Raw genomic sequence first — 112,083 nt, forward strand, 5'->3', positions numbered from 1 at the left:
TGGTTGACCCAGACACTGCCGGCGCGCACGGCGCGGGCCGTCCTGTGCGCCTTGGAAATGTCCGAAGTCCAGATGCCCGCCGCCAGCCCATAGGGTGTGTCGTTAGCGATGGCAACCGCCTCTTCGGCCGTGTCGAAAGCAATCACGGACAGGACGGGGCCGAAGATTTCTTCCTGGGCGATCTTCATGGCATTGGTCACGCCATCGAAGATGGTCGGCTCGACGTAGGTGCCGCCGGTATCTTCCAGCGTCCGCTTGCCACCGGTCAGCAGCTTGGCACCGTCCTTGTGGCCGGCCTCGATGTACGACAGCACGGTATTCATCTGCTGGGTATCGACCAGGGCACCAACGGTGGTCTGCGGGTCCAGCGGGTTGCCGGGCTTCCAGGCCTTGAGGGCCTCGACCACCATGGGCAGGAAGGTGTCCTTGATCGAGCGCTCCACCAGCAAGCGAGAACCTGCGGTGCACACTTCTCCCTGGTTGAAGGCGATGGCGCTGGCAGCAGCCTGGGCGGCGGCCTCAAGGTCGGGCGCGTCGGCAAAGACGATGTTCGGGCTCTTGCCACCGGCTTCCAGCCAGATGCGTTTCATGTTCGATTCGCCTGCATACACCATCAGCTGCTTGGCGATCTTGGTGGAACCTGTGAATACCAGGGTGTCGACGTCCATGTGCAGGGCCAGGGCCTTGCCCACGGTGTGGCCATAGCCAGGCAGCACGTTCAGCACACCTGCCGGGATGCCGGCTTGCACCGCCAGCTGAGCGATGCGAATGGCCGTCAGCGGCGATTTCTCGGAAGGCTTGAGCACAACCGAGTTGCCCGTAGCCAATGCGGGGCCCAACTTCCAGCTCGCCATCAGCAGCGGGAAGTTCCACGGGACGATGGCACCCACCACGCCTACCGGCTCGCGGGTGACCAGGCCCAGTTGATCGTGAGGCGTAGGAGCGACTTCGTCGTACACCTTGTCGATGGCTTCGGCTGTCCAGTGAATGGCATTGGCAGCGCCTGGGATATCGATGCTGGAGGCGTCACCGATTGGCTTGCCCATGTCCAGCGTTTCAAGCAGCGCCAGCTCTTCGACGTTCTTGCGCAGCAGGTCGGCGAAGCGGATCAGAATGGCCTTGCGCTTGGCCGGAGCCAGCTGTGACCATACGCCCGAATTGAAGGTCGCGCGGGCGTTTTCGACCGCGCGGTTGGCGTCGGCCAGGTCGCAGCTGGCAACCTTGGCCAGGAAGCGTCCGTCGACCGGGCTCAGGCATTCGAAGGTTTCACCGGATGCGGCATCGGTGTATTCGCCGTTGATGAAGGCGCGGCCTTCGATCTTCAGTTGCTGGGCACGTTGTTCCCAGTCTGCACGAGTCAGGGTGGTCATACGAAACTCCTCCTCTTGTTTAGGTGCAACGCTGCACTGAGGACTTGCAGGCGTTGTCGGGGTCCGGGCGTGCGACAGGCGCACACAGGCATGCAATACCCTAAACCAGCCCTTTCAAACTATCAATATATTTGACACTATCGGCTCAAACGCCCAGCGATGTTAATTTTATTGAACATACAGGAGCCCCCTCATGAGCATCGACAGCATCATCGACTTCGCCCAGGCCATTACCGAGGCCGAGCGCTATCGCCCCGCAGCCGAAAAGGTTCTCAAGGGCGAGCCGGACCAGGCCGTGTACAACCACTATGCAAGCCCCTGCGGGCAGTTTGCCGCTGGCGTCTGGGAGGGGGAAGTCGGCCAGTGGAAGGTCAACTACACCGAGCATGAGTACTGCGAAATCGTGCAGGGCGTGTCGGTGCTGCGTGACGAAAAAGGCGCCAGCAAGACACTGCGTGCGGGTGATCGGTTCGTCATACCCGCCGGGTTCAAAGGGACATGGGAAGTGCTGGAGCCTTGCCGCAAGATCTATGCATTGTTCGAGCAGAAGTAACCCATGGCCTGCCCACCCTTTCGGCCAGGCATAAAAAAACCCGCCTCTGTTCAGAGGCGGGTTTTTTTCAGGTCGCCGATCAATTACTTGATCTTGGCTTCCTTGTACACCACGTGCTTGCGAACAACGGGATCGTATTTCTTGATCTCGATTTTGTCCGGGGTGGTGCGCTTGTTCTTGTCGGTGGTGTAGAAGTGGCCGGTACCGGCACTCGAAACCAGACGGATCAATTCACGCATGATGCTCTCCCTTAAACCTTGGCGCCAGCTTTACGGATGTCAACCAGAACGGCATCGATGCCGCGCTTGTCGATGATGCGCATGCCTTTGGCGGAAACGCGCAGACGCACGAAACGCTTCTCGGATTCAACCCAGAAACGGTGGTGCTGCAGGTTTGGCAGGAAACGACGACGGGTTTTGTTGTTTGCGTGGGAAATGTTGTTCCCGGTTACTGGACCCTTACCAGTAACTTGACAGACTCTCGACATGACTCAGCCCTCTAAAACCACATGCCCAACCCGGCATGGGTTGGCCGCTTAATCTCTCAGTCTTTGGCGCCGAGGCGCCGTGATTCTGGAGGTCTTATCGACCGGATTCGCTGATGCGACAGGCCGAGCCCCTAGAAAAGAGCGCTGCTTTATACCAGAAAGACTCGATTGCAACAATACCTGATCAACATTCGAGCCGGGGCGAACCGCCGCGGGCGGCACGGCCGCAGGCCCTATCGTACGCTGACCGCTCGTCGCCAAGATTGTAAAAAAGAGTGTGGTCATTTTCCGGCAGTCACACTAGGGTAGGCCTTTTCCAGACTGCACTGGCAGATGGGCCACTGACAGCCAAGGAGCCACCATGCGTGCCGCCGCTCTTTCCTTATTGTTCACTTCCCTGCTTGCCGTGGGTGCAGCCCAGGCAGCGCCACTGAGCGTTTGCAGCGAAGCCAGCCCCGAAGGCTTCGACGTGGTGCAGTACAATTCGCTGACTACCACCAATGCCACGGCCGATGTCCTGATGAACCGCCTGGTGGAGTTCGATGCCGGCAAAGGCAAAGTGGTGCCGAGCCTGGCCGCCAGCTGGACGGTGTCGGCCGATGGCCTGGTGTACGATTTCACCTTGCGCGACAACGTGAAATTCCATACCACCGGCTACTTCAAGCCCAGCCGTACGCTCAATGCCGACGACGTGCTGTTCAGCTTCCAGCGCATGCTCTACCCCGCCCACGCCTGGCACAAGACGGCACCCGGCGGCTACCCCCATGCCCAGTCGCTGCAACTGGGCAGCCTGATCAAAACGATCGACGCACCAGCGCCCAATACCGTGCGCTTTACCCTCACCCACCCGGATGCGACCTTCCTGGCTACCCTGAGCATGGGCTTTGCCTCGATCTACTCCGCCGAATACGCCGACACGTTGCTCAAGGCAGGCACTCCCGAGAAGCTCAACAGCCAACCCATCGGCACCGGGCCATTCGTCTTCCAGCGATTCCAGAAGGATGCGGTGGTGCGCTATCGCGCCAACCCTGACTACTTTGCCGGCAAACCGGCCGTCGACCCGCTGATCTTCGCCATCACCACCGATGCGAACGTGCGCCTGCAGAAGCTCAAACGCAATGAGTGCCAGGTAGCCCTGTCGCCCAAGCCACTGGACATTGCCGAAGCCAGCCAGGACAGCAGCCTCAAGGTGGCCAGCACGCCAGCGTTCATGACGGCATTCATCGCGCTCAACAGCCAGCACCCACCCCTCGACAAGCCAGAGGTGCGTCAGGCCATCAACCTGGCTTTCGACAAACAGGCCTACGTGAAGGCTGTTTTCGAAGACTCGGCCATCGCGGCCAATGGCCCGTACCCGCCCAATACCTGGAGCTATGCCAAGGACCTGCCCGGTTACCCACTGGATGTGAAGAAAGCCAAGGCCTTGCTGGCCAAGGCCGGCCTGGCGGACGGCTTCAGCACGACGATCTGGACACGTCCTTCGGGTAGCCTGCTCAACCCCAACCCCAGCCTGGGCGCGCAGATGCTGCAGGCTGATCTCGCCAAGGTGGGCATCAAGGCTGACATTCGGGTGATCGAATGGGGCGAGCTGATCCGCCGCGCCAAGGCCGGCGAGCACGACCTGCTGTTCATGGGCTGGGCAGGTGACAACGGTGACCCGGATAACTTCCTCACCCCGCAGTTCTCCTGTGCAGCGGTCAAGTCCGGGACCAATTTCGCGCGGTTCTGTGACAATCGCCTGGACCAGCTGATCAGTGCCGGTCGCACCACCAATGATCAGAGCGTGCGCAGCCGGCTGTACCAGCAGGCGCAGACCCTGATCCAGCAGCAGGCGCTGTGGGTGCCATTGGCGCATCCGAATGCGGCGGCCCTGCTGCGCCAGGGTGTCGAGGGTTATCAGGTCAACCCGTTCGGCCGGCTGGACTTCAGCAAGGTGAGCGTGACCAAGTAAGCCCTGGCCACGCCTCGCCCTTGTCATGAACGGGGGAAGGCGCCCCTTCCCCGGTCATGACAGGTCATCCTGGACAGCGCCGCTACCACAGCGGCGTGCCCTAAGCCACGACCCACCCTTGCTCGGCCATGGACAGCGGCTCCCCGTCGCCAATGATGATGTGATCCAGCACACGCACATCGATCAAGGCCAGCCCACGCTTGAGCGACAAGGTCAGGTGCACATCCTCCTTGCTCGGTTCGCTGTTCCCCGAAGGGTGGTTGTGACACAGGATCAGCGCCGCGGCATTGTGCATCAATGCCCGTCGCACGACTTCCCGCGGATAGACACTGGCTCGGTCGATGGTACCCCTGAACAGAATCTCGAACGCCAGTGGCCGGTGCTTGGTGTCCAGAAACAGGCAGCCGAACACCTCGCTGGGTTCATGGCGCAGCATGGCCTTGAGGTAGCGTCGTACGGCCTGGGGGTCCTCCAACGCCGCTGCGCGGGTGATCCCCTCATCGAGGTAGCGACGACCGATTTCCAGCAATGCCTGCAGCTGTGCGTATTTGACCTCCCCTATGCCAGGCTCGCGCAAGACGGCCCGCCGATCGGCCTCCAGAAACGGCCGTAAGCCGCCAAAACGCACCAACAAGCCGCGCGCCAAGTCGAGCACGTTGTGCCCTGCAACGCCTGACCCCAGCAGCACAGCCAGCAGCTCGGCGTCAGACAGCACCGCCGCCCCACGCTGCAGCAGCTTTTCCCTTGGCCGATCCTGAACCGGCCATTCCCTGATGTTCATCGCGTCCCTGCCCTTGCTGCGGCCCATTTCGGCCCTGTGTTAATCTATTTGCCCTCGTACATGCGACGTTCTGCCGCACGCAGTTTCTGTCGCCGCCCGCTTTCACTGGAAAAAGGCAACCCTATGCAGCGGCTGTATCGCAAGCGCATCGTTCTTGGCGTCGGTGGTGGCATCGCCGCCTACAAGAGCGCCGAACTGATCCGCCGACTCCTGGAGCACGGCGCCCAAGTGCGTGTCGTCATGACCCGCGGTGGCGCCGAATTCATCACGCCGCTGACCTTGCAGGCGTTGTCCGGCCATCCGGTGCACCTGGACCTCCTCGACCCGGCAGCAGAGGCGGCCATGGGCCATATCGAGCTGGCCAAATGGGCTGATCTGGTGCTGATCGCTCCGGCCACCGCCGACCTCATGGCACGCCTGGCCCAGGGCATGGCCGATGACCTCTTGACGACCCTGGTGCTGGCCACCGACGCCACCGTCGCCGTCGCCCCCGCCATGAACCAGGCCATGTGGCGTGACGCTGCCACCCAGGCCAACCTCCAAGTGCTCAGGAGCCGAGGCATTCAGGTGTTCGGCCCTGCCTCGGGTAGCCAGGCCTGTGGCGACGTGGGCCTGGGCCGCATGCTCGAGGCCACCGACCTGGCCTGGTGCGCCGCCGAAAGCTTCAAGCGCCAGGCATTGACCGGCAAGCACGTGCTGATCACCGCCGGCCCCACTCAGGAGAACATCGACCCGGTGCGCTACATCACCAATCATAGCTCCGGGAAGATGGGCTTCGCCCTGGCCGAGGCGGCCGCCGAAGCCGGGGCTCGGGTGACCCTCGTGACCGGTCCCGTCCACCTGCCTACCCCCGACCGGGTCAGCCGTATCGACGTGGTCAGCGCGCGGGACATGCTGGCAGCCTGTGAGGCGGCCATGCCATGCGACCTGTTCATCGCTTCGGCGGCGGTGGCGGACTACCGCCCAGAGGTCATAGCGCCACAAAAGCTGAAGAAAGATCCTACGACTGGCGATGGCATGCTGCTGCAGATGGTGCGCAATCCCGATATCCTTGCCACCCTGGCCGGTCGCACCGACCGCCCTTTCAGTGTCGGCTTCGCCGCCGAGACCGAACACTTGCTCGATTACGCCACGCGCAAGCTCAAGGACAAGAACCTCGACCTGATCGTCGCCAACGATGTGGCCAACCCCAGCATCGGCTTCAACAGTGAAGAGAACGCCTTGACCGTGATCGATCGCCAGCAGCACCAGACCCTCTTCGCGCAGACCAGCAAGGGCAAGATCGCCCGTCAGCTGGTTGCCTTCATCGCCGAACGGCTCAATCAGGTTCAGTAAGTTACATGCACGCATTACAAGCCAAGATCCTCGACCCACGCCTGGGTACCGAATTCCCGTTGCCGCAGTACGCCACTCCGGGCTCCGCCGGCCTTGACCTGCGCGCGCTGCTCACGCAGGACACGGTGCTCGAACCCGGCCAGACGGTCCTGATTCCAACGGGCCTGTCCATCCATATCAGCGACCCGGGTCTTGCCGCACTCGTGCTGCCGCGCTCGGGCCTGGGCCACAAGCATGGCATCGTGCTGGGCAACCTGGTCGGGCTGATCGATTCGGACTACCAGGGCGAACTGATGGTGTCGTGCTGGAACCGCGGCACCACCGCCTTCACCATCGCTGTCGGTGAGCGTATCGCCCAGCTGGTGCTCGTGCCCGTGGTACAGGCGCAGTTCGAGATCGTCGAATCGTTCGATCAAAGCCAGCGCGGCGCCGGTGGCTTCGGTCACTCCGGCACCCGTTGAACCGGACATGAGCACATTCGCCATGGATGGCGAACTCCGGGCCGCAACCTTCGTCCAAGCGCTCTGCGTGCGCCTGCAACCGAGCGCTTCTGACTGATGGGGTTTTCCAGATGAACGACATGGCCCCGGCGGGCCGCGCCCACTTGCCGCCTGGTATTTTTCGCGCTTACGACATCCGCGGCATCGTCGGCAAGACGCTGCACGCTGATACCGCCTACTGGATAGGCCGCGCCGTCGGCGCACAGAGCCTGGCCATGGGCGAACCCCAGGTCAGCGTGGGCCGCGATGGTCGCCTGTCCGGCCCGCTGCTCGTCGAGCCGCTGATCCGCGGCCTGGTCGAAGCAGGCTGCCATGTGAACGACCTTGGTCTGGTACCCACGCCGGCGCTGTACTACGCCACTCACGAACTGGGCGGCAAATCGGGCGTGATGCTCACCGGTAGTCACAACCCCCCGGACTACAACGGCTTCAAGATCGTCATTGCAGGCGACACCCTGGCCAACGAGCAGATCCAGGCGCTGCTCGGCCGCTTGCAGGCCAATGACCTGACCCTGGGCACAGGGCACGTGCAGCAGGTAGCGATTCTGGAGCGCTATTTCCAGCGGATCGTCAGTGACGTGAAGCTGGCCAGAAGGCTCAAGGTGGTCGTGGACTGTGGCAACGGCGTCGCTGGCGTGATCGCCCCGCAACTGATCGAAGCGTTGGGTTGCGAGGTGATTGCGCTGTTCAGCGAAGTGGATGGCAACTTCCCGAACCATCACCCCGACCCCAGCAAGGCGCAGAACCTTCAGGTGCTGATCGACACGGTCAAGCGCACGGGTGCGGACCTCGGCCTGGCATTCGACGGCGACGCGGATCGCGTCGGCGTGGTGACCGAGGCCGGCAGCATCATCTACGCCGACCGCTTGCTGATGCTGTTCGCCCAGGATGTCCTGGCTCGTAACCCAGGCGCCGAAATCATCTTCGACGTCAAGTGCACCCGACGCCTCATCCCCCTGATCGAACGATTGGGCGGTCGTACCCTGATGTGGAAGACCGGTCATTCGTTGATGAAGAAGAAGATGCATCAGACCGGCGCCTTGCTCGCAGGCGAGATGAGCGGTCATCTCTTCATCAAGGAACGTTGGTACGGTTTCGACGACGGCATCTACAGCGCTGCGCGCCTGTTGGAAATCCTCAGCAAGACCGAACAGAGTGCCGAAACCGTGTTCGCCGCTTTTCCTGATGATATTTCCACGCCGGAACTCAATATTGATGTGACCGATGAACGTAAATTCAGCATCATTGATGCACTGCAACGCGACGCCGATTGGGGTGACGCGCGCCTGACCACCATCGACGGTGTGCGAGTGGACTATGCACAGGGCTGGGGCCTGGTGCGTGCCTCCAACACCACACCGGTTCTGGTACTGCGCTTCGAGGCCGACAGCGACGCCGAGTTGCAGCGTATCAAGGATGTTTTCCGCACTCAGTTGCTGCGGGTAGAACCTGACCTGCAACTGCCGTTCTGACCGACTATCTGGCCTCACAGGAGCCCTGCATGACCCTCGATCGCGATGCCGCCACCCACGTAGCCGAAGTTCTGTCCGAAGCCTTGCCCTACATTCGCCGCTTCGTCGGCAAGACGCTGGTGATCAAGTACGGCGGCAACGCGATGGAAAGCGAGGAGCTCAAGACGGGCTTCGCCCGCGACATCGTGCTGATGAAGGCCGTGGGCATCAACCCGGTGGTCGTGCACGGGGGTGGCCCGCAGATCGGTGATCTGCTCAAGCGGCTTTCCATCGAAAGCCATTTCATCGACGGCATGCGCGTGACCGATTCGGCGACCATGGACGTTGTGGAAATGGTACTGGGCGGCCAGGTCAACAAGGACATCGTCAACCTTATCAACCGGCACGGTGGCAGCGCCATCGGCCTGACTGGCAAGGACGCGGAACTGATCCGTGCACGCAAGCTCACCGTCAGCCGCCAGACGCCGGAAATGACCACCGCCGAGATCATCGACATCGGCCATGTGGGTGAAGTGGTGAGCGTGAACACCGACCTGCTGAACATGCTGGTCAAGGGTGATTTCATCCCGGTGATCGCCCCCATCGGCGTCGGCATCAATGGCGAGTCCTACAACATCAATGCCGACCTGGTAGCAGGCAAGGTGGCCGAAGCGCTGCAGGCCGAGAAGCTGATGCTGCTGACCAACATCGCCGGGCTGATGGACAAGCAGGGCCAGGTCTTGACCGGTCTGACCACAGAGCAGGTCAACGAACTGATCGCCGACGGCACCATCTACGGTGGCATGCTTCCGAAGATCAAATGCGCCCTGGATGCGGTGCAAGGCGGCGTGAACAGCTCGCACATCATCGATGGCCGCGTGCCGAACGCGGTGCTGCTGGAAATCTTCACCGACAGCGGCGTGGGCACCTTGATCACCAACCACAAGTCGCTTTCCTGACCTGCCAGGCCTGTCGCCGCCAAGCCGGCGACAGGCCAGAACTGGCGACACAAAAAAGGCGACCTCAAACCGAGGTCGCCTTTTTCGCTTTCAGACCCTGGGTCAGATCCCGTACTGCGCCCGGTAGGCCTCGACCGCCGGCAGGTGCTGCTTGAGTTGCGGGTCGTCAGCCAGGAACTCCAGCACCTGGGTCAGCGAGACGATGCTGACCACCGGTATGCCGAAGTCGCGCTCCACTTCCTGGATGGCCGACAGCTCGCCATTGCCACGCTCCTCGCGGTTCAACGCGATCAGCACGCCAGCGGCGTTGGCCTGCTGCGCCTTGATGATCTGCATGACTTCGCGAATGGCGGTACCGGCAGTGATCACGTCGTCGATGATCAGCACATCGCCTGCCAGAGGCGCACCGACCAGGCTGCCGCCCTCGCCGTGATCCTTGGCTTCCTTGCGGTTGAAGCACCAGGGCACATCTTGCCCATGCTGGTCAGCCAGCGCGACGGCAGTGGTCGCGGCCAGGGGAATACCCTTGTAGGCCGGGCCGAACAGCACGTCGAACGAGATCTTGCTGTCGACGATGGCGGCGGCGTAGCAACGCCCCAGCTCGGCCAGTGCCGAACCTGTGTTGAACAGGCCAGCGTTGAAGAAGTACGGGCTGGTACGCCCGGACTTGAGAGTGAACTCACCGAAACGCAGGACCCCGCGATCGATGGCAAAACGGATGAAGTCGCGCTGATACGGCTGCATGGAAAGTCCCGGACACCACGGATTTAGCTAAATGGGTTGAGCTCGGGTATCATACACGCACGAGATTTATGGGGCCATTTATGCGGATCATCAGTGTGAACGTTAATGGCATTCAGGCTGCGGCCGAGCGTGGTTTGCTCAGCTGGCTACAGGCCCAGAATGCCGACGTCATCTGCCTTCAGGATACCCGCGCCTCGGCCTTTGAACTCGATGACCCAGCTTTCCAGCTCGATGGCTATTTCCTTTATGCCTGCGACGCGGAGGTGCCTGCCCAAGGTGGTGTGGCCCTTTATTCGCGCATGCAGCCCAAGGCAGTCATCACCGGCCTGGGCTTCGAGACAGCCGACCGTTACGGGCGTTACCTGCAAGCAGATTTCGACAAAGTCAGTATTGCCAGCCTGCTCCTGCCTTCGGGCATGAACGGGGATGAAGACTTGAACCAGAAATTCAAGTTGATGGACGACTTCGCCAAGTACCTGGACAAGCAGCGTCGCAAGCGCCGTGAGTACATCTACTGTGGGTCGTTCTATGTTGCCCAGCAGAAGCTCGACATCAAGAACTGGCGTGACAGCCAGCAGTCGCCGGGTTTCCTGCCGCCAGAGCGTGCCTGGATGGATGCCATCACCGGCGAGATGGGTTACGTGGATGCCCTGCGCGAAGTCAGCCGTGAGGGTGACCAGTACAGCTGGTGGCCGGACAACGAGCAGGCCGAAATGCTGAACCTGGGCTACCGGTTCGACTACCAGATCCTCACCCCAGGCCTGCGCCGCTTCGTGCGCAACGCGCGCTTACCACGTCAGCCGCGCTTCTCCCAGCATGCGCCATTGATCGTCGACTACGACTGGACGCTGACTATCTGAACAACCAGTGGGGCTGCCTTGCAGCCCCACTTGGCTATTTGATCGGCCGCCAGATCATCGGGTAGCGGTAAGGCTTGCCTTCGTTGGCGCGTACCGCAGCGATGACGATCAGAATCATCACCGCCACTGACAGCACGGCAAACAGCACCAGCCCGATCACCACGAATATCAGCAGCAGGCAGATGAACCCTGCCACGGTCACGCTGATCTGGAAATTCAGCGCTTCCTTGCCTTGCGCATCGATGAACGGGTCCTGCTCGCGCTTGAGGTGCCACAGCACCAACGGCCCCAGCAGGTGCCCGAGCGGGATCACCAGGCCAAGGAGCGCGGAAAGGTGACAGAGCATCGCCCACTGCCTGACCTCGGCACTGGGCGGGATGATCGAAAGATTCGGATCGGTCATGCCTGCACCCTCCTGATCAGGTTCAGTCTGCCAGCGCGGCTTGCTGCAGCTGGAAGATCTCATCCATGCCCTTCTGCGCCAGGGCGAGCATGGCGTTGAAGTCTTCTGGCTGGAACGGCGCACCTTCTGCCGTACCCTGCACCTCGATGAAACCGCCAGCGCTGGTCATGACCACGTTCAGGTCGGTTTCGGCTGCCGAGTCCTCCAGGTAGTCCAGGTCGAGCACCGCTTCACCCTGATACATGCCCACCGACACGGCGGCGATCATGTGCTTGAGCGGGTTGCCCGCCTTCAGGCCACCACGCTTCTTGATCACGGCCAGGGCATCGCAGACGGCAACCATGGCACCGGTGATGGAGGCTGTACGGGTGCCGCCATCGGCCTGGATGACATCGCAATCAATGTACAGCGTAATGTCACCGAGCTTGCTCATGTCCAGCGCTGCGCGCAGTGAGCGGCCGATCAGGCGCTGGATCTCCAGCGTGCGACCGCCTTGCTTGCCACGGCTGGCTTCGCGTTGGTTACGTTCGCCCGTCGAGCGCGGCAGCATGCCGTATTCGGCGGTCAACCAACCTTGGCCCTGGCCTTTGAGAAAGCGCGGCACGCCGTTTTCCACGCTGACCGTGCAGATGACTTTCGTGTCACCGAACTCGACCAGTACCGACCCTTCGGCGTGCTTGGTGTAGTTGCGGGTGATGCGGATCGAGCGGAGCTGATCGGCGGCGCGACCACTTGGACGTTTCATCTGGGATACCTGTACTGGGACATTGAATCTGGCAGGCATTATAGAGCCCGTAGCCTAGTGAGGACACGCCTATCGTCGCTGACGGTCGTGCGCGCCTGCATTTGCGACGGTCCTGTCCGTCGCTCAGGCGCACTGGCGCATTGGGTCGCAAGGCCCCAGTGCGCTACAATCCTGCGCCTCGCAGCCAGCAGGCTGCCATGTCCAATCTTTATGCGAGGTACCCCCATGGTGCACAGCATGACCGCGTTTGCGCGGGTCGAGCGCGCCGGCAGCCAAGGCACCCTGGTCTGGGAGCTGCGCTCGGTCAACCATCGTTACCTGGAACCGCACCTGCGTCTGCCCGACGCCCTGCGTGACCTTGAAGGTGGCGTGCGCGAAGGCCTGCGCCAAGGCCTTTCCCGAGGCAAGGTGGAATGCACCCTGCGCCTGAACGAGGACAGCAGCGGCAAGCCGTTGCAGGTCGACCGCGAGCGCGCTGCGCAGCTAGTGGCCGCCGCCGAGCAAGTGGCAGCGCTGATCCAGCAGCCGGCGCCGCTCAACCCGTTGGAAGTGCTGTCCTGGCCGGGCGTACTGGTCGCTGACGCCAGCGACCCACAGGCACTCAATGCCCAAGCCATGGCGCTGTTCAACGACGCGCTTGCCGAACTCAAGGCCGGGCGTCAGCGCGAAGGCCAGGAATTGGCCCGTCTGATCAACGAGCGCCTGGACAGCATGGCCGAAGAGGTCACGACGCTGCGAGCGCTGGTGCCACAGATGCTGGCCGCGCAACGCCAGAAGATCCTGGATCGCTTCAACGACCTTCAGGCCGAAATCGACCCGCAGCGCCTGGAGCAGGAAATGGTCCTGCTGGCCCAGAAGAGCGACGTGGCCGAGGAGCTTGATCGCCTCGACACCCATGTCGCCGAAGTACGGCGCGTACTCAAGGGTGCAGGTGCCGCCGGGCGCCGCCTGGATTTCCTGATGCAAGAGCTCAATCGCGAAGCCAACACGCTCGGTTCCAAAGCCTTCGATCCCCGCAGCACGCAGGCGGCGGTCAACCTGAAGGTCCTGATCGAACAGATGCGTGAACAAGTACAGAACATCGAGTAAGGCCACACCGACCATGAACCACACCAGCGGCACCCTCTATATCGTTTCCGCTCCGTCCGGCGCCGGCAAGACCAGCCTGGTCAACGCCCTGACCCAGGACGACAAGCAGATTCGTGTTTCCGTCTCGCACACCACCCGGGCCATGCGTCCTGGCGAGCAGCATGGTGTGAACTACCACTTCGTCGAGCATGACGCGTTCAGGGCACTGATCGAACAGGGCGATTTTCTGGAGCATGCCGAGGTGTTCGGCAACTTCTATGGCACCTCTCGCAGTGCATTGCAGCAGACGCTGGACCAAGGCTTCGACCTGATCCTGGAAATCGACTGGCAAGGCGCGCAGCAGGTACGCAAGCTGATGCCACAGGCGTTGTCGGTCTTCATCCTGCCGCCAAGCCAGGCCGCATTGCGCGAGCGCCTCGATGGCCGCGGCCAGGACAGCGACGCGATCATCGCCGGGCGCATGAAAGAGGCCGTCAGCGAGATGGTGCATTACGACGAGTACGACTACGTGATCATCAACGATGTTTTCGATACGGCACTGGCGGACTTGAAAGCCGTGTTCCGCGCCAATCGCCTGCTCCTGAAGAAGCAGCAACACCGCCATGGGGCGCTGCTCGAGCAGTTGATCGGCTGACGCGCGCGGGCCTTCCGGAAGGCCCTCGCGCAATCTTCTGCACGTCGCAGGTAGTGGCCCTGGTCAGTCCTGCAACGGCAAGGTAGCGTGCTGACGCAGCGTGGCTCCCAGGAAGTAGGCGGGGGCTCGCAGCCGGGACATCAGCATCAGCACGATCCCCAGGACGGAAATAATCCCCGCGATCACGAAGACCAGCCCGACCCCGCCGACGTGCGAGCCACTGCCGAAGTCCGGCGAGGCGCTGTCGATGGCTGTGCGCACGAAGATCACCGACAGGATGACACCGCCCACCAAAGGGCATAGCCCGCGCATGAGCAAATGCCGAAGGCTGCCGAACAGACTGCTGCGGAAATACCAGACGCAGGCGAACGCCGTGAGTGAGTAATAGAAGCAGATCATCATGCCCAGGGCGGTGATGGTGTCGGCCAGTACGTTTTCGCTGAGCGTGCGCATGGTGACGTAGAACAGCCCGGCGGCCACCCCGGCGCATACCGTGGCGTAACGCGGCGTCTGCGAGCGCGGGCAGACCTTGGCAAACTTCTGCGGTACCGCCCCGTAATAGCCCATGGCAAGCAAGGTGCGCGCAGGCGAAACGAAGGTCGATTGCAGGGAAGCAGCGGTGCTGGCCAGTACCGCGATGGACATCAGGATCGCCAGCGGCCCCATGACCGGGCCGGCCAGATGGGCGAACACGTTTTCCTGGATGCGCGGGTTGTTCAGGCCCAGCCCCGACTCGCTGATGCCGGCGAACTGCAACGTGGCAATGGCCGTCAGCAAGTACAGCCCCAGAATCAACAACACGGTCCAGGTGGCCGCCTTGCCCGGAACCTCTTCGCTGCCTACCGATTCTTCACTGACGGTCAGGCATACGTCCCAGCCCCAGAAAATGAAGATCGACAACGACAGCCCGGCGGCGAACGCCGAGAAGGATTCGACCCCGAACGGGTTGAACCAGGCGAAATCGAATGCCAGGGGCGGTGGCGCCGTCGTTTCGCCGAATGCTGCGAAGGCGAAACCAACCAGTACCAGCAGTTGCAACGCCACCAGACCGTACTGCACGGTCATGGTCGTGGTCATGCCCCGGCAACAGATCCACACGGCCAAGGCGATGAACACGCAACAGGTCACGATATTGATCAGCAAGTTGTCGGCAAGCGCCGCCAGTCCAGGGTTGCCTGTGATCTGGCCGAGGAACAGGTAGAAAAAGTCCACTGCCACACCGGCCAGGTTCGACAGCACGATGGTGGTCGCCACCACCAGCCCCCAACCGCCGATCCATCCAATCATCGGGCCGAAGGCTCGCGCCGACCAGGTGAACGACGTACCGCTGTCCGGCTCGGCCGAATTCAGCTCGCGATAGCCCAGGGCGACCAGCAGCATGGGCAGGAACCCGACGATGAACACCGCCGGCAGGTGAGCGCCGACCTCGCGCACGGTCGGGCCCAAGGCGCCGGTAAGGGTGTAGACCGGGGCGATGGTGGAGATGCCCAGCACCACGCTGGCCAACAGCCCTAACCGGCCTTTGGCCAGGCCCTTGCCACCCTGTTGGATGCTTTCGCCAGCCGCCACATTGGGTGGGCGGCCGGCTTCTGTGTAATCGCTCATGAATATCAGCCGTAGTGTTGGAATTGTTTTTAACAAGCCTCTCGCCAAGGCCTGCCCACTCAAAGCCCGCTGCAATACCTTCCCTTGGCTTCATGCAGGCGCCTTGGCGCTACACGGTGTGCAGGTACCAGTTGTATTCGAGGTCGGAAATCGACACCTCGAATTCGGCCAGCTCGCTGTCCTTGCAGGCCACGAAGATGTCGATGTAATGCGCACTGATGTACCGCTTGAGCACTTCGCTGTCTTCCAGCGCGCGCAACGCGTCGCGCAGGTTGTTCGCAAGGCTCTGTTCCAGTTGCTCGAAGGCATTGCCTTCAATGGGCGCCTGCGGCTCGATCTGATGGGTCAGGCCATGGTGAACGCCAGCAAGAATCACCGCAAGCGTCAGGTAAGGGTTGGCGTCTGCACCTGCCACGCGATGTTCCAGGCGGGCGCTGTGGCTGTTTTCTGTGGGCACACGCAGGGCCACGGTACGGTTATCCAAGCCCCAGCCTGGGGCGTTTGGCACATTGAACTGGGCGCCGAACCTGCGATACGAATTGATGTTCGGGCACAGGAAGGCCATCGACGCGGGAAGTGTCTCCAGTACACCGCCGATGGCATGGCGCAGCGCTTCGCACCTGAGCGGGTCGTCGCTTGCAAAGAGGTTCTTGCCGCTGTGTTTTTCTACAAGCGACAGGTGAACATGCAGAGCATTGCCCGCCTGATCGGGATAGGGCTTGGCCATGAATGTCGTGTCCATTTCATGGTCGTAGGCAACGTTCTTGATCAGGCGCTTGAGCAGGATCGCTTGATCACAGGCTTTCAGAGGGTCGGCCACGTGATGCAGATTGACCTTGAACTGCGCAGGCGCGCTTTCCTTGACGATGGCATCGACAGGCAAGCCTTGGGCCTTTGCCGCTTGGAGGATGTCCTGCAAACAGTCGGCGTACTCGTCCAGGTCGTCGATGAAGTAGGCCTGGGTCGAATGCGCACGCTTTCCGGACAACGGCGAGCGCGGCGGCTGCGGTCGCCCATTGAGGTTGTCCTGATCGATCAGGTAAAACTCGAGCGCCAATGCAACGCGCAGGGTCAGGCCAAGCGCTTCGAACCGGCCCACGACCTGACGCAAGACTTCGCGCGGATCGGCGAAGAACGGCTGGCCGTCCAGTTCGTGCATGGTCATGAGCAACTGGGCGGTGGGGCGCTTCTGCCAAGGTTCATGCGCAAGCGTACCGGCAATGGGGTGGCAGATGCGATCGGCATCGCCCATGTCCAGGCCCAGTCCAGTGCTTTCCACGGTAGCGCCGTTGATGTCGAGCGCAAACAGCGATGCTGGCAGATTGATACCTCGCTCATACACCTTGTGCAAGCTCGCCCGCTCGATGCGCTTGCCACGCACGACTCCATTCATATCGGCAATCAGCAAGTCGACGTATTGGGTGTCGGGGTGTGCCTGCAGGAAGTCATTCATCTCGCGTGAGAAGCGGGCGCACGGGGCTAGCGACGTCATGGCTGTACATCCTTTGCTTGGCTGCGGCGATGTGGAGAGACGGCTGGCGCCTGGTAGGCGACGATGGTTGCAGCTGTTGTTGTTTTCACTTTCCCATCGTGGGGATCGGTAACCGCAGCGGGCGCATTGATTCCCGGGGGTCGTTTCACTATAAAATGGCCCTGACGCAACAGACATTGGCAATTCGGCAACGAGAGCGTGCACCGATGCAATATCAAATTACCCATGCCGACCTTTCGCTGGTCCTGGCGTTGGAACGCGGGCGCTCTCTGGCCAAGGCGGCCGAGTTGCTCAAGGTGGACGTGTCGACCGTTTTCCGGTCGATACGTCGCCTGGAATCAGCGCTGGGCACGGCCCTGTTCGTCAAGAGCCGCAAAGGCTACTTGCCCACCGACACTGCACAGGCCCTGGCCGAGCAGGCCGAGCGCGCAGAACAGGCACTCGAGGCGGCGCGCATTGCCATGACCAGCGGTGAACAGGTCGTCAGTGGTACCGTGCGGCTGACCTGCACGGAGGCCGTCATGCACAGCCTGCTGCTGCCTGCACTGGCCGACTTCATGCAGAATTACCCCGCGCTGTCGCTGGAGATGGGCACCTCCAATGTGTTCGCCAACCTCAGCCGGCGAGACGCAGACATCGCCCTGCGCCTGACCAACACGCCGCCCGAGCACCTGGTGGGGCGCAACCTGGGTTCGACTTCCTATGTGATATGCGGCCAACCCCATTGGCGCGACCGCCTCGGTGAAAGCGCCAGCGCGGTGCCATGGATCGCGCCGGATGACGCCATGCAGGACCATCCGACGGTGGTCTGGCGCAACCAGCAACACCCTGGCCTGAGCCCGCGCTACCAGTGCAGCGGTATGTCCACCATTGCCCAACTGGTCACCGCTGGCCTGGGCGTGGCAGCGCTGCCGGACTACATGGTGCATAGCCTGCCAGGGGTCGATGCACTCAGCGGGCCGTTGCCGGGTTGCGACACCCAGTTGTGGCTCTTGACCCGACCGGACTGCCGCGCGCTGCGCTCGGTGCAGACCCTCTTCGAGGAGCTCACCCCACGGTTGCGTGACGCAATGCTCTGAGGTTATTGTCAGGGCCATTGCAAGGCGTCTATGGCGGTCCTTGCACTGCGTTCCAGCGGTATGATCAGGCCTGGCAAACGCGGACATGCATCGAAGTACCTGAATGATTCGCACCGCACCGCACGGCGACGCTCGACAAAACAGCGCTTCCCTATTGGCTGGTGAATTTTTATACTATCGAGTCCGCCTGCCCACTAATGGGCTGCACGCCTACCGCATTTGCTACTGAGGAAGACCATGGCCCGCGTAACTGTTGAAGACTGCCTGGAACACGTGGATAACCGTTTTGAGCTGGTCATGCTCTCGACCAAGCGCGCTCGCCAGCTGGCGACCGGCGGTAAAGAGCCACGCGTTGCATGGGAAAACGACAAGCCTACCGTCGTCGCCCTGCGCGAAATCGCCGAAGGCATCGTGACCAACGAATTCATCGCCGCTGAAGAAATTGTCACCGAGGATCCGGTCTTTGCCGCGTTCGAGGACGAGTCGAACGAGGCTGTCTGATTGATGCCCGGTCGACGTCGCGAGGCGCAAGGCCCCCTATCTCGGCAGGAGGCTAAGCCATGCCGGGTATAGAGGCCTTGGCCGAACGGCTGTCGACTTACCTAGGCCCCGAACAGGTCAACCTGGTACGGCGCGCCTACTTCTACGCCGAACAGGCGCACGATGGGCAACGTCGTCGCAGCGGTGAGCCCTACGTGACGCACCCGCTGGCCGTGGCCAGCATCCTTGCCGACATGCACATGGACCATCAAAGCCTGATGGCGGCCATGCTCCATGACGTGATCGAAGACACTGGTATTGCCAAGGAAGCCCTCAGCCAGCAATTTGGCGAGACGGTTGCCGAGCTGGTGGACGGGGTCAGCAAGCTGACCCAGATGAACTTCGAAACCAAGGCCGAGGCGCAAGCCGAGAACTTCCAGAAGATGGCCATGGCCATGGCACGCGACATTCGCGTGATCCTGGTCAAGCTGGCCGACCGCCTGCACAACATGCGCACCCTGGAAGTGCTGTCCGGCGAGAAACGGCGCCGGATCGCCAAGGAAACCCTCGAGATCTACGCCCCCATCGCCAACCGCCTGGGGATGCACACGGTACGCGTCGAGTTCGAAGACCTTGGCTTCAAGGCCATGCACCCGATGCGCTCGTCGCTGATCCATCGCGCCGTCAAGAGTGCACGGGGCAACCGCAAGGAAATCGTCGCCAAGATCGAGCAGTCGCTGGCCAACTGCCTGGCTGCCGACGGTATCGAAGGCGAGATCAGTGGTCGACAAAAACACCTCTATGGCATCTACAAGAAGATGCGCGGCAAGCGTCGCGCCTTCAACGAGATCATGGACGTGTATGCCTTCCGCATCATCGTCGACAAGGTCGATACCTGCTACCGCGTCCTCGGTGCCGTGCACAACCTGTACAAGCCGCTGCCAGGGCGGTTCAAGGACTACATCGCCATTCCCAAGGCCAACGGCTACCAGTCGTTGCACACCACCTTGTTCGGCATGCACGGCGTGCCCATCGAAATCCAGATCCGTACGCGCGAAATGGAAGAGATGGCCAACAACGGTATCGCTGCGCACTGGCTGTACAAGGCCAATGGGGATGAGCAGCCCAAGGGCAACCATGCCCGTGCCAGGCAGTGGGTCAAAGGCATTCTTGAATTGCAGCAGCGTGCAGGCAACTCGCTGGAGTTCATCGAGAGCGTCAAGATCGACCTGTTCCCGGACGAGGTTTACGTTTTCACGCCCAAAGGCCGCATCATGGAGCTGCCCAAGGGCTCCACTGCCGTGGACTTCGCCTACGCGGTGCACACCGACGTCGGCAACAGCTGCATCGCTTGCCGTATCAACCGGCGCCTGGCACCGCTCTCCGAGCCGTTGCAGAGTGGCTCGACGGTAGAGATCGTCAGCGCACCAGGGGCCCGACCCAATCCGGCCTGGCTCAATTTCGTGGTCACCGGCAAAGCGCGCACACATATTCGCCATGCGCTCAAGCAGCAGCGCCGCTCCGAATCCATCAGTCTGGGCGAGCGGCTGCTCAACAAGGTGCTGACCGGTTTCGACAGCGCGCTGGAACAGATTCCGCGCGAGCGCGTGCAGGCCATCCTCAGCGAATACCGCCTGGAGTTGATCGAAGACCTGCTCGAAGACATCGGGCTGGGCAACCGCATGGCCTACGTGGTCGCTCGCCGCCTGCTGTCTGCAGAAGGCGAGCAACTGCCGGCCCCTGAAGGCCCGCTGGCGATTCGCGGCACCGAAGGCCTGGTGCTCAGCTATGCCAAGTGTTGTACGCCGATTCCGGGCGACCCGATCGTGGGCCACCTTTCGGCGGGCAAGGGTATGGTCGTGCACCTTGAGAACTGCCGAAACATCAGTGAAATTCGTCACAATCCCGAGAAATGCGTCCAGCTTTCCTGGGCCAAGGACATCACTGGCGAATTCAACGTCGAATTGCGCGTAGAGCTGGAGCACCAGCGCGGCCTGATCGCCTTGCTGGCCAGCAGCGTCAACGCGGCCGATGGCAACATCGAGAAGATCAGCATGGACGAACGCGACGGCCGTATCAGCGTGGTCCAACTGGTGGTCAGCGTGCACGACCGCGTGCACCTGGCGCGTGTGATCAAGAAGCTGCGTACCCTGACTGGTGTAGTTCGCATCACCCGCATGCGTACGTAGTCCGCCAACCGCAAGGAGTCATCATGAGCAAGACCGTCATCAACAGCGACAAGGCCCCTGCCGCCATCGGCACCTACTCGCAGGCGATCAAGGCCGGTAACACCGTGTACATGTCTGGCCAGATCCCGCTGGACCCCAAGACCATGGAACTGGTCGAAGGCTTCGAGGCCCAGACCGTCCAGGTGTTCGAGAACCTCAAGGCTGTGGCCGAAGCAGCAGGCGGTTCGTTCAAGGACATCGTCAAGCTGAACATCTTCCTGACCGACTTGAGCCATTTCGCCAAGGTCAACGAGGTAATGGGTCGCTACTTCGAGCAGCCTTATCCCGCTCGCGCCGCCATTGGCGTAGCCGCGCTGCCAAAAGGCGCGCAGGTCGAGATGGACGCCATCCTCGTCATCGAGTGATGCCCCAGGCGGCGAGCATTGCCCTCGCCGCCCTCTCTCTCCTGAAAGGTTCCCGTCATGCGCATAGCTTTGCCTCTCACGCTGGCAGCCCTGGTTCTGGGCGGCTGCGCCAGCCACAAACCTGAAGACTTCAACGGCACCTGGATCAATCAGGACGCCATCACTGCGGCCGTCAAGCAAGGCAACCTTCGCCAGGCCCTGAACGAGCATGGCCCGGTGTTCGAGTGGAAGCTCGATGTTGCCACCCAGCGCGCCAGCTACAGCAATGGGTTCGAGGCCTCGGACGGTCAGCTCAGCGCCAATGACAAGCAGTGGCTGGCCACCTTCGAAGGCGGTGCCACCGAGCAATTGTCGCTGGACGGCGACGAACTGCAAACGGTCGACCAGCAGGGCGCCAAACAGCGCTTTGAGCGCGCCAAGACGCCCAGTGGCAACAATGCGCCATTGGGAAGCAGCTTCGAGCAGGCGCTGTATCAGGCCTGGCTCGGCGGCGCCTGGACGATCATGGAGGGCCCAGGCAAGGGTGCCAACGTGACGTTCAGCGACAGCGGCAACGTCACCGGCCTACCTGGTCCGGATCGCTTTGCCCTGTGCCTGGCCGGTGATTGCGCAACGATGGGCGGCAGCAATGACAGCCTATGGCTGGAGCGCAACCAGCGCGGGGCGCCATTCATCATCAAGCGCAATGGCAACCAGCTGGAAATCTTCCAGGCGGTAAACCGCGCCCAGCCGGATGAAATGCCGATGCTGGCCGCCGGCAAGCGTCAGTGGCTCCTGCAACACAACTGACCCTACCCGTCCAGTCAGCGCTCAGGTAGCACGCAGGCTACCTGAGCGTCAGCCAGGCGATCACTGCCCAAGGATTGCCCCGTAGCCTTCCTTGTAGCTGGGGTACTGCGGCGACCAGCCTAGCCCCCGTGCGCGGGCGTTGCTGCAGCGCTTGCTGCCCGTGCGACGCACTCGCTCCTCATCGGACCACTGCGTGACCCCCAACTGATGACGCAGCCAAGTTACGACGTCAGCCAGTGGCGCCGGGCTGTCGTCCACGCCGATGTAGCAATCGTCCAGCGCCTTGCCTTCGCTGTCGCATTGCAGCAGGAATGCCAGCAGACTGGCAGCATCGTCTACATGAATGCGGTTGCCATACAAAGGCGGTTGCTCGGCGACGCGATAACCCTGACGCACCTGACGCAACAGCCACTCGCGGCCTGGGCCATAGATGCCGGTCAGGCGAACCACGCTGGCTGGGACAGCACCGGATAACGCCAGCCTTTCAGCCTCGAGCATGATGCGCCCCGAGTAGCCGTCAGGTTCGGTGGCCGATTGCTCATCAACCCACTCGCCCCCCTTTTGCCCAAATACGCTGCTGCTGGATACGAACAAAAGGCGTCGTGGTCGTTGCCCTCGCTCGGCCAGCCAGCGCTGCACATGACGCAACCCCTGGACATACGCCGCCTCATAACCTGCCTCGTCATGCTGGCTGGCAGCCACGCAATACACCAGGTAGTCAGGTGCCTGCTCAGGCCAGGCGGCTGGAATGGTCGGGTCCGACAGATCAGCCGCGATCGGCACTACACCTTCAGGCAACTGCGCCACCGAACGGCGCAAACCGCTGACCTGCCAACCACGCGCAAGCATTTGTCGCGCGAGGCGACTACCGACGTCACCACATCCTACGATCAACACACTCAAGTCAGACATCTGAAGCCCTCTAGGGCCGATTACTCAGCCCGCCTGCAGGAGAAAAAGCAACAATATTACTTTTGTTAACAAGAATTACTTGCAATAATGGCGGCCAAATTGTTCTCGGCCTGCCTCGAGGCCTTGAAGAACGCTCACCCATCATCTTCATCAGGTCCGGCCAGCATGACACGTACCCAACCTTCCGCTTCGCCAACCCCATCGCGCGCCTGGCGCGCCACCGCTGCGCTGATTCTAAGCCTGGCGCTGGCCCCGGTCGCCATGGCCGATGAGCCCAATGCCACCGCTCCGGTAACGGCCCCGGCGGCCAGCGCTGCAGCGCCCGCTAGCGCTCCGGCCGGCGAAGCGGCACCGGGTACCGTCGCACCGGCTCCTGTTGCTGCAGACCCTAACGTGCAAGCCCTGGTGGAAGATACCTCGCTCGGCATGGCCCATGACCTGTCGCCCTGGGGCATGTACAAAAACGCCGATGTCGTGGTCAAGGCCGTCATGATCGGCCTGGCCATCGCCTCGATCATCACTTGGACCATCTGGATCGCCAAAGGCTTCGAATTGATGGGTGCCAAGCGCCGCCTGCGCGGGGAAATCGCCCGCCTGAAGAAATCGGCCAGCCTCAAGGAAGCCAGCGAAGTCTCCAACAAGGAAGGCACCCTGGCCCACACCCTGGTTCACGATGCGCTCGAGGAAATGCGCCTGTCGGCCAATGCCCGTGAAAAGGAAGGCATCAAGGAGCGCGTGAGCTTCCGTCTGGAACGACTGGTCCACGCCAGCGGACGTAACATGAGCAGCGGCACGGGCGTGCTGGCCACCATCGGCTCCACTGCGCCCTTCGTGGGTCTGTTCGGCACCGTGTGGGGCATCATGAACAGCTTCATCGGCATCGCCAAGACCCAGACCACCAACCTCGCCGTGGTCGCCCCGGGTATTGCAGAAGCGCTGCTGGCCACTGCACTGGGCCTGGTTGCCGCCATCCCCGCCGTGGTCATCTACAACGTCTTCGCCCGCTCTATCGCCGGCTACAAGGCGCAGGTGTCCGACGCGTCGGCCCAGGTACTGCTGCTGGTCAGCCGTGACCTGGACCATCAGGGCAGCGATCGCGCCGCCCCGCACATGGTGAAAGTGGGGTAAGCCATGGGCCTGCATCTGAACGAAGGTGGCGACGACCTCGCCGAAAACCACGAAATCAACGTGACGCCGTTCATCGACGTGATGTTGGTACTGCTGATCATCTTCATGGTCGCAGCGCCCCTTGCCACGGTCGACATCAAGGTCGACCTGCCTGCCTCGACGGCCAAGCCGGCGCCCAGGCCCGAGAAGCCTGTCTTCGTCAGCGTCAAGGCCGACCAGAAGCTCTATGTCGGTGATGACCCGGTTCCGGCGCCCGAGCGCCTTGGCCCGATGCTGGACGCCAAGACCAAGGGTGACAAGGACACCACCATTTTCTTCCAGGCCGACAAAGGCGTGGATTACGGTGACCTGATGGAAGTGATGAACAACATGCGCGCGGCCGGCTACCTCAAAGTCGGTCTGGTAGGTCTTGAGACGGCAGCCAAGAAATGACGAAGACGCGGCACAATCTGGCGCGTTACAGCGGCAGCCTGGCGCTCGTGCTGGGTGTCCATGCCGTCGCTGTGCTGCTCATGCTCAACTGGTCGGTGCCCCAGGCCATCGAGCTGCCCCCGGCAGCCATGATGGTCGAGCTGGCACCACTGCCGGAGCCTGCGCCACCACCTCCTCCCAAAGCAGTTCCCCAACCACCGGCGCCGGTCGAAGAACCCCCGCTGCCGAAGGTAGTGGAAGCCCCTAAACCCAAAATCGCCATTCCCAAGCCGCCCAAGCCGAAGGCCAAGCCACAGCCGCCCAAGCCTGAGAAAAAGCCTGAGCCGCCGAAGGAAGCGCCGCCTACCAAGGAAACGGTAGACGCACCACCCAGCAATACGCCGCCGCAGAAATCCGCAGCACCGGCACCGAGCGTCGCATCCAACAGCACCGCACTGCCGACCTGGCAGAGTGACCTGCTGCGCCACCTGGCGAAGTACAAGCGATACCCGGAAGACGCGCGCCGCAGAGGCTTGCAGGGCATCAATCGCCTGCGCTTCGTGGTCGATGCCGAGGGCAAGGTCGTGTCGTATTCACTGGCCGGGGGGTCGGGTAGCGCGTCACTGGACCGGGCGACCATGGAAATGATTCGGCGAGCGGGCAAGGTGCCCAAACCGCCGGCTGAGCTGCTGAACAACGGGACGATCGAAGTCGTCGCGCCGTTCGTGTACTCACTGGACCGCCGCTGACGCTTTTGTTTCTGTCACAAATCGGCAAGTCTGATAACGTGCGTCTATCGATTGCAGCCGCTATGCTGGGCTCGCAACTTCATGGACGCACGTTATGACCCTCACAGAACTCCGTTACATCGTCACACTCGCCCAGGAACAGCACTTCGGCCATGCAGCCGAGCGTTGCCACGTGAGCCAGCCTACCCTTTCGGTGGGTGTGAAGAAGCTCGAGGATGAGCTCGGCGTACTGATCTTCGAGCGCAGCAAGAGCGCGGTGCGCCTCACGCCAGTTGGCGAAGGCATCGTGGCCCAGGCTCAGAAAGTCCTCGAACAGGCTCAGGGCATCCGCGAGCTGGCACAGGCCGGCAAAAACCAATTGACCGCTCCGCTCAAGGTGGGCGCGATCTACACGGTCGGCCCTTACCTCTTTCCTCACCTGATCCCACAGCTGCACCGCGTGGCACCGCAGATGCCGTTGTACATCGAGGAAAATTTCACCCATGTGCTGCGTGAGAAGCTGCGTAACGGTGAACTGGATGCGGTGATCGTCGCCCTCCCCTTCAACGAGGCCGACGTGCTGACCCTGCCGCTCTACGACGAGCCTTTCTGCGCACTGATGCCAGCCGACCACCCATGGACGGCGAAGAAAACCATCGATGCGGCATCGCTCAACGACAAGAGCCTGTTGCTGCTGGGCGAGGGTCACTGCTTCCGCGACCAGGTGCTGGAGGCGTGCCCCACCTTGAACAAGGGCGGTGAAGGCGCACGCCACACCACGGTCGAATCCAGTTCGCTGGAAACCATTCGCCACATGGTGGCCTCTGGGCTGGGGGTCTCTATTCTGCCGCTGTCGGCCGTGCACAGCCATCACTATGCACCGGGCGTGATCGAGGTGCGCCCGCTGACTGCACCAGCGCCATTTCGTACCGTGGCGATCGCGTGGCGCGCCAGTTTCCCGCGGCCCAAAGCCATCGAGATTCTTGCCGACTCGATCCGCCTGTGCTCGGTCGCCAAAACGCCCACTGAGCAAACTGCCTGAGCCATGAGTGAGTTGTCGAAGGTACCGGTCACGGTACTCAAGGGTGTCGGAGACGCCATGGCGCAGAAGCTTGCCAAGGTGGGCCTGGAGAACCTGCAGGATGTGTTGTTCCACCTGCCCTTGCGCTACCAGGACCGCACCCGCGTGGTGCCGATCGGGCAACTCCGGCCGGGGCAGGATGCGGTGATCGAGGGCGTGGTCAGCGGCGCGGACGTGACCATGGGCAAGCGACGTAGCCTCGTCGTTCGTCTCGGCGACGGGAGCGGCGTGCTGAGCCTGCGCTTCTACCATTTCAGCAACGCACAGAAGGAAGGGCTCAAACGCGGCACCCACCTGCGTTGCTACGGCGAAGCCCGGCCGGGCGCGTCGGGCCTGGAGATCTATCACCCGGAATACCGTGCACTGAACGGCGACGAACCGCCGCCGCCGGTCGAACAGACGCTTACCCCGATTTACCCGTCCACCGAGGGGCTCACCCAGCAACGGCTGCGCCTGCTCTGCCAACAGAGCCTCGCCCTGCTCGGGCCGCGCAGCTTGCCGGACTGGCTACCCGAGGAGCTTGCACGCGATTATCAGCTGGCCCCGCTGGACGATGCCATACGTTACTTGCACAACCCGCCGGCTGACGCCGACCTCGATGAGCTTGCCGAAGGCCACCACTGGGCCCAGCACCGCCTGGCATTCGAAGAACTGCTGACCCACCAGCTGTCGCAGCAGCGACTGCGCGAAAGCCTGCGCAGCCTGCGCGCGCCGGTGCTGCCCAAGCCCTCGCGCCTGCAGGACGAGTACCTGGCCAATCTCGGCTTCAAGCCTACCGGGGCGCAGCAGCGGGTCGCCAATGAAATTGCCTACGACCTCAGCCAGCACGAACCCATGCTGCGCCTGGTTCAAGGTGATGTGGGGGCCGGCAAGACCGTGGTTGCGGCACTGGCAGCCCTTCAGGCGTTGGAGGCGGGTTACCAGGTTGCGCTGATGGCGCCTACCGAGATTCTTGCCGAGCAGCACTACATCACCTTCAAGCGCTGGCTGGAGCCACTGGGCATCGAAGTCGCCTGGCTCGCTGGCAAGCTCAAGGGCAAGGCCCGGGCCAGTGCACTGGAGCAGATCGCCGTCGGTGCGCCAATGGTGGTGGGTACCCATGCCCTGTTCCAGGAAGAGGTCAAGTTCAAGCACCTCGCCCTGGCCATCATCGACGAGCAGCACCGTTTTGGCGTCCAGCAGCGCCTGGCCTTGCGCAAAAAGGGTGTGAATGGCGAGTTGTGTCCGCATCAGCTGATCATGACGGCGACGCCCATTCCGCGTACGTTGGCCATGAGCGCCTATGCTGACCTGGATACGTCCGTGCTGGACGAATTGCCTCCCGGGCGTACACCGGTCAACACGGTGCTGGTGGCCGACAGCCGCCGCTTCGAAGTGGTCGAACGGGTACGCGCTGCCTGCGCTGAAGGCCGTCAGGCCTATTGGGTCTGTACCCTCATCGAAGAGTCTGAAGAGTTGACCTGCCAGGCCGCCGAGAGCACTTACGAGGAACTTGGCAGCGCCCTGGGCGAGTTGCGGGTCGGGCTGATTCACGGGCGCATGAAACCGGCAGAAAAAGCCGAGATCATGGCCCAATTCAAAGCCGGTGATCTGCAACTGCTGGTTGCCACGACCGTGATCGAAGTCGGCGTCGATGTGCCCAACGCCAGCCTGATGATCATCGAAAACCCGGAACGCCTGGGGTTGGCCCAGCTGCACCAGTTGCGTGGGCGGGTGGGCCGTGGCAGCGCTGCCAGCCACTGCGTCCTGCTGTATCACCCGCCCTTGTCACAGGTGGGCCGCGAACGCCTGGGCATCATGCGCGAAACCAACGATGGCTTCATCATCGCGGAAAAGGACCTGGAGCTGCGCGGCCCTGGCGAGATGCTCGGCACGCGCCAGACGGGCCTGCTGCAGTTCAAGGTCGCTGACCTGATGCGCGATGCCGACCTGCTTCCGGCCGTTCGTGATGCAGCCCAGGCATTGGTGGCCCGCTGGCCGGAACATGTCAGCCCCTTGCTTGAACGCTGGCTGCGTCACGGGCAGCAGTACGGCCAAGTCTGACCCAAGTGGTCAATGGATCCAGCCTCCCGGCGAGGCTGGTTATACTTCGCTTTTAGGAATCAGTGGACACGGACCATGACTCAAGCTGCCTTGGACACCGCAACCCCACAAACACCGTCGGTTATCCGGTTGCTGCTCGACAAGCTCGGCGTCGCCTACCGTGAGGTGTTGGCACATTCACGCCCGCCGGCTCAGGCCTGTGTGCAGGCGGTGCTACTGGACGACGAGGTGGGCGCACTCATGGTGCTGCTGCCGCAAAGCCAACTGCTGGACCTGAGCCGGCTTACCGAGCTGACCGGCCGCACGCTCACCGCTGTGCCGGTGCCCCGCTTGCGCCAAATGCTGGAAAAACACCATCTCAAGGTTCTCCCGGGCATACCGGCGCTGACCAGCTCACCTTGCCAGTACGAAAAAAGCCTGCTCGAACCGGCGACCGTATTCATCCAGTCAGGCCAAGAGGGCCTGCTGCTGGCCATCGACCGTGACCCGTTCAAACGCCTGCTGAGCAAAGCCAGCGCCAGTGCCTTCGGGCAGGAGGTGCAGGCCATTACCCTCAACCTGGACCGCCCGGACGATGACACCCGCGAGATCAACCAGGCAGTTCAGGCCTTCACTGCGCGACGCATTCAGAAGCGGCTCGAAGAAACCATTGAAATTCCGCCTCTGGCCGATACCGCGCAGAAGATCATGAAGCTGCGTGTCGACCCCAATGCCAGCATCGACGATATCACCGGCGTGGTGGAAACCGACCCGGCACTGGCGGCGCAGGTCGTGAGCTGGGCGGCATCGCCCTATTACGCCTCGCCCGGCAAGGTACGCTCGGTCGAAGATGCGATTGTCAGGGTGCTGGGTTTCGATCTGGTGATCAACCTGGCCTTGGGCCTAGCGATGGGCAAGACGCTCAGCCTGCCCAAGGACCAGCCTCAGCAAGCGACGCCTTACTGGCAGCACTCTATCTACACGGCAGCTGTCATCGAGGGTCTCACTCGTGCAATGCCCCGTGCCGAACGACCCGAGGCAGGGCTCACCTACCTTGCCGGCCTTCTGCACAATTTCGGGTACTTGCTGCTGGCGCATGTGTTTCCGCCGCATTTTTCGCTGATCTGCCGGCACCTGGAGGTCAACCCACATCTATGCCACACCTATGTGGAGCGCCACCTGTTGGGAATCAGCCGCGAGCAGATTGGTGCCTGGCTGATGAAGCTATGGGACATGCCCGAGGAGTTGTCCACGGCGCTGCGCTTCCAGCATGACCCCACCTACGACGGCGATTATGCAGCCTTTCCCAACCTGGTTTTCCTCGCCACCCGATTGCTTCGCTCACGGGGTATCGGTTCGGGCCCGAAAGAGGAGATTCCCGATGCATTGCTTGAGCGGCTCGGGCTTTCCCGCGACAAGGCCGAGGATGCCGTAAACAAGGTACTCGATGCCGAGGCCTTGCTGCGCGAGCTTGCCTCTCAGTTCGCGGCGCCGCACTGACTGACAGGGGCGCTAGCTCGGCCCCTGCGCGGTCAATGCTTCTTTTTTGGTTTCAGGTACTTCATCAGGCCCTGAAACCACATCACCAAAGCCGGGTTGCCCTTGATCTGGATCGCCTTGTCCTGGATGCCCTGCATGAATGCCAGCTGCTTGTTGCGCGCCTGCAAGGTAGTGAAGCCATAGGCAGCGTCCTTGAAGGCGATGGCGAAGGCAGGCTGCGCGAACGCGCCACTTTTGCTACGGATGCGTTCGTTGGCGACGATGAAATGACGGACGATCTTGCCATCGAGGGTCTGCATCTGGAATACCAGATCCTTGCCCTTGAGCTGCTGCTGGAAAGCCGGATTGTTTCGGCTTGCCCTGGCCATCAGCAGGCCCATGACCCAGAGAAGTAAGCGGAACTTCATTCAAGCGTCTCGTATAAAAAGTGACTGTGAGCGCCAGTTTATCCGCTTTATATGCTTTGCAGGGGCTCAACGAATCTTTTTTCGCATGCAACGGCAACGGGCGCTGTCAGCGCCCGTTCGATCGTCATGACGCTGACAGGCCTGGGTTATTTCGTCTTTTTGGCAGGCTTGGCAGGCACGTTGATACTGTCGCGCAAATTCTTGCCTGGCTTGAAGGCTACCGTGTTACTTGCCTTGATCTTGACGGGCTCACCCGTCTGCGGGTTTTTACCGGTCCGCGCCCCACGATGACGCTTCTCGAAGGTGCCGAAACCCACCAGCGTCACTGTATCGTTGTTCACAGCCTGGGTAATGCTTTCGAGGATCGCGTTCAGCACCTGGTTGGCCTGGTCTTTGGTCAGGTCGGTCTTCTCGGCGATGACAGCGGCGAGTTCTGGTTTGCGCATGATGATGAAGCCTCTTTGACGGGATTCTTGTTGTTATGCCGTGCCGCCTCGTGGGCAGCGTTCAAGGCGCCACAGGCTCTAAGCCGCAGCAGACGAGTGTGAGAATGGCACGCGCTTGAGTACCGCGCCAGTATCGGTACGGCCATAATGCATGCGCAAAAAAGGCATACACGACAGTTCGGGCGCCATTTACGCCATAACCGGTGGCAGCTGGCGATTGAGGGTCAGTCGTTCCATCACGGCATTGCCCGTAAGGGCGTACCCGATCAGCTGGCCATCGGCTGCATGGCAGAGCGCCTTGACGTCATTGCCCTCCCCCTCCGCCTGCCACGTCCCGACTTGTCCATTCGGTGGTGGCGAAACCACCAGAGGACAGGCAGGCGTCTTGACCGTGATGGGCATGGGCCCATAGCTGACGGCAGTGGGGGTGCCTGTCAGCGTCTGCGCCAGTGCTCGAACACCACTCATCAACGGCATGACGTACAGCAGGTTGATGCCGTCCACCTCGGCGCAGTCGCCCAAGGCGTGGATATTGGCATGAGAGGTACGCAGAAACCGGTCCACACGGATACCCCGCCCCGTCTGCAGGCCCGCTGCGGCAGCCAGGTCCGTTCGGGGGCGCAGGCCTACGGCCGACACGACCAGATCGCATGCGATGACCTGGCCGTCGGACAACTGTGCGCACACGCCGTCACCCTGGCGCTGCAAGCGCGTCAGCACGGGCCCGAGATGAAAACGAATACCGATACCCTGCAGCCCGCCCTGTACCGCCTGTGCCGCCGCCGGGTGCAACAGGGTGGGCATGATCTGCTCGCAGGGCGCGACCACGTCGACCTCGAAGCCGCCAAGACGCATGTCGTTGGCAAACTCACAGCCGATAAGACCGGCGCCCAGGATCAACACCCGCTGCTTGCCGTCAGCCGCAGCACGCAGGCGCGCGTAGTCTTCAAGGTCGTTGATCGGGAACATCAGGTCGCTGGCATCCCCTTCGACAGGCACGCTGATGGTCTGTGCACCCAGCGCCAGGACGAGGTCACGATAGGGCACTGCCTCCTCGCCGATCCACAGGCGCTTGTGGCCTGGGTCGATACCCGTTATGCGCGTATGCGTGCGCACCTCGACGTTCAATTGCTCGGCCATGGCGCCGGGCTCGGCCATGCACAACCCCTCGGCGTCCTTCTGCTTGGCAAAGCCGGTCGAAAGCATGGGCTTGGAATAGGACCGCCCATCATCGGCAGTGATCATCAGCACGGGTGTGAGCGCATCAAACTTGCGCAATTCCCGGGCGAGGTTGTAGCCCGCAAGCCCGGTGCCGATGATGACTATAGGAGGCGTCATAGGGGTTTCCTCGATCAACCGATGGCGATCATTTCAAAGTCGCTCTTGCCAACCCCGCAGTCCGGGCAGAGCCAGTCTTCGGGTACGTCTTCCCAGCGCGTGCCGGGTGCGATTCCATCATCCGGCCAGCCATCGGCTTCGTCATAGATCAGACCGCAGACAATACATTGCCACTTTTTCATCGGAACGGGTTTCCTCGGTTCAGGCTCGGCTTGGGTTTGAACTTGCGGCCTCTTCACGGGCCAAGGTGCAATCGAAAGGCTTTGTAGCGGCCCTGCCGGCAGTATGCAAGCAGTCGGGGCATTCATGCTAAGCTCGCGGCCTCTTTGGTTGTAACAAGCAGACCGACGTGTCGTACCCAACCCCGCACGCAGCCGCTGTCGCGTGGCTAGCGTATCCACAGGTGCAGGCCAGCCTCGCCCCCTCCATGCTGGACTGGTTATTCGATGAGGGCTCGCTCACACGTCGGCTGACTCGACTGTCCGGCGACGATTTCTGCGTAACGCCACTGTTCGAAGGCTGGCAGCCGCTGCGCGAAGATGAATGCCTGGCCCTTGGTATCGCACCCGGCGCCCAAGGTTGGGTCAGGGAGGTGTTCCTGCGCGGGCATGGCCAGCCGTGGGTATTTGCCCGCAGCGTGGCCAGCCGTGTGGCGCTGGAACGTGGCGGCCTGGACCTCGAGTCGCTCGGCAGTCGCTCGCTGGGCGAGCTGCTGTTCTGCGACCGAGCGTTCACCCGCCACCCCTTGCAGGCATGCCATTACCCCGAAACCTGGCTGCCCGCTGAAGTCGCAAGCCCAGGCCTGTGGGGACGCCGTTCACGCTTCTCCCGAGATGGACTCGACCTGCTTGTCGCCGAAGTATTTCTGCCGGCGTTGTGGCAGGCGGCACGCGAGGATACCCGTTGATGTACGTGCAACTGCTCAAGTCGTTGAACCGCCTTCACCCGCGCGCCTGGGACTTTGTCCAGCTAAGCCGTATGGACAGGCCCATCGGCATTTATCTGCTGCTCTGGCCAACCCTGTCGGCGGTGTGGATTGCCGGTCAGGGTTCACCGACGTTGGCCAATGTGCTGATCTTCGGGTTGGGTGTGGTGCTCATGCGCGCCGCAGGTTGCTGCATCAATGATTTTGCCGACCGCAAAGTGGATGGGCACGTCAAGCGCACCGCCGATCGACCTTTGGCCAGTGGGCGTGTACGCCCACGCGAAGCGCTGACGCTGTTTGCCGTCCTGGTGGGCGTGAGTTTCCTGCTGGTGCTGTGCACCAACAGCGAAACCGTCTGGCTTTCGTTCGCGGCGGTCGCGCTCGCGTTCTGCTACCCCTTCATGAAGCGCTACACCTATTACCCACAAGTGGTGCTGGGCGCCGCCTATTCATGGGGCATTCCCATGGCCTTCACCGCGGCCGGAGGTGAGCTGCCGGCCGCCGCCTGGCTACTGTACATCGCCAATCTGCTGTGGACGGTGGCTTACGATACCTACTACGCCATGGTCGATCGCGACGATGACCTGAAGATCGGTGTGAAGTCCACGGCCATCCTGTTTGGCGAGGCTGACCGGGTGATCATCCTGAGCTTGCAGGGGCTTTCGCTGGGCTGCCTGATGCTGGCCGGCAGCAGCTTCGCCCTCGGCGGCTGGTTCTACCTGGGCCTGCTGGGCGCCGCGTGCTGTTTCGTCTGGGAATTCTGGTCCACACGCCGCCTGGACCGAGAGGCATGCTTCAAGGCGTTCCTGCACAACCACTGGGCCGGGTTGCTGGTGTTCATGGGCGTGGTACTGGATTACGCGCTGCGTTGAGCGGTGCGCTGAGGCGCGGTACCGCCTCAGCAAGGTCCGCGTGGTTCACACCGCATGGCGACCTGTTCAGGTGAGAGGCCGTGTGGCTAACCCATCAGGGTTTGGCAATGTGCCAGACGTCCTTGATCCCGTCACCGTGCCTGTCCCCCGCCTGCTTGTCCTTGACGAAGGTATACAGCGGCTTGCCGGCATAGGCCCATTGCTTGCTGCCGTCATCACGCATGACCACGGTCCATTTGCCTTCGGCTGCCTGATCCTCGGCCTTGACCATCAAGGGCGGCCAATTGCTAGCACACTCGCCGTTGCACATCGACTTGCCACCGGTGTCCTTGTCGAAGGTATAGAGCGTCATGCCCTGGTCATTCACCCACATGCCCTCCTTTTCCATGGCCGGCTCGGCCAAGGCGATGCCCGGTAGCGAAAAGGCCGCGCAAAGGGCCATCCAGCTCAGCGTATGTCGTGTCATTGGATTCACCGTATCGTGAGGAAAAGGTTCGGTTGCAGGCGCAACCGCCGCCCTGTGAAGCCTAGCCCAGTCATTGAATGTCGCGAGAACCGCCAATACCCTGTCACACAGCTGCAATAATTCCGTTATCTAATGCGGGGCCAAGACAGCGAATCCAGGAGAGGTTTTGAGCATGGCTGGCAGGAATATTCTGATCGTCGACGACGAGGCGCCCATCCGCGAGATGATTGCCGTGGCCCTGGAGATGGCAGGTTATGAGTGCCTGGAAGCAGAAAGCTCCCAACAGGCCCATGCCATCATCGTCGACCGTAAGCCGGACCTGATCCTGCTGGACTGGATGCTTCCCGGCACCTCGGGCATCGAGCTGGCCCGGCGGCTGAAGCGCGACGAGCTGACCGGGGACATTCCGATCATCATGCTTACCGCCAAGGGCGAGGAAGACAACAAGATCCAAGGCCTGGAAGTGGGTGCGGACGACTACATCACCAAGCCGTTTTCGCCGCGTGAACTGGTGGCCCGCCTCAAGGCAGTGCTGCGACGCACCGGCCCCAGTGATGGCGAGACACCCATCGAGGTCGGCGGACTGCTGCTGGACCCTATCAGCCATCGCGTCACCATCGATGGCAAGCCGGCCGAGATGGGGCCTACCGAGTACCGCCTGCTGCAATTCTTCATGACCCACCAGGAACGCGCCTATACCCGCGGCCAGTTGCTGGACCAGGTCTGGGGGGGCAATGTCTACGTCGAGGAACGCACGGTCGATGTCCACATTCGCCGCTTGCGAAAGGCGCTGGGTGAGGCCTATGAAAATCTGGTACAAACGGTGCGCGGCACAGGCTACCGCTTTTCGACCAAGGTCTGACCTGAAACGCAGCTCTCGGCTCAAGGCCGTCGAATGGACGTGAACGCGCTACCGATCCGCTTCTGCGTGCAGGTTCGTACTTGCTGTTGATCGCTGGATTCGAAGGATCCCCAATTGAACCAGAACTGGCATGCGACCCTGATCCGCCACCTGCTGCTGTTGATCACCCTCTGCCTGATCGGTGGCCTGATCAGTGGCTACTATGGCTGGAGCCTGGCCATTGGCCTGGCCCTCTACCTGGGCTGGACGCTCAAGCAACTGCTACGCCTGCATGCCTGGCTGCGCAATCACCAACCGGACGAAGCACCGCCTGACGGCTATGGCCTGTGGGGCGAGGTATTCGACAGCATCTACCATCTGCAACGCCGGGATCAGCGTGTGCGTGGCAGGCTTCAAGCAGTGATCGACAGGGTACAGGAGTCCACCGCGGCGCTACGTGACGCGGTGATCATGCTCGACAGCCACGGCAACCTGGAGTGGTGGAACCGCGCAGCCGAGACGCTCCTGGGCTTCAAGACACCCCAGGACGGCGGCCAGCAGGTCACCAACCTGGTGCGACATCCGCGCTTCAAGGAATACTTCGAAGCCGAGAACTATGTCGAGCCACTGGAGATTCCCTCACCCATCAACGATCGCATGCGGGTGCAACTGCACATCACACGCTACGGCAACAACGAGCACCTGATGCTGGTTCGGGACGTGACCCGCATCCACCAGCTCGAACAGATGCGCAAGGACTTCGTGGCCAACGTGTCCCACGAACTGCGAACGCCGCTGACCGTGATCGCCGGCTACCTGGAAACCCTGCTGGATAACGTCGAGGACGTGAACCCCCGCTGGCGTCGAGCGTTGCAGCAGATGAGCCAACAGGGCTCGCGCATGCAAACGCTGCTCAACGACCTGCTGCTGTTGGCCAAGCTGGAGGCCACCGACTACCCATCCGACAACCAGCCAGTGGCCGTGGACACCCTGCTCAATGCGATCAAGCAGGACGCGCAGGCGTTGTCCGGGCCCCGCAATCAGCGCATCACCCTGGAAGCCGAGCCAGGCATCTGGCTCAAAGGCAGCGAGTCGGAATTGCGCAGCGCTTTTTCCAACCTGGTATTCAATGCCGTCAAGTACACGCAGGACGAGGGCAGCATTCGCATTCGTTGGTGGGCCGATGCCCAGGGCGCCCATCTGTCGGTGCAGGACTCAGGGCCCGGCATCGATGCCAAGCACCTGCCACGGCTGACGGAGCGGTTCTATCGGGTGGATTCGAGCCGTGCGTCCCATACCGGTGGTACGGGCCTTGGGCTGGCCATCGTCAAGCATGTGCTGATGCGCCACCGCGGGCGCCTGGAGATCAGCAGCGTGCCAGGCCACGGCAGCACCTTCACCTGCCATTTTGCAGCGGCGCAACAGATCACGGGCACGGTTTGAGGCCGTTCGGGCCACTTTGCAGCACCGATCAATGGGCTGCCCTTTGCTTTTGCGGCCCTAGCCGCTACATTTGATCCCTTGCGCCGGCTGGAGCCGGCACTTTTCTCATCTTCAAGACGGATCCCGTAAAAACTCCATCATGGACCCTTCCCCTGGTATCAGCTTCACCTCCCTGTTCGCCGATTTCGGCATGATCATTTTTGCTTTGGTCCTGGTGCTGCTCAACGGCTTCTTCGTCGCCGCCGAGTTCGCCATGGTCAAGCTGCGCGCAACCCGCGTGGACGCCATCGCCGAGCAGCACGGCTGGCGCGGCAGCATTCTGCGCAAGGTTCACAACCAGCTCGATGCCTACCTCTCGGCATGCCAGCTCGGCATCACCCTGGCTTCGCTAGGGCTGGGCTGGGTGGGCGAGCCGGCCTTCGCGCACTTGCTCGAACCGCTGCTGGCCTACTTTGGCGTTGATACCCCCGAGCTGATCAAGGCCGTCTCGTTCTTCGTCGCCTTCTTCGTGATCTCCTACCTGCACATCGTGGTCGGTGAGCTGGCGCCCAAATCGTGGGCCATTCGCAAGCCGGAACTGTTGTCGCTGTGGACCGCAGTACCGCTGTACCTGTTCTACTGGCTGATGTACCCGGCCATCTACCTGCTCAATGCCAGCGCCAACACCATCCTGCGCATTGCCGGCCAAGGCGAACCCGGCCCGCACCACGAGCATCATTACAGCCGGGAAGAGCTCAAGCTGATCCTGCACTCCAGCCGTGGCCAGGACCCAAGCGATCAAGGCATGCGCGTGCTGGCATCCGCCGTGGAAATGGGTGAACTGGAGGTGGTGGACTGGGCCAACTCTCGCGAAGACATGGTCATCATTGATGCCCATGCCCCGCTCAAGCAGATACTGGCCCTGATCCGTCGTCACAAGTTCAGCCGCTACCCGGTGTACGACACCGAGCGTGAGGAGTTCACGGGCCTGCTGCACATCAAGGACCTGCTGCTCGAACTCGCCGAACTCGAGCACCTGCCAGAAACCATTGACCTGGAAGACCTGGCTCGTCCCCTGGAGCGCGTTTCCAGGCACATGCCGCTGTCCCAGTTGCTCGAGCAGTTCCGCAAGGGCGGTGCGCACTTCGTGCTGGTCGAGGAGGCCGATGGCAAGGTCATCGGTTACCTGACCATGGAGGATGTGCTGGAAGTGCTGGTGGGCGACATCCAGGACGAACACCGCAAGACCGAGCGCGGCATCCTGGCCTATCAGCCAGGAAAGCTGTTGGTGCGCGGCGATACCCCGCTGTTCAAGGTCGAGCGCTTGCTGGGCGTGGACCTGGACCATATCGAGGCAGAAACACTGGCCGGCCTGGTCTACGAAACGCTCAAGCGCGTACCGGAAGAAGAAGAAGTGCTCGAGGTCGAAGGGCTGCGCATCATCGTCAAGAAGATGAAAGGCCCCAAGATCGTGCTGGCCAAAGTGCTCAAGCTGGACTGAGCTTATAAAACCCCTGGCTCGGTCCACCCCTGATCAGGGGTTGCCTGCGGTGTAGTCGGGCAGCCCACTGATCGGCCGGTCGAACCGATAGGGAATCGACTCGAGCGCCAGCCCCACGTTGCGCTGAACCACGAAGTGCAGATGGGGCCCGGTGCTGTTACCCGTGTTGCCCGACCTGGCCAGCACCTGCCCTTGGCGCACACGCTGCCCAGACGCGACCACGATCGACCCCCTCATCAAGTGCAGGTACACCCCCATGGTGCCGTCAGGGTGCAGGATGCGGACAAAGTTGCCCGAGGGATTGTCCCCTCGCCCGCTCTGCTCGCTACGCGTGCTCACCACCACCCCTTCGCGTGCCGCCACAATGGTCGTGCCTTCGGGCATGGCGATGTCCATTGCATAGCGCCCTTTGGGCCCGAAGTGGCTGAACCTGCCATTGGGCCCCTGGGTCACCCGAAACGGCCCACCCACCCATGGAAACGCATAACGATAACCTTGCGGGCGCTTGCCGGGGTCGCCCATGGCTTGCAGCAGCGTCGAACGGTAGTTGAGCAACTTGCCTGGCTGTCCCCGGACGATGCTGAGTACTTGCGTCGATCGCGGCGGCAACAGACGCCGCACGGTTCGCGGCGCATCGCCACCCTGCGCATTCACCAGATTATCCAGGCGCAGTTCCACCTGCACCGCGACTGGCAATTCGTTGCGGGCCGAGAAGCTCACACCGCCCTGAAACACGATCGCGTTGAGGCGCACGTCGTGTTCGTTGATTTCCACGGTGGACTCATCCACGACCGTGGGCTTGATGCCCGGGCCGGGTCGCTGCGCATAGGAAACCCTGCCCGTTTCGTCGGTGACGGGGTGCAGTGTCACCCCCAGGCTAGAGGCGCTGACCAGGGTTAACGTACACAGCAGCAGAAAGCGCAGATGCATGATGATGGCTTTTTGACAGTGGAGGACCTGTCCAAGCCTAGCAGCAGGCACCCTGTTCACCATGACAGTTGGTCGGATGCTGCTGGCCAGCTTGCTGTTGCGGCGGCCCGTCAGGCCCCTGGCGTGAAATGCTTCTGGGCAGTGCCGCGGGCGATCAGGCGGGACAGGTAATCCAGCTTCTGGGCGTCTTGATCGACGAACTTGAACGTCAATTGCAGCCAGTCGCTATCCGGCTTGGGCTCGAAGGCCGCCACCGCGTGCAGATAACCGTTCAAACGCGCCACCTCTGCGTTTTCGCCCTGCTCCAGGTTCAGCACAGCGCCTTCGAGTACCTGCGGCAGTGTCTCACTGCGCCGCACGACCAGCAGGGCTTCCTTCAGGCTCAACGCCTTGATCACGCAGGCCTGCATGCCGCTCGCCAAACGCAGCTGGCCCTGGCCGCGACCGCTGGGTGCGGGTGTCGCTACGCTAGGTTTGCCAGGGGTGGCGGCCACCTTGGTTGGAACAGGTGCTGGCGCAGCCACCTTGACGGCTTCGGGCCGCCCAGCCGTCAGGGCGTTGAGCGAGTCATTGGCGAACGCGGCATTGGCCCGTGCAGGCCCTGGGCTCATGAGGCTGTCGAGCTTGCCGATCTTGGCCAAGGCCTTCTTTACCTTGGTCAGCAACTGCTCGTTGGTGAACGGCTTGCCGACGAAATCCGACACGCCGGCCTGAATCGCCTGGATGACATTTTCCTTGTCGCCACGGCTGGTCACCATGATGAACTGAAGGCCCTTCAGCTCAGGTTGCTGACGGCACCAGGTGAGCAGCTCCAAGCCCGACATTTCCGGCATTTCCCAGTCGCACAGCACCAGGTCGAACGCTTCCTTGCCCAACAGGGTCATGGCCTTGCGACCGTTGACGGCATCCTCCACGGTCATGCCAGGAAACGCGTTGCGCAGGCACTTACGGATCAGGTCACGGATAAATGGCGCGTCATCCACCACCAGCACATTCACTTTACTCATCGATACTCCTTCTGAACCCGACTAGCCTACTGCCATTTACTGGCCACTTGCTACCACCTGTGTGTTACGCCGGGTCATCTACAGCCGGTCGATGGTCTCTGGCACCTCCAGGCGGACTAACGAAAACGCCCGGCACAAGCCGGGCGCCGATGCTCGGAGAGAACTTTATTTATCGTCCGCCTCGGCTGGAACATTAGGTATTTCACCATCGACACTGGCTCGACCCTGCACCTCCGCGGTCATGCGCTTGAGGCCCATGTGGCGTACATCGGTGCCGCGCACCAGATAGATCACCAGTTCGGAGATGTTGCGTGCATGGTCGCCGATGCGCTCCAGCGAGCGCAGGACCCAGATGACACTCAGCACACGGGAGATCGAGCGGGGATCTTCCATCATGTAGGTCACCAGCTCGCGCAAGGCTGTCTTGTATTCACGGTCGATGGTCTTGTCGTATTGAGCCACCGACAAGGCCAGGTCGGCATCGAAGCGGGCGAAGGCGTCGAGTGCGTCGCGCACCATGTTGCGCACCTGATCGCCGATGTGCCGAACTTCTACATAGCCCCGCGGGGATTCACCCTCCTCGCAGAGCTGGATGGCCCGCCGGGCGATCTTGGTCGATTCGTCACCGATACGCTCAAGGTCGATCACCGATTTGGAGATGCTGATGATCAGGCGCAGGTCCGATGCCGCCGGCTGGCGACGCGCCAGAATGCGCAGGCATTCCTCGTCGATGTTGCGCTCCATCTGGTTGATCTGCTCGTCGACCTCGCGCACCTGCTGAGCCAGGCCGGAATCGGCCTCGATCAGCGCAGTGACCGCATCGTTGACCTGTTTCTCGACCAGCCCGCCCATGGCCAGCAGGTGACTGCGAACCTCTTCGAGCTCGGCGTTGAACTGCTGGGAAATATGATGCGTCAGGCTTTCTTTGTTGATCATGCTGTGGCTCCGCGAAGCTGCTGGCTGCGAGCTTCAAGTCGTTCGAGGCGTGCCCCTGCCTACGCCGAGTGCCTCCACCCGGCGAGCAGCAGTGCGCGGTGCTTCTTCAGCCGTATCGGCCAGTGATGTAGTCTTCGGTCTGCTTCTTGGCGGGGTTGGTGAACAGGGTATCGGTGTCGCCGAATTCCACCAGTTTGCCCATGTACATGAAGGCGGTGTAATCCGATACCCGGGCCGCCTGCTGCATGTTGTGGGTCACGATGACGATGGTGAACTTGGTTTTCAACTCGTAGATGAGCTCTTCGACCTTGAGCGTGGAAATCGGGTCCAGCGCCGAGCAAGGCTCGTCCAGCAACAGGACCTCGGGCTCTACCGCGATGGTGCGTGCGATGACCAGGCGCTGCTGCTGCCCACCGGACAGACCCAGCGCCGACTCGTGCAGACGGTCCTTGACTTCGTCCCACAGTGCCGCGCCCTTGAGGGCCCACTCTACGGCCTCGTCCAGGACCCGCCTTTTATTGATGCCTTGAATCCGCAGGCCATAGACCACGTTCTCGTAGATGGTCTTGGGGAAGGGGTTGGGTTTCTGGAACACCATGCCCACGCGGCGACGCAGCTCGGCTACGTCCTCGCCCTTGCGGTAGATGTCATGGCCGTACAGGTTGACGGCGCCTTGCACACGGCAGCCGTCTACCAGGTCGTTCATGCGGTTGAAGGTGCGCAGCAAGGTGGACTTGCCGCAGCCGGACGGGCCAATGAACGCCGTCACGCGCTGCTTGGGAATATTCATGCTGACATCGAACAGGGCCTGCTTGTCACCGTAGAACAGGCTCAGCCCAGGCACTTCGATGGCAACCGTTTCCTCGGCCAGGCGCAGGCCCTGTTTGCTGCGGCCCAGGGCGGACATGTCGATGCCGTGGTTAGGCGGTTGTTGCTGCATGGTCTCACTCCATTGGGAGCTGCCGGCGTATGGCCGCCAGTAGCACGTTGGGACGAAGCGGACGCCTCGCGCCGGCGACGCCGCTTGAACGTTCGACGCCTGGCTCAGCTGTCGAGCGCCTTGTATTTCTCACGAAGGTGGTTACGGATCCACACGGCCGACAGGTTCAGTGTCGCGATGACCATCACAAGCAGCAGTGCCGTGGCGTACACCAGTGGCCGCGCCGCTTCCACGTTCGGGCTCTGGAAGCCCACATCGTAGATATGAAAGCCCAGGTGCATGATCTTCTGATCCAGGTGCAGGTAGGGGTAATTGCCATCCACCGGCAGCGACGGCGCCAGCTTGACCACGCCCACCAGCATCAGCGGTGCGACTTCACCCGCGGCGCGAGCAACGGCCAGGATCATGCCGGTCATCATGGCCGGGCTGGCCATGGGCAGAACGATCTTCCACAGCGTTTCGGCCTTGGTGGCACCCAAGGCCAACGAACCCTCGCGCAGGGTGCGCGGAATGCGCGCCAGCCCTTCCTCGGTGGCCACGATCACCACCGGCACGGCCAACAATGCCAGTGTCAGTGACGCCCACAACAGGCCCGGCGTGCCCAGGGTGGGCGCCGGCAAGGCTTCGGCGAAGAACAGGCGATCGATCGAGCCGCCCAGCACGTACACGAAGAAGCCCAGGCCGAAAACGCCGTAGACGATGGCCGGTACACCGGCAAGGTTGTTGACGGCGATGCGGATCAGGCGTGTCACCGGCCCCTGCCGGGCATACTCGCGCAGATAGACCGCTGCCAGCACGCCAAATGGCGTGACGATCACGGCCATGATCAGGGTCATCATCACCGTGCCGAAGATGGCCGGGAAGATACCGCCCTCCGTGTTGGCCTCACGCGGGTCGTCGCTGAGAAACTCCCACACCTTGGCGAAGTACACCCCCAGCTTGGCCAGGGTCGACATGCCGTTGGGCTGGATGGCATGGACCACCTTGCTGAGGTTGATCTCGACTTCACGGCCATTGCCATCGCGCGCCACCAGTGTGTCGCGGGCAAAATCCCGATGAAGCGTGGTCAGGCGATCTTCGATGGCTTTGTAGCGGCTGTTGAGCTCGGCGCGGTCAGCCTCGATGTCAGCCTGGGCCGCTGCGTCCAGCTTGCCTTCGAGCTCGAGTTTGCGCGCCTGCAGGCGCAACCGCTCCAGGCCATGGTTGATGGCACCGATGTCTTTCTTCTCCAGCGCTTGCAGCGTCTTGTTGAGCTCGCTGGCCCGGGCCAGGCGCGCTTGCAGCTCACCCCAGGCCGCAGCCCCTTGCGCCACCACTCGGCCTTGTTCCTTGACGCTCACCAGATAGCCATAGAAGTTGCCCCACTCGCGGCGTTCCAGGGCCATCAGCTGTTCGGGGCGCTGCTGATCGACAAGCCAGTCGCCCACGACCCAAGTGAAGTCGCTGCCATTGAGGTCCCGGTTTCCGACCTTGATCAATTCGCGTGTCATGAACTCCGGGCCCTGGTCGGGCACGGGCAAACCGGCGCCCTTGAGGCGCGCACGCGGCACTTCTTCCTGCTGTACCACTTCACCGATGACCGTCTGCTGGGCCTGGCCCGGCACGGCGTAGGTGGCCTGGATCAAATCGGCCGGCCAGAAATGCCCCAGGCCGCGTACGGCGATCACTGCCAGCAGACCAACGGTCATGATCACCGCCATGGCCACCGCGCCACCGCTCATCCATACACCGGGGGCACCGCTCTTGAACCAGCCTTTGAGGGAATCCTTTTTCACGGATCGCTACCTTTCTATCAAAGCGACGAGTATTTCTTGCGCAGACGCTGGCGAATCAGCTCGGCCAAGGTGTTCATGACGAAGGTGAACATCAGCAGCACCAACGCGGCGAGGAACAGCACCCGGTAGTGACTGCCCCCGACTTCGGATTCCGGCATTTCCACCGCTACGTTGGCAGCCAGCGTGCGCATGCCTTCGAACAGGTTCATCTCCATCACCGGTGTATTACCGGTGGCCATCAGCACGATCATGGTTTCACCGACGGCCCGACCCATGCCGATCATCAGCGCCGAGAAGATGCCGGGGCTGGCGGTCAGGATCACTACCCGGGTGAGGGTCTGCCAAGGCGTTGCACCCAGTGCCAGGGAGCCCAGCGTCAGGCTGCGCGGCACGCTGAAGACGGCGTCCTCGGCAATCGAGTAGATGTTGGGAATGACGGCAAAACCCATCGCGATCCCGACCACCAGTGCATTGCGTTGGTCATAGGTGATACCCAGGTCATTGGTGATCCACAGGCGCATGTCGCCGCCAAAGAGCCAGCTTTCAAGGTACGGGCTCATGCCAAGGGCAAACCAGCCGGTGAGTAGAATGACCGGGATAAGAATGGCCGCCTCCCAGCCATCCGGTACCCGCAGGCGAATGGATTCAGGCAGCCGGCTCCAGGTGAACCCTGCCAGCAGGATGCCGACCGGCATGAGCAGGAACAGGCTGAAGACCCCTGGCAGGTGGCCTTCCAGGTACGGCGCCAAAAACAGCCCCGCGAAGAACCCCAGGATGACCGTGGGCATCGCCTCCATCAGTTCGATCACCGGCTTGACCTTGCGGCGCATGCCAGGGGCCATGAAGTAGGCTGTGTAGATCGCGGCGGCAATGGCCAGCGGCGCGGCAAGGATCATGGCGTAGAAGGCAGCCTTGAGCGTACCGAAGGTCAGCGGCGAAAGGCTCAGCTTGGGCTCGAAATCGGTATTGGACGCGGTCGACTGCCACACGTACTTGGGCGCGTCGTAATTCTCGTACCACACCTTGCCCCACAGCGCGCTGAAAGACACTTCCGGATGGGGGTTGTGCAGCTTCAATGGCAGCAACCTGCCGGGCTCTTCGATCATGACCCGGTTGGCGCGCGGTGACAGGGCAAGGATACCCGGGCCCTGGGCCACGGACTCGACCAAGAGGGTGCGGTGCGCCGTGCTGTGGAAAACACCCAGCTTGCCTTCTGCGTCCAGGGCGATGAAGCCCTTGCGGCGCTCTTCGGCGTCAATCTGCACGATGGGCGAGGTGCCCAGCTGGAAGGTACGAATCTGCTTGAAACGGGACTCCCCATCTGGGTCACGGGCCATGAACCACTGGGCCAGCCCACCGTGCGAGTCACCGATGATCAGTGAAATGCCGCCTACCAGCTGCGCAGTGGCCGTCACTTCGGTATCAGCGCTCTGCGCCAGGGTGTAGCGCCCGTTGAGGCTCTTGTCGCGCAGGCTGAACACGTCGGCGGTGGCACGACCATTGATCACGTACAGCCACTGCTGGCGCGGATCGATGAAGATGTTCTTCACCGTTTCGGTCATTTGCGGCAGCTCGATGCGGGTCTGCTCGGTCGTGACTTCGGCGGTCATCATGTTTTCGCTGCGCGTCAACGCGATGACCTGCAGGTGCGCCCCCGTGGAGCCAGCCAGCAACAGCGTGTCGCCATTGACGCTGGCGCTGACGTGCTCCAGCACCCGCGCCTGTTCATCCAGCACGAAAGGCTGTTTGCCATAGGGGTAGTCGATGGTCGGCGTAATGGTTTTTTTGTTGTCGGGGTAGGTGATCTTGTAGGTATGGGTGAACACCAACGCCTGGCCATTGGACAACCCCAGCATCACCATCGAGCTGCCTGGCTGGTCGGTACCGATCGAAGAGACCTGTACGCCGGCAGGGATGGGCAGGTCGACGCGCTCGAGCGCTTCGCCGGTCTTGGTGTCGAAGAACAGCACCTGGCCCTGGTCCGAAACCCGCATGCCAACCAGGTTCTGCTCCTCGAGGGCGATCATCAACGGCTTGCCCGCCTCCTCTTTGAGCCAGGCAGGTTGCAATGCCTGCCTGCTGGTCAGTTCCGCGCCCTGGAACAACGGAAGGACCACATACGCCAGGTAAAAGAAGATCAAGGTGATCGCGGCCAGCACAGCCAGCCCGCCCACCAGCACATACCAGCGCGTCAGGCGGTCCTTGAGCGCACGCAGGCGTCGCTTGCGCTGCAACTCCGGCGTGTTGAAATCGATGCGTGCAGGCTGGGAATCTTGGGTCATTGTGGAGTTGGCCAGATCATTCATGGGGCACACCCTAGCGGTCCCGTATGACAAAAACATGACAATGCAGTGACGCACGAAAGCCCGAAGCACAGTAAGGCTGGCCCCGGGCTGGGAGTGCTGAAGAGGCTAGCCCAACGGCTTGCCCCTGCAGGGTTCGATTACTGCTTGGCGACGTTGCCGGCGTGGGACAGGCCCAGGTCGGCCAGGGTCTTGTCGACGACTTTGGCAGGCAGCGGGATGTAGCCATCCTTGACGACCACCTGCTGGCCGGCCTGCGACAGTACCAGCTTCACGAACTCGGCCTCCAGCGGGGCCAGCGGCTTGTTCGGCGCCTTGTTGACGTAAACGTACAGGAAGCGCGAGAGCGGGTAGCTGCCGTTCAGGGCGTTGGTCTCGTTGTCCTCGACGAACTCGCCGCCCTCCTTCTTGGCCAGCGGCACGGTCCTGACGCTGGCCGTCTTGTAGCCGATACCCGAGTAGCCGATACCGTTGAGCGACGAGCTGATGGACTGCACCACCGAGGCGGAACCAGGTTGCTCGTTGACGTTGGGCTTGAAGTCACCTTTGCACAGGGCTTCTTCCTTGAAGTAACCATACGTGCCGGACACCGAGTTACGGCCGAACAGCTGGATCGGCTTGTTGGCAAGGTCGCCGGTTACTCCGGCATCGCCCCAGGTCTTGATCTCGGCCTTGCCACCACACAGGCGGGTCGAAGAGAAAATGGCATCGACCTGGGCCATGGTCAGACCCTTGATCGGGTTGTCCTTGTGCACGAACACCGCCAGGGCGTCGACCGCAACCGGAATGGCAGTCGGTTTGTAGCCATACTTCTGCTCAAACGCCTGCAATTCGACGTCCTTCATCTTGCGGCTCATGGGGCCGAGGTTGGCGGTGCCTTCGGTCAGCGCCGGTGGCGCAGTGGACGAACCCGCTGCCTGGATCTGGATGTTGACGTTCGGGTATTCCTTTTTGTAGGCCTCGGCCCACAGGGTCATCAGGTTCGCGAGGGTATCGGAGCCGACGCTGGAGAGGTTGCCCGAAACACCCGTGGTCTTGGTGTAGGTCGGGATAGCAGGATCGACAGCGGCCACTGCGTTGGCGGTTGCAACGCCAGCGGCGGCAAAGGTAAGGGCCGCCATCAAACGCTTCAATTTCATGCCTTGCTCCTAGCTGGAATGGGGGTGCAGAGAGGGAACGGGGGCCAGTATCTGCAGCGCGCATGAACACGATATGACTTGATTGTGACAATTGGATGAAATGCCATCATCGTGTCGAAGCGCTGCTACAGGGAGCAAGTGTCAGTGGCCAAGGCGATTCAACGCTTGTTGGCGAGCAAGTACAGACCTACCGAAAAGCCGACCATGCACAGGACAGCCACATAGTAAGCGGGCGCCATGGGGCTGACCTTCAGAAGCCCGGTTACCGCCATCGGCGTCAGGCCGCCAAAAATGGCGTAGGCGACGTTGTAGGAAAACGACAAGCCGCTGAAGCGCACCGCAGCCGGAAATGCCTTGACCATCACGTAGGGCACTGCGCCAATCACGCCCACGCACAGGCCGGTCACCGCATACAACGGGAACAACAGCTCGGGCCGTGTGGGCAAGCTGTGGTAGAACGCCCAGGAACTGACCAACAGCATCAGGCTGCCGACCACGAACACACGGCCCGCGCCGAAGCGATCGGCCAGGCTACCGGCGCCAATGCAACCCAGGCTCAGCAGCACGATGGCCAGGCTGTTGGCCTTGAGCGAGTCGGTAGGGCTGATGTGGTAGATGCTCTGCAACAAGGCTGGCGTCATGAGGATCAACACCACGATGCCTGCCGACAGCATCCAGGTCAGCAACATGGACAGCACGATGGGCCCGCGATGATCGCGCAGCACCGCCCGCAGCGGCAGCTCTTCGGCCAAGGCTTTGCGTTGCTGCATTTCTGCGAACACCGGGGTTTCATGCAGCCAACGGCGCAGGTAGACCGAAAACAGACCGAACACACCGCCCAGCAGAAACGGAATTCGCCAGGCATAGCTGGCCACTTCTTCAGCGCTGTAGACGCTGTTGATCAAGGTCGCGACCAGCGAGCCCAGCAAGATACCGGCCGTCAAACCGGCAGTGAGCGTGCCGCAGGCATAGCCGGTATTGCGCGCCGGCACGTGCTCCGAGACGAATACCCAGGCGCCCGGCACTTCCCCGCCGATGGCCGCCCCCTGGATCACCCGCATCAACAGCAACAGGATCGGCGCCCACAGGCCAATCTGCGCGTAGGTCGGCAACAGGCCCATGATCAGGGTGGGCAGGGCCATCATGAAGATGCTCAGGGTGAACATCTTCTTGCGGCCCAGCAGGTCGCCGAAATGCGCCATGATGATGCCGCCCAGGGGCCGCGCCAGATAGCCTGCGGCAAAAATGCCGAACGTCTGCATCAACCGCAGCCACTCTGGCATGTCGGCTGGGAAGAACAGCTTGCCGACCACGGTGGCGAAGAACACGAAGATGATGAAGTCGTAGAACTCCAGCGCCCCGCCCAGCGCAGACAGCGAAAGGGTCTTGTAGTCACTGCGGGTCAGCGGCCGCGGGGCCTGCTCGATACTGCTCGGCGCGGAAGTCATCACGGTTATTCTCTTTATAGGGCAAGGCCACACGGGATGCGGCTTGTTCAAGGCGAAGGCGAAGATAGCAAATTGCCGAACGCGGCTGAAAGCGACACGCAATCCATACCGACCTGCAAGAACGCATGGTCGTCGCTTGCGTAGATGCTCTATATACTGGCGTTTCGTACGAAATGTGTCCTGCTAGCGTGGGATATTGTGCGAAAACTCCGGTCACTATACTCAGACGGTTTCGAAGCATTTCCCACGGCCGTCTCGTCATACGAATCGGCGTAGTATGTTGTCAGCTGAATCGTTTACCGGCCTAAGCGCCGCATCCAGGAAAAGCGTCACGGGTCAGAGGCCCCACCGCATGATTGAGCTCGAACAAGAAGATCCAATTCCGCAGGGTGACCTTGCTTTGCAGATCACCGCACTGCCACGCGAAACAAACGGCTTTGGCGATATCTTCGGCGGCTGGCTGGTCGCCCAGATGGACCTGGCAGGTACCGCCATGGCCAGCCGTGTTGCCGGTGGCCGCGTCGCTACCGTGGCGATAGATCGCATGGCGTTTCTGGTACCGGTGGCCGTGGGCGCACAGTTGTCCTTCTATACCCAGACGCTGGAGATCGGGCGCAGCTCCATCCAGATGATGGTCGAGGTATGGAGCGACGATCCACTGTCCAGCGAATGGCGCAAGGTGACCGAAGCCGTCTTCGTCTTCGTCGCAATCGATGGCAGCGGCCGCACCCGTTCCGTCCCTCGTCGCTGAGGCCTGCCGGCGGTAAACTCATTGCCTGCGCCCGGGTCCAAGGCCCACTGGCAACCAATGAGATGACACAATGGCCACCTTCCAGGTAACGACCGAGCAACATGGCGAGCTTCACTGCTGGCGTATCTGCAGTAGCTTCGCCGAACTACTGATCGCCCGCCAGGGTGCACAGGTCCTCAGCTACCAGCGCACAGGCGAGCCGCCGTTGCTGTGGTTGAGCGACAAGGCCATTTTCCGCCAGGGGAAGTCGGTTCGGGCAGGGGCGCCTGTGTGCTGGCCATGGTTTGGCGACCTGCAGCGCAACCCTGAAACCGTCCAGTCCATGTACCACGCGGAACAAGCGCCAGCCCACGGCCTTGTCCGCACGCGTGACTGGCAATTGCTGAGCCTGGAGGAAGTGGGCGAAACCCTGCGGATCGAGTTCGAAATGGCCGAAGCGCAAGGTGGATTGCCCGGGTGGCCGCACACCGTGGCGCTGAAGCTGGTGGTCGTGCTGGACGAGGCGTTGACGCTGCAACTGACCAGCCGCAACCTTGGCGATAGCCCGGTCACTATCAGCCAGGCCCTGCACAATTATTTTGCCGTCAGTGATGTGCGCCAGGCCAAGGTCGACGGTGTCGAGGGGTTGGCTTACATCGAAACCCTGGCCGACTGGCAACAGCGCCTGCAGCAGGGTGCGCTGGCGTTTACCGGCGAGACGGACCGGATCTATCTGGATACGCCGCCAACGCTGAGCATCGTCGACCCGGCCTGGGGCAGGCGGATCATCCTGACCAGCAGTGGATCCCGCTCGGCGGTGATCTGGAACCCCTGGACCGCACGGGCCAAGGAATTGCCGGACATGGCCGATGACGGCTGGCAACGCATGCTGTGCATCGAGACGGCGAACGTCTGGGACGACGTGGTGCAGTTGCAGCCCGGGGCCAGCAGTTCGCTGGGGGTCAGGATCGATTGTGAAGTGACCCCGCGCGACTAGCCACTCGGACACGCCTCAAAGATCGGCGTCCACCACTACCCTCACCTTCGCGGCGTCCAAGGCATAGGCCGCGTCGGCCAGGTCGTTGCTGACCTTTTCCACCTTCAGCGTGCCGCTGACCCACAGCGGCGTGTAGATGTCATCGATCTTCAGCCCTTTTGGATAGCGCACCAACACCAGCTGGTTGGGTGGCGGTGGCGGGACGTGGATGCATGCACCTGGGTATGGCACCAGGAAGAACAAGGTGCTGTGGCCCTTGGCATCGCTTTCAAGCGGCACGGGGTAGCCACCCAGGCGAATGCTCTTGCCGTTCAGGGCGGGCACGGTTTTCGTCGAGTACATGACCGCCGGCAGCCCCTTGCTCTGCTTCAAGCCACCTTTGGCGGTGAAGGTGCCCATGGCTTCGGGAGAGTTATGGTCGATTTCGGGCATCTGCTCGAGCGCCTTCTGGTCCGACTTGGGCATCAGTTCCAGCCAGTCGGTCTCGGGCAATTCGGCATGGGCCAGGGAGCTGGCCGACAACAGGAGGGCAATGAAGAAGGCACGCATGGAATGCTCGGCAACTCGGGATGAATTGCCGGCATTCTAACCAGTATTCAGCGTTTCTTGATGAATCCGTAGATCACCAGGAGAAGGATGGCGCCTACCAGTGCGCCAAAGAAGCCGGCTGCCTGACCTGCCTGGTAGATACCAAGCGCCTGACCGCCATAGGTGGCCAACAGCGAGCCCGCGATACCGAGCAGGATGGTCATGATCCAGCCCATGCTGTCGTCGCCCGGTTTGATGAAACGAGCCAGCAGGCCGACGATGAGGCCGATGAAGATGGTTCCGATGATACCCATGGCAATCCCCTTGCAGTAAAGATGGAACAAGCCAAAGCCTAGGCAGCGCTTTGGCTTGTTGCCACTTCAGAGGGCCAGCCGGATGCAGAAGTTCGAATTGGCGCTCGATCAGTTGCCGATCAGCGCCTGGACTTGCGCAATCTTGTGCTCGAGTGTGACCATGTCCTGGCACCGCAATGTGGCATGGCCAACCTTGCGTCCGGCCTTGAACGCCTTGCCATAGTGGTGCAGGTGGCAGTCGTCGATGGCCACGACCTGCTCCACTGGGGGGACTTCACCGATGAAGTTGAGCATGGCGCTCTCTCCGACCTTGGCAGTCGAACCCAATGGCAAACCGGCGATGGCACGCACGTGGTTTTCGAACTGGCTGCACTCGGCGCCTTCGATGGTCCAGTGCCCGGAGTTGTGCACGCGCGGTGCAATTTCATTGGCCTTGAGCCCACCGTCGACCTCGAAGAATTCGAACGCCATGACCCCGACATAATCGAGTTGTTGCAACACGCGACCGACGTAGTCTTCAGCCAGCGCTTGCAACGGATGCGCCTGACTGGCGACCGACAGGTGCAGGATGCCGCTGTCGTGCGTATTGTGCACCAGCGGATAGAACCGCGTTTCACCATCGCGGGCCCGGACCGCGACCAGCGATACTTCACCGGTAAAGGGTACGAAGCCTTCGAGCAGGCACGGCACGCTGCCCAGTTCGGCAAAGGTGCCGACCACGTCTTGCGCGGTGCGCAGGACTTTCTGGCCCTTGCCGTCATAGCCCAGGGTGCGGGTCTTGAGCACCGCTGGCAGGCCGATGCTCGCCACTGCGGCGTCCAGGTCTGCCTGGGACAGGATGTCGGCGAACGCGGGGGTGGGGATCCCCAGGTCACGGAACATGCTTTTCTCGAACAAGCGGTCACGGGCGATGCGCAGGGCCTCGGCACTTGGGTACACCGGCACGAACTGCGAAAGAAACGCCACGGTCTCGGCCGGAACGCTCTCGAACTCGAAGGTAACCAGGTCAACCTGATCGGCCAGCTGACGCAGGTGTTCCTGGTCGCCATAGCCCGCGCGCAGGTGCTCGCCCAGAGAGGCGGCACAGGCATCGGGCGCCGGGTCGAGGAAGGCGAAGTTCATGCCCAGCGGAGTACCCGCCAGTGCTAGCATGCGGCCCAACTGGCCGCCACCGATTACACCGATTTTCATGGGTTGAACCTCAAGCCTGACGCGGATCTGGATTGTCCAGCACGGTGTCGGTCTGTTCCGTGCGGAACTGCTTCAACGCCGCGTGGTACTGAGGGTGCTTGGCGCCAAGGATGCTGGCCGACAACAGCGCGGCATTGATTGCGCCCGCGCGGCCGATGGCCAGGGTGGCAACCGGCACGCCGGCAGGCATCTGTACGATCGACAGCAACGAATCAACGCCCGAAAGCATCGACGACTGCACTGGCACGCCCAGCACCGGCAGGTGGGTCTTGGCCGCGCACATGCCAGGCAAGTGGGCTGCACCACCGGCACCGGCGATGATCACCTCGATGCCCCGGCCATCAGCCTCTTCGGCGTACTGGAACAGCAGATCCGGCGTACGGTGGGCGGAAACTACCTTCACCTCGTAAGGAATGCCGAGTTTTTCCAGCATATCGGCGGTGTGGCTAAGGGTGGACCAATCGGACTTGGAGCCCATGATCACGCCAACCAGTGCACTCATCGTCGAGCCTCTCCTGCAAGCGCCTTCTGGCGCGCTAAAAGCAACAAGCCACGCAGGTGGACCGGCGTGGCTCGTCATACGGATTATGAATCGACCGGGTCGGCCGAAGGCGCAGGATTGTAGCGTATTCATGGAGGGAGCGCCCACCCCCATAAGCACATGCCGGATCAAAGGGCAAGCTGTCTCGCGGGACAAGTTTTCCCGCTCTAACGGCTATGGCTACAGCGACAAGAATCGCGGATTATCTGAAATACACTTCAAATTGATGCCTCGCCCTGAACGCCGGTCGACTCCAGTTTGCGCCACAGCAAACGGACGTTGGCCTTGCGGACCAAGGCGCAGCGGTACAGGCGAATTTCCAGCGGCACGTGCCACTGGCTGCCACCACAGATCGCAAGTTCTCCACGCTCCAGTTCGCCGCGCATGGACAGGCGCGGTACCCATGCCACCCCCATCCCCTCCAGGGCCATGCTCTTGAGGCTGTCAGCCATGGCGGTTTCATAGACGGTGGTGTAACGCAGATTGCGCTGGCGCAGCAGCAGGTTCACCGAACGACCCAGGAAGGCACCGGCGCTGTAGGCCAATAATGGCACGCTGGTTTCACCCTCCAGGGTAAACAACGGTTTGCCTTCTGCATCCACGGCACAAACGGGCAGCATTTCGGTGGTGCCCATATGCAGCGAGGGAAAGATTTCGGCATCCATCTGCAAGGCTGCGTCAGGGTCGTAGAACGCTAGCATCAGGTCGCAGCCGCCTTCCCTCAAGGCATGCACTGCATCGCCGACGTTGGTGGCAACAAGCCGGGTGGCGATGTTCAGCCCATCGTTGCGCAGTTGGGCCACCCAGCGTGGGAAGAAGCCCGATGCGAGCGAGTGCGCGGCTGCCACTTGAATCACTTCGCCCTGACCACCTTCAAGATGATGCAAATGGCGAAGAATTTCGCTCAGCTGGTCGACAACCGTGCGGGCCGTTACCAAAAACAGCTGGCCCGCCTCTGTCAGCTCGATGGGGGTGCGGGATCGGTTGACCAGGGTAAGGCCCAGGGCCGCCTCCAGGCTACGAATCCGCCGGCTGAAGGCCGGCTGCGTTACGAAGCGCCGCTCCGCCGCCTGGGAAAAACTGCGGGTCGAGGCCAGGGCACTGAAGTCCTCCAGCCATTTGCTTTCTAGGTTCATCGGGCCGCTCCCCTGCCGTGCACCAAAATGGAACACGCTCGAAAATCAATCGGCGTCACATCTATCACTATGCCGTTTGTGCATAGGTTAGCGTGCAACAGCATTGGCCGCAAAAACACCTTAGGGCCTAGGATTGGCGCCATTCCGGCATGTGCCGGGTCAAACTCGAGATGATATTTATCATGTCCGCTGCTGCATCGTTCCGCGTCGAAAAAGATCTGTTGGGCACACTTGAAGTTCCTGCCGATGCCTACTACGGCATCCAGACCCTGCGCGCTGCCAACAACTTCCACCTCTCTGGCGTTCCTCTGTCGCACTACCCCAAGCTGGTCGTGGCCCTGGCCATGGTCAAGCAGGCCGCTGCCGACGCCAACCGTGAGCTGGGCCACCTGAGCGATGCCAAGCACGCTGCCATCAGTGCAGCCTGCGCCCGTCTGATCAAGGGCGACTACCACGAGCAGTTCGTGGTCGACATGATCCAAGGGGGTGCCGGTACCTCCACCAACATGAACGCCAACGAAGTCATCGCCAACGTCGCGTTGGAGGCCATGGGTCACCAGAAAGGTGAGTACCAGTACCTGCACCCCAACAACGATGTGAACATGGCGCAGTCGACCAACGACGCCTACCCCACTGCTATTCGCCTGGGCTTGCTGCTGGGTCACGACGCCCTGCTGGCCAGCCTTGAGAGCCTGATCCAGGCCTTCGCCGCCAAAGGCAAGGAATTCGACCACGTACTGAAGATGGGTCGCACCCAGCTGCAGGATGCCGTGCCGATGACCCTGGGCCAGGAATTCCGCGCCTTCGCCACCACCATGACCGAAGACCTGCAGCGTCTGCGCTCGCTGGCACCTGAGCTGCTCACCGAGATCAACCTGGGTGGCACCGCGATTGGTACCGGCATCAACGCCGACCCGGGCTACCAGGCCCTGGCTGTACAGCGTCTGGCAACCATCAGTGGCCAGCCGCTGGTACCGGCTGCCGACCTCATCGAAGCCACCTCCGACATGGGCGCCTTCGTACTGTTCTCCGGCATGCTCAAACGCACCGCGGTCAAGTTGTCGAAGATCTGCAACGACCTGCGCCTGCTGTCCAGCGGCCCACGTACCGGCATCAACGAGATCAACCTGCCGGCTCGTCAGCCCGGCAGCTCGATCATGCCAGGCAAGGTGAACCCGGTGATCCCGGAAGCCGTAAACCAAGTGGCCTTTGCCATCATGGGCAACGACCTGGCCCTGACCGTCGCGGCCGAAGGAGGCCAGCTTCAGCTGAACGTGATGGAGCCGTTGATCGCCTACAAGATCTTCGACTCGATTCGCCTGCTGCAACGCGCCATGGACATGCTGCGCGAGCATTGCATCGTCGGCATCACCGCCAACGAACAGCGCTGCCGTGAACTGGTCGAGCACTCGATCGGCCTGGTCACCGCCCTGAACCCTTACATCGGCTACGAAAACGCCACCCGTATCGCTCGCGTTGCCCTGGAAACCGGCCGCGGTGTGCTTGAGCTGGTGCGTGAAGAGAAGCTGCTGGACGACGCGATGCTCGACGACATCCTGCGTCCGGAAAACATGATCGCCCCGCGTCTGGTTCCGCTGAAGGCCTGACCAGAACGCTGTAACCGTCTCACCAGGTCGAGGGACTAGACACCTCTCAACCTTTCCTAAGCCCGGGCGTATGCTTCGGGCTTTTTTTTGCCCGCCCGGTGCCGATTGGCAGCCATCGACGACACTCGGCATACAACTTGCTCGATAATGCGTCCCAGACCCACGGGACCACTCCGCATGCTGCACAGCCACCTGACTACCCTCAACGCGGTTTCGCTGATCCTCAACGTCTTTCAGGCCCAAGGCTGCGAGGCCTCGGAGCTGCTAGCCGGCAGCGGCATAGGCCCAGCGGACCTTGGCCATGCCGATGCACGCATCACGACCCAGCAGGAACTGCAGGTCTGTGCCAACGCCGTGGCCCGCCGGGAGGACATTGGCCTGGAGTTGGGCCAGCGCATGCGCGTGTCTGCCTACGGCATGCTGGGGTACGCGCTGCTGTCCAGTGCCACTTTGGGTGACGCCCTGGGCCTGGCATTGCAGTATCCGGCACTGCTGGGAACAGTTTTCACCTTGCGCCTGCTCGACGACGGCCACCGTGTCTGGCTCAGCGCCAGCGATTACCGGGATAGTCCTGCGCTGAGCGCTTTCAACGCCGAATTCTGCCTGGTGTCGTTGAAGGTCATCTGCGACGACTTGCTAGGCCATGATCTGCCGCTGCTTGGGGCGCGCTTCGAGCACCTGCGCCCGGGTTACCACGCGCGCTACAGGCGCCTGTTTCAGTGCCCAATCACCTTCGCCTCGCCTGACAACGCCTTCGCCTTCGAGCGGCACTGGCTGAACGCGCCACTGCCTCTGGCCGACCCGATCACCCACAAGGCCATGAAGGAGCGATGCCGACGCCTGAACCTAGAATTCACCGGCCGGCAGGCATGGTTGGGGCGCGTTCGCCAACTGCTTGTCAACCAACTGGAAGCGGCGCCGGGCCTGGAGGGCCTGGCACGGCAGATGAATTGCTCGTCCCGTACACTTCGCCGTCACCTGCAGGCGCTGGGCAGCAGCTATCAGCAATTGCTCGATGAGTTGAAGTTCGAACGGGCCAAGGAACTGCTCGCCGACGGGCACATGCCGATCCACCGCATTGCCGAAACGCTTGGGTACAGCGAGACGGCCAGTTTCCGTCACGCCTTTGTGCGCTGGAGTGGCGTGGCGCCGACTCGGTTTCGCGGGTAAGCCTGCTGGTAGGCCTAGGGTAGCTGCCTCACACGATGAAGGTGTTCGACGTTGGCCATATCTATCCCCTTTTGGCCGGTTCAGATGTTCTCGCTGAGCGGCCCGTTCGTGACAATGAAGGCACGCCAGTACCCACCGGAGAACAACAATGCTGACGATCTATTCCGATGATCACCGCCTGCACCATGGCCGCTGCGAGCTGATCGATGGCAAGCTCATGCCTTGCTTCGAGATGCCTTCGCGTGCCGACCATGTCCTGGCCCAAGTCCGCAAACGCGAGCTGGGTGAGGTCAAAGGCCCTGATGATTTTGGCCGTACGCCATTGCTGCGCGTGCACAGCGCCGATTATCTCGACTTCTTCGAAGGCGCCTGGGCGCGCTGGGCAGCCATGGGCCAGGAGGGCGATCTGCTCCCCTATACCTGGCCTGCTCGCACGCTGCGGGCGGTCAAGCCTACAGGGTTGCACGGCGAGCTTGGTTACTACAGCTTCGATGCAGGTGCTCCGATCACGGCAGGCACCTGGCAGGCCGCCTACAGCGCAGCCCAGGTCGCGCTCACGGCGCAAGCGGCCATCGAGCAGGGTGCCCACGCCGCGTTCGCATTGTGTCGTCCACCGGGGCACCACGCGGCAGGCGACGTGATGGGGGGCTACTGCTACCTGAACAATGCAGCCATCGCTGCCCAGGCCTTCATCGACCAAGGACGGGCAAAGGTTGCCATCCTCGACGTGGACTACCACCACGGCAATGGTACCCAAGACATTTTCTACAGCCGCGCCGATGTTTTCTTCGCCTCCATCCATGGTGATCCTCAGGACGAATTCCCCTTCTTCCTGGGCTATGCCGACGAAACCGGGGCGGGTGCCGGCGAGGGCTGCAATGTGAATTATCCGCTACCGGCAGGCAGTGACTGGTCGACCTGGCGCGCAGCCCTGGAAGACGCTTGCGAACGCATCGCCGCGTATGAGCCTGAGGTAGTGGTGGTGTCGCTGGGGGTGGACACGTTCAAGGATGATCCGATCTCCCAGTTCAAGCTCGACAGCCCTGATTACCTGGAGATGGGCAAGCGCATCGCGCAGCTCGGCAAGCCCACCCTGTTCGTGATGGAAGGTGGCTATGCCGTGGAAGAAATCGGCATCAACGCCGTCAACGTGCTCGAAGGCTTCCAGCGCGCACAACCCGGAGCTCGATAATGGCCACGATCAAACAGCTACTCGCCCCTCTCGTCGCTGCGGTACTGTGCGCAGGCACCCTGCCCGCCCAGGCCGAACAGCGCACGCTGCGCGTGTACAACTGGTTCGACTACATCACCCCGCAGACGCTGACCGACTTTCAGAAGGACAGCAGTGTGAAGCTGGTGTATGACATCTTCGACACCAATGAAGCGCTGGAAGCCAAGTTGCTGACCGGCAACTCTGGTTACGATGTGGTGGTACCGTCCAACGTGTTTCTGGCCAAGCAGATCGAGGCCGGCGTATTCCAGCCGCTCGATCGCAGCAAACTGCCGAACTGGCAGCACCTGGACCCGGCCCTGATGAAGTTGATCGAAGCCAACGACCCCGGTAACCGCTTTGCCGTGCCGTACATGTACGGCACCATACTGATCGGCTTCAACCCGGCCAAGGTCAAGGCTGCGTTGGGGGAAAACGCACCTGTGGACAGTTGGGACCTGATCTTCAAGGAAGAGAACATCGCCAAGCTCAAGCAATGTGGCGTGGCCCTGCTCGACTCACCCTCCGAGATCATGCCGCTGGCCCTTCAATACCTGGGCCTGCCGCCCAACAGCGAAAACCCGCAGGACTACAAGAAAGCCGAAGCCCTGTTGCTGAAAATTCGCCCATCCGTCACCTACTTCCACTCCTCCAAGTACATGGCAGACATGGCCAACGGTGACATCTGCGTCGCTGTGGGCTACAGCGGCAGTTTCTCGCAGGCTGCCAACCGTGCCCGCGAGGCCAACAACGGTGTCGTGGTGGACATGCGCCTGCCCAAGGAAGGGGCGCCGATCTGGTTCGACATGCTGGCAATTCCAAAAAATGCTGCCAATCCGCAGGACGCTCACGCCTTTATCAATTACCTGCTCCGGCCTGAAGTGATTGCGCCGATCAGTGACTTCGTGGGCTATCCGAACCCGAATAAAGACGCTACGGACAAGGTGAGCCCAGCGATTCGCAACAACCCCAACTTGTATCCAACCGCCGATGCAATGACCAAGCTGTATACGCTAAAGCCACTGGCTCGCGATGCAGAGCGCGCACGCACACGGGCATGGACACGCATCAAGTCCGGATCATGACCACCTGCGGCTGGGGTCGTGGCCCCAGCCGCTCTTCACGGTGCGCCGTTCAAGACCGCCAGGCCTTGCGTAGCTTCAGCAAGGCCTCGGCGATTTCCCTTTCAGGCACTGCCGCAAAGCCCACTACCAGCCCTGCCCGTTTATCCACAGGGCACGTGCTGTCATCCAGCCAAAAATGGCTCAAGGGCGTCACTTCCACGCCAACTGCTTCGGCCTGGGCCACTAACGCCCTTTCCCGGCTGACGTTATCCACAGCCAGTGTGACATGCAGGCCAGCTGCGATATCCGGCATGGCGCCCATGCCTTGGATACCGGTAGGCCACCCGGCCAGTATCGCGTCGCGCCGTGCAAGGGCGGCCTTGCGCATGCGCCTTATATGCCGCTGAAAATGCCCACGCGCCATGAACTCCGCCATCACGCATTGACTGCTGATTTCCGAATGCCGGGAGGCCAGCGCCCTGCCCTGGCTGAAGGGTTTGGCCAATGCGGGCGGCAACACAAGATAACCAAGGCGCAGGGCTGGGAAAGCGATCTTGCCGAAGGTACCGACGTACAGGACCCGTCCATGTTGGTCCAGCGCAGCCAAGGGCGCCAGGGGCGCACCGCTGTAACGGTACTCGCCGTCGTAATCGTCTTCGATGATCCAGCCCTGGGTACGGCGGGCCCAGGCCAGCAGCTGTAGGCGTCGGGCCAGGCTCATGGTGACACCTGTCGGGTACTGGTGAGCCGGAGTCACGTAGGCCAGCCGACATTTTTCCAGCCGTTCGAGCTCGGTGCAATCCATTCCCTGTGCATCAACGGCGATACCCCTTACCTCAGCTCCGCTCAAAGCAAAGGCATGGCCTGCGGCGCGATAGCCCGGGTTTTCCACAGCCACGGTATCGCCAGCGCCTAGCAGCAACTGTGAACAAAGACTGATGGCGTCCTGTGCGCCATGGGTGATCACAATTTGTGCAGCTGTACAATTCAGCCCTCGCGAACGGCGCATGTAAGTAGCGATCAGCTCACGCAAGGCGGGTTCACCCGCCGGGTCCCCATAGCTCAACCTGGCTGGAGACGGATTACGCCAGAAAGCCGCTTGCAGCTTGGCCCAGACGTCGAAAGGAAATAGGTCGAACGCGGGCAGGCCGACGCGAAACGCTCGTGGCTTGCCACCTCTGGGGGGTGCCAGATGATGTTTTTCGAGCAGTTGCAAGGCGGTATCAGCACGGCTGTAACTGGATAAATCCTCAGTGTCAAACGAAGAGTTTGTGGATAACCTTGTTGATAACCCAGGGTATAAGCCTGTGGATAGATGTGTGGACAGTTTGCTCGATGTTCCTACATAGGTCCCATCACCGACCCGCGACTCGATGAAACCCTCCGCGTGAAGCTGCTCGTAGGCCTGGACAACGCTGTTGCGCGAAATGCCCAACATCCTGGCTATTTCCCGGGTTGCAGGCAGCCGAGTACCGCTGCCCAGGCGACCATCGAGCATTCGTTCCCGTAGGGCTTGATACAACTGCTGGCTGAGCCCCAGACGGCGGTCTAGCGTGATCCCGGCAGGGTCGAAGGAAAGATCGTGATGCAACTCGCTCACGGCATTGGCTCTATCAAAAGCGAAGTAAATGGCTCTTACCGAGAGCCAATCTTGTGCATAGCATCACCCTTATACCTGCAATCGAACAGGCTGCGCACACGTGCCAGCTGCCAAGGGATAGCCCATGACGAACATTACCTTACGCCCGGTAACTGCCAACGACCACGCCACTTGGCTTGCCCTGTGGCAGGCCTACTTGCAGTTCTACAAGACAGAACTGTCCGAGACGGTCAGTCTCACGACCTGGGGGCGTCTGCTCGATACTCGCGAGCCCACGCACTCGGCACTCGCCTGGCTGGATGAGAAAGCGGTGGGCATGGTCAACTTCATCTACCATCGTTCCAACTGGAGCATCGAGAATGCCTGCTACCTGCAAGACCTGTACGTGGCTGGCGAGCAGCGTGGCTTGGGTATTGGCCGCCAACTGATTCAGCACGTCTATCAGGCGGCGAGCGCGGACGGCTGCACCAAGGTGCACTGGTTAACCCATGAAACCAACTCCACTGCCATCGACCTGTATGAGCGGGTAGCCGAGCGCTCAGGGTTCATTCAATTCCGTAAAGGGGTCTAGGCCAGCATGAGCGATACATTGAACTGGAAGCCGGCCAGCGCGCCCACGGCGCAGCCTATCGATGGGCATTTCATTCGCCTGGAAAAACTCGAGCCTGCACGGCATGGCGACGATCTATGGGAGGTGCTGCAAGGTGCGGCTGCCGATCCAGCGCTGTGGGATTACCTGCCTTATGGCCCATTTGCCGAGCGCGCAGGGTTCGACCGTTGGCTGCAAGTCAACGCTGCGGGTACAGACCCACTGTTCTTCACCGTCATCGATCGCACCTCGGGCCAGGCGCAAGGGCTGCTCAGCTTGATGTCGATCGTGCCCGATCATGGTCGCATCGAGATTGGTCACGTTGCCTTCGGAGCCGCGATGCAGCGAACGCCCAAGAGCACCGAGGCGGTGTATCTGCTGGCAAGACTTGGCTTTGCGCTCGGTAACCGACGCCTCGAATGGAAGTGCAACAACGCCAATGCTCGCTCCAGACGCGCAGCTGAGCGATTGGGCTTCGTTTTCGAAGGCGTGTTCCGAAAGCATCTGGTGGTAAAGGATCACAACCGGGATACCGCCTGGTATTCGATTACCGATGACGAGTGGCCGCAGGTGGCCGCCGCTTTCGAGCGCTGGTTGAGCGCTGAGAACCAAAGCCCGGCAGGTCAGTTGCGAACGCTCGAGGCATGCCGCCTGGCAAGCCCTTGAAGCAACGTACCCTGATAAAAAAGGGGAGCATTGCGCTCCCCCGAGGTTAACCCATGGTCAAGGGATCAGGTTCAGCCCTCGATCTCGATCAGGATTTCGCCCGGCGTCACGCGATCGCCCTTGCCCACGTGGATGGCCACGACCTTGCCCGCGATAGCCGCCTGCACTTCGGTTTCCATTTTCATCGCCTCGGTGATGAGCACAGCCTGCCCGGCTTTGACCGTATCGCCTTCCTTGACCAGCACATCGACGATGTTGCCAGGCATGGTGGTGCTGACATGGCCCGGGGCGCTGGCCTGCTTGCGCTTGCTGCTACCGCCGCTGACGAACTCGTTGAGCGGCTCGAACACCACCTCTTCCGGCATGCCGTCGATCGACAGGTAGAAGTGACGCTTGCCCTCTGCCTTGACGCCTACACCGGTGATGTCCACGCGGTAGGTTTCACCGTGCACATCGATCACGAATTCGGTCGGTACGCCTTCTCCGCCCGGGGCGGAAACGGCGCCGGCTTCAGGGATAGGCAGCAGCGCTTCGGGGGCCAGGGTGCCGGCCTCGCGCTCTTCCAGGAACTTGCGGCCAATGTCCGGGAACATGGCGAACGTCAGCACGTCCTCTTCACAGCGCGCCAGGGCCCCGATGTCGGCACGCAGCTTGGTCATCTCCGGTTTGAGCAGATCGGCCGGGCGTACATCGATCACCTCTTCGCTGCCGATCGCTTGCCGACGCAGTTGCTCGTTGACCACCCCCGGCGCCTTGCCGTAACCGCCTTGCAGGTACAGCTTCACCTCGTTGGTGATGGTCTTGTAGCGCTCACCGGCCAGTACGTTGAAGAATGCCTGGGTGCCGACGATCTGCGAAGTGGGGGTAACCAGCGGTGGAAAGCCCAGGTCTTCACGCACACGCGGGATTTCCGCCAGCACTTCGTTCATGCGGTTCAGCGCGCCCTGCTCCTTGAGCTGGTTGGCCAGGTTGGAAATCATGCCGCCTGGGACCTGGTTGACCTGCACGCGGGTATCCACGGCAGTGAACTCGCTTTCGAACTGGTGATATTTCTTGCGTACGGCATAGAAATACAGGCCGATCTCCTGCAGCAGCTCCAGGTCCAGCCCGGTATCGAACTCGCTGCCTTTGAGCGCCGCCACCATGGACTCGGTACCCGGATGGCTGGTGCCCCAGGCGAAGCTGGAAATGGCGGTATCGATATGATCAGCGCCGTTTTCCACAGCCTTGAGCTGACACATGGCAGCCAGGCCCGCGGTGTCGTGCGAGTGAATGAAGACCGGCAGCGACTGCTCGGCTTTCAGTGCCTTGACCAACTCGCCGGTGGCAAACGGGGTGAGCAGGCCGGCCATGTCCTTGATGGCGATCGAGTCGCAACCCATGGCCTCCATCTGCCTGGCCTGATTCACGAACGCCTCGATGGTGTGCACCGGGCTGGTGGTGTAGGCGATGGTCCCCTGGGCGTGCTTGCCCGAGGCTTTGACCGCCTCGATGGCCACACGCAGGTTACGCACATCGTTCATGGCGTCGAAGATGCGGAATACATCGATGCCATTGACGGCGGCCTTGGCGACGAATGCCCTGACCACATCGTCGCTGTAGTGACGGTAACCCAGCAGGTTCTGGCCGCGCAGCAGCATTTGCAGGCGCGTGTTGGGCAGTGCTGCACGCAGCTTGCGCAGGCGCTCCCACGGGTCTTCCTTCAAGAAACGCACACAAGCATCGAAGGTGGCGCCACCCCAGACTTCCAGTGACCAATAACCGACCTTGTCGAGTTTCTCGCAGATCGGCAGCATGTCTTCGGTGCGCATGCGGGTGGCCAACAGGGACTGGTGGGCGTCGCGCAGGATCGTATCGGTTACGTGAATCTTCTTGGACATTGTTATCTCCTCGTCGCGGCAAGCTTCGCGCCTCAGTCGGCCTGCACAGACGCGTTGGCGCCGGCTGGCAATCTGGGTTCGCAGCGTGCAGCTGTATTCAAATGCCTGCGTGGGCGGCGATGGCGGCAGCGATGGCCAGGGCCAGCTCTTCGGGTTTGCGCTTGATCGAATAGTTGGTCAGTTCCGGGTGGGTCTCAACGAAGCTGGTGTTGAACTGACCGCTACGAAATTCCGGATTACGCAGGATTTCCTGGTAGTACGCCGCGGTGGTCTTGACCCCCTGAACGCGCATGTCATCCAAGGCCCGCAGGCCGCGATCCATGGCCTCTTCCCACGTCAATGCCCACACCACCAGCTTCAGGCACATCGAGTCGTAGAACGGTGGAATGGTGTAGCCGGTGTAAATGGCGGTATCGGTACGTACACCTGGGCCACCCGGCGCGTAATAACGGGTGATCTTGCCAAAGCTGGGCAGGAAGTTGTTCTTCGGGTCTTCGGCATTGATCCGAAACTGCAGGGCATAACCACGGTGCTGGATATCTTCCTGCTTCACCGACAGGGGCAGGCCCGATGCGATGCGGATCTGCTCACGCACGATATCGATACCGGTGATTTCCTCGGTGATGGTGTGCTCGACCTGCACGCGTGTGTTCATTTCCATGAAGTACACTTCGCCATCGGCCAGCAGAAACTCCACGGTACCGGCATTCTCGTAGTCCACCGCCTTGGCTGCACGCACTGCCAGGTCGCCGATGTACGCGCGTTGCTCGGGCGTGAGTTGAGGGCTCGGAGCAATTTCGATGAGCTTCTGGTTACGCCGCTGGATGGAGCAGTCGCGCTCGAACAAGTGCACGACATTGCCGAAGCTGTCGCCGAGAATCTGCGCCTCGATGTGCTTGGGGTTGACGATGCACTTTTCCAGGAACACTTCTGCCGAACCGAATGCCTTGGTGGCCTCGGAGATCACACGCGGGAAGTTCTGCTCCAATTCTTCACGGCTGTTGCAGCGGCGGATACCACGGCCGCCACCGCCCGACGTCGCCTTGAGCATGACCGGATAACCAATGCGGTCGCCTTCACTGAGCGCCTCGTGAATGTCGGCGACGTTACCCTCTGTGCCAGGGGTGACCGGAACGCCTGCGGCGATCATGGTGCGGCGCGCTTCGGTCTTGTCGCCCATGCGGCGAATGACGTCGGCAGCGGGCCCGATGAACTTGATCCCGCGCTCGGCGCAGATCTCGGCCAACTCCGCGTTTTCCGAGAGAAAACCATAGCCAGGGTGCAGGGCATCGCAGCCCGTTTCCACGGCCAGGTTCACCAGCTTGCGCGGGTTCAAATAACCGGCCAGTGGCTCTGCGCCAATGCTGTAAGCCTCGTCTGCACGCTTTACATGCAGCGCATGCCGGTCGGCGTCGGAAAAGATCGCTACCGAGCGGATGCCCATTTCGGCGCAAGCGCGCACGATCCGAACTGCAATTTCACCTCGGTTGGCGATCAGGATTTTTTTTATCACTGGATTCTTCCCAAAGCCGTATGAACAGTCGACACGGTTCTACCGGTCGGCGCGTGACCCGTTGTTGTTTGGCCAGTCGCAGATTCACCCTAGCGCTGTAGGTCGATAAACAAAAATCAATATTTGTTAGGGGCAGTATTAGAAAAAGCTTATAGTGAAGTTACAAGGTATTGCCGACGAGACGAATAAAATGCGTAAGTCCTTGATGCGTATGACATTGCGCCAGTTGCAGATCTTCAATGAGGTGTGTGACCTTCGCTCCTATAGCCGCGCGGCCGAAGAGATGGCACTCACGCAACCCGCCGTTAGTCTACAGATCCGCCAACTCGAAGAGCTGATTGGCCAGCCGTTGTTCGAATACGTGGGCAAGAAGTTGTACCTCACGGAAGCCGCCGAAGCGCTGCAACGCGCCAGTCACGACATCTTCGGGCGTCTGGAAAGCCTGGATATGCAGTTGTCGGACATGCAGGGGTCTTTGCAAGGGCAGTTGAAGCTGGCGATCGAGTCCAGCGCCAAGTACTTCGTGCCGCATCTGTTCGCGGCATTCAAGCAGCGCCATCCGGAGGTCAACTTGACCTTAACCGTGGTCAACCGGGCACAGGCCATCAGGCGGCTGTCCGATAACCGTGATGACCTGATCATCATGTCCATGGTGCCGCAGGACATGGGGCTGGACTTCCTGCCGTTCCTGAACAACCCGATCATCGCCGTCGCACCGCCCGAGCATGCCCTGTGCAGGCTGCCGCAGCTGCGCCTGCAGGACCTCGAGCCCCACACGCTGCTGGTACGCGAACAAGGCTCAGGCACACGCAAGGCCTGTGAGGAATATTTCAAGGAAAAGCGCGTGCACTTCACGCAAACCCTCGAAGTGGCCTCGGCCGATGCCCAGCGTGAATGCGTGATCGCCGGGCTGGGCATCGCGTTGTTGACCCGCCATGCCGTGAACATGGAGCTGGCCACGAGAAACCTAATCGAACTGCCCGTCGAAGAATTACCGCTGTACCGCAGCTGGTGCGTCGTTCAATCCAAGGCCAAGCGGCAATCGCCGGTCGCACTCGCCTTTCAGGCGTTCATACGCAGCGAGCGGTCACTGATCAGCGCATTGGTCGAGCGATTTTCAGGTCAGTCGGTGCCGCTGTCTGCCAGGCAGTGAGCCCTTCGAAGTCAGGGTAATCGGCGACATCACGCAGGAGCTGCCGTTGGTCACAGTAGCTTTCGATGGCGCGGCGATACGCCATGCGTCGCTGGTCCTTTTCCTGCTGCTTGCGAGCCTTGGCGTTAGGTTGGTAGATACCGTCGTGGTCACGAGCCATTGCCTGATTCCCAGAAAGGATGCGGAAGGCTCAGACTGACCCAGCGGTTTTACCGTTTGGAGGCGCGATGATGACAGCGTCGTGACCGATGATGGCTTCTACTCGAAGAACCGAAGCAGGCCTCAGTCGTCATGAGCCTTGATCGACTTGGGCGACAGTCGCAGGCTACGCAGGCTGCGCTTCACGCTCTTGAGGTGGTTGACCAGGCTTGGCCCGCGCGCCATGGCAACGCCCATGGCCAGCACGTCGATGACCACCAGATGGGCAATGCGCGAGGTCAGGGGCGTATAGATCTCGGTGTCTTCGTGAACGTCAATGGCCAGGTTGACCGTGGACAGTTCGGCCAACGGGGTCTGGCTGGGGCACAGCGTGATCAGATTGGCGCCGCTTTCGCGGACCAGGTTGGCCGTGATCAGCAAGTCCTTCGAACGGCCTGATTGCGAAATGCACACCGCCACATCGCCAGGCTTGAGCGTCACCGCAGACATGGCCTGCATGTGCGGGTCGGAGTACGCCGCCGCGCTGAGCAGCAAACGGAAGAACTTGTGCTGGGCATCTGCTGCCACGGCCCCGGATGCGCCGAAACCATAGAACTCCACACGCTGCGCCTGTGCCATGGCGCTGACGGCCTGCTGCAGCGCCTGTGGGTCAAGGTGCTCGCGTACCTCCATCAGGGTATGCAAGGTCGTGTCGAATATCTTCAGGCTGTAATCGGCGACGGAGTCGTCTTCATGAATAGCGAACTGACCAAAACTGGCCCCGGCGGCCAGGCTCTGCGCCAGTTTCAACTTCAGGTCCTGGAAACCCGAGCACCCGATGGCCCTGCAAAAACGCACAATGGTCGGTTCACTGATGCCGACACTGTGGGCCAGGTCTGCCATCGAGCTGTGCATGACGGCGGCTGGGTCCAGCAGCACATGATCGGCCACTTTCAGTTCCGATTTGCGCAGCAGGTGGCGCGATTGGGCGATATGTTGCAACAGATTCACGGGCTGGACTCGGGTTATGATCGACTGGCCGGGTTGTAGCTTTCTTGTAGTTATACTACATGGACGGCAACCCGCCCAGTTAAACGAACGTGGAGCGTGGTGGTTTGACTATTCCTTGCGACATTCTGGTCTTCGGTGGCACGGGTGACCTGGCCCTGCACAAGTTGCTGCCAGCGCTCTACCACCTGTTTCGCGAAAGCCGTCTGGACCCAGCCGTGCGGATAATCGCCCTGGCCAGACGCCACCTGCTGCGCGATGACTACCTCAAACTTGCAGAGCGACATTGTCGGGCACAAATCGCTCGCCGCGACTTTGACGAAGAAATCTGGCGTCGGTTTTGTGCACGGGTCGACTATTTCGCGATGGATGCGACACAGAGTGCTGATTTCGTTCGGCTGGCGCGCTACCTGGGTGAGCCAGGGGGCCTGATGCGGATCTTCTACCTTGCCACCGCGCCTTCGTTGTTCGCTCCCATTGCAAGTCATCTGCACATCGCCGGTCTCGCCGACAGCGAAGCACGTATCGTGCTGGAAAAGCCGATCGGTCAGTCCTTGTCGTCGGCCACTGCCATCAACGAAGCGATCGGAGCGGTATTTGAAGAGCGACAGGTTTTTCGTATCGACCATTACCTGGGCAAGGAAACCGTACAGAACCTCATGGCGCTGCGGTTCGCCAACGCACTGCTCGAACCCGTCTGGCGCAACGGCCAGGTCGATCACGTCCAGATAAGTGTCGGCGAGACGCTGGGCGTAGAAAACCGTGGCGGCTACTACGATCGTGCAGGCGCAATGCGCGACATGTTGCAAAACCATCTGCTCCAGCTGCTCTGCCTGGTAGCCATGGAACCGCCGGCCCAGTTCGAGGCGGAGGCAGTGCGTGACGAGAAGGTGAAAATACTGCGGGCGCTTCAGCCGATTACTGGGCAAGACGTTCAGGAGAAAACCGTTCGAGGTCAGTACGGTGCCGGGCACATCGGCGGTCAGGAGGTATGCGCGTACTACTTCGAAAAAGACGTCGACAATGACAGCGACACCGAGACCTTTGTCGCCATAGAAGCACACATCGACAACTGGCGCTGGGCCGGGGTGCCGTTCTATTTGCGTACAGGTAAACGCATGGCAAGGCGTTCTTCGCAAATTGTGCTCCAGTTCAAACCCGTTCCGCACGAACTGTTCGAAGGGGGTCAGGTGAACCAGCTACTGATCCAGTTGCAGCCAGACGAGCGGATCAGCCTGCGGATGATGACCAAGACCCCAGGCAAGGGCATGCGCCTGGAGCCGGTCGATCTGGACTTGAACCTGGCCCAGGTTTTCAGCCAGACGCGCCGCTGGGAGGCCTACGAACGCTTGCTGCTGGACGTACTCGAAGGCGATTCGACCTTGTTCATGCGCCGGGATGAAGTAGAAGCTGCCTGGGCGTGGATTGACCCCATCATCGAAGGCTGGGAGGAGCATTTCCAGGCCCCGCGCTCGTATCCTGCCGGGAGCAGTGGCCCGGAGCAGGCCAATAGCCTACTGGCCCGACACGGCAGACACTGGCATGCATGAAGCGTTGCCCAATCGAAGGTTTCCTTGAAAGCAGCGACAGTAGCGATGCGCGTTTGCGCTACTTATCATCAAGGAGGCTCCCATGAGCACACTCAAGAACTTCGTTGCTTACAACCAAACCGCTGGCGGCCAAACGTCCTTCAGGGTTCACGGCGTCGTCACCGTTCCCAGCCCGGCGTACGAACCAGTGCTGGTCGAACCGGTCAAACGCCACCGAGGTGGCTGGGAGGTCCTGGAACTCAAGCTGGTAGACACCGGTGTCATCGCCATGTCAGTGATGACCGAAAAGACCGTTGAGTACGTCCATGAGGGCGCGAGCGGTTTCAAGACGCTGGAAATCATTCACGGAAGTGACAACCTGCGGATCGCCATCGAGGACATTCAAGCGCCCAACTGATGTAGGCGGCCCGTACGCCCAGGATCGAGCCTTGGCTTGACCCGGGCGCGATGGTCGCGATGAACGGCAGGGGATGAAGGTGAACATTTATACAGTAGGTGTTTGCCCCTGGCTCGGCCTCCCCCTAGAATGTCGAGATGAGCACAGATGACCTCTCCCTCCTGCTGAATTCCCTCAATGACGCCCAACGCCAGGCTGTAGCGGCCACGGTCGGGCGTCAACTGGTGCTTGCTGGCGCCGGTTCCGGTAAAACACGTGTGCTGGTGCACCGCATCGCCTGGCTTATCCAGGTGGAGCAGGCATCGCCGCATTCGATCCTGTCGGTGACCTTCACCAACAAGGCTGCTGCGGAAATGCGCCACCGGATCGAGCAACTGTTGGGCATCAACCCTGCAGGAATGTGGGTGGGGACATTCCACGGTCTGGCGCATCGGCTCTTGCGTGCTCACTGGCAGGAAGCGGGGCTTGTGCAGAACTTCCAGATTCTGGACAGCGACGATCAGCAGCGCCTGGTCAAACGGGTGATGCGCGAGTTGGGGCTGGACGAACAGAAGTGGCCGGCACGCCAGGCTCAATGGTTCATCAACGGCCAGAAAGACGAAGGCCTGCGCCCGCAGCACATTCAGCCAGGCGGCGACCTGTTCTTGACCACCATGCGCGACGTCTATACCGCCTATGAGCAGGCCTGCGAGCGCGCGGGTGTCATCGATTTTTCCGAGTTGCTGCTGCGCGCCCTGGATTTGTGGCGCGATCACCCAGGCCTGTTGGCCCACTACCAGCGCCGCTTCCGTCACGTACTGGTCGATGAGTTCCAGGACACCAACGCCGTGCAGTACGCCTGGCTACGTCTGCTGGCCCGCGGTGGTGACAGCCTGATGGCGGTGGGTGATGACGATCAGTCGATCTACGGCTGGCGCGGGGCGAAGATCGAGAACATCCACCAGTACACGGCCGACTTCCCAGATGCCGAGACGATCCGCCTGGAGCAGAACTACCGCTCCACCGGTGGCATCCTCAAGGCTGCCAACGCCCTGATCGCCAATAACAGCGGGCGTTTAGGCAAGGAATTGTGGACCGACATGGGTGAGGGTGAACCCATTACGCTGTACGCCGCCTACAACGAACATGACGAAGCGCGTTATGTGGTCGAGACCATTGAAAGCCTGATCAAGCAAGGCAACGCGCGTGACGAAATGGCTATTCTGTATCGCTCGAACGCCCAGTCGCGGGTGCTTGAGGAAGCCTTGCTGCGCGAGCGGATTCCGTACCGCATCTATGGTGGCCAGCGCTTCTTCGAGCGGGCAGAGATCAAGAATGCCATGGCCTACCTGCGACTGATTGAAGGCCGCGGTAACGATGCCGCGCTGGAGCGCGTGATCAACGTGCCGCCACGCGGTATTGGCGAGAAAACCGTCGAGGCCATTCGCGAGCATGCACGTCACAGCCAGGTATCGATGTGGCAGGCGATGTGCCAGCTGATCGCAGCAAAGGCGCTCAAGGGCCGGGCTGCCAGCGCCCTGGGTGCATTCATCGAGCTGATCGACGGGCTTGCAGCCAAAGTCGAAGACATGCCGCTGCATACCATGACGCAAACCACCCTCGAACAATCCGGGCTGATCATCTATCACCAGGAAGAAAAAGGTGAAAAGGGTCAGGCACGGGTGGAAAACCTTGAGGAACTGGTTAGCGCAGCGCGCAACTTCGAATCGACCGAAGAAGACGCCGACCTCTCCCCACTGTCCGCCTTCCTGGGTCACGCTTCGCTAGAAGCCGGCGATACGCAGGCTGACGAGCACGAGGACAGTGTGCAGCTGATGACCTTGCACAGTGCCAAAGGCCTGGAGTTCCCCTACGTGTTCCTGGTGGGCATGGAGGAAGGCCTGTTCCCGCACAAGATGAGCCTGGAGGAGCCAGGTCGTCTTGAAGAAGAACGTCGCCTGGCCTACGTGGGCATCACCCGCGCCATGCGTCAGCTGGTCATGACCTATGCCGAGACAAGACGGCTGTACGGTAGTGAAACCTACAACAAGGTATCTCGCTTCGTACGCGAGATTCCTGCTGGTCTGGTGCAGGAGGTACGTCTGTCGAACAGCGTCAGCCGCCCGTTCGGCACCCCGAAGACCGCCCTCAACAGCCACCTGTTTGCCAATGCGGATATTCCCGAAACCGCATTCAGCCTTGGCCAGCGTGTACAGCATTCCGTTTTCGGTGAAGGGGTCATCCTGAATTTCGAAGGCTCCGGGGCCCAGGCACGTGTACAGGTCAATTTTGCCGAAGGCAGCAAGTGGTTGATGATGGGCTACGCCAAGCTTGAAGCCATCTGAAGGCAAGCATCGGCCCAGGGGCGCACCCAGGTTTGAACGCCTGCGCCGTTGCTTGCTCAAATAGGTCATACCAAGCAAAAGCTCGAAACATTATGTCGCTGGTCATATGCCTTGGAACATGTGCACCATGACGCGCGTGCAATCCACAACAGGGGATATCCCATTTATGCAACGTTTTCTTAGCATCGCACTGGCGCTCTGCGTCGGCCTGACGCTGAGCCTGGACGCCAACGCCAAGCGATTCGGCGGCGGCAAGAGCGCTGGCTCCGCGCCCATTCACCAGACCCGTCAAGCTACGCCGAACACGCCTGCCGCCGCGCCGACCGCTCCTGGCCGCGCACCGGCCGCCGCCAGCGGTGCTTCGCGCTGGTTGGGCCCTCTGGCGGGCTTGGCCGCCGGTGGTCTGCTGGCATCCATGTTCATGGGTGACGGCTTCGAAGGCTTCCAGATCATGGACTTCCTGATCATCGCGCTCATCGCCTTCCTGGTGTTCCGCTTCATCGCCGCACGGCGACGTCAGCAGCAGCCACACATGGCCATGCCTGGCAATGCCCCCATGCAGCGTGAAGCACAGGGTCAGCCTGCACAGCCAAACATTTTCGGCGGTTCGACTGCGCCGGCGGCAGCGCCATCGCCTGTCATCAACGCGCCAGCCTGGTTCAATGAACAAAGCTTCCTGGCAGCTGCCCGCAATCACTTCCAGTCGCTGCAGCAGCACTGGGACGCCAATGAAATGGACAAGATCGCCGAGTTCGTGACCCCGCAGATGCTCGAGTTCCTCAAGCGCGAGCGTGCCGAGCTGGGTGATGGCTTCCAGTCCACCTACATCGACAACCTCGATGTACAGCTGGACGGCGTCGATGAGCGTGACGACCGTACTGACGCTACTCTCACCTTCCGCGGCGTATCGAAGAACTCGCGCTTCGACCAAGGTGAACAGTTCAGCGAAAGCTGGCACATGGTACGTGCCAAGGGCGAGAACCAGCCTTGGCTGGTCGCGGGTATCCGTCAAAACGGTTAATCCGGTCCAAAAACCACGGGCGTATCCGTAAGCTATTACTTTTGGGGCTGCTCTGCAGCCCATCGCGGCAAAAGGCCGCTCCTGTAAGGTCTCGTGATGCCGTCAATTCGGGTGCCACGCGGTCAATGTAGGAGCGGCCTTGTGCCGCGATGGGCCGTAAAGCGGCCCCAACCATTTCAAGTGAACAGCATTCCGGGCCTACCGGGGTTTTTGCTTTTGCCATAGCGCACTACTAGGGTATAACCCGCAGCGTTGTCATCTAGGTCAGAGGAAGTGAATCGTGGAAGAAGTGATTGAACAACTCCGTGAAGCCAACGAGCCAGTACCGGTCCCCCTTGAGCTTCCAGACGAGGATCAGTTGGTTGAAATCGAAGAGCAGCTGTTCATCAACATTCCGTTCGTGTTCAAGGAGTTCCTGCTGAACGTCAGCGATGTGGTCTATGGCTCGCTGGAACCTGTCACGGTGACTGACCCTCAGTCACACACCTACCTCCCGGACGTTGCTGCAAATGCCTGGGACGCCGGGGTGCCTCGGGAACTGATTCCGCTGTGCCAGGATGGCGACAATTACTATTGCGTCGAGGAAGATGGCACCGTGGTGCTGTGGGATGCCGATGAGGAACTCGTCGGTGAGGACAGCTGGGAATCGGTTTGGCATTGGGCACGGGACGTGTGGTTAGAGAGCTGATCAGCCTCACCCCCACCTCGGTCGAAGGACCTTGCGGGCCGTGATTACGGCCCGTCTGCAGCAGACGCCACTGGGGTCAGTGGCCGTTGTCCCGATTGTTCTCCAGCGTTTCGAGTAACGCAATCTGCATGCGTGTATGCACCCGGATGAACCAACGCCATAACAAAGCGACCACCACCGCTGCCACGATGGCAATGATCAGCAATAGCTCGTTGGTGGGTAGAATGCTCGCCGACAACGCCGACAGCAGCAAAAAGATCACCAGCAGCGAAATCAGCGGAATGACTTCAGCAATCACGCGCCGTACGCGCTGAGTATGGCGCCCAGCCATTTCAGGCTTGACGCCCATTTCGGCCAGCAGCATCGATAGCGCTTTGAGTTTGCGGTAAGCCGCGATCAGAAAAGGTAGCGAAAGCAGTAATGCAGCCCCCCAGATCACCGCCTTCTGCTGGCTCACATCGCTGATCCACTGGCTGAGCCAAGTGCCAAGCCGCCCTGCGAAGTAACCGCCGCTGAAGAATATGGCGATGACCAACGCCAGGTTCACGCCGACCTGCAACAATATGCGCCGTATCATCGCCGCCACCAGGGCACTCTGGCCCTGAGGCTGGATGTTGCGCAGCCACTCCCCATACAAGGACAGCACGCGAGCCAGCCGCCCAGGCACTACGTTACCCAGTTTTATCGACAGCGGATCAGCGGCACGAATCAGATACGGTGTCAGTAGCGTGGTAATGGCCGAGACGGCGACCGCCACCGGGTAGAGGAAGTCGCTGGTGACCTGCAGGGTCATCCCTAAGGCCGCAATGATGAATGAAAACTCGCCGATCTGAGACAGGCCCATACCCACCCGCAACGAGGTGCGCCCGTCGTTTCCCGCGATGAAAGCGCCCATGCCACAGGACAGCATCTTGCCCAGTACAACGGCCAAGGTAATGACCACAATCGGCCAAGCGTAGTCGACCAATACCTGCGGATCGATCATCAAGCCAATTGCGACGAAGAATATGGCGCTGAACAAATCCCTGACAGGTTCGATCAGACGCTCGATTTTCAACAACTGCCGCGACTCGGCCATGATGGCACCAATCAGGAAAGCCCCCAGGACCATGCTGTATTCGAGTTTCACGACCAGCAGACAGAATCCGAAGCACAGACCCAGCACCGTGATGAGCAGCATCTCGTTACTTTCGAACTTGGCCACATAAGCCAGTACGCGCGGTACCAGAAGAATGCCGATCACCAAGGCAACGATCATGAACAAGGACAGCTTGCCGACGGTTGAAAAGACCTCCCCCGAACTGACGGTGCCGCTGACGGCGATACCCGACAGCAGTGCGATGATGCCGATACCCAGGATGTCTTCGACAATCAACACACCGAATATCAGCTGTGCAAACCGTTCGTTCTTCATCTTCAGGTCATTGAGGGCCTTGACGATGATCGTGGTCGAGGAAATGGCGAGAATGGCGCCCAGGAACAAGGAGTCCATGGTGTTCCAGCCGAACCAACGCCCAATCTCGAAGCCGATCCAGATCATCAATACGATTTCCAGAAAAGCTGCTATGAAGGCCGTGGCGCCAACTTTGAACAGCTTGCGCAGGCTGAACTCGAGGCCCAGGCAAAACATCAGGAAAATCACGCCAAGCTCGGCGAGCGTTTTGATGGTGTCTTCGTCGTGAATCAGGCCGAAGGGGGGCGTGTGGGGGCCTATGATGAAACCGGCGACGATATAACCGAGCACCACTGGCTGCTTGAGACGGTGAAAAACAATGGTGACCACGCCTGCAACCAGCATGATGACCGCCAGGTCCTGAATGAAGCTGATGGCATGCATGACGTGATTCTCCTTCTCTCGTCTTGGGCTGTGCTAACGGGCAGGTCGCGCCTGCGCCGAGGCGGGCCCAAGCAAGCAGCGAGTACACACTGTATTCATTGAAAGCGTGCCCATGTTGCATGGGCGTACTCAGATTAACATCGCGCCTTCCCATGAACTGTCGATGCAATATGATGAAACAGATCGACTGCTATCAGGCCGTCACTGGCATAAACAGCGTGACGCTTCAAAGCATGGGAGCGTCTCGTTAAACGCAGGCTGTCGCTTCAACAGAACAGAGCGCCTGCTAGCCTTTGGCGCGATTGCGCACACTCTTACCGTGAGCATTTTATGGAACCTGGAAACGCCCAGCTGAGCATGACCGTCTTGATGACACCCGACATGGCGAATTTCTCTGGCAACGTACATGGCGGAACGCTGCTCAAGTACCTCGACGAAGTCGCGTATGCGTGTGCCAGCCGCTATGCAGGCTCCTATGTAGTCACGCTGTCAGTCGACCAGGTCATCTTTCGCGAGCCGGTGCATGTAGGCGAGCTGGTCACTTTCCTGGCGTCGGTGAACTACACCGGCAATACTTCCATGGAGGTCGGTATCAAGGTCGTTACCGAGAACATCCGTGAACGCTCGGTGCGCCATTCCAACAGCTGCTTTTTCACCATGGTGGCCGTGGACGATAATCGACGGCCAGTTTCGGTTCCCCCGCGTCAACCGCAGAGTAGCGAAGAGAAACGCCGATTCCTGCAAGGCCAGCAGCGACGGCAGATTCGCCAGGAACTGGAAAAGCGCTATCAGAACCTGAAAACCGACGGCGTCTAGGCGTTCAACAACCTCGCTTCAAAACGTACGCGCGGGTGGGCGATGCGGTCCTGGGCACGTATCAGCTGCAGCTCGTAACTGGCGCAGGCCTGAGTTTCCAGCAGTACTTCATGTACGGCGGAGGCTGCAAACTCGAATGCCTGTTCCCAGCTGTCGCCAAGCAGCACCCGCGCCATGAACAAACCGGAAGTCAGGTCACCCACGCCTACCGGTTGCTTGGGGAAGGCCAGCAGCGGGCGGCGCAAATGCCAGCTGTGTTCGGCCGTCACCAACAGCATCTCGAACTGGTCCTCTGCGCGCCCCGGGTAAGCCAGGTGCTTGACCAGCACAACCTTGGGCCCTTTGAGCAGAAGACTGCGAGCCATGCCTACGCAATCCTCCAGTGATGCCGCGCGCCGGCCACAGAAGCTGTCCAGCTCCAGCTGGTTAGGGCACAGGATGTCAGCCTTTGTGACCGCTTGTTCCAGCAAAAACTGGCTAACCTGTGGCGATACGATGCACCCCTTTTCAGGATGGCCCATGACTGGATCGCACAGGTACAACGCCCTCGGGTTGACGGCCTTTATTCGCGCCACGCCTTCCAGAATCGCGCGCCCCTGCTCGGCACTGCCGAGGTAGCCCGAGAGCACGGCATCACACTCCCCCAGCTCACCGATGTTGGAAATGCCTTCCACCAACGCTGGAATTTGCGTTGGAGCAAGCACGTCTCCGCTCCACTGGCCATACTGAGTGTGATTGGAGAACTGCACCGTGTTGAGCGGCCACACATTGATGCCGATACGCTGCATGGGGAATACCGCAGCGCTGTTGCCGGCGTGGCCGAACACCACATGGGACTGGATGGCGAGCAGGTGCGGGGTACGTTTCATGCGAGTCATTTCCAAAGCTGTTCAAGAATCATGCAACGCGCAGTATGAACGTGATTGCCACCTGTACGACAGGCCAGGGACGCAGTTAAGCTGAATCGATCGGTTTGGAGCCTACGCACATGTTGACCCTGGAGAACCTGTTAGTCCTGATGGTGATGGCCACGGCAGGCGCTTGGCTGTGGCACAACCACGGTCTGCGCGAGAAGGCCTTGGAAAGGGTCAAACAGCATTGCGCAAAGCTTGACCTTCAGTTGCTCGATGACGCCGTCGCGCTCAAACGTATTGCCTTCGTGCGTGATGCCAAGGGTCGCAAGCGCCTGGCACGTCTCTATGGCTTCGAATTTACCGTGACAGGGGAGCAACGTCACCCTGGTACCGTGACTCAGTTCGGCGCGCACAGCATGCAGATAGAGCTGGCACCCTACCCCTTCGAAATCAAGACGCCCCCGCGGGCGGACAATGTGATCGAAATGCAGCAGTGGCGCCAGCAACATGACCGTTGGCACAACTGATCAAGGCATGAGGCAGCTCTGCAAGCGGGCTTCCAACTCGTCCACAGGCTGAGGCCTCTCGAAAATCAATTCCAGGCGACTGTCGGCTATCCATTCACTGGGCTGCCAGGGCGCCAACTTGCCTTCGAGTGCATTGAACGAGCATCTGCCTTGTGCTGTGTGGATAACACCCTTGGCACGCCTCCACTTCAGCGACTTCAATAGCTCATCTATGGCCTGTGGATAAAAGCGCTGCTGGGGGTGCCAGCGCCAGCCTATGCTCCACCCATCCTCTCCTTGAACTACCTGGCGTATCGGCTCGCGCCGGTCCGCCCAAAGAGCACGCATGGCATTCGGTGGATTGTCGACAATCCCGATATCGCTATCAGGGCTGTCAACAATCTTGTTTTGATAGACAGGCAGACTATTGAAAGGAAGCTGACCTTGCGTCGTCCATATCAGCCTTTTCCCTGGGAATTCTTTATTTATCAACAGCTTGAAATCTTTATCCACAGACTCCGACTTATTGATAACCAGGGTTTCACAGGCTTCCAACGCGGCTGATTGAGCCGTCGGTAACGGCCTGCCACTGCGCAGAGATGCGGGTGTGGTGACGACTATCAACGGCTGAGTTGTCAGCACATTAGTCCAAGGCGCTTGGGCCAATTGATCAAGCAATTGAAGAGGATGGCCCAGCCCGGAGGGCTCTATGAACAGTCTGTGCGGCTTGCACTGGCGCAGAAGCCTACCCAGCCCTACCTGGAACGGAACCCCATTGACGCAGCACAGGCAGCCTCCTGCTACTTCGGCGATCGAGATGCCGTTCTGTCTTGTGGACAAAAGTGCCGCATCCAGCCCTACTGCCCCGAATTCATTGACCAATACGGCCCAGCGTTCGTGGTCAGGCTTTTGCTGTAGCAGGTGATGAATCACCGTCGTTTTGCCGGCCCCCAGCGGGCCAGCAATGACATGGGTGGGAATATTGCGAAGCATGATGGTTCTTCAAGCAGGCGGTTTGCTCAACTATGCGCTGTCAGGCTAGCCAGTCAAGCGTAAGCAACAGTCGCGGTGGACCTGACGGGGAACGATGTACGACGCCTGCGCCTTCATTGCCCTCCCAGCGCTCGCCCTTGAACAAGGCAACGTCACCTGTATTCAGTCGCATCACCTTATCCACAGCAGCATTGCCTGTGGACAACGCAACTCGCGCTACTGCCTGCTCCGGTAGATATTCACTCCCCGGACCCGCGTAAGTGGTAATTAGCCTCAGTGGAACGTTATCCACATGAAAGCGTGGGCACATCGGACTGGTCAGTGCACGTATGCGCAAACCTACGCGATGCGCTCCAAGCAAACAGCTATAAGCCGAAACCAACCACGTGACATCCGCGACGAAAGCGTCATAGCCGTGGATATCCACAGCCTCGTACAGCAGCCCCTCAATCACTGGGACCTGATGCTCGTCGACCTCGATCACACGCTGGTCTGTTATCGATCCTCCAAGCCCCGCCACAACCTCTGAAAAGTCTTGCAGCTGAGGTGGAAGTTGCCGCTGCCAGACTGCGAGGTTGACACCCTCTTGCAGGACTTCTGCCATTGATTGAGGCGTGTGTCCAAACACCTGGCGGATATCCACAGCCACTGACGTACTCACGCTGCCACCTGTTCGTCCCAGGGGCCGAATGGGTCAGGAAAACGCAGCCAACCCATGGGCTCGAGTGCCATTTCTTCATCCGTCAACAGGCACTGATCAAGGGCTGTGGATAATTTCGCCACGTCCATATTTTGCCCTATGAACACCAATTCCTGCCGGCAGTCGCCAGTATCCGGTAACCAATGTTCAAGAATGGCAGCAACGTTATCCACATCCTCAGGCCACTGTTCACGGGGAACGAAACACCACCAACGACCCGCCAGCCCATGGCGCATCATGCCGCCTGCCTGGGACCAACTGCCCGCTTCTTTATATTTGCTCGCCAACCAGAAGAACCCTTTGGAGCGCAGTAACCGGCCATTACTCCAGGGTGTGTGTACAAAGTCATGGAACCGCTGCGGATGAAAAGGCCGGCGTGCGGTCCAGGTAGTGGCTTGGATGCCATATTCTTCTGTTTCCGGTGTATGTTCACCGCGCAGCTCCTTCAGCCAGCCAGGCGCTTGCGCCGCCTGGTCGAAGTCGAACAAGCCAGTGTCCAGAATCCTGGCAAGGGGAACCTGACCCATGACCATGGGAATGATCTGGGCTCGGCGGTTCAGGCTCCGGAGGATAGCTGAAAGCTCCTCCCGCTCGGCCTGACTGACCAGATCGATTTTGCTCAACAGCAACACGTCAGCGAACTCTACCTGCTCGATCAGCAAGTCGCTGATCGAACGTTCATCGTCATCCCCCAATGTCTGGCCACTGCTTTCCAGGCTCTCTGCGGCTTGGTAATCCCGCATGAAATTCAAGGCATCCACCACGGTGACCATGGTGTCGAGACGCGCCAGATCCGACAGGCTGCGGCCTTGCTCATCACGAAAGGTAAAGGTTTCAGCCACAGGCAACGGCTCTGAGATACCGGTCGATTCAATCAGCAGGTAATCGAAGCGCCCCGCCTCGGCCAGCCGTGCAACCTCTTCAAGCAGATCTTCACGCAACGTGCAGCAGATGCAGCCATTGCTCATTTCCACCAGCTTTTCTTCGGCGCGGTTAAGGGTGACATTGCGCTGAACTTCGCTGGCGTCAATGTTGATCTCACTCATGTCATTGACGATAACCGCGACACGAAGCGCCTCGCGATTGCGCAGCACATGGTTGAGAAGCGTGCTTTTGCCTGCGCCCAGAAAACCGGAGAGCACAGTGACAGGAAGACGATTGGACATGGCAAAACCTCATCACACAGGCGCATTCGAAACGATGCATTGCATAATGTTATAAAGTAACAATACAATTTAGCCAAGCGGTTCCTGACGAATGCTCGGTGCAATGGACTGGAAATTAACCAGCTCATTTCACAGCGCAGTGCTAACGGCTCCGCCGTTACCTCACATGACCCATCAGCAGTGGACGCAATGTTCCACATACACGCATAGCCTTGGAAATCCCATGTCCCAATTCCACCCCCAGCTTCCTGACGTCGCTGCACAGCACTTGAATTCCACCACACCGTTGGACTGGGTAGGGATGTGTGGGATAGCCATGCCAATGCAGATTGGAGGTCGTCAGGTAGCGGCTACAGTAGATGCTGGCGTGAATCTGGTTGATGGCAGATCACGCGGCATACACATGTCGCGTCTGTACCTAGCGCTTGAAGATCTTGAGCATGAGCCGCTGCGCCCGCTATCGCTACGTCGCCTTTTGGCGAATTTTCTCAGCAGCCATGCTGGGCAATCATCTGCGGCATATGTGCGCCTGAGCTTCCAACACTTACTCAGGCGGCCTGCCCTGGTTAGCCCTCTAGCTGGGTGGAAAAGCTATGACGTCGAGATCGATGCACGGATCGAACGTGAAATGTTCCACGTGGAACTATCTGTTTTAGTGCCTTATTCGTCTACATGCCCATGCTCGGCAGCGCTCGCTCGACAGCTTATCCAGCAACGGTTCCACGCTCGATTCGGCTCAGGAACTTTGGACAGCGAAGAGGTATTGGCATGGTTGGGGACTTCGGAGGGCATCGTAGCAACGCCTCATAGCCAGAGGAGCATGGCAAAGATAAGCGTTAGGCTTGAGGATAATCATCCTGAGCTTCCCATAACCGAGGTCATAGATGCGGCCGAGCAAGCCTTGGGCACCGCGGTACAAACTGCGGTAAAGCGCGCCGATGAACAAGCATTTGCGTTGGCGAACGGACAGAACCTGATGTTTTGCGAGGACGCAGCGAGACGCTTGTATCAAGCGCTAAGCACTATCGAATGGATTAAAGGGTTCAAGACGCGCGTGGAACATGCTGAAAGTCTGCATGCCCACGACGCCGTAGCAACTGGCCAGTGGCAGTGGAACATCACGTCCGAGGCTTGACCGTACCGCAATCATTGCCCAGCCATACCGCACGTGTGTTCATGCTGCCCTGCTGCTGAACACCGGACGCATTGAACGTGCCACTCACTTGGGTGGTGAACTCCTTGTCACTCAGGAAGGTGGCCTGGCCATTACCCTGGGCTTTGGGGCAGCTGAATTGAAACTTCCAAACGTTACCGGTGCGGTCAGTGATCTTCTGAGTGCAGCCGGACTTTGGATCCTGCAGCGGAATGTCGTTGGTTGCCACCTGCTGAGGGGTGAGGCAGGAGCGCACCCCTTTACCACCTACAGTGACACCTTGCTTGGCAAGCATGCCTTCCATCATCGCCCGTTGATCGGGCGGTAGGTTCTTCAACTGGCTGAGCATGAAATCCATATCAGGTAGCGGCTTACCGTCGACCTGCATATTGCTGGTGGTCAGCTCCCACAAGCCGGGTTGAAGCATCTGGGCCTGGGCTGTGACGCTGCCTGCGCACAAGGCCAGCGCCAGCAACGGCATACGAATTTTCATGGAAATCACACTCCTGGAAATGTCGGTCATCCCGACGATGTTTGGGTTAGACGTTGAAACGAACCGCTTGTTGCAGGCGAACCACGTTCGTGTTCTGTTACCTAAGGTGTATTCAACGAGCAGGATGCATATGGATTACCACAGCCCCCTTTTTTTTGGCTACCTACTCGGCGTGATTCATCTGCTGGGTATTATCGCCGCGCTGCATGCGTTGTTCACAGTCCGTACTGCTCAAGGCGCCATTGCCTGGGCAATGCCACTTTTTTTCATTCCCTACCTGACGCTTATCCCTTACCTGATATTCGGTGCGCGCTCTTTCAATGCCTACATCAAGGCCAGGCGCCAAGCCAATCAGGAAATGCATGTCGCCATGGCCAGTTTGAATTGGCGCCCATGGGTCGAAGAAGCGCTGGCCGCGCGCGCATCGGACAGCTACGCCGCTTTGCGCGCCATGCCCAAACTCGGTCGAATGCCATGTCTGGCCAACAATCAGGTCGAGCTGTTGATTGACGGCAAGCGCACGTTCGAGGCGGTTTTCGAAGCCATCGATAAAGCGACACGCGTCGTACTGGTGCAGTTTTTCATCATCCATGACGATGACCTTGGGCGAGCATTACAACAGTTGCTGGTGCGCAAGGCGGCCGAAGGCGTTCAGGTGTTTGTATTGTATGACGGTGTCGGCAGCCATTCCCTGCCCCGCCACTACAGCCAGCAGCTTCGTGCGGGAGGTGTGCAGATACATGCATTCGCTACCCGTCGGGGCCTGTTCAATCGTCTTCAAGTCAACTTCCGCAATCACCGCAAGATCGTCGTGGTAGATGGGTTGGTCGGCTTTGTAGGTGGTCACAATGTCGGCGACGAGTACCTGGGGGCCAACCCCAAGCTTTCACCCTGGCGAGATACACACGTGCAAATCAGCGGGCCAGTGCTAGCGTGCCTACAGGAATCGTTCGCTGAAGACTGGTACTGGGTAACCCGGCAATTGCCTCCCCTGATCCTCCAGGACACCTACCCCGATGACGGCGTGCTGTGCCAGGCATTGGCCAGCGGCCCTGCAGACTCCAAGGAAACCTGCTCGCTGTTCTTTCTGGAAGCAATCCACTCGGCCAAGCATCGAGTCTGGATAACCAGCCCGTATTTCGTACCCGATGAAGCGGTATTCGCCGCCCTGCGTTTGGCGGTACTACGCGGTGTAGATGTGCGTGTCCTGATCCCGTCTCGCCCGGACCACAAGATCGTATACGCCGCCTCCAGCCTGTTCGCATTCGAAGCGGTGCGCGCCGGTGTTCGCATGTTCCGTTATCAACCTGGGTTCCTGCACCAGAAGGTCGTGTTGGTGGATGACGACATAAGTGCTGTCGGCAGCGCCAATCTGGATAATCGATCGTTCCGTCTCAACTTCGAGATCACGTTGCTCACCATCGACAAGGCATTCGCCGATACGGTCGAACGCATGCTCAACAAAGACTTTGCCAACGCGCGGGAGATTACGGTCGAGGAAACAGAGGCCACCCATCGGTTACAACAAGTGGGCATGCGCATCGCAAGGTTGATTTCACCGGTATTGTAAGGCGCGCCAAGGACGACCTCACTGTTGAAGTGAGGTCGGTCACGCTTGGCACACCTTTGGTAAGCGCTAGCGGTAAAGGTGCTCACGCGTCCAAGGCAGGTCATGGTGCCCATCCGCGTAGGGTTTGACCGCCAATATCTGATGCAGGTTGATCCAGCCTTTCTCGAACGCGTACGCGCAACCTGCCAAATAAAGGCGCCAGATACGCAATGTTTTTTCAGGGACCAGCGCAGCTGCATTGTGCAGTTGGTTTTCCAGGTTCTCGCTCCAGTGATGCAGGGTCTTGGCGTAATGCATGCGCAAGCTTTCCACATCCACCACTTCCAACCCTGCCTCACAGACAGCGGCGCTGATCATCGACAAGTGGGGCAGCTCGCCGTGGGGGAACACATAACGGTCAATGAACTCTCCAGCCCCCCGACCCACCGGGCGGCCATCCACATGCTTGGCCGTGATGCCATGGTTCATGACGAGGCCGCCTTCGCGCACTGCGCCGAACAGCGTCTTGCAATACAACGGTAGATTGGCATGACCCACATGCTCGAACATGCCCACGCTGACGACCTTATCGAAGCGCCCGTCTTGTGGCAGGTCACGGTAATCAAGAATCTGCAGGTCTACGCTGTCGGACAGGCCCTCGGCCTCCACCCGGTCCCTGCCCAGCTTGAGCTGCTCTTTGCTCAACGTGATGCCCAACACGTTCGCCCCATATTCACGTGCCGCAAAGCGCGCCAGACCGCCCCACCCACACCCCACATCCAACAAGTAGTCACCGGCAGCCAAGCGCAGCTTGCGGCATAGATGATCGAACTTGTCTTGCTGGGCCTGTTCCAGCGTATTGTCCGGCTCACGGAAATAGGCGCAGGAATAAACCATGTCCTGGTCCAGCCATAACCGGTAAAAGTCGTTGGACACATCGTAGTGGTAGGAAATGGCTTCGGCATCGGTTCGCTTGTCATGCGCCAGGCGCTGGGGAGCATGATCGCTATCATCGGGTAGCAGTGCTTCGCTGAGTTCATCGCAGACACGGATGGCCTCACCGATGTCGCCTTCGAGTTCGAGCTTGCCTTCCACGAAAGCAGTACCCAACTCATCCATGCTTGGATGGGTGAGCTGGGAGATGAGCTGAGGCTCCTTGACCAGGATGGTCACTTGCGGGCTGGGGCCCAAGTCGAAATGGTTACCGTCCCACAATTTGAGACGCAACGGCAGGTGTAGACTCTGCAAAGCCGGCGGAAGCTGAGCAAGCATGAAACCCTTCCTTCCCATGTACGGGGCAAGACCCAAGACATTTCGAAAGCCACCGGTTCAGCGTAGACCATCTGTAGGAGCTGTCTGTAAAACGAAAGTTTAAGCCGAGGTCTACAGCTTCAGATTCAGGGAAACGAATGCCGACCGACCAGGTGCTGGCGAAAACATCGCCTGGTCGTCACCGCCCCAGAAGAAGTTGTCGTACCAGACGTATTCATATTTGCGGTCCAGCAGGTTCTTGACCTGCACATCAACGCTGGCAGCGGACGTGATGCGGTAGCTGACGCTGGCGTCCGCAACGACAAACCCACCGTATTTGCCTTGCTCATTGAGCTCGTCGATGTAGTAGCTCCCTTGCGCCCTGCCCTGCAGACCGAACTTCCAGTCATCGTTATAACGATAATCGACGCCCACGGTGCTCACGTACCGAGGCGTGGAGAACACTTCCTTACCCGAGAGTGATTGCCCTGCGGCAGAAAACGCTTTGACCACCTTTGCTTCCTGGATGGCGTGGGAGGCATAGACAGCCCACTGATCATCCAGTTGAGCATTGATCTGCAAATCCACGCCGCGACGGCGCGTTTCACCCAACCCGACCGTGGTGCCGGTGCTGGGCATGTTTGCCACTTCATCGGTAGCATCCTGCTGCCAGATCGCCACTCGCGCTTGGGCGCCCTCGAACGGTCTGAACTTCATACCGACCTCTTTGCCTGTGTTGATCGACGGGTCGTATGAAGGCTGCCCAGGGGTCAAGTAGGCGGGCTCGGTCGAGCCGGTGAGTATCTGGAAGGTACGCCCCCAATTGGCGTAAACGTCGATATCGGGGGTAACGCTATAAATCACGCTCAGCTTGGGCTGTCGGATCCAGCCGTAGTCTTGCAGCGAGCCTTTGACGCCACCCAAGAGCTGCGTACTACCGGTGAACTGGTCCACCCGCATGGCCGGGATGATCTTCAGTGACTCGATGGGCTGGATAACGGCCTGAACATAGGCACCGGTGTTGCGCAGGGTATAGCGATCGTCATTCTGCACGCGGGCCGGTACGGTATCGAAGTGGGTCGGAACGCTGAAGCTGTAGCGCTGGCGACGGTAGGTATTGTCCTGCTCTTCGTAGTTGACGCCGCCATCGAGGGTGAGGTGCTCGTTAACGCGCCATGTCAGGTTATTGAGGATGCCCGTCTGCTGTTCGTCCCATTGCCGACGCTGACGGGGCGCATTACCTGGGCGATAGTCCGTGAAGGTAACGGTGCGATCATCGTTGTAGCCGTTGTAATACAGCTTGCTGCTAAGGCTCAAGTCATCATTGAGCTGCCAATCCATGTGCAGGCTGAGGTGCTTCATGTCGCGGTCATCACCGTCATTGGCGTTCTTGGCCGGTGATTGTGTACGGCTGGCGTGCATCTGGTCACGGGTGAGAAACCCGGACTCCTGGGCCTGGTGATGGTACAAGCGCGCGATCAACCCAATGCGGAAATTCTGCTCGTCGTTGCTGACGAACCACTTACCCCCCAGTGCGTATTTGTTCGAGTTGCTGTGATCGCGGTAGCCATTGCTGTCCTGCTTGGCAAGGATGTAGTTCTGGGCAAAATTCCCCTCCTCGTGCCCGACCGCCAACTGCACTTCACGGGTGTCGAAGCTGCCATAGGTCAGCCGGCTATCGACATAGTTGCCGCCTTGGCGCGTGGCGAAATTGATGTTGCCCGCAATGTTGTGCAACCCGTAACGAGGGTCGTTCGTGCCCCGGACCACTTCGATGTAGTCGATGTCCAGGGGAAAGATCATGTCGATGAAGCGCTGGTTACCGCTGTTGACGTTGCTCGGGATGCCATCGATCAATGTCTTGATACCGTTGATGTACCCTTCGCCGTTGAAAGCGCGGAACGTAACCTTGCCCGATTCGGCCCCCTGCCCTGTTTCGGTGAGCTGAATGCCCGGCATCTGGCCCAACAGTTGCCAGCTGTTCATGACGTTCTTGTCCTCTACCTGATCACCGCCCAGCACATCGACCGACGTGAGCACGTTCTCGGTGCTCAGGGCCACCTTGGCGTCCTGCGTAATGTTCACGGCGCTAAGGGTGATCGTGGAGCTGCCTGTTTGGTCGGCGAACAGTTCAGGGGTAACCATTACCGTGAACATGGCAAGGGAGGCCGGGGTGACTCGCATGGGTGCTCCTAGGTGAGTAGACAGGGGTGGGATCAGGTGCGCAAAGCTCGGGAAAATCATGCAGAGCTATCAACACGTTATATCATAACTAATTAAACGTTATGATATATCAACTCAATTCCAACCGCCCAATGTTCAACGCACCCAGATTCGAGATAGGCCTTAGGGGTTGTTACGTGAAGGGTTCAGCCGCATCCAACCCTGAAGCACAACCGTATAAACATCATCGATAAAAAAACCCCCGTGATACGGGGGTCTTAGCTGCGGGTTGATCCGATGATCACCTGGCATGTTTCACGGCTAGCCCTGCTCAGGAGCAGGACAGTATGCCGGTGTTGCCGATTAATAAACTTTGTCACAAAGTCTCTTGCATTTCGCGGCCTAGCGAGGAGGCTGCTTCTAGGGAAGCAAAAATAAAGGTTGTCACAAAGCATAATTTTTCAAAATTTCTCGGGCTTTTTCGTTTAATAAAGGTTGTCACAGCAAAGGTTCAGCCAGAAAAAATCACAGGAAGGACCCCGTGCTAAAACCCCAAAAAAATTATGATGGTATCTTTTTGGGGCGTGGTAACCGGTGCGAGCGCTCCTGGCTGGGAGCCCCCTACAAATCGTTGGGTTGGGCATGGATTTCTCTGAGATACATCTTGGAGGGGTTGCTGCTTTTCCGAGCGCAGACGCGCCAACCAGACTGACTGTTTTCCGCTACCAGGCAGGTTTAAAACCGTCCAAGGATACGCCTGTATCCTCACTCATGAAGTCGCTCAATCATGCCGGGCCCAGGGCTCGCCATCTTCAGGGCGCCGCGGGACTCAGTGAAATTCGTGGAGGCGAGTTCCCTGAGGTGACACCGAGTTCATGTCGCCAGATCCTTCACCATATAGACCGCAGAGGTCGGACAAAGGCTCTTGAACTCCTCCGAACTGGAAATTGCCTTTGGGGCTTGAGATCGGTCTCTGTGCTCATATCCCCGAGCCTCGAAGAAGTCGGGTGCTGTTGTGGTCAGCAGATGAAGGCTCTGGGCTCCGTCAGCTTCCGCTATTCGCTCAAGTGCTCTGAGCAGCAGGGTACCGATCCCTGACTTTCGCTGGGCCGGTACGACAACCAGTGAGCGAATCAGACGAGTCCGACCAGTTCCTTCAATGCCCCCGTATCCCAGCTCCGTTTCTCCCCGATGAAAGGAATAGAACATTCGGTCGGGCTGCAAAAGGTCTTGGGTCGGCAAGCCCGCTGCAGTCAGATGCGCAGCCAGGTCTTGGATTTGATCGGTACCAAGCAATCGGACAGAGATATCAGACTGGTTCATTGGGGACTCTGGGGATGGTATCGACGGCCAGTATAGGGCCCAAAGCGAGGGCTTTTTCCAGTTTTATGAGGGGTTATGCCGAGATAAGGCAAAAATTAGGACATTCGTTCTGCAAGATATTGAACTAAAAGGAAATTTATTGAGTTCTTGATTGCTGGTCATCCCCCGCCTGACTAGCCGTCTATGCTGATGTTTTGCCTTACTTGGGGGATGAACTCAATGGCTTCGGTGGAAAGGACAGCCTACCCGCTCTTGCCCAGTCAGTTGCCAGCTAAGGAGCTGCATCGATGCTATTCCCTGTCTGATTCAGAGATCGAATGGGTCAATAACACCGCTAAGAGTCCAGCGCTATCGATTGGGCTGGCAATCCAACTAAAGGTGTTTCAGCAGCTACACTATTTTGTTCCGTTCGAGGAGCTTCCTCAGGAGCTCATCAGTCATGTCCGACAATGCCTTCGCTACGGCGCACGAATAGCTCCGCGCTACAGCAACCCCCGCACCCTTTACCGACACCAAGCGGCGGTTCGGCAGTACCTGCAGGTTACACCCTTCTATAGCAGCGACGGGCTAGCGATCACTGAGGAAATCGCACGTGACTGCGCTGTAGTGCTTGAGCAGCGAGTCGATCTCATTAATGCCATGCTTGATGAGCTGATTCAGCGTGGCTATGAGCTTCCGGCTTATTCGACGCTCAACAACATCGCAGAAACCGCTTTGGCGAGTGCTCAGGAAGTTACCTTCAACCTGATCGTGCTCCGAGCGCCAATCGAGGTGATCTACAAGCTAAAGGAGCTGCTCGACACGGATTTCGGGCGTCGGCAGAGTGACTTCAACGCACTCAAGCAGGCACCCAAGAAGCCTTCCCGCAAGCACCTGGAGGTGTTGATCGACCACCTGGCGTGGTTAGAGAGCTTCGGAGATCTGGATGCCATTCTTGAGGGGGTCGTCGATGCTAAGATCCGCCACTTCGCCACCCAAGCCGCCGCGTCGGACGTCGCCGAGCTGAAGGACTGCTCGCTGCCGAAACGCTACACACTGATGCTGGCCTTGATCTATCGGATGCGGGTGCGAACTCGGGATCACCTGGCCGAGATGTTCATCCGACGGATTTCGACGATCCACAAACGCGCCAAGGAGGAGTTGGAGCAAATCCAGGCGCGGCAACGCCAGAAGCTGGAGCAACTGGCGGCCACCCTGGATGGCGTGGTGCAGATTCTTGTTCAGGAACCGGATGACCAGGAGGCTGGCAGTCTGATCCGGGAATTCCTCTCTCCCGATGGCAACCTGGATCGGTTGCGCGAGACTTGCGCCGAAGTCCAGGCTACGGGCGGTAACAACTACCTGCCGCTGATCTGGAAGCACTTCAAGTCCCATCGCTCGCTGTTGTTCCGTCTGAGCCACCTTCTTCAACTGGAACCCACGACTCAGGATCGCTCACTTATCCAGGCGCTTCAGCTCATCCAGGACAGCGAAAATCTACACCGCGAGTGGATCGACGAGCATGTCGACTTGTCGTTTGCGTCGGAGCGCTGGGTTAAGGTCGTGCGTCGTCCTGCCAGTGAAGGGCCACCTACCAACCGGCGCTATCTGGAAGTCTGCGTGTTCTCTTACCTGGCCAGTGAGCTGCGCTCGGGTGATATGTGCGTGCTGGGGTCGGAATCTTTCGCCGACTACCGTAAGCAGTTGCTGCCCTGGGAAGAATGTTTCCATCGTCTACCGGCCTACTGCGAAAAGGTGGGGCTGCCTGGCACGGCGAAGGAGTTTGTCGCCTCCCTCAAGATTCAGCTGGAGGAAACCGCGCAGCATCTGGATGAAAAATTCCCTTCTTGCCGAGGTGACGTATCGATCAATGAAGCCGGCGAACCGGTGCTACGCCGAGTGATAGCGCGGGACATCCCGCCTTCGGCCATCTCGCTACAGACGGCGCTTATGCAGCGCATGCCGGCCAGGCACGTGCTCGACATCATGGCCAACATTGAGCATTGGATTCAGTTCACTCGGCAATTCGGGCCGATGTCCGGCAACGAGCCAAAGCTCAAAGAACCGGCCGAGCGCTACCTGATGACGATCTTCGCCATGGGCTGCAACCTTGGCCCCAACCAGGCCGCACGGCATCTGGCCGGTAATGTCACGCCGCACATGCTGTCCTATACGAATCGCCGCCATCTCTCGCTTGAGAAGTTAGACAAGGCTAACCGCGAGCTGGTGGAACTCTATCTGCAACTTGACCTGCCCAAGCTCTGGGGCGATGGCAAGGCGGTGGCCGCGGACGGTACGCAGTTCGACTTCTATGACGACAATCTGCTGGCCGGCTACCACTTCCGCTATCGCAAGATGGGGGCCGTGGCGTACCGACACGTGGCCAATAACTACATCGCGGTGTTCCAGCACTTCATCCCGCCTGGTATCTGGGAGGCAATCTATGTGATTGAGGGGTTGCTCAAGGTCGACCTCAGCGTCGAACCCGATACGGTGTACTCTGACACCCAGGGCCAGTCGGCCACGGTGTTCGCCTTCACTCATCTGCTGGGCATCAATCTGATGCCGCGTATCCGCAACTGGCGCGACCTGGTGATGTGCCGGCCAGATCGCGGCGTTTCGTATAAACACATCAACCGTCTGTTCACCGACACCGCCGACTGGCACCTGATCGAAACCCACTGGCAGGATCTGATGCAGGTCGCGTTGTCAATCCAGGCCGGCAAGATTTCCTCACCTATGCTGCTGCGCAAACTTGGCTCCTACAGTCGGCGCAACAAGCTCTATCATGCCGCGCAAGCGCTGGGCAGCGTGATCCGGACGATCTTCCTACTCAACTGGATCGGCAGCCGCGAGTTGCGCCAGGAAGTCACCGCCAACACCAATAAGATCGAGTCCTACAACGGCTTCTCTAAGTGGCTGTCCTTTGGCGGTGACGTGATCGCCGAAAACGATCCGGACGAGCAACAGAAACGCCTGCGCTACAACGACATGGTGGCCTCGTCGGTGATCCTGCAGAACACCGTGGACATGATGCGCATCCTGCAGAAGCTCGCCCGTGATGGCTGGCAGTTCACTGACGACGACGTATCGTTTCTCAGCCCCTACCTAACCAGCAATGTCAAACGTTTTGGGGAGTTCAACCTGAAACTCAAACGCCCACCGGAACCCTGGATCAAGGATTCCATTTTCCAGCAGGCTGCGGGATCAATGCGTGCGAAACAGATGTCTGACAGCAACGTTGAGGTGACGAACTGATGCATATCCCGCCAGCTTCGTTCCGCGTGACACCTTATGGGGACGTCGATACCAAGGTACTCGACTCTCTGCGTGCAAGCTACGACACCGCTCAGTTGCTCAACTTGGTCGACCGGCTGGATGCCTGCCTTGCTGAAATCGGAGGGGTCGGCAGCATTCGAGAAGACTTCCTACGCCTGCATGGCATGGCCATGACGGTACTGGAAGGTTTCCCCCTCACTGTGGCTACCAGTGATGTCGACAGTATTTGGGCGCAGGCGATGGCCCTTCAAGAGGATATTTCTGCTTTATGTTCATGCTTGCAGGCGGGTTCTAAACACGTTGCTCCTTTGGCAGCGCTTGCTCCTGACTATCAGGACTAGACTATTCGTGCAAATGGGCTGCCGGCAGACTGAATACAATGGAGGTGCAGAGTAAAACTGATGCTGCAGGACTGACGAGTAACTCTATAGCATCGCTGTACTGTGGGGTGAATTTGACTCTGGGTAGCCGGTTTTGACGCCCTGTAGGCACGCTGCCATCCTCCCGGGCATCGGCCTAGATAAAACTACTGACGAAGCCTTCGGGCTTACATTAGCCACGAGCGGACTTGCATTAAATCTCAATGGACTCACGCTTTCTAAAAAAAACCAGAGCCACTTTCCAGAGGCAAAGATTAGTCGTCGTGACGGGTACTGACCTCTGGTGTGCAGGGGTGATCAGGCTCGGATGCCGCTCTCTTATCCGCGCGCGATATGAAGCGCTGATAGCATTCAAGGCCACAGAAGTGCACGACGTACTCGGTACCTTCCGGCGTCAGTGCGGCGTCAAGGGAAATTTCCTTGCAACATTCGCAGCAACTGATAGTGGGGGTGTCGTTTGCGTTCATGATGGGGTTTCTCCATCGTCCAAGAAAACCTAGTAACTCTTCCACACCTGCGATCGAACCTGCGCGCAGATCGACCTGCGGCTGGCAGTGCAGCAACAATTCCCAACGCTCCCAAGCCTGCCGCAACTCGGCAGCGGAGACCGCGCCGTGCTCCGAGCGGGTCACGCCCGCTTCCGAAAGGCCCGTAGAGCCGCTCTCAGGAAGAGGACGAAGAGAACCGTCAGCACGAGCGTCGCGAGGCTCCAATGCTCGCTGACGAAGGCCCCGGCCGCAGTCCCCGAGAGCAGTAATGCCAGCACCGGCAGATGGCAGGGGCAAGTGAGCGCGGCGAGCACACCCCACGTGTAGGCGTGCCAGCGGGGCATCTTGATTGATTCGGATTGGTTGGTATTACGCATGGGTGTGACCTTCGATGGCACGATGAGTCAGCCCGGCCAACTCCGTTTTCACTGCGTCTAAAGCTGCCAGCCGGGTCGCGATTTGCCCAAGCAAGCGGTCGATACACCCGATCACATCGGTACTATCGTCTGCATCGAGCGCTCGACAGAGCCGCGCCAATTCGTCGAGCCCGATACCGGACTCAAAGGCGGCACGTACGAAGCACAGCCGCGCCAGGGACCGCTCATCGAAAATGCCGTAACCGCTTTCCGTGCGCCGCGCGGGGTGCAGCAAGCCGCGCAGCATATAATCTCGGACTATATGGACACTGACGCCCGCGTCCTCGGCCAATCTGGATATGGAGTAGGCATTCATCGCCGACACTCCCGACCTTCACCGCAAACTGGGGCGCTCAGATATTTCCTTCCGGCTAGGCGCTCAGGTAGCCAGATGAGCAACGGTGCAGCTCCCAGAGCCAGTAGCAGCCACAACCTGGAGAGATGCTCGCCGTTTTGGTCAAACACATAAGCCAATAGCGCACCAACTGCGAGCAACAGGAAGTGAGGCCCCGTTATGTAGCAGTGAAGGCGGCGACAACGCGTGGCGTTGACCAGGCAGGCGCCGCCCATCACGGCCAGCGCGGCGCCTGCTGCCAGGAACAACGCGGGGCGTCGATTAGACAGAACAATCGCTATCGTCGCCACGACGGCAGGCAGGCCCCAGAAGCTGACCAACTGCCATGTCTTGCGTAGGCTGTCGCACCTACCGAGATCGTCTGCCGTGTTGCTCATGTTTCAACCTCCCTCTCTCATTACCCTGCGCAGCAGGACAATTGTTTGACGTCTTTGTTAAAGGTCTGTGCGGCGAGTTTCAGTCCCTCGACCATCGTCAGGTAGGGGAACAACTGGTCAGCCAATTCCTGCACGGTCATACGGTTGCGGATGGCGAGTACCGCCGTCTGGATCAGTTCTCCTGCTTCCGGGGCCACAGCCTGCACTCCCAGCAGTCGGCCGGAGCCCGCTTCGGCAACCAACTTGATGAAACCCCGCGTGTCGAAGTTGGCCAACGCGCGCGGCACGTTGTCCAGGGTCAAGGTGCGGCTGTCGGTTTCGATCCCGGCGTGCTGCGCTTCGGCTTCGCTGTAGCCGACGGTGGCCACTTGCGGATCGGTGAACACCACGGCCGGCATGACGTCGAGATTGAGCTTGGCCTCGCCGCCGGTCATGTTGATTGCCGCGCGGGTGCCAGCCGCTGCCGCGACGTAGACGAACTGCGGTTGGTCGGTGCAGTCGCCGGCCGCATAGATATCCGCTGCGCTGGTGCGCATGCGCTCGTCGATCTGGATGCCGCCGCGCTCGTCCAGCTGCACGTCGGCCGCTTCCAGGTTCAGGCCCTGGGTATTGGGCGTGCGGCCGGTGGCGACGAGCAGTTGGTCGGCACGTAACTCACCATGGTTGGTGGCCAGTACGAACTCGCCGTTGGCGTGGGACACCTGGCTGGCTTGCGTTTGCTCCAGCACTTCGATGCCCTCCATACGGAAGGCCTCCGTCACCGCCGCGCCGATGGCCGGGTCTTCGTGGAAGAACATCGCACTGCGTGCCAGGATCGTGACCTCGCTACCCAGCCGGGCGAAGGCCTGCGCCAGTTCCACTGCCACTACGGAGGCGCCGATCACGGCGAGCCGCTTAGGGATTGTATCGCTCGCCAGTGCCTGGTCTGAGGTCCAGTACGGCGTGTCTTTCAGTCCTGGAATCGGTGGAACGGCCGCGCTTGCGCCGGTGGCGACCAGGCAGCGGTCGAAGGCTACGATGTGCTCGCCACCCTCGGCCAGTTTCACGCTGAGCGTGTGGCCGTCCTGGAAACGGGCGGTGCCGCGCAGCACGCTGATCGCCGGCGTGCTCTCCAGGATGCTTTCGTACTTGGCGTGGCGCAGTTCGGCGACACGGTCTTGTTGCTGCGCGAGCAGACGTTCGCGTAGGACGGTCGGCGTCATGGCGGAAAGCCCGGCGTCGAACGGGCTCTCGCGGCGCAGATGGGCCACATGCGCGGCACGAATCATGATCTTGGAGGGCACGCAGCCCACGTTGACGCAGGTGCCGCCGATGATGCCGCGCTCGATCAGGGTGACGCGGGCACCGCCTTCCACCGCCTTGAGCGCGGCCGCCATGGCGGCGCCACCACTGCCGATGACCGCGACGTGGAGCTTGTCGCCCTCTTTCCCGGCGTCAGTGCTGCTCAACCAACCCCGTGCCTTATCGAGCAGGCCAGGACGGGCTTGTACCATGGCGTCTTCGAACGCCGCTCGATACCCCAGGGCCTCGACAGCGGCCTGCATCTGCTCACGGCTTGCGCCCTCGTCGACCTTCAGTTCGGCCTTCCCGCTGGCGTAGGAAACATCCGCCCGATGCACGCCCGGAATCTTCTCCAAGGCCTCTTTCACATGCACGACACAGGAGGCGCAGGTCATACCAATGATTTTCAGTTCGGTCATTTCGTTACTCATTAGATCGTCTCTTGTCAGGTTCACTGGTTTGGCGGCGTCGGACAGGCATCCGGCCCACAACGGCGATGAGCGGGCGACACGAGATCCCATATCGACACCCCAAACATGAGGGCCAGGCCGATATAGAGCAGCCAACCGCTCCGCCAGCCATAAGCCCGCATAAAAAATACCGCTGCCAGTACCAGGGTAGGACCGATCAGGCCGAGCGCAGTCCGTCGCCACTGCCGATGATTGAGCCAGCCGAGGGCATTGACGAGCAGAGCCAGTCCAGCAAACAGAGGCAGCAGCGTGGTGATGAACAGGCCTTCCCACTGGCTCAAAAAGCCCAGACCGAACGCGGCCCCCAGACTAGCAAGGGCGGGAAAGCACATGGCGCAGCCTATGGCAGAAATCAGCACGCCGACGGAGCCGGCTTTGTCACCGATCCGCGTGAACAGATTGAGAGGATTTGCCATCGGAAGTCCCTCCTATTGCTTGACGCTGGACGGATAGCCAGCGTCCTCGGTCGCCTTAGTCAGCGCCAGGGCATTGGTCTTGGTATCGTCGAAGGTGACGATGGCCTCGCGGTTCTCGAAACTCACCTCAGCCTTGGTCACGCCATCGACCTTGGTCAACGCCGTCTTCACCGTAATCGGGCAGGCGGCGCAGGTCATGCCCGGCACCGCCAGGGTGACGGTCTGCGTGGCCGCCCAGACGGGTGTGGCGACCAGGCTGGCGAGGGCTAAGGATGCGAGCAGTTTTCTCATGGTGAACTCCTGATCAGTAGAACAAGGGAAGGATGTAGGGGAAGCCGAGCGCGACCAGCACCAAGGCCGCCACCAGCCAGTACAGCAGCTTGTAGGAGGTACGTACCTGAGGGATGGCGCAGACCTCGCCCGGTGCGCAGGCTTGAGCGGGGCGGAAAATGCGCCGGTAGGCGAAGAACAGCGCCACCAGTGCCGCGCCGATGAAGAGCGGGCGGTACGGTTCCAGCACGGTCAGGTTACCGATCCAGGCCCCGCTGAATCCCAGTGCGATCAGAATCAGCGGCCCGAGACAGCAAGCCGAGGCGAGAATCGCCGCAAGCCCCCCGGCGACAAGAGGGGCGCGCCCGTTTGATGGTTCAGACATGCATTTCTCCTTTCGAGCATTTGATCGATGGTTTAAGGTTAGTCCCGTAGTCATGTACGGAATCAAGCGGTATGAAAAACAATTTGGAAAGCCTGACCATTGGCGCTTTCGCCAAGGCGGCCGGGGTCAACGTGGAAACCATCCGGTTCTATCAACGCAAGGCGCTGTTACCCGAACCGGACAAGCCCTACGGCAGCATTCGCCGTTACGGTGAGGCGGATGTCGCCCGGGTGAAATTCGTTAAATCCGCGCAACGGCTGGGCTTTAGCCTCGATGAAGTGGCCGGGCTGTTGAGGCTGGATGACGGTGCTCACTGCGATGAAGCGCGTGTGCTCGCCGAGCAGAAGCTTGGGGATGTGCGTGGCAAGCTCGCGGATCTGCGACGGATCGAGTCAGTTTTGGAGCAACTGGTTCACGACTGTTGTGCGAGCCACGGGACTGTTTCCTGTCCGCTGATCGTTTCGCTGCATGGGGACAACTCGGGCGTTAACCGAGGATTTCCCGTTGCGTAAGGCGCCCCTGTTGGTCGGCTTGCGCTTAGAAAAAAGCGGCGCTCAATGAGCGCCGCTGAATGGCCAAAGGAGCACTTGCAAAGGGCACAGTTTGGTATTGCTATTTGCCCTCGCGCCTCAGCAGAGTGGGCTCACGTTGCATCTGGTCGAGTAGCACAGGCTCTACTTTGCAGGCGGACAGGCGGGCTGCGCTTCGCTACGGCCTGCCGCCGTGGGGCCCAGTTGCTTAATCTCCTTGACGGTTTCCGCCACCAGGGTCGCTTCAGCCCTCTCGCGTGCAGCAATTCGCTCAATCGCTCGGTCGCTCCCGCCCTCGGCCCATACGGTGGATGACAGCAGAGTCGCACCCACTACCAGCAGCAGTCTTAGGTGTTTCATAACGGCGATCTCCTCTCGGGTTTTCGATCCACGATTCAACTCTACCTCCGTAGTTAAGTACGGAATCAAGGAGAGAGGAGATGAAGGTCCTGGATTATGGCGCTGAGAGGAAATGGCAGGGCTCCGCCATGAAGACGGCGATTGCTTCAGGGCCGTCTAGGGCTGCTGCTGGGTCGTAGTCGTAAATTTTTTCGCTCATTCTGACCTCCACTCGCTGGCGAGTTTTTTAGCCGCTTCAATATCACGGCTTTGGCTGCTTTTGTCGCCGCCGCACAACAGCAAAACGAATTCATCACCTCGCTGCTGGAAATAGGGGTTGGGGGAGCAACGGAACAGAAAGTGCACTTAAGCTCAGTCGCTGCCCCGCAAACCCTTGCAACGTCTGGATAGTTTCGAAAAACGACCGTTTTATGAAACCGTTTCCGCTATCGCGAGGAAAGGTCACCAACACCCGAAAATCAGTGCAATAAACCTTTCTCACGAATCAAAGTTCGTTAATTCGCAGTCGCTGACGAGTAAAACGAACTCTAATTCGGCTTACGTTGGTTTTCAGTTCCATTGCTCCCCAACCCCCGATGTCGCCCGGGTGAAATTCGTAAAGTCCGCGCAACGGCTGGGCTTTAGCCTCGAAGAAGTGGCCGGGCTGTTGAGGCTCGATGACGGCGCTCACTGTGATGAAGCGCGCGTGCTCGCCGAGCAGAAGCTTGGGGATGTGCGTGGCAAGCTCGCGGATCTGCGACGGATCGAGTCTGTTTTGGTGCAACTGGTTCACGACTGTTGTGCGAGCCACGGGACCGTTTCCTGTCCGCTAATCGTTTCGCTGCATGGGTAAAACGCTCTGCGTTGGCCAGTGGTTGTGAAGGGAACCAGCGGACAAGGTCTACGGCTGCCGCGGCTGTGAAGCCGCACCGGTCACCGCCGACAAACCGGCTCAACTGATCGAAAAGAGCATGGCCAGTCCTAGCGTCCTGGCGATGCTGTTGATCACCAAATACGTCGATGGTCTGCCGCTGCACCGCTTCAAAAAAATCCTCGGTCGTCACGGCGTCGATATCCCCCGCCAAACCCTGGCGCGCTGGGTGATCCAGTGCGGCGAGCACCTGCAACCGCTGCTGAATCTGTCTACGAAAACAGCCCGGCGTGCCGCGTCGGCACGAAGGCCGTATTGCGGTGCAAACCAGCGATACGCGTTGGTGCTCGGACGGCTTTGAGTTCCGCTGCGAGGACGGAGCCAAATTGAGCGTAACCTTCGCCCTGGACTGCTGTGATCGCGAGGCCATCGGCTAGGTCGCGAGCCCGACCGGGTACAGCGGCGATGATATCCGCGACTTGATGCTGGAAAGCGTGGAGAGGCGCTTCGGTGATCAACTGCCCGCCACGCCGGTGCAATGGCTAAGCGATAACGGCTCGGCGTACACCGCCGACCAGACGTGCCTGTTTGCTCGACAGATCGGCTTGCAGCCGGTGACCCCCCAGTTCGCAGCCCGCAGAGCAACGGCATGGCCGAGAGCTTCGTGAAGACGATCAAGCGTGATTACGTGGCGCACATACCTAAGCCGGATCGAGAAACGGCACTACGTAACTTGGCCAATCCCTGTGATCCTGCGTGGTCGTCTTACTTTGCCCAACGTCGAGCTGCGATAGACGTGGATTGATTGCCCGGTACTAGACCATGGTGCTGACGAAAGACTTGAGCCGGATGAGGCGCGACTCTCATGCCCGGTTCTTTGGGGGCGGTGGCGCAGTAATGCGCTGCTGTTACCCGACGAAAGTGTACTTAAGCCCTACCATCTTATCTCGGCGCCATAAACCAGGACCTTCATCTCCTCCCTCCTTGATTCCGTACTTAACTACGGAGGTAGAGTTGAATCGTGGATCGAAAACCCGAGAGGAGATCGCCGTTATGAAACACCTAAGACTGCTGCTGATAGTGAGTGCGACTCTGCTGTCATCCACCGTATGGGCCGATGGCAGTTCCGATCGCCTGTACGGTAAGATGATCCAGGCCAACGAGCAATCCATGCGCGAATACGCTAGCGCCCAAGGCAAGAACCCGCCAGAAGTCACTCACTACCGCTATGGCATGAAGCTCGACATCGCCAAGGTCATTCACGTCACGTCGACCAATGGCAACTGCGATGTGATGCCTGCGCAAATGACCTACGAGGATTCGAGCGGAAACCTGCATATTCTGGAGTACCGCGTATCAGGAACGGACTGCAGGAGCCAGCACTGAGCATTGTTGACGTGTTGCTGACGGAAAAGTAATTTTCACGTCACCCTGACGTTATTTTGCATGTGGAAGTATGTAAGAAGCGCACCCGGCTATGCCCGGCGCGCTTCGGCATATACACAACCGCACAATGAAAAATCTGCCAAAACATCAAGAGCGTTTATGAACAACAAGGCCCTGTTGGGACTTTCTCAGATCGTCTTGAGCATCAGCGCTGCGCAGGCTGCAATGGCCGCCGAGGAAAAAGGCGAGGGATTCATCGAAGGCAGCAGCCTGAGCATCCTCAATCGAAATTTCTACTTCAACCGTGATTTTCGCAAAGGCCAGTCCAGCAGTACAGGAAATGGCTACTCGGAAGAATGGGCCCACGGAGTCATAGGCCGATTCGAGTCGGGCTCGGCCAGGCCGAGGACAATTACTCCAAGCTCGGCGGCGCCGTAAAGACCCGTTTCCTGGACACTGAAATCAAAGTAGGCGATGTCTTCCCTGTCACGCCTGTCGTGCAGTACGGCGATTCGCGACTGCTTCCGGAAAGCTTCCGCGGCGTCACCGCATACAACACCAGTGTCGAGGGCTTGGTGCTACAGGGCGGACGCCTGCACGCGATGAGCCAACCCAGCTCCAGCAGCATGCGGGATGATTTTGCAACCTTCTACGCAGGCGAAGTCGGCTCTCCGTGGATAGTCGGCGGTGATTACACACCCAACGACAACCTTGGCTTCAGCCTTTACACCAGTTGTCTCAAGGATGCCTGAAACCAATACTATACCGGCACTACCTGGAGCTACCCGCTTGCAGATGATGTCGCCTTGGTCGGTGGTTTGAATTACTACAAGGCCGTCGATGAGGGGAAGCAGCTCCTCGGCAGTTTTGAGAACGATATCTGGAGCGGCAAGGTCGGCCTCCGTGTCGGGGCGCACACCGGCGAGGGACGGAGACGGCCGACGTGAACCAGATCGCTATTGTGCCTTGCTATCGCCCTTCGGGGACTCCATTCCAATGTGTTGGTTCATGTTCTCCATCATTGTATTGCAGTTTTTCATCATCTTGGACATTTCCTGCATGTCCATCATCGGCATATGGTTGCCGTCCATCATGTGCATGTCCTCACCCTTATTTGTCTCGGCACTGCTTTGGGCGGGGGCTTTGGCCTGTTCGGCAAATCCCGTGGCAACAGTTCCAAGGGCTATGAAGGTAGCAAGGACGGTGTAGGTAATGGCGTTACGCATGGCGACTCTCCTCATCTACGACCTTGGTTTCCAGCCAGGCTGTGTATTGAAGAGTTGATTGCTCCACTGTCCTCCTGTTTGGCTCCTTTGGTTTGGAGGATGGTTTCAGGCGCCTGAGGTAGGCGCCTTTTTCGGTCAACAAGTCTTCGGCTTCATCGCTCTGGACTCTGCGAGCTGGCTTGACAGCACCGCGTTGTCTTGCACGAGAAGCTGCTTTTCTGTGGCCAACTGGCTCAATTGGCTTTCAGTTTGGCTTAAGCGTTCCGCCAGCAGGCTTCGCTCCCGTTCATTGACGGCCAGGTAAGTCCGCGTCTCAGCCAAACGCTGCTCACCTTGGCCATGGCGCTGCTCCAGTGCCTGATGCGACTGTTGCAAGTCGGTGAATTGAAGTAAGACGTGTTCATGCGCAATCTGACTCTGCGCGAGCGTCGCTTGCGTCGTGAGCAGGGTGCTTTCTAGACGATCATGGTCCTGCACCAGGCGTTGTTCCTGCGCCTGCAGTTCGCCCAGGCGGGTTTGCTGCGCGAGCAGACGCTGCCGGAGCGCTGCCAATTCGTGTTCCAGGCGCTGCTGGCGTTGCTCAGTGGCCTGGCGCTCGTCGCTGCGTTGTTGCGCGACCGATGCCTGGTAGTGCTCAAACTGCTCCCGCGCTTGTTGCAGTTGCCGGGTCAGTGCGGCCGCCTCGGCGGCGCGGTCAGCCAGACGTTGTTCGAGCCCGGTCTTTTCACTGCCCAGGCTGGCCAGGGCGATCTCCTGACGCTGCAGGGTGTCAGCCAGCCCCTGGCTGCGCGTAGTGGCTACGGCAAGTGCCTGGGCCTGCTGCTCCTGAACGCTGAGTTGCGCGTCGCGCTCGACGAATGCCTGCTGCAACTGTTCCTGCAACGCGTCGGCCTCTGCCTGGTGAGCCGCTACGGCCTGCTGGAGTTGGACGGCCGCCTCCGCCTGAACTTTTTCGTACAGTCCTTTCAGCGCCAGGACCAGCTCCGCGGGCAATCCCAGTTCGGCCTGGGCCAGCGTGCCGGGATGCGCGGCTTTCCAACGCTTTAACAACGGAGCAATCGTGCTTTTGCTGCCCGTCCCACCCAGGGCGACGCGGATGCTGTCAATGGTGGGGTTGTGGCCCGCAGCCACCAGTTGGGTGGCCGCCTGGGCAACATGCAGGTAGAGGACGCCGGAACGGGCCATGAACACCTCGGATTTTTTCGTACCGTATTATGGAAAACGTAATACCTCGATTTAAGTACAGAATAGTTCAGCCGACTGAGACCGTCAGTTGACCCACGATAAGCGCGGTTATCGTGAGTTAAGTCATCGCGATCGAGGGTTGTGTCTATAATCTGCGGTACACATGGCCTAAACAGGCGCTTCGTGATGACAGCCGGCAATAATGACGAAAACCTCCCCACCAGGCGGCACGAAGAGCCGACAGTACTTGCGCGTACCCCCGGTACGCTCACCACCCCCGAACAATTGGCTGAGCAACATCAGCGTTTTCTCGCCGCCGCGACAACCGACAACACCCGGCGCACCTACCGCTCGGCCATTCGCCACTTTCTCGCCTGGGGCGGCGTGCTGCCGTGCGATGAAGCCGCGCTGATTCGTTATCTATTGTCTTTTGCGGAAGTATTGAACCCGCGCACCCTGGCCCTGCGCCTCACGGCGCTGTCGCAATGGCACCGTTATCAGGGTTTTCCTGACCCTACCGCCAGCGCCACCGTGGGCAAAACCTTGCGCGGTATTGAGCGGGTGAACGGGCGGCCTCGACAAAAAGCCAAGGCCCTGGTCCTAGAGGATCTCGAACGCATCGTGGTGCACCTGAACACGCTCGACGGACTGGCGACACTGCGGGACAGTGCACTGCTCCAGGTCGGGTATTTTGGTGCGTTCCGGCGCAGCGAATTGGTCACGCTGGAGATGCAATACCTCGAGTGGGAGCAGGAAGGTCTACGGATCACGCTGCCCCGTTCCAAGACCGATCAGGAGGGCGAGGGACTCGACAAGGCGATCCCATACGGCGACAGCATCTGCTGCCCCGCGACAGCGCTACGCCGGTGGTTGGACGCGGCTCAGATCGTTCAGGGGCCACTGTTCCGGCGCATCAGCCGCTGGGGCGTACTCGGCGAGGTGGCACTGCACGAGGGCAGCGTGAATACCATCCTGACGGCACGTGCCGAAGCCGCAGGGCTGTTGTATGTGCCCGAACTGAGCAGCCACAGTCTGCGTCGGGGACTGGCTACCAGTGCGCATCGGGCTGGGGCGGATTTCCTTGAGATCAAACGACAGGGTGGCTGGCGGCACGATGGCACCGTACACGGCTATATCGAGGAAGCTGGAGCTTTCGAGGAGAATGCGGCTGGCTCGTTATTACGACGCAAACCGTAGCCAAGGTTTGTAAGCAGGGCTGGTTAGAATCCCAAGTGGCCACCCTCTATTCTCGACCGTCCTTCCGCAGCACATGAGCAGTTCCCTTAAAAACAGTTACTTACAGAACGAATGTCCTAATTTTTGGCTTATCTCGGCACGCCCACTATGACGTCCCGTAAGGCGAGGCGAGTGTAAATATCTGCTTTACCGTATATTCGAATTGGCATATATTCGGATTTCCAGATATTGGCCGTACACGCATTCCCCAGGAGGTCACATGCGGGAAACACTGACTCCCCCCATCGTTTTCAAATGCCTGGCTGATGACACCCGGGCCCGGATGACCCTGCTGATCGCCCGTGAAGGCGAACTCTGTGTCTGCGAACTTACCCACGCGCTGGAGCTGAGCCAGCCGAAGATCTCCCGGCATCTTGCCCAGTTGCGCGAGGCTGGAATCCTGATGGATCGCCGCAAGGGTCAATGGGTGTACTACCGACTGCACCCCGAACTGCCGCAGTGGGTGGACGCGATGCTGAAGGGAGTGGTCGATGCCAACCAGGAATGGTTGAGCCCCGATGCATTGCGCCTTGCCGAAATGGGCGAGCGGCCGCAGAGCCCTGTTGCTTGTGCTTGAGAATTCCCTTCGCTGATTGAGTTGTAGTCATGCTGATCGCATTTTTGATTTTCCTGGTGACGATCGTTCTCGTCATCTGGCAGCCCAAAGGCCTGGGCGTGGGCTGGAGCGCCGCACTGGGGGCCGTCGTGGCGCTGCTGGCGGGCGTCGTGAGCCTGTCCGATATTCCCGTGGTCTGGCAGATCGTCTGGAACGCTACCGCCACTTTCATCGCCGTCATCATCATCAGCCTGCTGCTGGATGAGGCGGGGTTCTTCGAGTGGGCGGCATTGCACGTGGCCCGCTGGGGCAATGGCAGCAGCCGCAAGCTGTTCGCCTTCATCATCCTGCTGGGCGCCGCCGTCTCGGCGCTGTTCGCTAACGACGGTGCGGCACTGATCCTGACCCCGATCGTCATCGCCATGCTGCTGGCCCTGCGCTTCTCCCCGGCGGCGACGCTGGCATTCGTCATGGCGGCGGGCTTCATCGCCGATACCGCGAGCTTGCCGCTGGTGGTGTCCAACCTGGTGAACATCGTTTCCGCCGACTACTTTGGCATTGGCTTCAGCGAATACGCCTCGGTCATGGTGCCGGTGAACCTGGTCAGCATCGCCGCCACCCTGGGAATGCTGCTGTGGTTCTTCCGCAAGGACCTGCCGCGTACCTATGAACTCGACCAACTGAAGGCTCCCGAAGCCGCTATCCGCGACAAGGCGACGTTCGTTGCCGGCTGGTGGGTGCTTGCGCTGTTGCTGGTCGGCTTCTTCGCCATCGAGCCGCTGGGCGTTCCGATCAGCGCCATCGCTGCTGCCTGTGCGCTGATCCTCTACCTGATCGCCGCGCGTGGGCACGTGATTTCAACCCGCAAGGTGCTCAAGGACGCGCCTTGGCAGGTCGTGGTGTTCTCGCTTGGCATGTACCTTGTGGTGTATGGCCTGCGTAACGCCGGCCTCACCGACTACCTGACGCAGATCCTCAATGTCTTCGCTGGCTACGGAATCTGGGGCGCATCCCTCGGGACGGGGCTGCTCGCCGCTGGCCTGTCGTCGGTCATGAACAACATGCCCACTGTGTTGGTAGGGGCCTTGTCGATCCATTCCGCCGAGGCCACCGGCATCGTGCGCGAGGCCATGATCTACGCCAACGTCATCGGCTGTGACCTCGGTCCGAAAATCACCCCCATCGGCAGCCTGGCCACCTTGCTGTGGCTACACGTGCTGGCCCGCAAGAACATCGTCATCACCTGGGGTTACTACTTCCGCACCGGCATCGTCCTGACGCTGCCGATCCTGCTTGCCACCTTGGCCGCATTGGCCATCCGCCTGAGCTTTTGAACCGGAGATACCTGATGAAAGTCTTGTTCATGTGCACCCACAACAGCTGCCGCAGCATCCTGTCCGAGGCGCTGTTCAATCACCTGGCCCCAGAGGGTATGGAAGCTGTGAGCTCGGGCAGCTTCCCAAGCGGCAAGGTCAATGAGCGGGCACTGAATACCCTGGAAGCCGCCGGTATCCCCACCGCAGGTCTTTCAAGCAAGGCCTCGGATGCCTTCGAGAGCTCTCCTCCCGACATCGTTGTCACCGTGTGCGACCGCGCTGCCGGCGAAGCCTGCCCGATCTTCTTCGGTCCATCGCTCAAAGCCCACTGGGGCCTGGCCGACCCTTCGGCGGTCACCGGGAGTGAGGCAGAAATCGAAGAAGCCTTCCAGACAACACTTGCGAAGATTGATGAGCGCGTGCGCGCCTTCATTGCGCTGCCTTTCTCGCAACTGAGCCAGGACGAACTGAAAGCCGAACTTGCCCGCATCGGCGCGCTGTAGGCCCTGGATCAATGGAGACCGAAATGAACGACCACCTGCCCAATGTCCAACCAGAACTTATTGATCTGCCGTCGCTGGAGCGGCTGGCGCCGAAGGATCCTTCCACACACAAACCGCGCATCCTGCTGCTGTACGGATCGACCCGCGAACGCTCATTCAGCCGCTTGATGGTCCAGGAGGCTGCGCGCCTGCTGGAAGAGTTCGGCGCCGAAACCCGAATCTTTGATCCTTCCGGCCTACCGCTGCCGGATGACGCTCCGGACTCTCACGAGAAGGTGCTGGAACTCCGCGAGCTGATGCAATGGTCCGAGGGCCAGGTGTGGTGCTCGCCCGAGCGTCACGGCTCAATGAGTGCTGTCTTCAAGGCGCAGATCGATTGGGTACCGCTGGCCATGGGCGCGGTTCGCCCAACCCAGGGCAAGACCCTCGCGGTGATGCAGGTATGTGGAGGCTCGCAGTCCTTTAACGTGGTGAACCAACTGCGCGTGCTTGGCCGCTGGATGCGTATGTTTACCATCCCGAACCAGTCGTCGGTGCCGAAAGCCTTCCTGGAGTTCGATGAAGCCGGGCGCATGAAGCCGTCTTCTTTCTACGATCGACTGGTCGACGTGATGGAGGAACTGACCAAGTTCACGCTCCTGCTGCGTGATCGCCAGGATTATTTGGTAGACCGCTACTCCGAGCGCAAAGAGTCGGCGGAAGAACTATCCAAGCGAGTCAATATTCGGTCTATCTGAGGTCATGAGCATGTCGCATCCTTACTCATTGAAATCGTTGCCCCATGCTCCGGGTGTGCTGATTTTTACGCCTTGTCCGGGCACCCAGACCAGCGGTCTCGCTGAAAGCCTGGATACGCTCAAGAAGGCCGGTGCCGTGGCGCTGGTTACGCTGATGTCGGACGCAGAGCTTCAGGAAAACGGAGTTGCCCAGCTTGGCGTCGCGGCCAAGCAGCATGGGTTGGAGTGGTACCAACTGCCGATCAAGGATGATCATGCTCCGGATAAAAACTTCGAGGTCGGGCTGGGAGAGATCCGCCACCAGTTGAACGCTTTGCTCGCATCCAACAAGGCCCTGGCCATCCACTGCAAGGGCGGCTCCGGCCGCACCGGGCTGTTCGCTGCCCGTCTGCTGATCGAGTCCGGAATGCCGCGCCGCGAGGCGATTGCATGGGTGCAGGATCTTCGCCCACGGGCGATTCAGAAGCCTGCGCACATCAACTACATCAACCAGTTCGGCGAAGGCTGAGCGCTCCAGCCAGACAGGAGAAACCATGGCCACCGAAGGCGAGCTACTCGATGTCATCGTGATTGGCGGCGGGCAGTCCGCGCTGACGGTGGCCTATTTTCTCAAGCGGGCCAAGCTCTCGTTCCTGCTGCTTGACGCTGAAGAGGCTGCGGGCGGGGCGTGGCGCCATGGCTGGCACTCGCTGACGCTGTTCTCGCCCTCCGCTTGGAGCTCCATCGCGGGCTGGCCGATGCCGCCAGTCACCGAAGGTAATCCTGATAGGGATCACGTGGTCAGCTACCTGGAGCAGTACGAGGCGCGCTACGGGTTTCCTATCGTTCGCCCCGTCAGCATCACGGCGGTGGAGCGGACCGCACGTGGTCTTCGTGTGCGCTCGAAGGACCGCAACTGGGAAGCCCGTGCCGTCATCAGCGCAACGGGGACCTGGAGCAAGCCCAATGTTCCGGCCTATCCGGGGATAGAGCTGTTCCAGGGGCAGCAGATTCACTCCGCCCAGTACCAGTTACCAGAGGCTTTCCAAGGAAAACGCGTGCTGGTCGTTGGTGGTGGCAACTCGGGGGCGCAAATCTACGCGGAGCTGTCCGAGATCGCCGACGCAACGTGGGTAACCACGAAGGAACCGGCGTTTCTGCCTGATGACGTGGATGGCCGGGTGCTGTTCGAACGGGCTACCGAGCGCCTCAAGGCTCAACAGGAGGGCCGTGTTATCGACGCACAGGTCGGTGGGCTTGGTGATATCGTCATGGTGCCCTCAGTAGTCCGGGCTCGCGAGCGCGGGGCCCTTCGTGCTGTAAGGCCTTTCACCTCATTTACGTCGGATGGGGTCGTCTGGCCCAACGGTGAGAAAACCCAGGTCGATGTGGTGGTCTGGTGTACTGGATTCCGGCCGGCACTGGATCACCTTAAGGCACTGGACGTGCTGGATGACTACGGAAGGGTCGAGGTTGATGGGGGGCGTTCTATTCGCGAGCCGCGCCTCTGGCTGGTCGGATATGGCGACTGGACCGGCTTGGCCTCGGCGACGTTGATTGGCGTCACCCGTACCGCGCGCAGCACAGTTAACGAAGTAGTCGAACACCTGAACAGCTTGGAGCAGTCGGATGCATAGCGGAATCGAAATTCGTGTCGCCAGACCAGAGGATGCAGAAGAGATCCAGATCATCTACGCGCCCATCGTACTCAACACGGCCATCTCATTCGAAGAGGCAGTGCCGAGCGTGGAGCAAATGTGTGAGCGTATCTCCACGACGCTGCAAACCTATCCGTATCTGGTGGCTGTGCGAGAAGGACGGGTAGTCGGCTATGCCTACGCCAGTCAGCACCGGGCGCGTGCGGCGTACCGGTGGGCGGTGGATGTGACGGTGTATGTCGCCGAGGGGCAGCGCCGCAGCGGAATTGCTCGGCAGCTCTATGACGTGCTGCTGCCGGTTCTGAAGCGTCTGGGATATCGCTCGGCGTATGCCGGTATCGCCTTGCCGAATGAAGGCAGTGTCGGGCTGCACGAACGACTCGGTTTTCAGCACATCGGTACGTTTCCGCAGGTCGGATTCAAGCTCGATGCTTGGCATGATGTGGGGTATTGGCGGTTTGAGTTCGGTGACGACGGCCTTCGACCCGAGGCTCCAATGAGCTTCGTATCCTAAACCCGAATGCCACGCTAGAGCGTCCCAGCCCGCGCCGTTGCTGGCTGCGACAGCACTAATCCTCCAACACATGTGAGTAAACCTGAATCGTCCCAGTTTTGTAGACACCTCCAAACCTAATAATGATGCCCAAAGATTGGTGAAATGGTGCTTGCACTACAGGGGGCTAGTTGAAAAGGGCCAAGAAACGGCTGAAATTGACAGCGGCAATGGCAAGGCCGCTCAGTACGATAACTGTCGTGTAGATCGGGTGGTCTTTGACGATTTCAATTAACACAACAGGATGCACCCCGTTCCGCTCGTACCATTTGGATTTTGTCTTCAAGGACTTTTCATGTGTACGCTCGAAGAAGTTCGCAAACATATCGAGCTTCCTTAGGGTCGATTGATGCATTTTTATGTACTCAGCGTTCACAAAGGCGGCAGCCTCATCAGCGCCGGGCAGTGCGTCTTGGTCGCTGGCATTATTGAGTTCAGCCAATGCCATGATCCTGCCTTTCCTTCCCCTACTATCGGCATGCGGGGCATAGTTTCTTCCATATAACGCAACCAGCTCACGCGCAAGGTCAACCTTCTTGTCATCCGGCAGCTCTACGGGTTTGCCCCCGAGCACCCGAAAGCGATGCTCAAGCGCAAAGAACCCGAAATTTTCGTCTCGCATGTTCCAATGCAGGAACCGACAATCCTTGTGCTTATCAAGCCATTGGAAAAAACCTTTCAGCATCGACTTTTCGAATTTATTGAGCTCTGCTTGCATGCTGGAGAGCTGTTTGCTGAGCTCTGCTTCTTTATGGATGGACCACGATTTGGTTTGGCCGGTTTTTAGGTTCCGTGTGGCGATGGATGTCACACGTTTCGACTCCCCCGTATCATTTTCATAAAACGATTCGCAGGAGTAGTGAATTACGTAAACTCGGTTCGCGTCCAGGTAGAGGTCTTCGATTAACGCTCTGCTCCTTTTGCGATCCTTTACCCGATCTAGCTCTGCTCCCACACCTTTCCCCTCAACCCAATGCACTGTAGGCGAAGCTGGTGATTTTGCCCTCAAATGTGGGTACCCGCTAGATTCACCCCTAGCTTTGCCTTTGACTCTTCCTGAGGGTATACCGCTTGGGGATAATCAGCCGGCTTTGTCTTGGTGGATTGCCCTACAAATCGACGTGGCCTTCACCAAGCCGCTCCCAATGCCGGCCGTCAGAACGTAGGACCATTCGCTTCCGCCGAAACGGGCTGGTGGGCGTGAGCCAACAGGCGTATCCTACAAGTGCTTGCTCCGAGACTTGTTGGCCTACAGCCTCCCCTTGGAGACATCTGATAGCCCGCCGCTGAGGCGGGCTTCTTTGCTATCGGGTCGCAGCGCCTTTGGTTTGCTAGCTTCCCAAGCTAGGCTCTGCCAGGGCGCATGCCCATCAGCGGTCTACCCGCCTCCCTAAGCACGACGATTATCGACGTACCCAAATCCTTAATCAGGCGCATGGAAAGCAGGCGGAGGTTTGGCGAAATTCGCTTACGCAGCCATTGCTTCGCAGGATTCTGCGCAGGTCATGCAGGCCTGGGCGCATTGCTGACAGTGGTCTGCCTTATGCTTACCGCACTCCTCCCCGCAGGCCCGGCAAATTTTGGCGCATAGGGCACAAAGCTCTTTGGCCAGCATGCTTTCTCGTGCCATCAAGGTAGCCGCAAGGTTGCACATATCTGCGCAATCTCTGTCCAGCTTGATGCAGTCAGCCATCATTTTTACATCTTGTTCTTGTAGGCAGGCTGACGCACAGCCTTCACAGGCCAGCGCACAGCGCAGGCATTCCGAGATGCATTCTTCAAAGCGACTGTTCATGGTCATATCTCCGGTATCGGGTCGATTTGATGCCAGTGCACCGTCTCATGACGGTATGTAGCGTTCGACCTGACGGGGTCCTGAAGATTGATTACATTTCTGTAAGCTTGTCCGAATCCTCTCGGTGTGAAGGCGTGCCCGATCATTTAAGGCTGGAACATCACTGCTTATGAATGCTCACGATCTTCGCGACGCTTCCTTCCATACGGAACCCAAATTTCACCTTGTCTCCTACGTTCAAGCCCTTCAGCTGTGCAGGCTCAGCATGGAAACCCATGGTCATCGCCGGCCATTTGAGCTCTGCTACCGGGCCGTGGGCCAATGTGATTTTTCCGCTTTGAGGATCCAGCGCCTTTATTGCCCCTTCAGCATGCGCGGTGGGTGCCGCCTGGGTGCCTTGGCCTCCTTCGTCGGAAGCTGGCATGTTCTTCATGTCCATACCATCCATGTCCTGGGCATGCACACTGGCGGCGAAAGCTGTGACCAGGGCTGCGATGACGATTAGCTTTTTCATTGGTTTTCTCCTGAGGGGTTGGGGGTAGTGACAGTAAGTTCGCGGCGACGGATCAGCCAGTACGCCGCAGGTATTACAAACAGGGAGAGCAACGGAGCGGTTAGCATGCCGCCGACCATGGGCACCGCGATGCGACTCATGACCTCGCTGCCGGTACCGCTGCTCCAGAGGATGGGCAGCAGGCCTGCAACGATGACCGCCACGGTCATTGCCTTGGGTCTGATGCGCTGCACCGCACCCTCACGGATTGCGCCGAGCAGCGCTGCTCGTGTGGTTTCGCCACTGGCCTGACGCTCAGCCCAAGCGTTATTCAGGTAAATGAGCATAATCACGCCAAACTCCGCCGCTACGCCGGCCAAGGCAATGAAACCAACGCCTGTGGCCACCGACAGGTTGTAGCCCAGCAAGTACAGCAGCCAAACGCCTCCGGTTAGCGCGAACGGTAGCGTGCCCATGATGAGTAGCGCCTCACCGAGGCGCCCAAAAGTCAGGTAGAGCAGCACGAAGATGATGGCCAGCGTCGCTGGCACCACCCAGGCCAGGCGTGCGTTAGCGCGCTCCAAGTATTCGAACTGCCCGGAGTAACTCAAGCTCATGCCCGGATCTAGCTTTACCTCGGTGTCGATCACCTGCCGCAGGTCTGCCACAACAGACGATAGGTCTCTGCCGCGCACATCGACGTACACCCAGCCCGAGGGGCGAGCATTTTCGCTCTTGAGCATGGGCGGGCCATCGGCAATACGTATGCGGGCCACGGTGCCAAGCGTCAGCTGGCCCCCCTGCGACGTGTAGATCGGCAGCTGACGCAACGCCTCCACGGAATCACGCCATTCACGTGGATAGCGCACGCTAATGGGAAAGCGAGCTAACCCTTCAACCGTTTCCCCAATGGTTTCGCCACCTATGGCACCGGCTACAATAGCCTGTACGTCGGTAATGTTCAGGCCATAACGCGCAGCGGCATGGCGGTCGATGTCCAAATCAATGTAGCGACCGCCAGTCAAACGCTCTGCCAGGGCCGAAGTCACTCCAGGCACCTTTATCGCTGCCCGCTCTACAGCAAGGGTAGCCCGGTCTATCTGGTTCAGATCGCTGCCGGCAACCTTGACGCCGATCGGACTCTTGATGCCGGTGGCCAGCATGTCAATCCGATTGCGGATAGGCGGAATCCAGATATTGGTGAGCCCAGGCACACGCACGATACGGTCAAGCTCTTCGATTAGCTTCTCAGTGGTCATACCTGGACGCCATTCACTCTTGGGCTTGAGCCGCACGGTGGTCTCGAACATCTCCAGCGGTGCAGGGTCAGTGGCCGATTCGGCGCGGCCGGCCTTACCAAAGACGCTGGCTACCTCGGGGACTGTACGAATCAAGCGATCCGTTCGCTGCAACAGCTCTGAAGCTTT

At 60.2% G+C, this 112,083-nt stretch carries 112 protein-coding genes and 5 pseudogenes (2 of these 117 cut by a window edge); 59 read left to right on the forward strand and 58 right to left on the reverse strand.

Annotated elements, in window-relative coordinates:
- Positions 1-1,370, reverse strand: the 5' portion of a protein-coding gene (locus B2Y33_RS01615) for an aldehyde dehydrogenase (RefSeq protein WP_023532569.1). The gene continues 124 nt to the left of window position 1, outside the view; the window shows 1,370 of its 1,494 coding nt (coding positions 1-1,370); it begins with the start codon at positions 1,368-1,370; the stop codon falls past the left edge of the window.
- A 193-nt stretch (positions 1,371-1,563) separates the two neighbouring features.
- Between B2Y33_RS01615 and B2Y33_RS01620 the strand changes: the two genes are divergently transcribed.
- Positions 1,564-1,923, forward strand: coding sequence for a cupin domain-containing protein (locus B2Y33_RS01620; RefSeq protein ID WP_028686773.1), 360 nt, complete (start codon positions 1,564-1,566; stop codon positions 1,921-1,923).
- Positions 1,924-2,006: 83 nt separating this feature from the next.
- On the opposite strand, the gene rpmG is transcribed toward B2Y33_RS01620, so the two are convergent.
- On the reverse strand, positions 2,007-2,162 hold the full coding sequence (gene rpmG, locus B2Y33_RS01625; RefSeq protein WP_003253507.1) for a 50S ribosomal protein L33: 156 nt from the start codon (positions 2,160-2,162) through the stop codon (positions 2,007-2,009).
- 11 nt (positions 2,163-2,173) lie between these two features.
- Entirely contained in the window at positions 2,174-2,410 is a 237-nt protein-coding gene (gene rpmB / locus B2Y33_RS01630; protein ID WP_003253504.1) for a 50S ribosomal protein L28, read from the reverse strand.
- Positions 2,411-2,771: 361 nt separating this feature from the next.
- Between rpmB and B2Y33_RS01635 the strand changes: the two genes are divergently transcribed.
- Complete coding sequence (locus B2Y33_RS01635; protein ID WP_027913374.1) at positions 2,772-4,361, forward strand: ABC transporter substrate-binding protein; 1,590 nt, start codon at positions 2,772-2,774, stop codon at positions 4,359-4,361.
- A gap of 100 nt (positions 4,362-4,461) precedes the next feature.
- Here B2Y33_RS01635 and radC read toward each other — a convergent pair whose 3' ends face one another.
- Positions 4,462-5,142: a RadC family protein gene (gene radC / locus B2Y33_RS01640; protein WP_027913373.1), complete on the reverse strand. Its 681-nt coding sequence runs from the start codon at positions 5,140-5,142 to the stop codon at positions 4,462-4,464.
- A gap of 123 nt (positions 5,143-5,265) precedes the next feature.
- Between radC and coaBC the strand changes: the two genes are divergently transcribed.
- The 4 genes from coaBC (at position 5,266) to argB (ending at position 9,387) form a co-directional block, all read left to right on the forward strand.
- Positions 5,266-6,477 (forward strand): bifunctional phosphopantothenoylcysteine decarboxylase/phosphopantothenate--cysteine ligase CoaBC, encoded by a 1,212-nt coding sequence (coaBC, locus tag B2Y33_RS01645; RefSeq protein WP_023532606.1) that lies wholly within the window; start codon positions 5,266-5,268, stop codon positions 6,475-6,477.
- Positions 6,478-6,482: 5 nt separating this feature from the next.
- Positions 6,483-6,938, forward strand: a complete 456-nt coding sequence (gene dut / locus B2Y33_RS01650) for a dUTP diphosphatase (RefSeq protein ID WP_027913372.1) — start codon at positions 6,483-6,485, stop codon at positions 6,936-6,938.
- A gap of 119 nt (positions 6,939-7,057) precedes the next feature.
- A complete protein-coding gene (locus B2Y33_RS01655) occupies positions 7,058-8,449 on the forward strand; it encodes a phosphomannomutase/phosphoglucomutase (RefSeq protein ID WP_097223507.1) in 1,392 nt (463 codons plus the stop codon).
- 29 nt (positions 8,450-8,478) lie between these two features.
- Positions 8,479-9,387 carry an acetylglutamate kinase gene (argB, locus tag B2Y33_RS01660; RefSeq protein ID WP_023532327.1) on the forward strand — a complete coding sequence of 303 codons (909 nt, stop codon included), beginning with the start codon at positions 8,479-8,481 and terminating at the stop codon, positions 9,385-9,387.
- 102 nt (positions 9,388-9,489) lie between these two features.
- On the opposite strand, the gene pyrE is transcribed toward argB, so the two are convergent.
- Complete coding sequence (gene pyrE / locus B2Y33_RS01665) at positions 9,490-10,131, reverse strand: orotate phosphoribosyltransferase (protein WP_027913370.1); 642 nt, start codon at positions 10,129-10,131, stop codon at positions 9,490-9,492.
- An 80-nt stretch (positions 10,132-10,211) separates the two neighbouring features.
- Between pyrE and B2Y33_RS01670 the strand changes: the two genes are divergently transcribed.
- Positions 10,212-10,991 carry an exodeoxyribonuclease III gene (locus tag B2Y33_RS01670; protein WP_023532406.1) on the forward strand — a complete coding sequence of 260 codons (780 nt, stop codon included), beginning with the start codon at positions 10,212-10,214 and terminating at the stop codon, positions 10,989-10,991.
- 34 nt (positions 10,992-11,025) lie between these two features.
- Here the strand turns inward: B2Y33_RS01670 and B2Y33_RS01675 are convergent, their stop codons facing one another.
- Together B2Y33_RS01675 and rph are read right to left on the reverse strand one after the other, a co-directional pair.
- Positions 11,026-11,394 (reverse strand): DUF4870 domain-containing protein, encoded by a 369-nt coding sequence (locus B2Y33_RS01675; RefSeq protein WP_023532399.1) that lies wholly within the window; start codon positions 11,392-11,394, stop codon positions 11,026-11,028.
- Between the two features lie 22 nt (positions 11,395-11,416).
- Positions 11,417-12,139 carry a ribonuclease PH gene (rph, locus tag B2Y33_RS01680; protein WP_023532860.1) on the reverse strand — a complete coding sequence of 241 codons (723 nt, stop codon included), beginning with the start codon at positions 12,137-12,139 and terminating at the stop codon, positions 11,417-11,419.
- 225 nt (positions 12,140-12,364) lie between these two features.
- On the opposite strand from rph, the gene B2Y33_RS01685 reads away from it, so the two are divergent.
- Positions 12,365-13,228, forward strand: a complete 864-nt coding sequence (locus B2Y33_RS01685) for a YicC/YloC family endoribonuclease (RefSeq protein ID WP_027913369.1) — start codon at positions 12,365-12,367, stop codon at positions 13,226-13,228.
- A gap of 13 nt (positions 13,229-13,241) precedes the next feature.
- The gene (gene gmk / locus B2Y33_RS01690) at positions 13,242-13,862 is read left to right on the forward strand and encodes a guanylate kinase (RefSeq protein ID WP_027913368.1); all 621 of its coding nucleotides are present in this window, start codon (positions 13,242-13,244) and stop codon (positions 13,860-13,862) included.
- Positions 13,863-13,925: 63 nt separating this feature from the next.
- Here gmk and B2Y33_RS01695 read toward each other — a convergent pair whose 3' ends face one another.
- Together B2Y33_RS01695 and B2Y33_RS01700 are read right to left on the reverse strand one after the other, a co-directional pair.
- Positions 13,926-15,467 (reverse strand): APC family permease, encoded by a 1,542-nt coding sequence (locus B2Y33_RS01695; RefSeq protein WP_110606342.1) that lies wholly within the window; start codon positions 15,465-15,467, stop codon positions 13,926-13,928.
- 109 nt (positions 15,468-15,576) lie between these two features.
- On the reverse strand, positions 15,577-16,959 hold the full coding sequence (locus tag B2Y33_RS01700; RefSeq protein ID WP_104926647.1) for a glutamine synthetase family protein: 1,383 nt from the start codon (positions 16,957-16,959) through the stop codon (positions 15,577-15,579).
- A gap of 206 nt (positions 16,960-17,165) precedes the next feature.
- Between B2Y33_RS01700 and B2Y33_RS01705 the strand changes: the two genes are divergently transcribed.
- From B2Y33_RS01705 to B2Y33_RS01725, 5 genes are all read left to right on the forward strand, one after another.
- Entirely contained in the window at positions 17,166-18,038 is an 873-nt protein-coding gene (locus B2Y33_RS01705) for a LysR family transcriptional regulator (protein ID WP_027913365.1), read from the forward strand.
- Positions 18,039-18,275: 237 nt separating this feature from the next.
- On the forward strand, positions 18,276-18,539 hold the full coding sequence (rpoZ, locus tag B2Y33_RS01710) for a DNA-directed RNA polymerase subunit omega (protein WP_012312123.1): 264 nt from the start codon (positions 18,276-18,278) through the stop codon (positions 18,537-18,539).
- 59 nt (positions 18,540-18,598) lie between these two features.
- A complete protein-coding gene (gene spoT, locus B2Y33_RS01715) occupies positions 18,599-20,707 on the forward strand; it encodes a bifunctional GTP diphosphokinase/guanosine-3',5'-bis pyrophosphate 3'-pyrophosphohydrolase (protein WP_027913364.1) in 2,109 nt (702 codons plus the stop codon).
- A gap of 23 nt (positions 20,708-20,730) precedes the next feature.
- Positions 20,731-21,111: a RidA family protein gene (locus B2Y33_RS01720; protein WP_009684531.1), complete on the forward strand. Its 381-nt coding sequence runs from the start codon at positions 20,731-20,733 to the stop codon at positions 21,109-21,111.
- A gap of 57 nt (positions 21,112-21,168) precedes the next feature.
- Positions 21,169-21,900, forward strand: a complete 732-nt coding sequence (locus tag B2Y33_RS01725; RefSeq protein ID WP_027913363.1) for a hypothetical protein — start codon at positions 21,169-21,171, stop codon at positions 21,898-21,900.
- A gap of 60 nt (positions 21,901-21,960) precedes the next feature.
- Here the strand turns inward: B2Y33_RS01725 and B2Y33_RS01730 are convergent, their stop codons facing one another.
- Positions 21,961-22,812 carry an SDR family oxidoreductase gene (locus B2Y33_RS01730; RefSeq protein ID WP_027913362.1) on the reverse strand — a complete coding sequence of 284 codons (852 nt, stop codon included), beginning with the start codon at positions 22,810-22,812 and terminating at the stop codon, positions 21,961-21,963.
- A 165-nt stretch (positions 22,813-22,977) separates the two neighbouring features.
- Between B2Y33_RS01730 and exbB the strand changes: the two genes are divergently transcribed.
- The 6 genes from exbB to B2Y33_RS01760 all read left to right on the forward strand — a co-directional run bounded on the left by exbB (position 22,978) and on the right by B2Y33_RS01760 (position 29,682).
- On the forward strand, positions 22,978-23,940 hold the full coding sequence (gene exbB, locus B2Y33_RS01735; protein ID WP_027913361.1) for a tonB-system energizer ExbB: 963 nt from the start codon (positions 22,978-22,980) through the stop codon (positions 23,938-23,940).
- A gap of 3 nt (positions 23,941-23,943) precedes the next feature.
- Entirely contained in the window at positions 23,944-24,372 is a 429-nt protein-coding gene (gene exbD, locus B2Y33_RS01740) for a TonB system transport protein ExbD (RefSeq protein WP_027913360.1), read from the forward strand.
- Entirely contained in the window at positions 24,369-25,100 is a 732-nt protein-coding gene (locus tag B2Y33_RS01745; protein WP_027913359.1) for an energy transducer TonB, read from the forward strand. Before exbD ends, B2Y33_RS01745 begins: the two co-directional genes overlap by 4 nt.
- Positions 25,101-25,194: 94 nt before the next feature.
- Positions 25,195-26,121 carry a hydrogen peroxide-inducible genes activator gene (locus tag B2Y33_RS01750; RefSeq protein WP_023532770.1) on the forward strand — a complete coding sequence of 309 codons (927 nt, stop codon included), beginning with the start codon at positions 25,195-25,197 and terminating at the stop codon, positions 26,119-26,121.
- Between the two features lie 3 nt (positions 26,122-26,124).
- A complete protein-coding gene (recG, locus tag B2Y33_RS01755) occupies positions 26,125-28,203 on the forward strand; it encodes an ATP-dependent DNA helicase RecG (RefSeq protein ID WP_027913358.1) in 2,079 nt (692 codons plus the stop codon).
- Positions 28,204-28,278: 75 nt separating this feature from the next.
- Positions 28,279-29,682: an aminoacyl-tRNA deacylase and HDOD domain-containing protein gene (locus B2Y33_RS01760; RefSeq protein WP_027913357.1), complete on the forward strand. Its 1,404-nt coding sequence runs from the start codon at positions 28,279-28,281 to the stop codon at positions 29,680-29,682.
- 32 nt (positions 29,683-29,714) lie between these two features.
- Here the strand turns inward: B2Y33_RS01760 and B2Y33_RS01765 are convergent, their stop codons facing one another.
- The 4 genes from B2Y33_RS01765 to B2Y33_RS01780 form a co-directional block, all read right to left on the reverse strand.
- Positions 29,715-30,089 carry a helicase gene (locus tag B2Y33_RS01765; RefSeq protein WP_027913356.1) on the reverse strand — a complete coding sequence of 125 codons (375 nt, stop codon included), beginning with the start codon at positions 30,087-30,089 and terminating at the stop codon, positions 29,715-29,717.
- 146 nt (positions 30,090-30,235) lie between these two features.
- A complete protein-coding gene (locus tag B2Y33_RS01770) occupies positions 30,236-30,535 on the reverse strand; it encodes an HU family DNA-binding protein (protein ID WP_023532344.1) in 300 nt (99 codons plus the stop codon).
- Positions 30,536-30,724: 189 nt separating this feature from the next.
- On the reverse strand, positions 30,725-31,873 hold the full coding sequence (locus B2Y33_RS01775) for an NAD(P)/FAD-dependent oxidoreductase (protein ID WP_027913355.1): 1,149 nt from the start codon (positions 31,871-31,873) through the stop codon (positions 30,725-30,727).
- Positions 31,874-31,887: 14 nt separating this feature from the next.
- Positions 31,888-32,055: a rubredoxin gene (locus B2Y33_RS01780; RefSeq protein ID WP_023532601.1), complete on the reverse strand. Its 168-nt coding sequence runs from the start codon at positions 32,053-32,055 to the stop codon at positions 31,888-31,890.
- Between the two features lie 167 nt (positions 32,056-32,222).
- Between B2Y33_RS01780 and B2Y33_RS01785 the strand changes: the two genes are divergently transcribed.
- Entirely contained in the window at positions 32,223-32,780 is a 558-nt protein-coding gene (locus tag B2Y33_RS01785; RefSeq protein ID WP_027913354.1) for a chorismate--pyruvate lyase family protein, read from the forward strand.
- Positions 32,780-33,670, forward strand: coding sequence for a 4-hydroxybenzoate octaprenyltransferase (ubiA, locus tag B2Y33_RS01790; RefSeq protein WP_028686782.1), 891 nt, complete (start codon positions 32,780-32,782; stop codon positions 33,668-33,670). The genes B2Y33_RS01785 and ubiA overlap by 1 nt, the downstream gene beginning before the upstream one ends.
- Positions 33,671-33,764: 94 nt before the next feature.
- Here ubiA and B2Y33_RS01795 read toward each other — a convergent pair whose 3' ends face one another.
- Entirely contained in the window at positions 33,765-34,136 is a 372-nt protein-coding gene (locus B2Y33_RS01795; RefSeq protein ID WP_027913352.1) for a hypothetical protein, read from the reverse strand.
- 172 nt (positions 34,137-34,308) lie between these two features.
- Here B2Y33_RS01795 and phoB point away from each other — a divergent pair, with 172 nt between their 5' ends.
- The 3 genes from phoB to B2Y33_RS01810 all read left to right on the forward strand — a co-directional run bounded on the left by phoB (position 34,309) and on the right by B2Y33_RS01810 (position 37,900).
- Positions 34,309-34,998 (forward strand): phosphate regulon transcriptional regulator PhoB, encoded by a 690-nt coding sequence (phoB, locus tag B2Y33_RS01800; RefSeq protein ID WP_023532543.1) that lies wholly within the window; start codon positions 34,309-34,311, stop codon positions 34,996-34,998.
- A gap of 114 nt (positions 34,999-35,112) precedes the next feature.
- Positions 35,113-36,420: a phosphate regulon sensor histidine kinase PhoR gene (gene phoR, locus B2Y33_RS01805; RefSeq protein WP_027913351.1), complete on the forward strand. Its 1,308-nt coding sequence runs from the start codon at positions 35,113-35,115 to the stop codon at positions 36,418-36,420.
- A gap of 139 nt (positions 36,421-36,559) precedes the next feature.
- Positions 36,560-37,900, forward strand: a complete 1,341-nt coding sequence (locus B2Y33_RS01810) for a hemolysin family protein (protein WP_027913350.1) — start codon at positions 36,560-36,562, stop codon at positions 37,898-37,900.
- A 33-nt stretch (positions 37,901-37,933) separates the two neighbouring features.
- On the opposite strand, the gene B2Y33_RS01815 is transcribed toward B2Y33_RS01810, so the two are convergent.
- From B2Y33_RS01815 to B2Y33_RS01850, 8 genes are all read right to left on the reverse strand, one after another.
- Positions 37,934-38,830: a M23 family metallopeptidase gene (locus B2Y33_RS01815; RefSeq protein WP_027913349.1), complete on the reverse strand. Its 897-nt coding sequence runs from the start codon at positions 38,828-38,830 to the stop codon at positions 37,934-37,936.
- 110 nt (positions 38,831-38,940) lie between these two features.
- Entirely contained in the window at positions 38,941-39,837 is an 897-nt protein-coding gene (locus B2Y33_RS01820; RefSeq protein ID WP_027913348.1) for a response regulator, read from the reverse strand.
- 165 nt (positions 39,838-40,002) lie between these two features.
- A complete protein-coding gene (gene phoU / locus B2Y33_RS01825) occupies positions 40,003-40,773 on the reverse strand; it encodes a phosphate signaling complex protein PhoU (RefSeq protein WP_027913347.1) in 771 nt (256 codons plus the stop codon).
- Positions 40,774-40,879: 106 nt separating this feature from the next.
- Complete coding sequence (pstB, locus tag B2Y33_RS01830) at positions 40,880-41,713, reverse strand: phosphate ABC transporter ATP-binding protein PstB (RefSeq protein ID WP_027913346.1); 834 nt, start codon at positions 41,711-41,713, stop codon at positions 40,880-40,882.
- A gap of 104 nt (positions 41,714-41,817) precedes the next feature.
- Positions 41,818-43,434, reverse strand: coding sequence for a phosphate ABC transporter permease PstA (pstA, locus tag B2Y33_RS01835; RefSeq protein ID WP_173645903.1), 1,617 nt, complete (start codon positions 43,432-43,434; stop codon positions 41,818-41,820).
- A 71-nt stretch (positions 43,435-43,505) separates the two neighbouring features.
- Entirely contained in the window at positions 43,506-45,794 is a 2,289-nt protein-coding gene (locus B2Y33_RS01840) for an ABC transporter permease subunit (RefSeq protein WP_088522816.1), read from the reverse strand.
- Between the two features lie 137 nt (positions 45,795-45,931).
- Positions 45,932-46,930 (reverse strand): phosphate ABC transporter substrate-binding protein PstS, encoded by a 999-nt coding sequence (locus B2Y33_RS01845; protein ID WP_088522815.1) that lies wholly within the window; start codon positions 46,928-46,930, stop codon positions 45,932-45,934.
- 158 nt (positions 46,931-47,088) lie between these two features.
- Entirely contained in the window at positions 47,089-48,378 is a 1,290-nt protein-coding gene (locus tag B2Y33_RS01850) for an MFS transporter (RefSeq protein WP_125921891.1), read from the reverse strand.
- A gap of 352 nt (positions 48,379-48,730) precedes the next feature.
- Here B2Y33_RS01850 and B2Y33_RS01855 point away from each other — a divergent pair, with 352 nt between their 5' ends.
- The gene (locus tag B2Y33_RS01855; protein ID WP_003253317.1) at positions 48,731-49,129 is read left to right on the forward strand and encodes an acyl-CoA thioesterase; all 399 of its coding nucleotides are present in this window, start codon (positions 48,731-48,733) and stop codon (positions 49,127-49,129) included.
- A gap of 70 nt (positions 49,130-49,199) precedes the next feature.
- Positions 49,200-50,105, forward strand: coding sequence for a D-hexose-6-phosphate mutarotase (locus tag B2Y33_RS01860; protein WP_111475533.1), 906 nt, complete (start codon positions 49,200-49,202; stop codon positions 50,103-50,105).
- Positions 50,106-50,120: 15 nt separating this feature from the next.
- Here the strand turns inward: B2Y33_RS01860 and B2Y33_RS01865 are convergent, their stop codons facing one another.
- From B2Y33_RS01865 to B2Y33_RS01885, 5 genes are all read right to left on the reverse strand, one after another.
- The gene (locus B2Y33_RS01865) at positions 50,121-50,654 is read right to left on the reverse strand and encodes a DUF3299 domain-containing protein (RefSeq protein ID WP_049695282.1); all 534 of its coding nucleotides are present in this window, start codon (positions 50,652-50,654) and stop codon (positions 50,121-50,123) included.
- A gap of 47 nt (positions 50,655-50,701) precedes the next feature.
- A complete protein-coding gene (locus B2Y33_RS01870; protein WP_023532347.1) occupies positions 50,702-50,947 on the reverse strand; it encodes a GlsB/YeaQ/YmgE family stress response membrane protein in 246 nt (81 codons plus the stop codon).
- 108 nt (positions 50,948-51,055) lie between these two features.
- Positions 51,056-52,138 (reverse strand): 5-(carboxyamino)imidazole ribonucleotide synthase, encoded by a 1,083-nt coding sequence (locus B2Y33_RS01875; protein WP_027913340.1) that lies wholly within the window; start codon positions 52,136-52,138, stop codon positions 51,056-51,058.
- 10 nt (positions 52,139-52,148) lie between these two features.
- On the reverse strand, positions 52,149-52,640 hold the full coding sequence (gene purE / locus B2Y33_RS01880; RefSeq protein WP_023532690.1) for a 5-(carboxyamino)imidazole ribonucleotide mutase: 492 nt from the start codon (positions 52,638-52,640) through the stop codon (positions 52,149-52,151).
- Positions 52,641-52,897: 257 nt separating this feature from the next.
- The gene (locus tag B2Y33_RS01885; RefSeq protein ID WP_027913339.1) at positions 52,898-53,815 is read right to left on the reverse strand and encodes a LysR substrate-binding domain-containing protein; all 918 of its coding nucleotides are present in this window, start codon (positions 53,813-53,815) and stop codon (positions 52,898-52,900) included.
- Positions 53,816-53,997: 182 nt separating this feature from the next.
- On the opposite strand from B2Y33_RS01885, the gene aspA reads away from it, so the two are divergent.
- The 4 genes from aspA to B2Y33_RS01905 all read left to right on the forward strand — a co-directional run bounded on the left by aspA (position 53,998) and on the right by B2Y33_RS01905 (position 58,887).
- Complete coding sequence (aspA, locus tag B2Y33_RS01890) at positions 53,998-55,422, forward strand: aspartate ammonia-lyase (RefSeq protein WP_023532531.1); 1,425 nt, start codon at positions 53,998-54,000, stop codon at positions 55,420-55,422.
- A gap of 177 nt (positions 55,423-55,599) precedes the next feature.
- Positions 55,600-56,592, forward strand: coding sequence for an AraC family transcriptional regulator (locus tag B2Y33_RS01895; protein ID WP_028686789.1), 993 nt, complete (start codon positions 55,600-55,602; stop codon positions 56,590-56,592).
- A gap of 148 nt (positions 56,593-56,740) precedes the next feature.
- Positions 56,741-57,784, forward strand: a complete 1,044-nt coding sequence (locus B2Y33_RS01900) for a histone deacetylase family protein (protein WP_027913337.1) — start codon at positions 56,741-56,743, stop codon at positions 57,782-57,784.
- Positions 57,784-58,887, forward strand: coding sequence for a polyamine ABC transporter substrate-binding protein (locus tag B2Y33_RS01905; protein WP_027913336.1), 1,104 nt, complete (start codon positions 57,784-57,786; stop codon positions 58,885-58,887). Before B2Y33_RS01900 ends, B2Y33_RS01905 begins: the two co-directional genes overlap by 1 nt.
- Before the next feature lie 49 nt (positions 58,888-58,936).
- Here B2Y33_RS01905 and B2Y33_RS01910 read toward each other — a convergent pair whose 3' ends face one another.
- Positions 58,937-60,466 carry a PLP-dependent aminotransferase family protein gene (locus B2Y33_RS01910; protein ID WP_236165471.1) on the reverse strand — a complete coding sequence of 510 codons (1,530 nt, stop codon included), beginning with the start codon at positions 60,464-60,466 and terminating at the stop codon, positions 58,937-58,939.
- Between the two features lie 124 nt (positions 60,467-60,590).
- On the opposite strand from B2Y33_RS01910, the gene B2Y33_RS01915 reads away from it, so the two are divergent.
- Together B2Y33_RS01915 and B2Y33_RS01920 are read left to right on the forward strand one after the other, a co-directional pair.
- Positions 60,591-61,037, forward strand: coding sequence for a GNAT family N-acetyltransferase (locus B2Y33_RS01915; protein ID WP_206405085.1), 447 nt, complete (start codon positions 60,591-60,593; stop codon positions 61,035-61,037).
- Positions 61,038-61,043: 6 nt separating this feature from the next.
- Positions 61,044-61,721, forward strand: a complete 678-nt coding sequence (locus B2Y33_RS01920; protein WP_059183519.1) for a GNAT family N-acetyltransferase — start codon at positions 61,044-61,046, stop codon at positions 61,719-61,721.
- A 71-nt stretch (positions 61,722-61,792) separates the two neighbouring features.
- On the opposite strand, the gene oadA is transcribed toward B2Y33_RS01920, so the two are convergent.
- Together oadA and B2Y33_RS01930 are read right to left on the reverse strand one after the other, a co-directional pair.
- On the reverse strand, positions 61,793-63,601 hold the full coding sequence (gene oadA / locus B2Y33_RS01925) for a sodium-extruding oxaloacetate decarboxylase subunit alpha (protein ID WP_027913332.1): 1,809 nt from the start codon (positions 63,599-63,601) through the stop codon (positions 61,793-61,795).
- 97 nt (positions 63,602-63,698) lie between these two features.
- Entirely contained in the window at positions 63,699-65,114 is a 1,416-nt protein-coding gene (locus B2Y33_RS01930; RefSeq protein WP_027913331.1) for an acetyl-CoA carboxylase biotin carboxylase subunit, read from the reverse strand.
- A gap of 190 nt (positions 65,115-65,304) precedes the next feature.
- Here B2Y33_RS01930 and B2Y33_RS01935 point away from each other — a divergent pair, with 190 nt between their 5' ends.
- Entirely contained in the window at positions 65,305-66,267 is a 963-nt protein-coding gene (locus B2Y33_RS01935) for a LysR family transcriptional regulator (protein WP_027913330.1), read from the forward strand.
- Here the strand turns inward: B2Y33_RS01935 and B2Y33_RS01940 are convergent.
- Both B2Y33_RS01940 and hexR read right to left on the reverse strand, forming a co-directional pair.
- On the reverse strand, positions 66,209-66,427 hold the full coding sequence (locus B2Y33_RS01940) for a PA3496 family putative envelope integrity protein (protein ID WP_080992801.1): 219 nt from the start codon (positions 66,425-66,427) through the stop codon (positions 66,209-66,211). The genes B2Y33_RS01935 and B2Y33_RS01940 overlap by 59 nt on opposite strands.
- 122 nt (positions 66,428-66,549) lie before the next feature.
- On the reverse strand, positions 66,550-67,416 hold the full coding sequence (gene hexR, locus B2Y33_RS01945) for a transcriptional regulator HexR (protein WP_023532857.1): 867 nt from the start codon (positions 67,414-67,416) through the stop codon (positions 66,550-66,552).
- A 104-nt stretch (positions 67,417-67,520) separates the two neighbouring features.
- Between hexR and zwf the strand changes: the two genes are divergently transcribed.
- The 5 genes from zwf to B2Y33_RS01970 all read left to right on the forward strand — a co-directional run bounded on the left by zwf (position 67,521) and on the right by B2Y33_RS01970 (position 73,393).
- Entirely contained in the window at positions 67,521-68,963 is a 1,443-nt protein-coding gene (gene zwf, locus B2Y33_RS01950) for a glucose-6-phosphate dehydrogenase (protein ID WP_027913329.1), read from the forward strand.
- Between the two features lie 82 nt (positions 68,964-69,045).
- Positions 69,046-69,360 (forward strand): hypothetical protein, encoded by a 315-nt coding sequence (locus B2Y33_RS01955; protein ID WP_206405084.1) that lies wholly within the window; start codon positions 69,046-69,048, stop codon positions 69,358-69,360.
- Positions 69,361-69,497: 137 nt separating this feature from the next.
- Positions 69,498-71,684: a DNA helicase II gene (gene uvrD, locus B2Y33_RS01960; protein ID WP_059183518.1), complete on the forward strand. Its 2,187-nt coding sequence runs from the start codon at positions 69,498-69,500 to the stop codon at positions 71,682-71,684.
- A gap of 166 nt (positions 71,685-71,850) precedes the next feature.
- Positions 71,851-72,705 (forward strand): Tim44 domain-containing protein, encoded by an 855-nt coding sequence (locus tag B2Y33_RS01965; RefSeq protein WP_027913326.1) that lies wholly within the window; start codon positions 71,851-71,853, stop codon positions 72,703-72,705.
- Positions 72,706-72,985: 280 nt separating this feature from the next.
- Positions 72,986-73,393, forward strand: a complete 408-nt coding sequence (locus B2Y33_RS01970) for an SMI1/KNR4 family protein (RefSeq protein WP_023532298.1) — start codon at positions 72,986-72,988, stop codon at positions 73,391-73,393.
- 76 nt (positions 73,394-73,469) lie between these two features.
- Here B2Y33_RS01970 and B2Y33_RS01975 read toward each other — a convergent pair whose 3' ends face one another.
- Positions 73,470-75,230 carry a cation:proton antiporter gene (locus B2Y33_RS01975; protein ID WP_028686796.1) on the reverse strand — a complete coding sequence of 587 codons (1,761 nt, stop codon included), beginning with the start codon at positions 75,228-75,230 and terminating at the stop codon, positions 73,470-73,472.
- A gap of 330 nt (positions 75,231-75,560) precedes the next feature.
- Here B2Y33_RS01975 and B2Y33_RS01980 point away from each other — a divergent pair, with 330 nt between their 5' ends.
- The gene (locus tag B2Y33_RS01980; protein WP_023532667.1) at positions 75,561-76,046 is read left to right on the forward strand and encodes an acyl-CoA thioesterase; all 486 of its coding nucleotides are present in this window, start codon (positions 75,561-75,563) and stop codon (positions 76,044-76,046) included.
- Here the strand turns inward: B2Y33_RS01980 and pdxY are convergent.
- On the reverse strand, positions 76,043-76,915 hold the full coding sequence (gene pdxY / locus B2Y33_RS01985; RefSeq protein WP_049695278.1) for a pyridoxal kinase PdxY: 873 nt from the start codon (positions 76,913-76,915) through the stop codon (positions 76,043-76,045). The genes B2Y33_RS01980 and pdxY overlap by 4 nt on opposite strands.
- Positions 76,916-77,034: 119 nt before the next feature.
- Between pdxY and B2Y33_RS01990 the strand changes: the two genes are divergently transcribed.
- Positions 77,035-77,427, forward strand: a complete 393-nt coding sequence (locus tag B2Y33_RS01990) for a DUF3301 domain-containing protein (RefSeq protein WP_023532824.1) — start codon at positions 77,035-77,037, stop codon at positions 77,425-77,427.
- On the opposite strand, the gene B2Y33_RS01995 is transcribed toward B2Y33_RS01990, so the two are convergent.
- The 3 genes from B2Y33_RS01995 to zigA are packed head-to-tail and all read right to left on the reverse strand — an operon-like array spanning position 77,428 to position 80,265.
- Entirely contained in the window at positions 77,428-78,399 is a 972-nt protein-coding gene (locus B2Y33_RS01995) for a CobW family GTP-binding protein (protein WP_206405083.1), read from the reverse strand.
- A gap of 40 nt (positions 78,400-78,439) precedes the next feature.
- The gene (locus B2Y33_RS02000; RefSeq protein WP_111475556.1) at positions 78,440-79,003 is read right to left on the reverse strand and encodes a DUF1826 domain-containing protein; all 564 of its coding nucleotides are present in this window, start codon (positions 79,001-79,003) and stop codon (positions 78,440-78,442) included.
- A 53-nt stretch (positions 79,004-79,056) separates the two neighbouring features.
- Positions 79,057-80,265 carry a zinc metallochaperone GTPase ZigA gene (gene zigA, locus B2Y33_RS02005; protein WP_028686801.1) on the reverse strand — a complete coding sequence of 403 codons (1,209 nt, stop codon included), beginning with the start codon at positions 80,263-80,265 and terminating at the stop codon, positions 79,057-79,059.
- A gap of 223 nt (positions 80,266-80,488) precedes the next feature.
- Here zigA and folE2 point away from each other — a divergent pair, with 223 nt between their 5' ends.
- On the forward strand, positions 80,489-81,400 hold the full coding sequence (gene folE2, locus B2Y33_RS02010) for a GTP cyclohydrolase FolE2 (protein ID WP_206405082.1): 912 nt from the start codon (positions 80,489-80,491) through the stop codon (positions 81,398-81,400).
- Here the strand turns inward: folE2 and B2Y33_RS02015 are convergent.
- Complete coding sequence (locus tag B2Y33_RS02015; protein WP_027913319.1) at positions 81,384-81,911, reverse strand: DUF3617 domain-containing protein; 528 nt, start codon at positions 81,909-81,911, stop codon at positions 81,384-81,386. The two genes, folE2 and B2Y33_RS02015, sit on opposite strands and share 17 nt — an antisense overlap.
- Positions 81,912-82,041: 130 nt before the next feature.
- Here B2Y33_RS02015 and cls point away from each other — a divergent pair, with 130 nt between their 5' ends.
- Positions 82,042-83,481, forward strand: a complete 1,440-nt coding sequence (cls, locus tag B2Y33_RS02020; RefSeq protein ID WP_206405081.1) for a cardiolipin synthase — start codon at positions 82,042-82,044, stop codon at positions 83,479-83,481.
- 66 nt (positions 83,482-83,547) lie between these two features.
- Here the strand turns inward: cls and cfaB are convergent, their stop codons facing one another.
- The 3 genes from cfaB to arsN2 all read right to left on the reverse strand — a co-directional run bounded on the left by cfaB (position 83,548) and on the right by arsN2 (position 88,197).
- Complete coding sequence (cfaB, locus tag B2Y33_RS02025; RefSeq protein WP_049695273.1) at positions 83,548-84,732, reverse strand: C17 cyclopropane fatty acid synthase CfaB; 1,185 nt, start codon at positions 84,730-84,732, stop codon at positions 83,548-83,550.
- Positions 84,733-84,843: 111 nt separating this feature from the next.
- Positions 84,844-86,895, reverse strand: coding sequence for a TonB-dependent receptor (locus tag B2Y33_RS02030; protein ID WP_206405080.1), 2,052 nt, complete (start codon positions 86,893-86,895; stop codon positions 84,844-84,846).
- Between the two features lie 852 nt (positions 86,896-87,747).
- Positions 87,748-88,197 carry an arsenic resistance N-acetyltransferase ArsN2 gene (gene arsN2, locus B2Y33_RS02035; protein WP_206405079.1) on the reverse strand — a complete coding sequence of 150 codons (450 nt, stop codon included), beginning with the start codon at positions 88,195-88,197 and terminating at the stop codon, positions 87,748-87,750.
- 219 nt (positions 88,198-88,416) lie between these two features.
- Between arsN2 and B2Y33_RS02040 the strand changes: the two genes are divergently transcribed.
- Positions 88,417-91,434, forward strand: a complete 3,018-nt coding sequence (locus tag B2Y33_RS02040; protein WP_206405078.1) for a Tn3 family transposase — start codon at positions 88,417-88,419, stop codon at positions 91,432-91,434.
- The gene (gene tnpC / locus B2Y33_RS02045) at positions 91,434-91,796 is read left to right on the forward strand and encodes a Tn3 family transposase post-transcriptional regulator TnpC (protein WP_017849612.1); all 363 of its coding nucleotides are present in this window, start codon (positions 91,434-91,436) and stop codon (positions 91,794-91,796) included. Before B2Y33_RS02040 ends, tnpC begins: the two co-directional genes overlap by 1 nt.
- 293 nt (positions 91,797-92,089) lie before the next feature.
- On the opposite strand, the gene B2Y33_RS02050 is transcribed toward tnpC, so the two are convergent.
- The 8 genes from B2Y33_RS02050 to merT form a co-directional block, all read right to left on the reverse strand.
- Entirely contained in the window at positions 92,090-92,302 is a 213-nt protein-coding gene (locus tag B2Y33_RS02050) for a DUF3330 domain-containing protein (protein WP_032805095.1), read from the reverse strand.
- Between the two features lie 161 nt (positions 92,303-92,463).
- Positions 92,464-92,700: a broad-spectrum mercury transporter MerE gene (merE, locus tag B2Y33_RS02055; protein WP_017849613.1), complete on the reverse strand. Its 237-nt coding sequence runs from the start codon at positions 92,698-92,700 to the stop codon at positions 92,464-92,466.
- On the reverse strand, positions 92,693-93,055 hold the full coding sequence (merD, locus tag B2Y33_RS02060) for a mercuric resistance transcriptional repressor MerD (RefSeq protein WP_017849614.1): 363 nt from the start codon (positions 93,053-93,055) through the stop codon (positions 92,693-92,695). The genes merE and merD overlap by 8 nt, the downstream gene beginning before the upstream one ends.
- The gene (locus tag B2Y33_RS02065) at positions 93,052-93,471 is read right to left on the reverse strand and encodes a hypothetical protein (RefSeq protein ID WP_017849615.1); all 420 of its coding nucleotides are present in this window, start codon (positions 93,469-93,471) and stop codon (positions 93,052-93,054) included. The genes merD and B2Y33_RS02065 overlap by 4 nt, the downstream gene beginning before the upstream one ends.
- Before the next feature lie 20 nt (positions 93,472-93,491).
- Positions 93,492-95,171, reverse strand: a complete 1,680-nt coding sequence (gene merA, locus B2Y33_RS02070; protein WP_031633059.1) for a mercury(II) reductase — start codon at positions 95,169-95,171, stop codon at positions 93,492-93,494.
- Positions 95,172-95,203: 32 nt separating this feature from the next.
- Positions 95,204-95,638, reverse strand: coding sequence for an organomercurial transporter MerC (gene merC / locus B2Y33_RS02075; RefSeq protein WP_003131881.1), 435 nt, complete (start codon positions 95,636-95,638; stop codon positions 95,204-95,206).
- 12 nt (positions 95,639-95,650) lie between these two features.
- A complete protein-coding gene (gene merP / locus B2Y33_RS02080) occupies positions 95,651-95,929 on the reverse strand; it encodes a mercury resistance system periplasmic binding protein MerP (protein ID WP_003131880.1) in 279 nt (92 codons plus the stop codon).
- 13 nt (positions 95,930-95,942) lie between these two features.
- A complete protein-coding gene (gene merT, locus B2Y33_RS02085; RefSeq protein WP_017849617.1) occupies positions 95,943-96,293 on the reverse strand; it encodes a mercuric ion transporter MerT in 351 nt (116 codons plus the stop codon).
- Between the two features lie 71 nt (positions 96,294-96,364).
- On the opposite strand from merT, the gene merR reads away from it, so the two are divergent.
- Positions 96,365-96,805 (forward strand): Hg(II)-responsive transcriptional regulator, encoded by a 441-nt coding sequence (gene merR, locus B2Y33_RS02090; protein ID WP_003131870.1) that lies wholly within the window; start codon positions 96,365-96,367, stop codon positions 96,803-96,805.
- A 162-nt stretch (positions 96,806-96,967) separates the two neighbouring features.
- Here the strand turns inward: merR and B2Y33_RS02095 are convergent, their stop codons facing one another.
- Positions 96,968-97,183: a co-regulatory protein PtrA N-terminal domain-containing protein gene (locus B2Y33_RS02095; protein ID WP_017849619.1), complete on the reverse strand. Its 216-nt coding sequence runs from the start codon at positions 97,181-97,183 to the stop codon at positions 96,968-96,970.
- A gap of 195 nt (positions 97,184-97,378) precedes the next feature.
- A pseudogene (locus B2Y33_RS02100) lies at positions 97,379-97,495 on the reverse strand (type II toxin-antitoxin system RelE/ParE family toxin); the annotation flags it as partial.
- Between the two features lie 262 nt (positions 97,496-97,757).
- Between B2Y33_RS02100 and B2Y33_RS02105 the strand changes: the two are divergent.
- From B2Y33_RS02105 to B2Y33_RS02125, 5 genes and pseudogenes are all read left to right on the forward strand, one after another.
- Positions 97,758-98,015: pseudogene (locus B2Y33_RS02105) on the forward strand (MerR family DNA-binding protein); the annotation flags it as partial.
- A gap of 43 nt (positions 98,016-98,058) precedes the next feature.
- A pseudogene (locus B2Y33_RS02110) lies at positions 98,059-98,304 on the forward strand (IS66 family transposase); the annotation flags it as partial.
- Between the two features lie 13 nt (positions 98,305-98,317).
- Positions 98,318-98,772, forward strand: a pseudogene (locus B2Y33_RS02115) (DDE-type integrase/transposase/recombinase); the annotation flags it as partial.
- Positions 98,773-99,086: 314 nt separating this feature from the next.
- A complete protein-coding gene (locus B2Y33_RS02120; protein WP_033979951.1) occupies positions 99,087-99,419 on the forward strand; it encodes a DUF2790 domain-containing protein in 333 nt (110 codons plus the stop codon).
- A 159-nt stretch (positions 99,420-99,578) separates the two neighbouring features.
- A pseudogene (locus B2Y33_RS02125) lies at positions 99,579-100,339 on the forward strand (OprD family outer membrane porin); the annotation flags it as partial.
- Between the two features lie 36 nt (positions 100,340-100,375).
- Here B2Y33_RS02125 and B2Y33_RS02130 read toward each other — a convergent pair.
- A complete protein-coding gene (locus B2Y33_RS02130) occupies positions 100,376-100,645 on the reverse strand; it encodes a hypothetical protein (protein ID WP_033979952.1) in 270 nt (89 codons plus the stop codon).
- A gap of 135 nt (positions 100,646-100,780) precedes the next feature.
- Entirely contained in the window at positions 100,781-101,830 is a 1,050-nt protein-coding gene (locus B2Y33_RS02135; RefSeq protein WP_011154388.1) for a DNA-binding protein, read from the reverse strand.
- A gap of 186 nt (positions 101,831-102,016) precedes the next feature.
- On the opposite strand from B2Y33_RS02135, the gene B2Y33_RS02140 reads away from it, so the two are divergent.
- From B2Y33_RS02140 to B2Y33_RS02175, 8 genes are all read left to right on the forward strand, one after another.
- Positions 102,017-103,027, forward strand: coding sequence for a tyrosine-type recombinase/integrase (locus B2Y33_RS02140; RefSeq protein WP_077747747.1), 1,011 nt, complete (start codon positions 102,017-102,019; stop codon positions 103,025-103,027).
- A gap of 259 nt (positions 103,028-103,286) precedes the next feature.
- Complete coding sequence (locus B2Y33_RS02145) at positions 103,287-103,643, forward strand: metalloregulator ArsR/SmtB family transcription factor (RefSeq protein ID WP_049695271.1); 357 nt, start codon at positions 103,287-103,289, stop codon at positions 103,641-103,643.
- A gap of 29 nt (positions 103,644-103,672) precedes the next feature.
- The gene (locus tag B2Y33_RS02150) at positions 103,673-104,956 is read left to right on the forward strand and encodes an arsenic transporter (RefSeq protein WP_049695270.1); all 1,284 of its coding nucleotides are present in this window, start codon (positions 103,673-103,675) and stop codon (positions 104,954-104,956) included.
- Between the two features lie 14 nt (positions 104,957-104,970).
- Positions 104,971-105,441, forward strand: coding sequence for an arsenate reductase ArsC (locus B2Y33_RS02155; protein WP_023048558.1), 471 nt, complete (start codon positions 104,971-104,973; stop codon positions 105,439-105,441).
- A gap of 23 nt (positions 105,442-105,464) precedes the next feature.
- A complete protein-coding gene (gene arsH / locus B2Y33_RS02160) occupies positions 105,465-106,178 on the forward strand; it encodes an arsenical resistance protein ArsH (protein ID WP_023048559.1) in 714 nt (237 codons plus the stop codon).
- Between the two features lie 4 nt (positions 106,179-106,182).
- Positions 106,183-106,686, forward strand: coding sequence for a cyclin-dependent kinase inhibitor 3 family protein (locus tag B2Y33_RS02165; RefSeq protein ID WP_080992800.1), 504 nt, complete (start codon positions 106,183-106,185; stop codon positions 106,684-106,686).
- Between the two features lie 25 nt (positions 106,687-106,711).
- The gene (locus B2Y33_RS02170; protein ID WP_023048561.1) at positions 106,712-107,794 is read left to right on the forward strand and encodes an ArsO family NAD(P)H-dependent flavin-containing monooxygenase; all 1,083 of its coding nucleotides are present in this window, start codon (positions 106,712-106,714) and stop codon (positions 107,792-107,794) included.
- Positions 107,787-108,329, forward strand: coding sequence for an arsinothricin resistance N-acetyltransferase ArsN1 family B (locus B2Y33_RS02175; protein ID WP_023048562.1), 543 nt, complete (start codon positions 107,787-107,789; stop codon positions 108,327-108,329). The genes B2Y33_RS02170 and B2Y33_RS02175 overlap by 8 nt, the downstream gene beginning before the upstream one ends.
- 166 nt (positions 108,330-108,495) lie before the next feature.
- Here B2Y33_RS02175 and B2Y33_RS02180 read toward each other — a convergent pair whose 3' ends face one another.
- From B2Y33_RS02180 to B2Y33_RS02195, 4 genes are all read right to left on the reverse strand, one after another.
- On the reverse strand, positions 108,496-109,179 hold the full coding sequence (locus tag B2Y33_RS02180; RefSeq protein WP_172439589.1) for a hypothetical protein: 684 nt from the start codon (positions 109,177-109,179) through the stop codon (positions 108,496-108,498).
- Positions 109,180-109,836: 657 nt separating this feature from the next.
- Entirely contained in the window at positions 109,837-110,163 is a 327-nt protein-coding gene (locus B2Y33_RS02185; RefSeq protein ID WP_371263243.1) for a four-helix bundle copper-binding protein, read from the reverse strand.
- A 160-nt stretch (positions 110,164-110,323) separates the two neighbouring features.
- Positions 110,324-110,677 (reverse strand): copper-binding protein, encoded by a 354-nt coding sequence (locus tag B2Y33_RS02190; RefSeq protein ID WP_206405077.1) that lies wholly within the window; start codon positions 110,675-110,677, stop codon positions 110,324-110,326.
- Positions 110,674-112,083 carry the 3' end of an efflux RND transporter permease subunit gene (locus tag B2Y33_RS02195; protein ID WP_023048566.1) on the reverse strand. It continues 1,749 nt past the right edge of the window, so only the last 1,410 of its 3,159 coding nucleotides appear in the window; its start codon lies beyond the right edge, outside the window; the stop codon is at positions 110,674-110,676. Before B2Y33_RS02195 ends, B2Y33_RS02190 begins: the two co-directional genes overlap by 4 nt.

It is taken from the genome of Pseudomonas sp. UBA5666, from assembly GCF_002420785.1.
GTDB lineage: Bacteria > Pseudomonadota > Gammaproteobacteria > Pseudomonadales > Pseudomonadaceae > Aquipseudomonas > Aquipseudomonas fulva.

Bases quoted from the DNA above. Each gene is read 5' to 3' on its own strand.
- B2Y33_RS02065 (WP_017849615.1), bottom strand. From the start codon at position 93,471: ATGAGCAACACGGCAGACGATCTCGGTAGGTGCGACAGCCTACGCAAG.
- coaBC (WP_023532606.1), top strand. From the start codon at position 5,266: ATGCAGCGGCTGTATCGCAAGCGCATCGTTCTTGGCGTCGGTGGTGGC.
- folE2 (WP_206405082.1), top strand. From the start codon at position 80,489: ATGTCCCAATTCCACCCCCAGCTTCCTGACGTCGCTGCACAGCACTTG.
- B2Y33_RS01850 (WP_125921891.1), bottom strand. From the start codon at position 48,378: ATGACTTCCGCGCCGAGCAGTATCGAGCAGGCCCCGCGGCCGCTGACC.
- B2Y33_RS02135 (WP_011154388.1), bottom strand. From the start codon at position 101,830: ATGGCCCGTTCCGGCGTCCTCTACCTGCATGTTGCCCAGGCGGCCACC.
- merR (WP_003131870.1), top strand. From the start codon at position 96,365: ATGAAAAACAATTTGGAAAGCCTGACCATTGGCGCTTTCGCCAAGGCG.
- uvrD (WP_059183518.1), top strand. From the start codon at position 69,498: ATGAGCACAGATGACCTCTCCCTCCTGCTGAATTCCCTCAATGACGCC.
- merP (WP_003131880.1), bottom strand. From the start codon at position 95,929: ATGAGAAAACTGCTCGCATCCTTAGCCCTCGCCAGCCTGGTCGCCACA.
- merD (WP_017849614.1), bottom strand. From the start codon at position 93,055: ATGAATGCCTACTCCATATCCAGATTGGCCGAGGACGCGGGCGTCAGT.
- B2Y33_RS01775 (WP_027913355.1), bottom strand. From the start codon at position 31,873: ATGACGCCTCCTATAGTCATCATCGGCACCGGGCTTGCGGGCTACAAC.
- pdxY (WP_049695278.1), bottom strand. From the start codon at position 76,915: ATGAAACGTACCCCGCACCTGCTCGCCATCCAGTCCCATGTGGTGTTC.
- B2Y33_RS01870 (WP_023532347.1), bottom strand. From the start codon at position 50,947: ATGGGTATCATCGGAACCATCTTCATCGGCCTCATCGTCGGCCTGCTG.
- B2Y33_RS02050 (WP_032805095.1), bottom strand. From the start codon at position 92,302: ATGAACGCAAACGACACCCCCACTATCAGTTGCTGCGAATGTTGCAAG.
- arsH (WP_023048559.1), top strand. From the start codon at position 105,465: ATGAACGACCACCTGCCCAATGTCCAACCAGAACTTATTGATCTGCCG.
- B2Y33_RS02175 (WP_023048562.1), top strand. From the start codon at position 107,787: ATGCATAGCGGAATCGAAATTCGTGTCGCCAGACCAGAGGATGCAGAA.
- B2Y33_RS02165 (WP_080992800.1), top strand. From the start codon at position 106,183: ATGAGCATGTCGCATCCTTACTCATTGAAATCGTTGCCCCATGCTCCG.
- B2Y33_RS01875 (WP_027913340.1), bottom strand. From the start codon at position 52,138: ATGAAAATCGGTGTAATCGGTGGCGGCCAGTTGGGCCGCATGCTAGCA.
- B2Y33_RS01780 (WP_023532601.1), bottom strand. From the start codon at position 32,055: ATGAAAAAGTGGCAATGTATTGTCTGCGGTCTGATCTATGACGAAGCC.
- B2Y33_RS02190 (WP_206405077.1), bottom strand. From the start codon at position 110,677: ATGAAAAAGCTAATCGTCATCGCAGCCCTGGTCACAGCTTTCGCCGCC.
- exbB (WP_027913361.1), top strand. From the start codon at position 22,978: ATGACACGTACCCAACCTTCCGCTTCGCCAACCCCATCGCGCGCCTGG.
- B2Y33_RS02185 (WP_371263243.1), bottom strand. From the start codon at position 110,163: ATGAACAGTCGCTTTGAAGAATGCATCTCGGAATGCCTGCGCTGTGCG.
- B2Y33_RS02170 (WP_023048561.1), top strand. From the start codon at position 106,712: ATGGCCACCGAAGGCGAGCTACTCGATGTCATCGTGATTGGCGGCGGG.
- B2Y33_RS01795 (WP_027913352.1), bottom strand. From the start codon at position 34,136: ATGACACGACATACGCTGAGCTGGATGGCCCTTTGCGCGGCCTTTTCG.
- B2Y33_RS01705 (WP_027913365.1), top strand. From the start codon at position 17,166: ATGCAATATCAAATTACCCATGCCGACCTTTCGCTGGTCCTGGCGTTG.
- B2Y33_RS01695 (WP_110606342.1), bottom strand. From the start codon at position 15,467: ATGAGCGATTACACAGAAGCCGGCCGCCCACCCAATGTGGCGGCTGGC.
- rpmG (WP_003253507.1), bottom strand. From the start codon at position 2,162: ATGCGTGAATTGATCCGTCTGGTTTCGAGTGCCGGTACCGGCCACTTC.
- oadA (WP_027913332.1), bottom strand. From the start codon at position 63,601: ATGTCCAAGAAGATTCACGTAACCGATACGATCCTGCGCGACGCCCAC.
- merT (WP_017849617.1), bottom strand. From the start codon at position 96,293: ATGTCTGAACCATCAAACGGGCGCGCCCCTCTTGTCGCCGGGGGGCTT.
- B2Y33_RS02155 (WP_023048558.1), top strand. From the start codon at position 104,971: ATGAAAGTCTTGTTCATGTGCACCCACAACAGCTGCCGCAGCATCCTG.
- B2Y33_RS01965 (WP_027913326.1), top strand. From the start codon at position 71,851: ATGCAACGTTTTCTTAGCATCGCACTGGCGCTCTGCGTCGGCCTGACG.
- B2Y33_RS02015 (WP_027913319.1), bottom strand. From the start codon at position 81,911: ATGAAAATTCGTATGCCGTTGCTGGCGCTGGCCTTGTGCGCAGGCAGC.
- B2Y33_RS01980 (WP_023532667.1), top strand. From the start codon at position 75,561: ATGGAACCTGGAAACGCCCAGCTGAGCATGACCGTCTTGATGACACCC.
- B2Y33_RS01720 (WP_009684531.1), top strand. From the start codon at position 20,731: ATGAGCAAGACCGTCATCAACAGCGACAAGGCCCCTGCCGCCATCGGC.
- spoT (WP_027913364.1), top strand. From the start codon at position 18,599: ATGCCGGGTATAGAGGCCTTGGCCGAACGGCTGTCGACTTACCTAGGC.
- aspA (WP_023532531.1), top strand. From the start codon at position 53,998: ATGTCCGCTGCTGCATCGTTCCGCGTCGAAAAAGATCTGTTGGGCACA.
- B2Y33_RS01855 (WP_003253317.1), top strand. From the start codon at position 48,731: ATGATTGAGCTCGAACAAGAAGATCCAATTCCGCAGGGTGACCTTGCT.
- B2Y33_RS01840 (WP_088522816.1), bottom strand. From the start codon at position 45,794: ATGAATGATCTGGCCAACTCCACAATGACCCAAGATTCCCAGCCTGCA.
- B2Y33_RS01990 (WP_023532824.1), top strand. From the start codon at position 77,035: ATGTTGACCCTGGAGAACCTGTTAGTCCTGATGGTGATGGCCACGGCA.
- B2Y33_RS01750 (WP_023532770.1), top strand. From the start codon at position 25,195: ATGACCCTCACAGAACTCCGTTACATCGTCACACTCGCCCAGGAACAG.
- radC (WP_027913373.1), bottom strand. From the start codon at position 5,142: ATGAACATCAGGGAATGGCCGGTTCAGGATCGGCCAAGGGAAAAGCTG.
- argB (WP_023532327.1), top strand. From the start codon at position 8,479: ATGACCCTCGATCGCGATGCCGCCACCCACGTAGCCGAAGTTCTGTCC.
- B2Y33_RS02000 (WP_111475556.1), bottom strand. From the start codon at position 79,003: ATGGCAGAAGTCCTGCAAGAGGGTGTCAACCTCGCAGTCTGGCAGCGG.
- rph (WP_023532860.1), bottom strand. From the start codon at position 12,139: ATGAAACGTCCAAGTGGTCGCGCCGCCGATCAGCTCCGCTCGATCCGC.
- phoB (WP_023532543.1), top strand. From the start codon at position 34,309: ATGGCTGGCAGGAATATTCTGATCGTCGACGACGAGGCGCCCATCCGC.
- cfaB (WP_049695273.1), bottom strand. From the start codon at position 84,732: ATGCTTGCTCAGCTTCCGCCGGCTTTGCAGAGTCTACACCTGCCGTTG.
- B2Y33_RS01820 (WP_027913348.1), bottom strand. From the start codon at position 39,837: ATGAGTAAAGTGAATGTGCTGGTGGTGGATGACGCGCCATTTATCCGT.
- B2Y33_RS02095 (WP_017849619.1), bottom strand. From the start codon at position 97,183: ATGAAACACCTAAGACTGCTGCTGGTAGTGGGTGCGACTCTGCTGTCA.
- B2Y33_RS01700 (WP_104926647.1), bottom strand. From the start codon at position 16,959: ATGACGTCGCTAGCCCCGTGCGCCCGCTTCTCACGCGAGATGAATGAC.
- B2Y33_RS02040 (WP_206405078.1), top strand. From the start codon at position 88,417: ATGGCTTCGGTGGAAAGGACAGCCTACCCGCTCTTGCCCAGTCAGTTG.
- B2Y33_RS02030 (WP_206405080.1), bottom strand. From the start codon at position 86,895: ATGCGAGTCACCCCGGCCTCCCTTGCCATGTTCACGGTAATGGTTACC.
- cls (WP_206405081.1), top strand. From the start codon at position 82,042: ATGGATTACCACAGCCCCCTTTTTTTTGGCTACCTACTCGGCGTGATT.
- dut (WP_027913372.1), top strand. From the start codon at position 6,483: ATGCACGCATTACAAGCCAAGATCCTCGACCCACGCCTGGGTACCGAA.
- B2Y33_RS01730 (WP_027913362.1), bottom strand. From the start codon at position 22,812: ATGTCTGACTTGAGTGTGTTGATCGTAGGATGTGGTGACGTCGGTAGT.
- B2Y33_RS01725 (WP_027913363.1), top strand. From the start codon at position 21,169: ATGCGCATAGCTTTGCCTCTCACGCTGGCAGCCCTGGTTCTGGGCGGC.
- B2Y33_RS01975 (WP_028686796.1), bottom strand. From the start codon at position 75,230: ATGCATGCCATCAGCTTCATTCAGGACCTGGCGGTCATCATGCTGGTT.
- B2Y33_RS01765 (WP_027913356.1), bottom strand. From the start codon at position 30,089: ATGAAGTTCCGCTTACTTCTCTGGGTCATGGGCCTGCTGATGGCCAGG.
- B2Y33_RS01670 (WP_023532406.1), top strand. From the start codon at position 10,212: ATGCGGATCATCAGTGTGAACGTTAATGGCATTCAGGCTGCGGCCGAG.
- tnpC (WP_017849612.1), top strand. From the start codon at position 91,434: ATGCATATCCCGCCAGCTTCGTTCCGCGTGACACCTTATGGGGACGTC.
- B2Y33_RS01860 (WP_111475533.1), top strand. From the start codon at position 49,200: ATGGCCACCTTCCAGGTAACGACCGAGCAACATGGCGAGCTTCACTGC.
- B2Y33_RS02130 (WP_033979952.1), bottom strand. From the start codon at position 100,645: ATGCGTAACGCCATTACCTACACCGTCCTTGCTACCTTCATAGCCCTT.
- pyrE (WP_027913370.1), bottom strand. From the start codon at position 10,131: ATGCAGCCGTATCAGCGCGACTTCATCCGTTTTGCCATCGATCGCGGG.
- merA (WP_031633059.1), bottom strand. From the start codon at position 95,171: ATGACCGAACTGAAAATCATTGGTATGACCTGCGCCTCCTGTGTCGTG.
- B2Y33_RS01885 (WP_027913339.1), bottom strand. From the start codon at position 53,815: ATGAACCTAGAAAGCAAATGGCTGGAGGACTTCAGTGCCCTGGCCTCG.
- B2Y33_RS01895 (WP_028686789.1), top strand. From the start codon at position 55,600: ATGCTGCACAGCCACCTGACTACCCTCAACGCGGTTTCGCTGATCCTC.
- B2Y33_RS01920 (WP_059183519.1), top strand. From the start codon at position 61,044: ATGAGCGATACATTGAACTGGAAGCCGGCCAGCGCGCCCACGGCGCAG.
- B2Y33_RS01995 (WP_206405083.1), bottom strand. From the start codon at position 78,399: ATGCTTCGCAATATTCCCACCCATGTCATTGCTGGCCCGCTGGGGGCC.
- B2Y33_RS01900 (WP_027913337.1), top strand. From the start codon at position 56,741: ATGCTGACGATCTATTCCGATGATCACCGCCTGCACCATGGCCGCTGC.
- zigA (WP_028686801.1), bottom strand. From the start codon at position 80,265: ATGTCCAATCGTCTTCCTGTCACTGTGCTCTCCGGTTTTCTGGGCGCA.
- purE (WP_023532690.1), bottom strand. From the start codon at position 52,640: ATGAGTGCACTGGTTGGCGTGATCATGGGCTCCAAGTCCGATTGGTCC.
- B2Y33_RS02120 (WP_033979951.1), top strand. From the start codon at position 99,087: ATGAAACACCTAAGACTGCTGCTGATAGTGAGTGCGACTCTGCTGTCA.
- B2Y33_RS01845 (WP_088522815.1), bottom strand. From the start codon at position 46,930: ATGAAATTGAAGCGTTTGATGGCGGCCCTTACCTTTGCCGCCGCTGGC.
- B2Y33_RS01675 (WP_023532399.1), bottom strand. From the start codon at position 11,394: ATGACCGATCCGAATCTTTCGATCATCCCGCCCAGTGCCGAGGTCAGG.
- B2Y33_RS01810 (WP_027913350.1), top strand. From the start codon at position 36,560: ATGGACCCTTCCCCTGGTATCAGCTTCACCTCCCTGTTCGCCGATTTC.
- pstB (WP_027913346.1), bottom strand. From the start codon at position 41,713: ATGCAGCAACAACCGCCTAACCACGGCATCGACATGTCCGCCCTGGGC.
- gmk (WP_027913368.1), top strand. From the start codon at position 13,242: ATGAACCACACCAGCGGCACCCTCTATATCGTTTCCGCTCCGTCCGGC.
- B2Y33_RS01940 (WP_080992801.1), bottom strand. From the start codon at position 66,427: ATGGCTCGTGACCACGACGGTATCTACCAACCTAACGCCAAGGCTCGC.
- rpmB (WP_003253504.1), bottom strand. From the start codon at position 2,410: ATGTCGAGAGTCTGTCAAGTTACTGGTAAGGGTCCAGTAACCGGGAAC.
- B2Y33_RS01865 (WP_049695282.1), bottom strand. From the start codon at position 50,654: ATGCGTGCCTTCTTCATTGCCCTCCTGTTGTCGGCCAGCTCCCTGGCC.
- recG (WP_027913358.1), top strand. From the start codon at position 26,125: ATGAGTGAGTTGTCGAAGGTACCGGTCACGGTACTCAAGGGTGTCGGA.
- phoU (WP_027913347.1), bottom strand. From the start codon at position 40,773: ATGATCAACAAAGAAAGCCTGACGCATCATATTTCCCAGCAGTTCAAC.
- B2Y33_RS01935 (WP_027913330.1), top strand. From the start codon at position 65,305: ATGCGTAAGTCCTTGATGCGTATGACATTGCGCCAGTTGCAGATCTTC.
- rpoZ (WP_012312123.1), top strand. From the start codon at position 18,276: ATGGCCCGCGTAACTGTTGAAGACTGCCTGGAACACGTGGATAACCGT.
- B2Y33_RS02150 (WP_049695270.1), top strand. From the start codon at position 103,673: ATGCTGATCGCATTTTTGATTTTCCTGGTGACGATCGTTCTCGTCATC.
- arsN2 (WP_206405079.1), bottom strand. From the start codon at position 88,197: ATGAACCAGTCTGATATCTCTGTCCGATTGCTTGGTACCGATCAAATC.
- merC (WP_003131881.1), bottom strand. From the start codon at position 95,638: ATGGCAAATCCTCTCAATCTGTTCACGCGGATCGGTGACAAAGCCGGC.
- B2Y33_RS01655 (WP_097223507.1), top strand. From the start codon at position 7,058: ATGGCCCCGGCGGGCCGCGCCCACTTGCCGCCTGGTATTTTTCGCGCT.
- B2Y33_RS01745 (WP_027913359.1), top strand. From the start codon at position 24,369: ATGACGAAGACGCGGCACAATCTGGCGCGTTACAGCGGCAGCCTGGCG.
- pstA (WP_173645903.1), bottom strand. From the start codon at position 43,434: ATGAGCGGTGGCGCGGTGGCCATGGCGGTGATCATGACCGTTGGTCTG.
- B2Y33_RS02140 (WP_077747747.1), top strand. From the start codon at position 102,017: ATGACAGCCGGCAATAATGACGAAAACCTCCCCACCAGGCGGCACGAA.
- B2Y33_RS02145 (WP_049695271.1), top strand. From the start codon at position 103,287: ATGCGGGAAACACTGACTCCCCCCATCGTTTTCAAATGCCTGGCTGAT.
- ubiA (WP_028686782.1), top strand. From the start codon at position 32,780: ATGTACGTGCAACTGCTCAAGTCGTTGAACCGCCTTCACCCGCGCGCC.
- B2Y33_RS01760 (WP_027913357.1), top strand. From the start codon at position 28,279: ATGACTCAAGCTGCCTTGGACACCGCAACCCCACAAACACCGTCGGTT.
- B2Y33_RS01770 (WP_023532344.1), bottom strand. From the start codon at position 30,535: ATGCGCAAACCAGAACTCGCCGCTGTCATCGCCGAGAAGACCGACCTG.
- B2Y33_RS01635 (WP_027913374.1), top strand. From the start codon at position 2,772: ATGCGTGCCGCCGCTCTTTCCTTATTGTTCACTTCCCTGCTTGCCGTG.
- B2Y33_RS01815 (WP_027913349.1), bottom strand. From the start codon at position 38,830: ATGCATCTGCGCTTTCTGCTGCTGTGTACGTTAACCCTGGTCAGCGCC.
- B2Y33_RS01915 (WP_206405085.1), top strand. From the start codon at position 60,591: ATGACGAACATTACCTTACGCCCGGTAACTGCCAACGACCACGCCACT.
- exbD (WP_027913360.1), top strand. From the start codon at position 23,944: ATGGGCCTGCATCTGAACGAAGGTGGCGACGACCTCGCCGAAAACCAC.
- B2Y33_RS01905 (WP_027913336.1), top strand. From the start codon at position 57,784: ATGGCCACGATCAAACAGCTACTCGCCCCTCTCGTCGCTGCGGTACTG.
- merE (WP_017849613.1), bottom strand. From the start codon at position 92,700: ATGCGTAATACCAACCAATCCGAATCAATCAAGATGCCCCGCTGGCAC.
- B2Y33_RS01620 (WP_028686773.1), top strand. From the start codon at position 1,564: ATGAGCATCGACAGCATCATCGACTTCGCCCAGGCCATTACCGAGGCC.
- B2Y33_RS01955 (WP_206405084.1), top strand. From the start codon at position 69,046: ATGAGCACACTCAAGAACTTCGTTGCTTACAACCAAACCGCTGGCGGC.
- B2Y33_RS01685 (WP_027913369.1), top strand. From the start codon at position 12,365: ATGGTGCACAGCATGACCGCGTTTGCGCGGGTCGAGCGCGCCGGCAGC.